The 115,343-nt window shown below is 70.5% G+C and carries 95 protein-coding genes (2 of these 95 running past the window's edge); 32 read left to right on the top strand and 63 right to left on the bottom strand.

Annotated features, from left to right (window positions below; all coding sequences use genetic code 11):
* From AC6JA9_RS31680 to AC6JA9_RS31700, 5 genes are all read left to right on the top strand, one after another.
* Positions 1–197 carry the 3' portion of a DUF3419 family protein gene (locus AC6JA9_RS31680; protein ID WP_223745250.1) on the top strand. Its footprint begins 778 nt before the window's first position, so only the last 197 of its 975 coding nucleotides appear in the window; its start codon lies off the left edge, out of view; the stop codon is at positions 195–197.
* Complete coding sequence (locus tag AC6JA9_RS31685; protein ID WP_497958308.1) at positions 194–1,114, top strand: GNAT family N-acetyltransferase; 921 nt, start codon at positions 194–196, stop codon at positions 1,112–1,114. Before AC6JA9_RS31680 ends, AC6JA9_RS31685 begins: the two co-directional genes overlap by 4 nt.
* Positions 1,084–1,794, top strand: a complete 711-nt coding sequence (locus AC6JA9_RS31690) for an iron-containing redox enzyme family protein (RefSeq protein WP_463748526.1) — start codon at positions 1,084–1,086, stop codon at positions 1,792–1,794. Before AC6JA9_RS31685 ends, AC6JA9_RS31690 begins: the two co-directional genes overlap by 31 nt.
* 57 nt (positions 1,795–1,851) lie before the next feature.
* A complete protein-coding gene (locus AC6JA9_RS31695; protein WP_223781876.1) occupies positions 1,852–2,460 on the top strand; it encodes a 2,3-bisphosphoglycerate-dependent phosphoglycerate mutase in 609 nt (202 codons plus the stop codon).
* Positions 2,461–2,546: 86 nt separating this feature from the next.
* Positions 2,547–3,242: a proline and serine-rich protein 1 family protein gene (locus AC6JA9_RS31700; RefSeq protein WP_497958309.1), complete on the top strand. Its 696-nt coding sequence runs from the start codon at positions 2,547–2,549 to the stop codon at positions 3,240–3,242.
* A 63-nt stretch (positions 3,243–3,305) separates the two neighbouring features.
* Here the strand turns inward: AC6JA9_RS31700 and AC6JA9_RS31705 are convergent, their stop codons facing one another.
* The 8 genes from AC6JA9_RS31705 to AC6JA9_RS31740 all read right to left on the bottom strand — a co-directional run bounded on the left by AC6JA9_RS31705 (position 3,306) and on the right by AC6JA9_RS31740 (position 12,676).
* The gene (locus AC6JA9_RS31705; RefSeq protein ID WP_497958310.1) at positions 3,306–3,848 is read right to left on the bottom strand and encodes a peroxiredoxin family protein; all 543 of its coding nucleotides are present in this window, start codon (positions 3,846–3,848) and stop codon (positions 3,306–3,308) included.
* A gap of 102 nt (positions 3,849–3,950) precedes the next feature.
* Complete coding sequence (gene hemN, locus AC6JA9_RS31710; protein WP_497958311.1) at positions 3,951–5,321, bottom strand: oxygen-independent coproporphyrinogen III oxidase; 1,371 nt, start codon at positions 5,319–5,321, stop codon at positions 3,951–3,953.
* Positions 5,322–5,433: 112 nt separating this feature from the next.
* Positions 5,434–6,855, bottom strand: a complete 1,422-nt coding sequence (gene ccoG / locus AC6JA9_RS31715; protein ID WP_223781872.1) for a cytochrome c oxidase accessory protein CcoG — start codon at positions 6,853–6,855, stop codon at positions 5,434–5,436.
* Positions 6,856–6,883: 28 nt separating this feature from the next.
* The gene (locus tag AC6JA9_RS31720) at positions 6,884–7,435 is read right to left on the bottom strand and encodes a cbb3-type cytochrome c oxidase N-terminal domain-containing protein (protein ID WP_141323792.1); all 552 of its coding nucleotides are present in this window, start codon (positions 7,433–7,435) and stop codon (positions 6,884–6,886) included.
* Complete coding sequence (locus tag AC6JA9_RS31725; RefSeq protein ID WP_074950417.1) at positions 7,428–7,607, bottom strand: cbb3-type cytochrome oxidase subunit 3; 180 nt, start codon at positions 7,605–7,607, stop codon at positions 7,428–7,430. The genes AC6JA9_RS31720 and AC6JA9_RS31725 overlap by 8 nt, the downstream gene beginning before the upstream one ends.
* Positions 7,607–9,973 carry a cytochrome-c oxidase, cbb3-type subunit I gene (ccoN, locus tag AC6JA9_RS31730; protein ID WP_223745240.1) on the bottom strand — a complete coding sequence of 789 codons (2,367 nt, stop codon included), beginning with the start codon at positions 9,971–9,973 and terminating at the stop codon, positions 7,607–7,609. Before ccoN ends, AC6JA9_RS31725 begins: the two co-directional genes overlap by 1 nt.
* Positions 9,974–9,977: 4 nt before the next feature.
* A complete protein-coding gene (locus AC6JA9_RS31735) occupies positions 9,978–10,172 on the bottom strand; it encodes a hypothetical protein (protein ID WP_046715444.1) in 195 nt (64 codons plus the stop codon).
* Positions 10,169–12,676 carry a heavy metal translocating P-type ATPase gene (locus AC6JA9_RS31740; RefSeq protein ID WP_497958312.1) on the bottom strand — a complete coding sequence of 836 codons (2,508 nt, stop codon included), beginning with the start codon at positions 12,674–12,676 and terminating at the stop codon, positions 10,169–10,171. The genes AC6JA9_RS31735 and AC6JA9_RS31740 overlap by 4 nt, the downstream gene beginning before the upstream one ends.
* Before the next feature lie 48 nt (positions 12,677–12,724).
* Here AC6JA9_RS31740 and AC6JA9_RS31745 point away from each other — a divergent pair, with 48 nt between their 5' ends.
* Both AC6JA9_RS31745 and AC6JA9_RS31750 read left to right on the top strand, forming a co-directional pair.
* A complete protein-coding gene (locus AC6JA9_RS31745) occupies positions 12,725–13,426 on the top strand; it encodes a sulfite exporter TauE/SafE family protein (RefSeq protein WP_223745237.1) in 702 nt (233 codons plus the stop codon).
* 74 nt (positions 13,427–13,500) lie between these two features.
* The gene (locus AC6JA9_RS31750) at positions 13,501–15,264 is read left to right on the top strand and encodes a DUF885 domain-containing protein (RefSeq protein ID WP_408889551.1); all 1,764 of its coding nucleotides are present in this window, start codon (positions 13,501–13,503) and stop codon (positions 15,262–15,264) included.
* Between the two features lie 79 nt (positions 15,265–15,343).
* Here AC6JA9_RS31750 and AC6JA9_RS31755 read toward each other — a convergent pair whose 3' ends face one another.
* From AC6JA9_RS31755 to AC6JA9_RS31765, 3 genes are all read right to left on the bottom strand, one after another.
* Positions 15,344–16,312, bottom strand: coding sequence for a hypothetical protein (locus AC6JA9_RS31755; protein WP_497958313.1), 969 nt, complete (start codon positions 16,310–16,312; stop codon positions 15,344–15,346).
* 291 nt (positions 16,313–16,603) lie between these two features.
* Positions 16,604–17,419, bottom strand: a complete 816-nt coding sequence (locus AC6JA9_RS31760; RefSeq protein ID WP_497958314.1) for a hypothetical protein — start codon at positions 17,417–17,419, stop codon at positions 16,604–16,606.
* 139 nt (positions 17,420–17,558) lie between these two features.
* Positions 17,559–17,981 (bottom strand): YciI family protein, encoded by a 423-nt coding sequence (locus AC6JA9_RS31765; RefSeq protein WP_223745233.1) that lies wholly within the window; start codon positions 17,979–17,981, stop codon positions 17,559–17,561.
* A 332-nt stretch (positions 17,982–18,313) separates the two neighbouring features.
* Here AC6JA9_RS31765 and AC6JA9_RS31770 point away from each other — a divergent pair, with 332 nt between their 5' ends.
* Positions 18,314–18,898, top strand: a complete 585-nt coding sequence (locus AC6JA9_RS31770) for an SRPBCC family protein (RefSeq protein WP_497958315.1) — start codon at positions 18,314–18,316, stop codon at positions 18,896–18,898.
* Positions 18,899–18,984: 86 nt separating this feature from the next.
* Here the strand turns inward: AC6JA9_RS31770 and AC6JA9_RS31775 are convergent, their stop codons facing one another.
* A complete protein-coding gene (locus AC6JA9_RS31775) occupies positions 18,985–20,217 on the bottom strand; it encodes an acetyl-CoA C-acyltransferase (protein ID WP_223781863.1) in 1,233 nt (410 codons plus the stop codon).
* A gap of 165 nt (positions 20,218–20,382) precedes the next feature.
* Here AC6JA9_RS31775 and AC6JA9_RS31780 point away from each other — a divergent pair, with 165 nt between their 5' ends.
* Positions 20,383–20,997, top strand: coding sequence for a TetR/AcrR family transcriptional regulator (locus AC6JA9_RS31780; RefSeq protein WP_223745230.1), 615 nt, complete (start codon positions 20,383–20,385; stop codon positions 20,995–20,997).
* A gap of 290 nt (positions 20,998–21,287) precedes the next feature.
* Here the strand turns inward: AC6JA9_RS31780 and AC6JA9_RS31785 are convergent, their stop codons facing one another.
* Positions 21,288–22,574 (bottom strand): YecA family protein, encoded by a 1,287-nt coding sequence (locus tag AC6JA9_RS31785; protein ID WP_267699933.1) that lies wholly within the window; start codon positions 22,572–22,574, stop codon positions 21,288–21,290.
* A 173-nt stretch (positions 22,575–22,747) separates the two neighbouring features.
* Between AC6JA9_RS31785 and AC6JA9_RS31790 the strand changes: the two genes are divergently transcribed.
* A complete protein-coding gene (locus AC6JA9_RS31790; protein WP_497958316.1) occupies positions 22,748–23,521 on the top strand; it encodes a hypothetical protein in 774 nt (257 codons plus the stop codon).
* A 232-nt stretch (positions 23,522–23,753) separates the two neighbouring features.
* On the opposite strand, the gene AC6JA9_RS31795 is transcribed toward AC6JA9_RS31790, so the two are convergent.
* From AC6JA9_RS31795 to AC6JA9_RS31850, 12 genes are all read right to left on the bottom strand, one after another.
* On the bottom strand, positions 23,754–24,857 hold the full coding sequence (locus AC6JA9_RS31795) for an oxidoreductase (RefSeq protein ID WP_408889544.1): 1,104 nt from the start codon (positions 24,855–24,857) through the stop codon (positions 23,754–23,756).
* Between the two features lie 186 nt (positions 24,858–25,043).
* Positions 25,044–26,240 carry a hypothetical protein gene (locus AC6JA9_RS31800; protein WP_223745226.1) on the bottom strand — a complete coding sequence of 399 codons (1,197 nt, stop codon included), beginning with the start codon at positions 26,238–26,240 and terminating at the stop codon, positions 25,044–25,046.
* Positions 26,237–26,809, bottom strand: coding sequence for a c-type cytochrome (locus AC6JA9_RS31805; protein WP_223745225.1), 573 nt, complete (start codon positions 26,807–26,809; stop codon positions 26,237–26,239). Before AC6JA9_RS31805 ends, AC6JA9_RS31800 begins: the two co-directional genes overlap by 4 nt.
* Entirely contained in the window at positions 26,806–27,327 is a 522-nt protein-coding gene (locus tag AC6JA9_RS31810) for a DUF3341 domain-containing protein (RefSeq protein ID WP_223745224.1), read from the bottom strand. The genes AC6JA9_RS31805 and AC6JA9_RS31810 overlap by 4 nt, the downstream gene beginning before the upstream one ends.
* Complete coding sequence (gene nrfD / locus AC6JA9_RS31815; RefSeq protein WP_223745223.1) at positions 27,324–28,808, bottom strand: NrfD/PsrC family molybdoenzyme membrane anchor subunit; 1,485 nt, start codon at positions 28,806–28,808, stop codon at positions 27,324–27,326. The genes AC6JA9_RS31810 and nrfD overlap by 4 nt, the downstream gene beginning before the upstream one ends.
* The gene (locus tag AC6JA9_RS31820) at positions 28,805–31,789 is read right to left on the bottom strand and encodes a TAT-variant-translocated molybdopterin oxidoreductase (protein WP_223781857.1); all 2,985 of its coding nucleotides are present in this window, start codon (positions 31,787–31,789) and stop codon (positions 28,805–28,807) included. Before AC6JA9_RS31820 ends, nrfD begins: the two co-directional genes overlap by 4 nt.
* Positions 31,790–31,802: 13 nt before the next feature.
* The gene (locus AC6JA9_RS31825) at positions 31,803–32,426 is read right to left on the bottom strand and encodes a cytochrome c3 family protein (protein ID WP_223781856.1); all 624 of its coding nucleotides are present in this window, start codon (positions 32,424–32,426) and stop codon (positions 31,803–31,805) included.
* A complete protein-coding gene (locus tag AC6JA9_RS31830) occupies positions 32,423–33,055 on the bottom strand; it encodes a respiratory nitrate reductase subunit gamma (RefSeq protein WP_223745220.1) in 633 nt (210 codons plus the stop codon). The genes AC6JA9_RS31825 and AC6JA9_RS31830 overlap by 4 nt, the downstream gene beginning before the upstream one ends.
* The gene (locus tag AC6JA9_RS31835; protein WP_141323812.1) at positions 33,052–33,897 is read right to left on the bottom strand and encodes a c-type cytochrome; all 846 of its coding nucleotides are present in this window, start codon (positions 33,895–33,897) and stop codon (positions 33,052–33,054) included. The genes AC6JA9_RS31830 and AC6JA9_RS31835 overlap by 4 nt, the downstream gene beginning before the upstream one ends.
* A gap of 403 nt (positions 33,898–34,300) precedes the next feature.
* Positions 34,301–34,699, bottom strand: coding sequence for a hypothetical protein (locus tag AC6JA9_RS31840; protein WP_046715465.1), 399 nt, complete (start codon positions 34,697–34,699; stop codon positions 34,301–34,303).
* Positions 34,700–34,718: 19 nt separating this feature from the next.
* A complete protein-coding gene (locus AC6JA9_RS31845) occupies positions 34,719–35,819 on the bottom strand; it encodes a cytochrome-c peroxidase (protein ID WP_426745401.1) in 1,101 nt (366 codons plus the stop codon).
* A 225-nt stretch (positions 35,820–36,044) separates the two neighbouring features.
* The gene (locus AC6JA9_RS31850) at positions 36,045–36,875 is read right to left on the bottom strand and encodes a YfiM family protein (RefSeq protein WP_267699925.1); all 831 of its coding nucleotides are present in this window, start codon (positions 36,873–36,875) and stop codon (positions 36,045–36,047) included.
* Between the two features lie 119 nt (positions 36,876–36,994).
* Between AC6JA9_RS31850 and AC6JA9_RS31855 the strand changes: the two genes are divergently transcribed.
* Positions 36,995–38,098, top strand: coding sequence for an acyltransferase family protein (locus AC6JA9_RS31855; RefSeq protein ID WP_473567554.1), 1,104 nt, complete (start codon positions 36,995–36,997; stop codon positions 38,096–38,098).
* Between the two features lie 9 nt (positions 38,099–38,107).
* Here AC6JA9_RS31855 and AC6JA9_RS31860 read toward each other — a convergent pair whose 3' ends face one another.
* On the bottom strand, positions 38,108–38,662 hold the full coding sequence (locus AC6JA9_RS31860) for an FxsA family protein (RefSeq protein WP_473567556.1): 555 nt from the start codon (positions 38,660–38,662) through the stop codon (positions 38,108–38,110).
* 79 nt (positions 38,663–38,741) lie between these two features.
* Entirely contained in the window at positions 38,742–39,248 is a 507-nt protein-coding gene (locus AC6JA9_RS31865) for a hypothetical protein (RefSeq protein WP_223745215.1), read from the bottom strand.
* Between the two features lie 42 nt (positions 39,249–39,290).
* Here AC6JA9_RS31865 and AC6JA9_RS31870 point away from each other — a divergent pair, with 42 nt between their 5' ends.
* The 3 genes from AC6JA9_RS31870 (at position 39,291) to AC6JA9_RS31880 (ending at position 42,488) form a co-directional block, all read left to right on the top strand.
* Positions 39,291–40,601 (top strand): class I SAM-dependent rRNA methyltransferase, encoded by a 1,311-nt coding sequence (locus tag AC6JA9_RS31870; RefSeq protein ID WP_223781853.1) that lies wholly within the window; start codon positions 39,291–39,293, stop codon positions 40,599–40,601.
* 30 nt (positions 40,602–40,631) lie between these two features.
* Positions 40,632–41,126, top strand: a complete 495-nt coding sequence (locus AC6JA9_RS31875; RefSeq protein WP_223745213.1) for a YkgJ family cysteine cluster protein — start codon at positions 40,632–40,634, stop codon at positions 41,124–41,126.
* Between the two features lie 243 nt (positions 41,127–41,369).
* Positions 41,370–42,488: a glycerate kinase gene (locus AC6JA9_RS31880; RefSeq protein ID WP_223745212.1), complete on the top strand. Its 1,119-nt coding sequence runs from the start codon at positions 41,370–41,372 to the stop codon at positions 42,486–42,488.
* A gap of 234 nt (positions 42,489–42,722) precedes the next feature.
* Here AC6JA9_RS31880 and AC6JA9_RS31885 read toward each other — a convergent pair whose 3' ends face one another.
* The gene (locus AC6JA9_RS31885) at positions 42,723–43,694 is read right to left on the bottom strand and encodes a cysteine hydrolase family protein (RefSeq protein ID WP_223781852.1); all 972 of its coding nucleotides are present in this window, start codon (positions 43,692–43,694) and stop codon (positions 42,723–42,725) included.
* A 9-nt stretch (positions 43,695–43,703) separates the two neighbouring features.
* Positions 43,704–45,149: a nicotinate phosphoribosyltransferase gene (locus AC6JA9_RS31890; RefSeq protein WP_223745210.1), complete on the bottom strand. Its 1,446-nt coding sequence runs from the start codon at positions 45,147–45,149 to the stop codon at positions 43,704–43,706.
* 767 nt (positions 45,150–45,916) lie between these two features.
* On the opposite strand from AC6JA9_RS31890, the gene AC6JA9_RS31895 reads away from it, so the two are divergent.
* Positions 45,917–46,771, top strand: coding sequence for an energy transducer TonB family protein (locus tag AC6JA9_RS31895; protein ID WP_223745209.1), 855 nt, complete (start codon positions 45,917–45,919; stop codon positions 46,769–46,771).
* 4 nt (positions 46,772–46,775) lie between these two features.
* Here AC6JA9_RS31895 and AC6JA9_RS31900 read toward each other — a convergent pair whose 3' ends face one another.
* The gene (locus tag AC6JA9_RS31900) at positions 46,776–47,279 is read right to left on the bottom strand and encodes a hypothetical protein (protein ID WP_223745208.1); all 504 of its coding nucleotides are present in this window, start codon (positions 47,277–47,279) and stop codon (positions 46,776–46,778) included.
* Positions 47,280–47,402: 123 nt separating this feature from the next.
* On the opposite strand from AC6JA9_RS31900, the gene AC6JA9_RS31905 reads away from it, so the two are divergent.
* On the top strand, positions 47,403–48,473 hold the full coding sequence (locus tag AC6JA9_RS31905) for a hypothetical protein (protein ID WP_497958317.1): 1,071 nt from the start codon (positions 47,403–47,405) through the stop codon (positions 48,471–48,473).
* A 53-nt stretch (positions 48,474–48,526) separates the two neighbouring features.
* On the opposite strand, the gene AC6JA9_RS31910 is transcribed toward AC6JA9_RS31905, so the two are convergent.
* Genes AC6JA9_RS31910 through epmA form a run of 3 tightly spaced genes read right to left on the bottom strand, consistent with a single transcriptional unit; the run spans position 48,527 to position 50,960 of the window.
* Positions 48,527–49,219, bottom strand: coding sequence for an inorganic pyrophosphatase (locus tag AC6JA9_RS31910; protein ID WP_223745206.1), 693 nt, complete (start codon positions 49,217–49,219; stop codon positions 48,527–48,529).
* Entirely contained in the window at positions 49,216–49,959 is a 744-nt protein-coding gene (locus tag AC6JA9_RS31915; protein ID WP_046715480.1) for a lysophospholipid acyltransferase family protein, read from the bottom strand. The genes AC6JA9_RS31910 and AC6JA9_RS31915 overlap by 4 nt, the downstream gene beginning before the upstream one ends.
* Complete coding sequence (gene epmA, locus AC6JA9_RS31920; protein ID WP_223781849.1) at positions 49,956–50,960, bottom strand: EF-P lysine aminoacylase EpmA; 1,005 nt, start codon at positions 50,958–50,960, stop codon at positions 49,956–49,958. Before epmA ends, AC6JA9_RS31915 begins: the two co-directional genes overlap by 4 nt.
* Before the next feature lie 30 nt (positions 50,961–50,990).
* Here epmA and AC6JA9_RS31925 point away from each other — a divergent pair, with 30 nt between their 5' ends.
* The gene (locus tag AC6JA9_RS31925) at positions 50,991–52,727 is read left to right on the top strand and encodes a gluzincin family metallopeptidase (protein WP_497958318.1); all 1,737 of its coding nucleotides are present in this window, start codon (positions 50,991–50,993) and stop codon (positions 52,725–52,727) included.
* Between the two features lie 121 nt (positions 52,728–52,848).
* On the opposite strand, the gene AC6JA9_RS31930 is transcribed toward AC6JA9_RS31925, so the two are convergent.
* The 4 genes from AC6JA9_RS31930 to AC6JA9_RS31945 form a co-directional block, all read right to left on the bottom strand.
* Complete coding sequence (locus AC6JA9_RS31930) at positions 52,849–53,892, bottom strand: SPFH domain-containing protein (RefSeq protein WP_223745203.1); 1,044 nt, start codon at positions 53,890–53,892, stop codon at positions 52,849–52,851.
* Positions 53,893–54,110: 218 nt separating this feature from the next.
* A complete protein-coding gene (locus AC6JA9_RS31935) occupies positions 54,111–54,911 on the bottom strand; it encodes an ABC transporter permease subunit (RefSeq protein WP_046715484.1) in 801 nt (266 codons plus the stop codon).
* Positions 54,912–54,913: 2 nt separating this feature from the next.
* On the bottom strand, positions 54,914–55,831 hold the full coding sequence (locus tag AC6JA9_RS31940) for an ABC transporter ATP-binding protein (protein WP_223745202.1): 918 nt from the start codon (positions 55,829–55,831) through the stop codon (positions 54,914–54,916).
* Complete coding sequence (locus AC6JA9_RS31945; RefSeq protein WP_223745201.1) at positions 55,828–58,137, bottom strand: ArnT family glycosyltransferase; 2,310 nt, start codon at positions 58,135–58,137, stop codon at positions 55,828–55,830. Before AC6JA9_RS31945 ends, AC6JA9_RS31940 begins: the two co-directional genes overlap by 4 nt.
* Positions 58,138–58,570: 433 nt before the next feature.
* On the opposite strand from AC6JA9_RS31945, the gene AC6JA9_RS31950 reads away from it, so the two are divergent.
* From AC6JA9_RS31950 to AC6JA9_RS31960, 3 genes are all read left to right on the top strand, one after another.
* Positions 58,571–59,866: a hypothetical protein gene (locus AC6JA9_RS31950; protein WP_497958319.1), complete on the top strand. Its 1,296-nt coding sequence runs from the start codon at positions 58,571–58,573 to the stop codon at positions 59,864–59,866.
* A gap of 6 nt (positions 59,867–59,872) precedes the next feature.
* Complete coding sequence (locus AC6JA9_RS31955; RefSeq protein ID WP_267699917.1) at positions 59,873–60,751, top strand: hypothetical protein; 879 nt, start codon at positions 59,873–59,875, stop codon at positions 60,749–60,751.
* A 96-nt stretch (positions 60,752–60,847) separates the two neighbouring features.
* Positions 60,848–61,849, top strand: coding sequence for an RNA ligase family protein (locus AC6JA9_RS31960; protein ID WP_223745198.1), 1,002 nt, complete (start codon positions 60,848–60,850; stop codon positions 61,847–61,849).
* Here the strand turns inward: AC6JA9_RS31960 and AC6JA9_RS31965 are convergent.
* Positions 61,833–63,467 carry a rhomboid family intramembrane serine protease gene (locus tag AC6JA9_RS31965; RefSeq protein ID WP_483578502.1) on the bottom strand — a complete coding sequence of 545 codons (1,635 nt, stop codon included), beginning with the start codon at positions 63,465–63,467 and terminating at the stop codon, positions 61,833–61,835. The genes AC6JA9_RS31960 and AC6JA9_RS31965 overlap by 17 nt on opposite strands.
* A 108-nt stretch (positions 63,468–63,575) precedes the next feature.
* On the opposite strand from AC6JA9_RS31965, the gene AC6JA9_RS31970 reads away from it, so the two are divergent.
* Both AC6JA9_RS31970 and AC6JA9_RS31975 read left to right on the top strand, forming a co-directional pair.
* Positions 63,576–65,357 carry an FHA domain-containing protein gene (locus tag AC6JA9_RS31970; protein WP_267699914.1) on the top strand — a complete coding sequence of 594 codons (1,782 nt, stop codon included), beginning with the start codon at positions 63,576–63,578 and terminating at the stop codon, positions 65,355–65,357.
* Between the two features lie 100 nt (positions 65,358–65,457).
* Positions 65,458–66,051 carry a response regulator gene (locus AC6JA9_RS31975; protein WP_046715490.1) on the top strand — a complete coding sequence of 198 codons (594 nt, stop codon included), beginning with the start codon at positions 65,458–65,460 and terminating at the stop codon, positions 66,049–66,051.
* A 34-nt stretch (positions 66,052–66,085) separates the two neighbouring features.
* Here the strand turns inward: AC6JA9_RS31975 and AC6JA9_RS31980 are convergent, their stop codons facing one another.
* The gene (locus AC6JA9_RS31980) at positions 66,086–66,862 is read right to left on the bottom strand and encodes an enoyl-CoA hydratase/isomerase family protein (RefSeq protein WP_497958320.1); all 777 of its coding nucleotides are present in this window, start codon (positions 66,860–66,862) and stop codon (positions 66,086–66,088) included.
* A 251-nt stretch (positions 66,863–67,113) separates the two neighbouring features.
* Here AC6JA9_RS31980 and AC6JA9_RS31985 point away from each other — a divergent pair, with 251 nt between their 5' ends.
* On the top strand, positions 67,114–67,461 hold the full coding sequence (locus tag AC6JA9_RS31985) for a hypothetical protein (RefSeq protein ID WP_046715492.1): 348 nt from the start codon (positions 67,114–67,116) through the stop codon (positions 67,459–67,461).
* 13 nt (positions 67,462–67,474) lie between these two features.
* Here the strand turns inward: AC6JA9_RS31985 and ftsZ are convergent, their stop codons facing one another.
* The 19 genes from ftsZ to mraZ form a co-directional block, all read right to left on the bottom strand.
* A complete protein-coding gene (gene ftsZ, locus AC6JA9_RS31990) occupies positions 67,475–68,698 on the bottom strand; it encodes a cell division protein FtsZ (protein ID WP_046715493.1) in 1,224 nt (407 codons plus the stop codon).
* Positions 68,699–69,069: 371 nt separating this feature from the next.
* Positions 69,070–77,115 (bottom strand): adventurous gliding motility protein AgmC, encoded by an 8,046-nt coding sequence (agmC, locus tag AC6JA9_RS31995; RefSeq protein ID WP_497958321.1) that lies wholly within the window; start codon positions 77,113–77,115, stop codon positions 69,070–69,072.
* A 412-nt stretch (positions 77,116–77,527) separates the two neighbouring features.
* The gene (ftsA, locus tag AC6JA9_RS32000) at positions 77,528–78,760 is read right to left on the bottom strand and encodes a cell division protein FtsA (protein ID WP_046715495.1); all 1,233 of its coding nucleotides are present in this window, start codon (positions 78,758–78,760) and stop codon (positions 77,528–77,530) included.
* 44 nt (positions 78,761–78,804) lie between these two features.
* Complete coding sequence (locus tag AC6JA9_RS32005) at positions 78,805–79,659, bottom strand: cell division protein FtsQ/DivIB (RefSeq protein WP_141326182.1); 855 nt, start codon at positions 79,657–79,659, stop codon at positions 78,805–78,807.
* Between the two features lie 377 nt (positions 79,660–80,036).
* On the bottom strand, positions 80,037–83,921 hold the full coding sequence (locus AC6JA9_RS32010; RefSeq protein ID WP_497958322.1) for an Ig-like domain-containing domain: 3,885 nt from the start codon (positions 83,919–83,921) through the stop codon (positions 80,037–80,039).
* A 523-nt stretch (positions 83,922–84,444) separates the two neighbouring features.
* The gene (locus AC6JA9_RS32015; RefSeq protein ID WP_141326183.1) at positions 84,445–85,401 is read right to left on the bottom strand and encodes a D-alanine--D-alanine ligase; all 957 of its coding nucleotides are present in this window, start codon (positions 85,399–85,401) and stop codon (positions 84,445–84,447) included.
* Complete coding sequence (gene murB / locus AC6JA9_RS32020; RefSeq protein ID WP_497958323.1) at positions 85,398–86,333, bottom strand: UDP-N-acetylmuramate dehydrogenase; 936 nt, start codon at positions 86,331–86,333, stop codon at positions 85,398–85,400. The genes AC6JA9_RS32015 and murB overlap by 4 nt, the downstream gene beginning before the upstream one ends.
* Before the next feature lie 6 nt (positions 86,334–86,339).
* Positions 86,340–87,758, bottom strand: coding sequence for a UDP-N-acetylmuramate--L-alanine ligase (murC, locus tag AC6JA9_RS32025; protein ID WP_223748281.1), 1,419 nt, complete (start codon positions 87,756–87,758; stop codon positions 86,340–86,342).
* Positions 87,755–88,900: an undecaprenyldiphospho-muramoylpentapeptide beta-N-acetylglucosaminyltransferase gene (gene murG / locus AC6JA9_RS32030; RefSeq protein WP_223748280.1), complete on the bottom strand. Its 1,146-nt coding sequence runs from the start codon at positions 88,898–88,900 to the stop codon at positions 87,755–87,757. The genes murC and murG overlap by 4 nt, the downstream gene beginning before the upstream one ends.
* A complete protein-coding gene (ftsW, locus tag AC6JA9_RS32035; protein ID WP_223748279.1) occupies positions 88,897–90,060 on the bottom strand; it encodes a putative lipid II flippase FtsW in 1,164 nt (387 codons plus the stop codon). The genes murG and ftsW overlap by 4 nt, the downstream gene beginning before the upstream one ends.
* 4 nt (positions 90,061–90,064) lie before the next feature.
* A complete protein-coding gene (gene murD, locus AC6JA9_RS32040) occupies positions 90,065–91,432 on the bottom strand; it encodes a UDP-N-acetylmuramoyl-L-alanine--D-glutamate ligase (protein ID WP_497958324.1) in 1,368 nt (455 codons plus the stop codon).
* 24 nt (positions 91,433–91,456) lie between these two features.
* A complete protein-coding gene (mraY, locus tag AC6JA9_RS32045; protein ID WP_046715503.1) occupies positions 91,457–92,635 on the bottom strand; it encodes a phospho-N-acetylmuramoyl-pentapeptide-transferase in 1,179 nt (392 codons plus the stop codon).
* Entirely contained in the window at positions 92,635–94,038 is a 1,404-nt protein-coding gene (locus AC6JA9_RS32050) for a UDP-N-acetylmuramoyl-tripeptide--D-alanyl-D-alanine ligase (protein ID WP_408889521.1), read from the bottom strand. The genes mraY and AC6JA9_RS32050 overlap by 1 nt, the downstream gene beginning before the upstream one ends.
* Positions 94,039–94,070: 32 nt before the next feature.
* Positions 94,071–95,594, bottom strand: a complete 1,524-nt coding sequence (locus AC6JA9_RS32055) for a UDP-N-acetylmuramoyl-L-alanyl-D-glutamate--2,6-diaminopimelate ligase (protein WP_223748275.1) — start codon at positions 95,592–95,594, stop codon at positions 94,071–94,073.
* A gap of 54 nt (positions 95,595–95,648) precedes the next feature.
* Positions 95,649–97,670, bottom strand: a complete 2,022-nt coding sequence (locus tag AC6JA9_RS32060) for a penicillin-binding transpeptidase domain-containing protein (RefSeq protein ID WP_426736463.1) — start codon at positions 97,668–97,670, stop codon at positions 95,649–95,651.
* Positions 97,667–98,071 carry a cell division protein FtsL gene (gene ftsL / locus AC6JA9_RS32065; protein WP_223748273.1) on the bottom strand — a complete coding sequence of 135 codons (405 nt, stop codon included), beginning with the start codon at positions 98,069–98,071 and terminating at the stop codon, positions 97,667–97,669. Before ftsL ends, AC6JA9_RS32060 begins: the two co-directional genes overlap by 4 nt.
* Positions 98,068–98,982 (bottom strand): 16S rRNA (cytosine(1402)-N(4))-methyltransferase RsmH, encoded by a 915-nt coding sequence (gene rsmH, locus AC6JA9_RS32070; protein ID WP_497958325.1) that lies wholly within the window; start codon positions 98,980–98,982, stop codon positions 98,068–98,070. Before rsmH ends, ftsL begins: the two co-directional genes overlap by 4 nt.
* A 6-nt stretch (positions 98,983–98,988) precedes the next feature.
* Positions 98,989–99,375 (bottom strand): STAS domain-containing protein, encoded by a 387-nt coding sequence (locus AC6JA9_RS32075; protein ID WP_223748271.1) that lies wholly within the window; start codon positions 99,373–99,375, stop codon positions 98,989–98,991.
* Positions 99,376–99,421: 46 nt separating this feature from the next.
* Entirely contained in the window at positions 99,422–99,874 is a 453-nt protein-coding gene (gene mraZ / locus AC6JA9_RS32080; RefSeq protein WP_046715510.1) for a division/cell wall cluster transcriptional repressor MraZ, read from the bottom strand.
* A gap of 264 nt (positions 99,875–100,138) precedes the next feature.
* Here mraZ and AC6JA9_RS32085 point away from each other — a divergent pair, with 264 nt between their 5' ends.
* Positions 100,139–100,846, top strand: a complete 708-nt coding sequence (locus tag AC6JA9_RS32085; RefSeq protein WP_141326194.1) for a PilZ domain-containing protein — start codon at positions 100,139–100,141, stop codon at positions 100,844–100,846.
* A gap of 13 nt (positions 100,847–100,859) precedes the next feature.
* Here AC6JA9_RS32085 and AC6JA9_RS32090 read toward each other — a convergent pair whose 3' ends face one another.
* Positions 100,860–102,662, bottom strand: a complete 1,803-nt coding sequence (locus AC6JA9_RS32090) for an acyl-CoA dehydrogenase FadE (protein WP_267699905.1) — start codon at positions 102,660–102,662, stop codon at positions 100,860–100,862.
* 319 nt (positions 102,663–102,981) lie between these two features.
* On the opposite strand from AC6JA9_RS32090, the gene AC6JA9_RS32095 reads away from it, so the two are divergent.
* Positions 102,982–104,280 carry a hypothetical protein gene (locus tag AC6JA9_RS32095; protein WP_497958326.1) on the top strand — a complete coding sequence of 433 codons (1,299 nt, stop codon included), beginning with the start codon at positions 102,982–102,984 and terminating at the stop codon, positions 104,278–104,280.
* A 3-nt stretch (positions 104,281–104,283) separates the two neighbouring features.
* Here AC6JA9_RS32095 and AC6JA9_RS32100 read toward each other — a convergent pair whose 3' ends face one another.
* Together AC6JA9_RS32100 and AC6JA9_RS32105 are read right to left on the bottom strand one after the other, a co-directional pair.
* A complete protein-coding gene (locus AC6JA9_RS32100; RefSeq protein ID WP_497958327.1) occupies positions 104,284–105,063 on the bottom strand; it encodes a hypothetical protein in 780 nt (259 codons plus the stop codon).
* Between the two features lie 217 nt (positions 105,064–105,280).
* Positions 105,281–106,225: a phosphatase domain-containing protein gene (locus tag AC6JA9_RS32105; protein WP_223781829.1), complete on the bottom strand. Its 945-nt coding sequence runs from the start codon at positions 106,223–106,225 to the stop codon at positions 105,281–105,283.
* Between the two features lie 175 nt (positions 106,226–106,400).
* Here AC6JA9_RS32105 and AC6JA9_RS32110 point away from each other — a divergent pair, with 175 nt between their 5' ends.
* From AC6JA9_RS32110 to AC6JA9_RS32135, 6 genes are all read left to right on the top strand, one after another.
* On the top strand, positions 106,401–108,731 hold the full coding sequence (locus AC6JA9_RS32110) for a serine/threonine-protein kinase (RefSeq protein WP_473567595.1): 2,331 nt from the start codon (positions 106,401–106,403) through the stop codon (positions 108,729–108,731).
* 87 nt (positions 108,732–108,818) lie between these two features.
* Positions 108,819–109,031 carry a hypothetical protein gene (locus tag AC6JA9_RS32115; protein ID WP_046715516.1) on the top strand — a complete coding sequence of 71 codons (213 nt, stop codon included), beginning with the start codon at positions 108,819–108,821 and terminating at the stop codon, positions 109,029–109,031.
* 73 nt (positions 109,032–109,104) lie between these two features.
* Positions 109,105–110,073 (top strand): CarD family transcriptional regulator, encoded by a 969-nt coding sequence (locus tag AC6JA9_RS32120; protein WP_223781827.1) that lies wholly within the window; start codon positions 109,105–109,107, stop codon positions 110,071–110,073.
* A 59-nt stretch (positions 110,074–110,132) separates the two neighbouring features.
* Complete coding sequence (locus tag AC6JA9_RS32125) at positions 110,133–110,645, top strand: hypothetical protein (RefSeq protein WP_046715518.1); 513 nt, start codon at positions 110,133–110,135, stop codon at positions 110,643–110,645.
* Positions 110,632–111,582: a hypothetical protein gene (locus tag AC6JA9_RS32130; RefSeq protein ID WP_497958328.1), complete on the top strand. Its 951-nt coding sequence runs from the start codon at positions 110,632–110,634 to the stop codon at positions 111,580–111,582. Before AC6JA9_RS32125 ends, AC6JA9_RS32130 begins: the two co-directional genes overlap by 14 nt.
* Positions 111,579–113,423, top strand: coding sequence for an ArnT family glycosyltransferase (locus AC6JA9_RS32135; RefSeq protein WP_223748262.1), 1,845 nt, complete (start codon positions 111,579–111,581; stop codon positions 113,421–113,423). Before AC6JA9_RS32130 ends, AC6JA9_RS32135 begins: the two co-directional genes overlap by 4 nt.
* Positions 113,424–113,481: 58 nt before the next feature.
* On the opposite strand, the gene AC6JA9_RS32140 is transcribed toward AC6JA9_RS32135, so the two are convergent.
* A complete protein-coding gene (locus tag AC6JA9_RS32140; RefSeq protein WP_223748261.1) occupies positions 113,482–113,958 on the bottom strand; it encodes a hypothetical protein in 477 nt (158 codons plus the stop codon).
* A 146-nt stretch (positions 113,959–114,104) separates the two neighbouring features.
* Positions 114,105–114,833, bottom strand: a complete 729-nt coding sequence (locus tag AC6JA9_RS32145; RefSeq protein WP_426745370.1) for an HAD family hydrolase — start codon at positions 114,831–114,833, stop codon at positions 114,105–114,107.
* A 331-nt stretch (positions 114,834–115,164) separates the two neighbouring features.
* On the opposite strand from AC6JA9_RS32145, the gene AC6JA9_RS32150 reads away from it, so the two are divergent.
* A protein-coding gene (locus AC6JA9_RS32150) for a hypothetical protein (protein ID WP_223748259.1) crosses the window boundary here: on the top strand, positions 115,165–115,343 show its 5' portion. 472 nt of this gene lie beyond the right edge of the window; only the first 179 of its 651 coding nucleotides appear in the window; its start codon is at positions 115,165–115,167; its stop codon lies beyond the right edge, outside the window.

The raw sequence follows: 115,343 nt of genomic DNA on the forward strand, positions 1-115,343 counted from the left end.
CCACGCTGCTGTCGCGGAAGGCCCGCCCCGGCTGCGCCGTGCTGCTGCGCCAGCTCAACAACCAACGCGACCTGAGGCGCTTCTTCGCCCCTGCCTTCGAGTTCGACGACGCGCTCGGCGCGCGGCTCCAGGCCCAGGACCGCAGCCTGTTCTACGAGCGCGTCGAGGTCGGCTTCCGACGGACGTCGGGCACATGAGCGGCATCCGCTACGTGGTGCTCCGGCCCGACACGCTCGGGCCCTATGTCGAGCGGCTGCGAAGGCTGGAGCGCGGAATCGAGTACCCCATCGCCGACGGCGCCGACCACTTCTTCATCGACCACGGCCCCGAGTACCACCCCTTCTTCTCGTCCATGGGGGAGGCGTACTTCCTGCTCGCCCTGCGCGGAGAGGCGCTGCTCGGCTCGGTGACGGGAATCCTGCGGCAGGTCCACCGGGGCCCCCGCGCCCTGCCCGGGTTCTACATCTGCGACCTCAAGGTCGCGCCCCACGCGCGCGGCTCGGGGCTGGCCCGAGGACTCATCCTCCGGGGGCTCACCCACCTGTTCCGAATCCCCGCCCTGCGCGGCATCCGGTTCCTCTACGGCGCCGCCATGCGAGGCGCGCGGGGCGACGTCATGCGCACCGCGCGCGGCTGGAACCCGCTGCGGATGGGACGCCCCCAGAGCCGGCTGGCGCTCTACTTCACGCCGCCCGCGCGCCTGGCCATGTTGGAACTGGCGGACGCGCCCGGGTGTCCACGGGGTGAGGGGCTGGTGCTCGGCCCCGCGCCAACCCGCCGGCTCGAGGGCGCGGGGTGGTGCACCACCTCCGGGAGCAAGGACCTCCAGTTGATGTCGACACAAGCCCCCTGGCCCCTCATGCACCTGGCCGCGCCGCCGCCGGCGTGGACCCGGGGATGGGGGCACTACCTCAAGACCTGCGGCGAGGAGCTCACCGCGCACAGCCCCCAGTCGCTCGCCTGCTTCGTCATCGACGAGCGCCTGGAGGACCACGTCCGCTGGCTGCGAGGACAAGGGGTCTCCCCCGAGGCGGCGTGTACCGTCTACTCTCTCGACCTCACCCGACTTAAAGGGTCCCCGGCATGGGTGCACCTTCCCTCCTCCGAAATCTGAACCTGCGCCACCACGTCGGCGCGCTGAAGGCCGAGTGGAACGCGCGGGAGTCCTCCGCCTACCTGCGCGCGCTGCGGGACGGCACCTTCGAGCGGGGGGACTTCGTCGAGACGCAGCGTCAGTTCTTCGCGGCGGTGGCGCACTTCACGCGGCCCATGGCCATGCTCGCCAGCCGGCTCCCCCGTCCCGAGCTGCGCCTGCCGCTGGTGGAGAACGTCTTCGACGAGCACGGACGGGGCACGCTCTCCCACGGCCATGAGCACACGTTCCGCCTGTTGCTCGAGCGACTCGGGGCCTCGCTCGACGGGCTCCACGACGACACGTCCTGGCCGGAGGTGCGCAAGTTCAACGTCGCGCTGACGGGCATCGCCGCCTTCGAGTCCACGCACACCGGGCTCGCGGTGTTCGGCATCATCGAGGACCTGTTCAGCGGCATCTCCCTGGAGCTGGGGCAGGGCATCGTGGCGCGCGGGTGGCTCGCGGCGGACCAGGTGGTGCACTACCCCACGCACGCGACGCTCGACGAGGAGCACGCGGACGGGTTCTACCGCCAGCTCGACGCGCCCTTCGCGAGCGACGCCTCGGCCCGGCGGGACATCCAGCAGGGGCTCCTGCTCGGAGGACACCTCTTCCTCGGCCTCTACGACGACCTCCACCGCGCCCGCCGTCGTCGGGCGTGACACGGCCCGCCCGCGTCCACCCTGGCCGTGACGCCCGGGTTGGGCTAGCAGGAGGCCATGCCCCTCCTCGCCCTCGTCCGTCATGGCCAGTCCCTATGGAACCACGAGAACCGCTTCACGGGCTTCGTGGACGTGCCCCTCACCGAGAAGGGCCGCGAGGAGGCGCGCTCCGCCGCGCGCTCGCTCCAGGGGCTCACCTTCGACGTCGCCTACACGTCCGGGCTCACCCGCGCCCAGGAGACGCTGGCGCTCATCCTGGAGGCCCTGGGCCAGCGCCCCCCCATCATCCGCGACGCGGCCCTCAACGAGCGCAACTATGGCGACCTGCAGGGCCTCAACAAGGCGGACGCGGCCCAGCGCTTCGGAGAGGCCCAGGTGAAGCTCTGGCGGCGCTCCTACGACGTGCCGCCCCCCAACGGAGAGTCCCTGGAGATGACCGCCCGCCGGGTGCTGCCCTTCTACGAGCGCGCCATCGGCGGCGACCTGCGCCTGGGCAAGAACGTCCTCGTCGTCGCGCACGGCAACTCCAACCGCTCCCTGGTCATGAAGCTGGACCAGCTCACCGGCGAGCAGGTGGTGGGGCTGGAGCTGGCGACCGGGGTTCCCCTCCTCTACGAGCTGTCCCCCGAGGGAACGGTGCTGTCCAAACGAACCCCCTCTCCCTGAGGGTGGGGGCCTTGTCGACAGGGCGGAATGAATGCGAAGAGGGACGGCTCGTCCGAGATGTTGAGTACACGAACAAGGAAGCCCCGATGAAGGCCCTCGCGCTCGCAGTCGCCCTGCTGTCCGCCTCCACCTCCTTCGCGCAAGACGCGGCCGCCGAGAAGTTCCGTCCGCCCCCGCCGGGCCGGCCGATGCCGCAGCCCCAGCCGCAGCCGCAGCCGCCGAACTACCCGCCGCGCCACAACCCGGGGCAGAACTACCCGCCGCAGAACCCCACCGGCACGCTGGTGGTGGTGGGCCGCGAGGAGCTGGCGCAGAAGCTGGCGCGCCTGGAGAAGCTGCTCGAGGACATCGAGGACCGGGCCGACCGTGACACCCGCGCCAAGGTGCGCAAGGCCCAGGACGTGCTCGACGGCGTGGCCCGCCACGTCGAGGAGGCCCCGCTGCTCGCCACGGTGATGCCGCGCCCGCCGCCCCCGCCGCCGGAGCCGATGGTCCGGCCGATGAGCGACAGCGCCTTCCAGCGCTGGTACGACGCCATCTCCCGGGAGACGTTCACCGACGACAAGCTCCGCGTCCTCCAGATGGGCCTCCAGGACAACTACCTGCTGGTCTCCCAGGTGCAGCGGCTGATGGAGCGCATGCAGTTCAGCGACGACAAGATCAACGTCCTGCGCATCGTGAAGCCGCGCATCCTGGACACGGAGAACAACTACCTGCTCTTCAACGCCTTCACGTTCTCCGCCGACAAGAAGCGCGCCCAGGACATCCTGTCCGCGCGCTGAGCTGAAGCGTCCAAGCGGCACCGGGGCGTCGCGGGAATCCCTCCCGCGGCGCCCTTCGTGTTCCTAGGGCCGCGTCAACAGCTGCAGCAGCGCCTTCGCCTCCGGGGAGTCCACCTCGCCGTGCACGGCGGCGAGCACCCGCCCCTCCTCGTCCAGCGCGAAGGCATACGGCATGCGACTGGACGGCAGTGCCAGCCGCTTGCCCATGTCTCCATTCTTGTCGAGCCAGGTGTCGGACCAGACCGCCTCCGGGACCTTCTTCCGGGCCTTCTCGCGCACCGTCCCCAGGCCCACGAAGAAGGGCAGCTTGAAGGAGAGCAGCGAGGCGCGGTGGACCGAGTCGGGGACGCCAAGCGCGGCGGCTTCATCGAACCAGCGCCGCATCGCCTCGCCGCCGTCCTTGTCGGTGAGGACCACCAGCAGCGTGCGCCGGCCGCGCCACTCCTGGCTGCTGTGCTTCTCACCCCGCAGGTCCTCGGCGGAGAACGCCGGCACCACCTCGCCCTGCTTCAGCGCGGCGCTCGCCAGCGTCGCGGCCAGGAGCGCGCCCACGAGGCACGCGCCCTTCAGGCCCCGTCGAACCGTCCTTCGCTCCAGGCCCGCCATGCCCACCTCCCCATCGCGCGCGAGGGCGCCAGGAAGAGGTGGTCATTGCCCGGCGAGCACGCCAGGGGAGCGGACGCCCGCGAGGCCCGCCTGCCCGCCCTCCTACACGGTCCGGGAGAAGCGCGGTCGCTCGGCCCGGGCGAGCCGGGCATCGAACACCATGGCCACGTTGCGCACGAACAGCCGCCCCAGCGAGGTCAGCTCCAGCTGGGAGCCCGAGCGCACCAGCAGCCCGTCCTCCTCGAACGTCCGGAGGCGCTCCAGCTCCGGCGCGAAGTCGCGCACGCCCTCTTCGCCCAGGTCCACCCACGCGTTGCACATCAGCTGGGTGATGACCGCGCGGCGCTTGCGGTCGTCCTCGGTCAACAAGAGCCCGCGCTCCGTGGCCAGTCGGCCGTGGGAGATGCGCTCGTAGTAGGCGGGCAGCGCACGGACGTTCTGCGCATACGCGCCCGCCACGTCGCTGATGCCCGTGCTGCCCAGCGCCACCACGTCCGAGGCGGCCTTCACCGTGTAGCCCTGGAAGTTGCGCCCCAGCCGGCGCTCGGAGAGGGCGCGCGCCAGCTCGTCCTCGGGCACCGCGAAGTGGTCCATGCCGATGGCCCGGTAGCCCGCGCCCACGAAGCCCGCGTAGGCCGCGCGGAACAGCTCCATCTTCACCTCCGCGCTGGGGAGCGCGTCCGCGGGCATCCGCTTCTGGTGCTTGAGCACGTCCGGCATGAAGGCGAAGGAGTAGACGGCCAGCCGGTCCGGACGCATTGCCAGCACCGTCTCCAGCGTGCGCGCCCAGCCCTCCGGCTCCTGGTACGGCAGGCCGTAGATGAGGTCGAAGTTCACGCCGGTGAAGCCCAGCTCCCGCGCGTGGTCCAGCAGCGCCCGCGTGCGCTCGGGTGTCTGCAGCCGGTTCGTCACCTCCTGCACGCGCGGGTCGAAGTCCTGCAGTCCCATGGACAGCCGGTTGAAGCCGAGCTGCCGGAGCAGCGACACCTGGCCCGACGTCGTCACGGACGGGTGCACCTCGATGGCGACCTCCGCGTCCGGCAGGAGCGTGAAGCGGCGCATCAACTCCGTCCACAGCCGCTCCAGCTGCTGCTCGGTGAGGAACGTGGGCGTGCCGCCGCCCCAGTGGATCTGCGACAGCGCGCGACGGGGGCCCAGCTGCTCGGCCACCAGGTACAGCTCCATCACCAGGTGGTCCAGGTACCGGTCCGCCGCGCTCGAGTCCTTGCTGATGACCACGTTGCAGCCGCAGTACCAGCACAGGCTGTGGCAGAACGGCAGGTGGACATACAGCGACAGGGGCGAGGCTTCGTCCTGCGCTCCGGCGACCCGCAGCCGGGCCTCCAACGCCTCCGGCCCGAAGTCCGGTCGCCACTCCGGCGCGGTGGGATAGCTGGTGTAGCGCGGCCCGGAGACGTTGTACCGGCCCAGCAGCTCCGGCGACGGACGGGGGACTCCTGGAAGCATGTCCATGCCCCTCGTCCCAATCCAAGGCGCGTGCCACGTCGCGCGCCCGCAGAACGGAGGGCCTCGCGCAGAATCCGCGGAGGCCCCCGGGTGACGCGCACGATTTTCGTCCGCCGCCTCAGCGGGCCTTGGACGGCGGTCCCAGGAAGCGCGCCTCCATCCGCTTCACCTCGCCCGACGCGGAGTCGGCCACCTCGACGATGAAGTTGAACGGCACCTCGGTGCTGCCCTGGGGCGCCAGGATGAACAGCGGCACCCGGAAGCTCTCCAGCGAGCCGAGCTTCACCTGCGACTGCGGAATCACGCCCCGCGCGGACGGCGGCGCCTGGATGGACAGCGTGAAGGTGGTGGGCTCCGGGTTCTTGTTCACCAGGTGCAGCTCGAACTGGTTGCGCACCTGCCCCTCCTCGACGAGGTAGGGCATCCCCTGGAAGCGCAGCAGGTTCGCCTCGAACGGCACACGGCGGGCGAGCGTCCACACCAGGCCCACCACGGAGGCGACGAACAGGAGGCCATACAGCGCGAGCCGGGGGCGCAGGATGCGGCGGGGCTCGCCCGCCAGGCCCTTGAGCGAGTCGTAGCGGATGAGCCCGCGCGGCCGGCCAATCCGGTCCATCACCTCGTCGCACGCGTCGATGCACTGCGCGCACGCCAGACACTCCATCTGCAGGCCGTGGCGGATGTCGATGCCCGTGGGGCACGCGGTGACGCACCTGCGGCAGTCCACGCAGTCGCCCCGGGGCGGCGCAGCGTGCGCGGGGAGCACCTTCACCATCCGCCCCCGGGGTTCGCCCCGCCGCGTGTCATAGCCGACGATGAGCGAGTCCCGGTCCTGCATCGCCGACTGGAGCCGGCCGTAGGGGCACACCACGACGCAGAGCTGCTCGCGGAACCACGCGAAGTTGAAGTACAGCGCGCCGGTGACGGCCATGGCCCAGGTGAAGGCCACCGGGGACGTGGCCGGGCCGCTGGACACCATGGACACCAGCCCGCCCGCGGACACGAAGAGGCTGAGCGCCGCGTGCGCGACGAGGAGCGACACGCCCACGTAGGCCCCGTGCTTCGCCGTCGCGCGCGCCACGCGCAGAGGCGTCCACGGCGAGGTCTCCTGCTTGAGCCGTCGCTCGCGGGGCCCGTCGAAGAGCCGCTCGATGGGACGGTAGAGGCCCTCCAGGAACACCGTCTGCGGACACGCCCAGCCACACCACGCGCGGCCCAGCCACGCGGTGACGAACAGCAGGCCGAACCCCAGCGCCGTGCCCAGGAAGAGCACGCGCCAGAAGTCCTGCGCGTTGTACGTGGCGCCGAAGAGGTAGAAGCGCCGCGCCGCCACATCCAGGTGGACGGCGGGATGTCCCCCCACGTCCACCAGGGGGAGCGCCACGTAGATGCCGAGCAGCACCGCGAACATCACCCGCCTGCGCGTGATGAAGCGCCCGCTCACGTCCGAGGGATGGATGGCCTTGCGCGAGCCATCCGCGTGGATGGACGACAACTGGTCGATGCGCGGAGGGCCGTCTCGCTGAGGTGCTGTCGCCATGACGTGGGTTCCTGGTGGAGCGCGAGGACTACGGCGTCTCCGGCTCGCCCTGCGGGGCCTTTCCCCCCGGCGCGTTCGTGCCCTTGAGCGTCAGCAGGTACGCGGTGACGGCCTTGACGCGCTCGGCGCCCAGGGTGCGCTCCCACGCGGGCATGCCCTTGGCCACGGCGCCGTCGGCCACCACCTTGTGGATGGCCATGGGCGAGCCGCCGTGCAGCCAGAAGCCGTCCGTGAGGTTGGGGCCGATGAGCCCCTGCCCCTGCGCGCCGTGGCACGCGGCGCAGTTGGCCTGGAACACGCCCTTGCCGTTCTCCAGCGACGTCGGGTCCTTCACCAGCGCCAGCAGCAGCTCGTCGGAGGCGGGCGTGTTGCTCGCCATGCGCTGGGCATGCTCCGCGGACTCGGCGGCGTACTCGCCCAGCTGGCCGGGGCTCACCTCGGCGACGTGGTACCAGAACCAGTACCCCGCGCCGAAGACGAGCGTGGTCCACAGGATGGCCAGCCACCAGTTGGGCAGCTGGTTGTCGTGCTCCTCGATGCCGTCATAGACGTGGAGCACCGGCGACTTCTCGTCACTCATGGCCGCCCTCCCCGCGCTCCGACAACGGCAGCTGCGACAGCGCGTCGAAGTCCTGGCTGCGGCGCGCCCCGAAGACCCAGGCGCACACGCCCAGGAAGACGGCGATGAACAGGACGAGCGCGAAGAGCGGCAGCTCTTCCAGCGTCATCCCCTGGTAGAATTGCTTGTACATCAGCGGCTCCCTTCCTGAACGCCCGCCGCCGACGCGGTGGGCGCGACATCCGACGGCGCGGGCACGTCCTGCGGTCCACGGCCCAGGCGCTGGAGGTAGGCCACCAGGGCCACCATCTCCGAGTCCCACGCCACCTGGACCCCCTGCGTGGCCAGGTCCGCGGCGATGGCCTCACCCTGCGCCTTCTGCCGCGACTCGGCCGCGTCCACCTCCGCGTTCGTGTACGGCACGCCCAGCTTCTGCATCAGCGTCAGCTTCCTGGGCGCGTCCTTCACCTTGATGGAGTTCTCCGCGAGCCACGGGTACGCCGGCATGTTCGAGCCGGGGCTGGTCGCGCGCGGGTCCATCAGGTGCGTGTAGTGCCAGAGGTTCGGGTAGCGGCCACCCACGCGGTGCAGATCAGGCCCCGTGCGCTTGCTGCCCCACTGGAACGGGTGGTCGTAGATGAACTCCTCCGCGCGCGACACGTCGCCGTAGCGCTGCGTCTCCGCCACGAAGGGGCGAATCATCTGCGAGTGGCACGTGTAGCAACCCTCGCGGACGTAGAGGTCGCGCCCCTGGAGCTCCAGCGGCGAGTACGGCTTCTGCGCCTCGCCGTGCGCGGGCACCGCCTGCTGGATGAGGATGGTGGGGAGCAGCTCCGCCACGCCGCCGATGAGGATGGCGATGAGCGTGAGCACGGTGAAGGCCAGCGGGCGCCCCTCGATGAGCGCGAACCAGGACGGACGGCCCGCCTCGCGGTCCCTGCGGGTGACGATCCAGGCCAGCTCCCCCAGCACGATGATGCCGCCCATCAACACCAGCGCGCGCACCGGCTTCGCCCAGCCCAGGAACATCGTCACCGTGAGGATGGCGATGGCGAAGATGAGCGGACGACCGGTGATGACCTGCACCCAGGCCGGCGCCGTCGGGACGGGCACGGGGGCTCCCGCGTGGTGCGGCTCCTCGCCCACCACCACCGTGGTCTCGCCGTCGACGGCCTTGCCCGAGCGGGCCGTCTTCCAGAGGTTCCACGCCATCATGCAGAAGCCCACCAGGTACATGGAGCCGCCGACGAAGCGGACGATGTACATGGGCCGGATGGCCAGCAGCGTCTCCACGAAGTTCGGGTACATCAGCGTGCCGTCCGGATTGGTGGCGCGCCACATGAGGCCCTGGCTGATGCCGCTGACCCACATCGACACGATGTAGAGGAGGATGCCCACCGTCGCGAGCCAGAAGTGCGCGTCCGCCGAGCGCGTCGAGTGCAGCTTCGTGCCGTACAGCCTGGGCACCAGCCAGTAGAACATGCCGGCCGCCATGAAGCCGTTCCACCCGAGCGCGCCGCCGTGCACGTGGCCGACAATCCAGTCCGTGTAGTGGCCCAGCGCGCTCACCGACTTGATGGAGAGCAGCGGTCCCTCGAACGTCGCCATGCCGTAGAACGTCACGGCCGCGATGAGGAACTTCAGGACGGGGTCATCGCGCAGCTTGTACCAGGCGCCCTTGAGCGTCAGCAGGCCGTTGAGCATGCCGCCCCACGACGGCGCCCAGAGCATCACGCTGAAGACCATGCCCAAGGACTGCGCCCAGTCCGGCAGCGCGGTGTAGAGCAGGTGGTGCGGGCCGGCCCAGATGTAGATGAAGACCAGGGCCCAGAAGTGGATGATAGACAGCCGGTACGAGTACACCGGCCGCTCCGCCGCCTTGGGCAGGAAGTAATACATGATGCCCAGGATGGGCGTGGTCAGGAAGAAGGCGACGGCGTTGTGGCCGTACCACCACTGCACCAGCGCGTCCTGCACGCCGGAGAAGACCGAGTAGCTCTTGAGGCCATCCAGGGGCAGCGCCAGGCTGTTGACGATGTGCAGCACCGCCACGGTGATGATGGTGGCGATGTAGAACCAGATGGCGACGTAGAGGTTCTTCTCGTTTCGCTTCGCCAGCGTCCAGAAGAAGTTGATGGCGAACACCACCCAGATGAGGGTGATGCCGAGGTCGATGGGCCACTCCAGCTCCGCGTACTCCTTGGAGGTGCTGATGCCCAGGGGAAGGGTTATCGCCGCGGCGACGATGATGAGCTGCCAGCCCCAGAAGTGGATGTTGGAGAGCAGGTCCGACGCCATGCGCGCCTTCAAGAGGCGCTGGGTGGAGTAGTAGACGCCGGCGAACATCATGTTGCCCACGAACGCGAAGATGACCGCGTTGGTGTGCAGGGGGCGCAGGCGGGAGTACGTCAGGTAGGGGATGCCCAGGTTGGCCTGCCACCACGCGAGCTGGCTGGCCACCAGCGCTCCCACCGCCATGCCCACGATGCCGAAGATGACCGCCGCGATGATGAAGCGGCGGACCGTGGTGTCGTCGTAGACGATTCGCTGTTGTTGCACGGATTCACTCCTGGGAAGCCGAAGGCGAGGTCCGCTCGTCGGACGGCCGCGCGGGGCGGGCGCTGTCCTCCTCGAGCGGGAAGAGCGCGAGCCGGTCCGCCTGCTCGTGGTCGCGGTGGCGCATGCTGTAGACGAACAGCAGCACCGAGCTGGCCACGAGCATCAGGCTCACGAAGACCTGGAGCACGAGCACGTTCATGCGGGCACCTCCGTGGGGCGAGGGAGGCCCGCCGCGTCGCGCCGGGGAGCACGGGGCGCGGACAGGCTCCACACGGTGAACAGGACGGTGGCCAGGCTGGTGGCGGGCATCGCCACCGCGGCGCGCAGGGGCGTCATCCAGCCCACCAGGCACACGGCGACGGCCACCACGTTGTAGCCGATGGCCAGCGTGAGCAGCCGGCGCACCACCTGGTGCAGCTCGCGCGACAGGCGCAGCGCCTCACGCAGGGACGCGAGGCCCTCTCCCACCAGGAAGAAGTCGCTCTTGCCCGGCATCACCGGACGGTCGATGGCGGGCGTGCCCGCGCACAGGGCCCGCTCGAAGGCGAGGCTGTCGTTGACGCCGTCGCCCAGGTACAGCGAGTCCGTCGAGCCCAGCCGCGACACCGTGCACGCCTTGTCCTCCGGACGCAGGCCACCGAGCGCCCGCGCTTCGGGGACCCCGAGCAAGCCCGCCAGCTCGCGCACCCGCGCGGGAGCGTCGCCGGAGATGAGCCACACCGCGTGGCCCTCGGCCTGGAGCGCGGAGACCTCGCGGCGGGCGTCGGGGCGCAGCGCTTCGCGCAAGGGGAAGGCGGCGACGCGCGTGTTGTCGCGAAAGAGCACCGTGCCACGTGCACCACCCACCGAGGCCGGCGCCGGAGTGGTCCCGGCAGCAACACTGACCGACTGCGTGGTCAGCGGCGCGAGGCCAGCCACCTCCGACACCTCACCGCCACGCGCGGCGCGCCAGTCCGCGCGCCCCAGCCGCCATGACACGCCGTCTCGCACCCACTCGAGCCCCTGTCCCGGGTGCTCGGTGACGCGGGCATCAGGGACGAAGCGGGCGCCCGTGCGCGACAGCGCCTCCGCCAGACACCGGCTCACCGGGTGGTTGCTGCGCGAGGCCAGGTTGAAGGCCACATCCCGCGCCTCGTCGTCGAGCGACTCCACCACGCTCCGGTCCACCAGCTCCATCCGACCGAGCGTCAGCGTCCCCGTCTTGTCGAACAGCACCTGACGCACACGCGGCAGCCGGTCCAACAGGTCCGTGGCGCGGATGAAGAAGCCCTCTCGACGCAGCCGCGCCTGCACCAACTCGTACGCCAGCGGCGTGGCGATGCCGATGGCGCAAGGACACGTCACCACCAGCAGCGCCACCGCCACCTCGAGCGCCTTGTCCGGCCCCGACGGCCACCACAGCGCGAGCCCCAGCGCCGACACGGCCAGCACCGTCACCACCCAGCGCCGCGACACCGACTCCCAGAAGCGCGTGTGCCCCGCGCTCCGCCCCGAGCCCTCCGGAGGACGCCGCAGCAGCGCCACCAGCGGCGAGTCCTGGAACGACTGCGTCGCCAGCGCCCGCACCGCCTCGCGCCCCGCGTTGAACGCGCCCGCCGGCAGCGGCTGCCCCGCGAGCACCTCGCGCTCGTCGGGCTCTCCCGTCATCCAATCCGTGGAGACCCGCGCGCGGGCATCGAGCAACTCCGCGTCGACCGGCACCAGGTCGCCCGGCGCGATGACGAGCAGATCCCGCTCCTCCACCTGCGACACCCGCACGGTGACGAGCTGGTCCGCTTCCTGTCGACGGACGAAGAGCCCCTCGGCCCCATCGTCCTCGAGCAGGAAGCGGCGGTTGCGCTCCAACACGCGCTGCTGGAGCCAGCGCCCCACCAGCATCAGCGTCACGAAGGTGTTGAGCGTGTCGAAGTACGCCAGGTCTCCCCGCCCGCCGCGCGCCTGCACCAGCGACGTGCCGAACACCAGCAGGATGCCCAACGCGATCGGCAGGTCCAGGTGCGGCACGCCCCGACGCAGCCCCTGCCATGCCGAGCGGAAGAACGGCCAGCCGCCCACCAGCACCACCACCGTGGACAGCCACAGGCTCAGCCGCGTGAAGAGCCCGAAGACCTCGCCGTCCTCGGGCGTGAGCCCCACGTAGAAGCTCACCGAGAACAACATCACGTTCATCGTCAGCGCGACGCAGATGCCCAGCCGGATGGGCAAATCCAGGCTCGCTGGCGCGGGCCGCTTGCGACTGGGCCCGAACAGGTAGCCGAAGCCCTCCACCGCGCGCAGGAAGCCCGCCACATCGAAGGCGCCGCGCCGCCACTGCATCCGCGCCTTGCCCAGCGCCGGGTCCACCGTGAAGCCCGCGCCTCCAGGCTGCCGACGGAACAGCTCGTTCATCAACCACACGCAGGCCGCGCAGTGGATGCCTTGCACGTCCAGCTCGAGCGAGCACAGCGCGCCCGGCGCCGCCTCCGCCTTCGTCACCAGCGGCTCCAACCACGCAAGCCCCCGCCCCCGCGCGGGCTCCGCCGCCGGCGACGTCTTGCCACCCGTGAGCTGGTAGTAGCGGGTCAGCCCCTGCGACACCAACAGGCCATGGACCGCCTCACAGCCCGCGCAGCAGAACTCGCGCGAGCTGGCGCCCTCCGGAACGCGGCTGCCACAGTGGAGGCAGAGGGCCTCGTCGGGCCGGGTTTGCGCGGGATCAGCCATGCAGGCTGTCACCTTGCGAACGGCATGCCTGTTGCGAAGGAGTCGTGCATGGCCCTCGACACCTCGCTGCTGCTGACGGCGCTGACTCCCACTCCCACGCTGGTGGCGGGTGCGCTGGGAGCACTCACGGTGGGCCTGACGGGGAGCGTGCACTGCTTCCTCATGTGTGGACCGCTGGCGTGCGCGGGCCTGCCCGCCCTCCAGGGCCCTGAGCGACGTCGAGCCCTGCTCGCCTACCAGGGCGCGCGCCTGGCCGCGTATGCGCTCGTGGGAGGCCTGCTGGGCGCGCTGGGCGGCGGCGTCACGAGCGTGCTCGCCGTGTCCACCCGCCCGTATCTCCCCTGGCTGATGGCCGCCGCGCTGGTGGCCTCCGCGCTGGAGGTGGGAAAGCGCCTGCCTCCTCTGCCTGGGCTCGCGCGGCTCACGGGCACCATCGCGCGATGGAGCGCAAAGTTTTCGTCGACGGCGCGAGCGGGCGCAATGGGTGCGGTGACCCCGCTGCTCCCCTGCGGCCTGCTCTACGGCGTGTTCGCGGTGGCGCTCGCGAGCGGCTCGTTCAGCGGTGGCGCGCTGGTGATGGGCGCCTTCGCGCTGGGCGGGATTCCCGCGCTGCTCGGCGCACAGCTCCAGTCGAGCCTGTGGAGTCGTCGGCCGCGGCTCTCGGATTTCCTGCTTCGTCGGGCAATGCCGCTCATCGCGGCGGCGGTGCTCGTCATGCGCGCGGTGGACACGTCGCCGCACTGCCACTGAGGGTCGCCGTCCCGCGCTTGTCGTGGGCCCCTGGCTCGGCGAGGCTCACCTCCCCTCTCTTCCGCCGAGCTGACATGACCGCGCCACGCCTCCTCGCCGCGTTGCTGCTGTTGTCCACGGGCTGCACCACGTCGCGCACCGCCACCGCGGAGGCACCGTCGACACAGGCCGCCCCCACGCTCGCGCCCGCGCAGGTGGCGCTGCGGAGCTTCGTCGACGCGCACTTCGACGAGCAGTTCCGCCGCTTCCCCCTGTCCGCGACCTCGGCCGGCGTGCACACGTATGACGGCGAGCTGCGGGGCTTCACCGCCGAGGAGCGCGCGTCGCACCTGGCCTATCTGAAGGACCGGCTCGCGGCGCTACCGAAGACCGTGGACCGCCGCGCGCTGCCCGCGCAGGACCGCGCCGACTACGACATCCTGGAGAACCACTTCCGCGCGCGCATCCTGGACTACGAGGTGGTGCGCTCGTGGGAGCGCAACCCCAACGCGGCGCTGGGCCAGGCGTCCAACGCGGTGTTCCAGCTCATCAACCGCGACTTCGCGCCGCTGGAGGAGCGGATGCGCTCGGCGGTGGGCCGCATGACGAAGGTGCCGGAGCTGTTCTCGGCCGCCCAGGCCGCGCTGAACAACCCGCCGCGAATCTGGACCGACATCGCCCTCCAGCAGGCCCAGGGCACTCGCGCGCTCTACGCGCAGACGCTGCCCCAGGCCTTCGCGCCGGTGAAGGACGCGGAGCTCAACCAGGCCTTCCAGCGGGAGCAGGCGCGGTGTCTCGCGGCCATCGACGCGTACATCCGCTTCCTGCGCGAGGACCTGCTGCCGCGCTCGAAGGGTGACTTCGCGATTGGCGAGGACACCTATCGCCAGAAGCTCCTCTACGAGGAGGGCGTGACGGAGAGCATCGACTCGCTGCTCGCGTGGGGGCACGCGGAGATGAAGCGCACCCAGGCCCGGTTCCGCGAGGTGGCGGGCCGGCTCGGGCCGGGCAAGGCGCCCATGGACGTGTACCGGGAGCTGAGCAAGGAGCACCCCACGCCCGCGGAGCTGGTGCCCACCACCACCGCGACGCTGGAGGATATCCGCGCGTTCCTCATCCGTGAGCGCATCATCACCGTGCCCAGCGAGGTCCGCGCGCAGGTGGCGGAGACGCCGTCCTTCAACCGCTCGCTGTCCTTCGCGAGCATGAGCACGCCGGGCCCGTTCGAGCAGCGCGCGACGGAGGCGTACTACTACGTCACGCCGCCAGACCCGACGTGGAGCGCCGAGCAGACCGAGCAGCACATGAGCTTCTACAACCACCACGCGCTGCCGCTCGTGTCCATCCACGAGGCCTATCCCGGGCACTACGTGCAGTTCCTGTGGACCAACCGGGTGGAGTCCAAGGTGCGGCGGCTGCTCGGCTCCGCGTCCTTCTCCGAGGGCTGGGGCCTGTACACCGAGCAGATGATGCTCGACGAGGGCTACGGCGGACGCTCGGGGCCGGGCGCGGACAAGCTGCGGCTGAACCAGCTGGCGCTCTACCTCCAGCGGCTCGCGCGCTACGTGGCGGGCCTGTCCCTGCACACGCGCGGCATGACGTACGAGCAGGCGGTGCGCCTGTTCGAGGAGGAGGCGTTCATGACCAGGACGAACGCGGAGCGCGAGGCGCGCCGCGGGACCTCCGACCCCACGTACCTGGTCTATGCGCTGGGCAAGAAGATGCTGATGGACCTGCGCGAGGAGGCGCGCGTGAAGTGGGGCAAGGACTTCTCGCTCCTGCGCTTCCACGACGAGGTGGTGTCCTACGGCTACCCGCCCGTGCCCATCGTCCGCCAGCTGCTGCTCGGCGAGGAGTAGCGGCCTCGAGCGCCAGCAGCACTCGAGGCGCTGCATCAGGTGACGCGTGACGGGGCTGGGAGCTCCCAGCCCCCACGCTTCACGCCACCGACTCGCTGCGACGCTCCGGGGGCAGCGTGGGCTCCAGGACGACAAGCCCGTAGCGGCTCGAGCCCTGGTTCTCCGCGGCGAACCTGCTCTGTCGCTGCACGCAGTCGCTCACCTGCTGGGCGGCATCCGGGCCGGTGAAGGTCTGGGTGAAGGTGCCTCCCTGCGGCGCCGACATGCCCGCCATGACCCAGTTGCCGGGCGCGGACTGGTGGATGCGGTACTCGTCCTCGGAGACGCGCTCCACGATGACCCAGTGCCCCGTCGCGTCGCCGTTCGACGTCCCGTCTCCGTTCAACGGGCGCATGACGATGGCGCGGGACTCCCCCACGGGAATGTCCGCCAACGAGGTCAGCGTCGGCGGGGAGTCCATCGAGGTATCCGTCTCGGAGGTGAAGGTCTCCACCGCCTTGAAGTCCAGCGACTCACCGGTGGAGGATACCGGCAGGCTCACCGCGAGGCCTGCCTCGGGAACCTGCTGCCCCACGACCTGCGCCCAGACGGCCTCGGAAGAGGTCTTCTCGTAGTCCGCCGCCGCGCCGTCCCGTGTCGCCTGCGAGGACCACCCCGGCACGGCGGCCCCCAGGAAGTCCCACGCCAGCGTCGCGCACCAGTTGGCGTTGTCATCCTCGCGCACCGCCTGCGCGTCCGGCTCGATGAGGTAGACGGAGTCGTCCTGGCGCCGCACCTCCCCCAGCCACGCGTATCGCTCATACGGCACGTCGACCGGGCTCCACGTCTCTCCGTCATTCAGGAAGGCTTGCCCTGCCTCGGGGTCCCAGGTCGGACGCGTCGGCTCGGGCGTGGGCGTCTGCGCCTGGAGCAGGTGCGTCATCGCGACGCTGGAGGTCCCACCGTCCAGCAGATGGGCCCTGCTCCGTCCCCTCGCGCCCGGAGTGCCCACGAATTCATCCACGGGCCCTCGCACACCGCCCGTCTTCACCGGGACCTCGGACGACACCTGAGCTCGGGCCTCCCGCGGCGGGACGTACACCCGTGCCTGTGGTGACAACTTCACGCGCCAATCACTCATCTCCCCCTCGCTTCTCCAGCCCCCCAAGGGCCGGCTCATTCAAGCTCACGAATCTACCACGAGCAGTGAACAAGAAACACACGGACGAGCCCACCCGCCGACGCGGAGAATCCCCGGGTCCCCGCGAGCGACACCTCGGTGGGCTCGAGCACCTGTCGCGGCCCGGGTCTCTCATCGGGACTCCCAGGGCCGGCGCCGAAGGTCTCCAACAGGAGGTCGTCACTCCAGCAGGCGCAGGGCCACGGCCTGACGCAGCACCTCGGCGAGCACGTCCATGCCGGGCAGCGAGCTCACCGTCCGCACCGACACATTGTTCGTCGACGTCTGCGTCGAATCGCCCACCACGAAGGGAAGCGGACGTCGTCCCAGCCGCAGGAGCCGCTCGTCGTGGAAGGCCTCCGGTGCCCGCTCGCACAACCTCCGCATCAGCACCGTCATGTTCGCGATGCGCGAGGGCTGCATCGCCGGGCCCAGGCAGGAGAACTCCATGCCGTGCTCGCTCAGCAGCGCTCCCTGGCCGCCGCGAGAGAAGACGTAGATGACCTGCGTCGTCTCCTCCGACTCCTGCCGCACTGTCTTCGCCCCCGTGCGCGGCAGCATCAGCCCATGTGAGGCGATGGCCAGCCCGTAGGCCTTGGCCACCTCCATCTTGCTGGGCTGCTCCTTGTGCTCGCTGCGCGTGCGCACGGAACTCGCGCCTCGCAGCACCACCGCCACGTCACGCCAGCTCCAGGACTGCGCTTCACCGGAGCGCGCGCTGAACGTCACCGCGTCCTCGCCGAACGTCACCCGTCGCGCCGCGAGCCACTCACGCCCCAGCCCCTGCTCGTCCACCGCGAGCACCGCGAGCCCCTCGCTCCGAAGCGCCTCCACGAGCGCCTCCGCCGCCTCGGGCGCGAGCCGCGCCAGCAACGCCGGCGTTTCCGGCGCCAACCGCATCCGCGCCTCCGCCAGCGCCATGCCCGTCACCGCCGCCAGCGCCTTGGCCGCAGACTGCATGTCCGGCGCGGCCGCCACGAGTGCCACCACCTTCATGTGCCCACCTCGCTCTGACGGCAGTGGAGCACGTTTCGCCGCGAAGGGCATGAGGGGCGCGCCCACCTCCACCGCACCGTGATGCCCCCGCTGCCGGAGCGTACTTCCGGCCACCTCGCCCCCCTGAGAGCCGCTCGGCTCAGGAGCGTGAGCCCGCTGCGCGGGGCCACGCGTCCTGCGCCACCGGCTCGCGCGCCAGCTCCGCCAGCTCGGAGGGCTCGAGCACCTGCCGCAGCTCGATTTGCGCATCGTCGCTTCCGGGCAGGAGGGGACACCGGCGCGCCCACTCCAGCGCCTCCTCGCGCGTCTTCACCTGAATCATCCAGAACCCGGCAATCAGCGCGTCGGACGAGGCGAAGGGCCCGGTCGTCACCGTCCGCTTGCCTTGTGAGAAGTCGATAAGCGCGCCGCGTGACGAGGGATGAAGTCCCGCCGCGTCGAGCAACACCCCCGCCCGCACCAGCTCATCGTTGTAGCGGTCCATCGCGGTGATGAGCGCTCGACTCGCCGGGCCTCCCGACTCCGTCTCCAGGCGGGCCTTCAACAACAGGATGAATCGCATCGTCGCGCCTTTCTGCGGTGCACACGCCACGCCTCCTCGCCCGCTCTCGCGGGTGTCGAGCCGTGGCTCCATCTGCGCGACGAATGAGACATGTCGAGATCGACACACCTGTGTTGCCCACCCACGCCCCAGGTATGCCACCCGGTGAGCGCGCGGAGGGCGTGGGCACCCCGTGAATTATCCGGGCATTTTCGCACGCCGGGATTCCCCAGCAATGCCAGGAGGTTGCGCCGTCCGGCGCGGGAAAAACGGGGGTCGTGTCGATCCCCCGAAAGGCCGTTCGTCGCCCTTTTGAAGCCGGGATTCCAACCCACCCCCCAGGGAGAACTCACATGGCCAAGATCATTGGCATCGCTATCGTCATGCTCATCGTCGGGCTGGTTGCCTTCATCGCCACCCGTCCGGACTCGTTCCTCATCGCGCGCAGCCGAGAGATCCAGGCGCCGCCGGAGGCCATCCACGCGCTCATCAACAACTTCTCCGAGTGGCGGCAGTGGTCGCCCTACGAGAACGTCGACCCCAACATGACGCGCAGCTACGAGGGCCCCGCGGAGGGCGTGGGCGCCACCTATGCCTACCAGGGCAACCGCAACATCGGCTCGGGCAAGATGACGATTCTGGAGAGCAAGCCCGGCGAGCTCGTCGCCATCCGCCTGGAGTTCATCGAGCCCTTCGCCGCCGTCAACCGCGCGGACTTCACGCTGCGCCCCGGTGAGAAGGGCACGCTCGTCACGTGGAGCATGTCCGGCCCCAACACCTTCATGGGCAAGGCGATGACGGCCTTCGGCTTCATGGAGTCCTTCGTCGGCGGACAGCAGGAGAAGGGCCTGACGGACCTGGAGACGGCGGCGAAGGCGCTGGCGCGCAAGTCCACCCAGTCCGCGCGCAGCGAGGCCTCGCCCGCGCTCGCCCACTAAAGCCGCTCCTTCCCCACGCGTCCCCAGGGCCGTTCCCTGGGGAGGACACCTCGATGATGCTGATGATGCTGTTGGGACAGCTCGGCTCAGCCGCGCTCCAGCACCGCCGCCACCGCCTGCCCGCCACTGGTGCACAACGTCACCAGCGCGAGCGACTTCCCCGTGCGCTCCAGCTCGTCCAGGGCGGTGCCGACCAGGATGCTCCCCGTCGCGCCCAGCGGATGGCCCAGGGCGATGGCGCCGCCGTTGACGTTGACGCGGTCGATATCAATCTCCAGCGCCCGCGCCGTCTGTAGCACCACCGCGGCGAAGGCCTCGTTGACCTCCCAGAGGTCGATGTCCCGCGCCTTCAGCCCCGCGGCGTCCAGCGCCTTGCGAGACGCCATCGCCGGCCCGGTCAGCATCAGCACCGGGTCGCTCCCCACGGCGGACACCGAGCGGATTCGCGCCCTCGGCTTCAGGCCGTGCGCACGCACGTAGTCCTTCGACGCCACCAGGATGGCGCCCGCGCCGTCCGCGATTCCGCTCGCGGTGCCCGCGGTGTGCAGGTGCCGCACGGCGCCCGCGCGCGGGTAGGCCTGGAGCGCCAGCTCGTCGAGCGTCTCACCGTTCGGGCCCTCGACGCGCGCGCCGAGCTGCGTGAAGGCGGGCGCGAGCGCGGCCAGCTTCTGGGCCGTCGTGTCCGGGCGCGGGTGGTCATCCGCCGCGAGCAGCACCTCGCCCGTGTGCGGGTCCTTCACCGGGAACAGGCTCCGCAGGAAGCGCCCCTCGGCCTGGGCGCGCGCCGCGAGCTGCTGCGAGCGCAGGCCGAAGGCATCCAGCTCCTCGCGCGTGAAGCCCTCCAGCGTGGCGATGAGGTCCGCGGAGATGCCCTGGGGCACCTGGAAGAAGCGCCGACGCAGGTCGACGTTGCCGCCGTCCGTGCCGCCCCCGTCCGCGTTGAGGCCGTAGCGGCTCATCTGCTCGACGCCGCCCGCCACCACCAGGCGCTGGGCCCCGGAGGCCACGCCCATGGCCGCCACAGACATCGACTGGAGGCCGGAGCCACAGAAGCGGTTGAGGCTGAAGCCCGGAATGGAGAGGGGCCAGCCGGCGGCGAGCACCGCGTTGCGCGCGATGTTCGCGCCCTGCGCCTCGATTTGCGACACCGCCCCCACCACCACGTCGTCCACGTCCGAGACGTCCACGCCCGTGCGCAGCGGCAACTGCTTCAGCGTCTGGGCCAACAGCTCCTGCGGGTGCAGCCCGCTGAGCGCTCCCTTCCCGGGCCTCGCCCGGGCACGCGGAGTCCGGACCGCATCCAAGATGTAGGCATCCATCGACCAGCCCTCCATTCACGGGCGACGTCGCGCCGCCCTGGTCCAACAATATTATGAGCATAATATGGTCGCAACCCGGAGGTGACGAGGAAGCGGACGGAGCTGGATGGGAGGCGGCGCGCACCCCATGACGTGTATAATGGTGTACAGCGAGGTGAGAGTCGGATGCCGCATCCCCCGGAGCAGAAGCAGTCCACGCATGAGCGAATCCTGGAGGCCGCTGGAGGGCTGTTCCGCCAGAAGGGCTTCCTGACGACGAGTGTGGACACCGTGATGCGCGCGGCCGGGCTGACGGTGGGCGGCTTCTATGCGCACTTCGGCTCGAAGCAGGCGCTGCTCATCGAGTCGCTCCAGCGCATCATGAGTCGCCAGCGGGTGGACTGGCCGCAGGGGCTGGAGGACCTGAAGGGCGCCGAGTGGCTCAACCACCTGGTGCGCCGCTACCTCTCGCGGGCCCACCGGGACGCGCCGGTGCCGCCGTGTGCCCTGCCCGCCGTGCTGTCGGACGTGGTGCGCGGCGAGGCGGAGCTGAAGCAGGCGCTGGCGGAGGAGCTGAACCTGACGGTGGAGAGCTTCACACCGCACCTGTCCTCGGACGAGCGCGCCACCGCGCGGGAGCGGGCCCTGGCGACGTATGCGCTGTGCGTGGGCGCGCTGACCCTGGCGAAGGCGACGGCGGGCAGCCCCATCTCGGATGAGGTGCTCAAGGCGGCCCGCCGCGTGGCGATGCTGTCGGCGGAGGACTCGCGGGTCGCGGAGAAGAGCGACCCGAAGAAGTAGGAGCCGCGGGCTCTGGAGGCTGACGAACCGCGGGCACTTCTCCCGGACGAACAGCGCGTGTCCGCCAAGGACTCGCAGGCCCTGGAGAAGAACGTCCTCACGAAGCGGGGGCGTTGTGACCGGGCAGTTGACGCCCGCGGAAGAGAGCACGCGACGGTATCTTCCGCGAACGCGGGGAGACGACCGGCTGCGTCGTCGGGGGTCACCCTGGCGCCAAGCCGCTTCAGCGCTTGTCGCGACCCTGACTCAAGGTCGCGACGCTCGAGGCATCACGGGGGTGGAGCCGCGCGTCACTCCGGGGTCGCGGCACGCAGCGCCACCGGGTGTGTCTTCAGCCATTCCTGGCAGCGCTGGATGCGCTCGGCCGACGCGGGCAGGTTCATCCGGAGGAGCAGCTGCCGGTAGGGCTCGAAGCTCTCGGGCGTCCAGGTGGTGAGCGCCTTGAGGTCCGCGAGCGCCACCATCTCCTCCGCCGAGCGCCCTTGAGCCTCCTGCCTCGCGGTGAGGAGCGCGGCCAGCGACATGCGCGCGGGCTCGGCCTCGAAGGCGATGGCGGCGTCCGCGTAGAAGGCACGCAGGGCCTCGTCGACCGCGGCGTCCTGGGACTTCTGGCGCATGCGGTTCAGCATCCCCACGAGGAAGTCCTCGTCCAGCGCGCCCTTCACGCCGCGCAGCAGCGCCGTCACGGCCTCGCGGCGCTGCGCCGGCTCCGCCCCCTGCGGCAGTCCCTTCAGGGCCTGCATCGGCTCCCAGAGGACACAGGTGAGCCAGAGCTCCTCCTCGGGCGCGAACACGGGCGGAGTCGAGGGCTCACGCAGCTTCGCCTCCACGCGCGCCGCGCGCTCCTTGGCCTCGCGGGCGATGCGCTCGGCGAGCCCGGGGTCCTCCTTCACGTAGTCCACCAGCGCGTCCACGTCGCCGTCGCGGGCCTGCTGGAGCGCCTTGCGCGCCTCCTCCGACAGCGAGCCCTCCGACATCCCGCTCGCGAGCAGCTCGTACTTGGCCAGCCACTCCTTGTGGCGCGTGCTCCACTCGCGGAACTGCACGTCGAAGACCACGTCGAGGATGGGGTTGTTCTCGGGGCGCAGGCGGCTGGACGCCTTCGAGGCGCCCGCGATGACGGCGCAGGCGCGCAGCGCGCGCTGGTCCTCGGCCGGGAGTCCGGGCTCCTCGCTGCGCGCACGCAGCACGGCCGCGAGCCGGTCCAGGAACGACTTCGTCGCCAGGGCCTTCACGGTGCCCACGAGCAGCTCCCGGTGGGCCTGGTTGGCGTCCAGCGTCTCCACCTCGGAGATGCGCGCGAGCTCCTGGCCCACGTGCTTGTCGAACGCCTCCGCGTCGAAGCGCAGCCCGGGCCCGGGCCCCCACTCCGCGAGCAGCTTCCCGAACCGGTCCAGCGCGACGGCCAGGTAGCTCACGTCCGGGTTTTCGAGTTCCTTCCGGACAGCGGTCTGCCCCGAGGTGGGGGCAACAGGCGGCGCGGCGCGGGCGCGGTCCTCACTGGCGTGGCAGACCTTGTACTTCTTGCCACTGCCACAGGGACACGGGTCGTTTCGGCCGGGCTTCTTCTGACTCAAGGGCTGCGCCTCTCGGCTCGCGGGGGCGAGCGGTGGAATCCGCGCGCACCGTAGCAGGAGGCCCCCGCCCCGGGCAGCCTGCTGGCGACGCCCTGTCGGGAACCGAGCCAGGACCTTGGACGTCTCGACAACACCGGGCCGGGTCCTCTCTGATGCTCGGTGAGGTGACACACATGGGGAAGCAGGGGCTGTTCATCGCGGTGGCATCGACGGTCGTCCTCCTCGCGGCCTCGGGCCAGGCGCGGGAACCCGGGTCCACGCCGAAGGCAGGGCCTGGCTGCGCGAAGACGGTCCCCCTCACCGCGAAGCTCGTCGAGGACGCGGCCGAGTCAGGTCTCCAGGGCGTCGAGTCGCGGGACGACCTCCTCATCGGCACACTGCGCTACCTGAGGGAGCCCAGCGAAGCCGCCGCGGCCGCGAGCGGAACCGTCCTCTTCCTCAAGGGTCCGAAGGGCTGGCGCGCGGTCCTGCCTCAACACGAGGAGAACGAGGTCGGGCTCTATCTCGCAGCCCAGGGCCGCAAGCTCGTCGTCGTCACCCAGCGGCAGATAGGAGACCCAGGGCAGTCGTTCACCGTGGTGGTGACGAGCAATGACTTCGCCACCTCGACGTGCGCCACCCTCCCCTTTCCGCGCGAGCTGAACCAGCCCACCTGGAATGGCGAGTACCTCTCGCCGCATGACCTGGACCTCGACTCGCGCGGACGGGGCGTGCTCATCGGCTCGGCGTCGCTGGAGCGACAGGAGGAGCCGCCACGCACGCTGTGGTTCAGCTATGCCACGCGCGACGGAGGCAGGACCTGGGGCGCGCCCCGCTCACTCCCGGGTCAACAGGACGCGCCCTCCGGCACGCTCGCTCCGGCGCGGCGAGTCGAGGCCCCTGCCCTCATCGCGGACCTGCGCGCGTTCGTGGAGGGGCAGGCAGCACCGAGCGATGTACAGCAATGACCTCACACGGGGACGGCGTCCACAGCGCAATCGAGGCCGGTGAACGTTGCCGTGAGTCCAGGCAACAACCGTCCCGCGGGGCCGGGCTCGCAGTGACGTGCAGCGGAACCTCGTGCCAGTGAGTGCAGGCAGCAGTGACGCGCGCTCGTCCTGAGAGAGCACCCCGCGGAGCCCCGCTGTCCGCCGGGAGGACCGCCCCTCCCTTCGAGCGACTACGGATAGACGCCCGCGGTCAGAGCCCCACCGGGCGGTCAGCCTTGAAGTTGGAGCGCTCGGCCTCGGTCAGAGACAGTCGTTGCCCGCATCCGTTCCGCGCCGAGAGGACCCCCGCCTCCAGCACGGCCGCCACGGCCACTGCCTGCGCGGGCGTCACCGGATTGAGGCCCGTGCCACGCACGGCGTCCCGAATGCCCGCGTAGAACTGGCGATAGTCACCCCGAGGAGCCGTCGTTCCTCGTGACGCGCCCGTGGGCCCCAGGATGAGACGCCCGGGCCAGACATCCTCGCCCCAGTCCTTCGCTCCCGGCAGTTCGCCAGCGATGAGCCGGTCGGCCTGGGTGTCCATGCCGTGCTTGAGCCAGGAGCCCTTCGTCCCGTGCACCGCGAAGCGAGGCATTCCTCCCGCGATGAGCATCGACGCCTGGAGCACGACGTGGCGCTGGGGGTACTGGAGCGTCACCTGACACCAGTCATCCACTGTGGCGTTGTCACGGTGGATGGCCAGCAGGGCGTTCACGGTGTCCGGCAATCCGAACAACTGCAACGCCTGGTCCACCAGGTGCGGGCCCAGGTCGAACCAGATGCCCGCGCCGGGGACGGGCTGCTCGCGCCAGCGCTGGCGCACCTCGGGCCGGAAGCGATCGAACCGGGACTCGACGTGCGTCACCCGGCCCAGCGTGCCTTCGGCGAGCAGCGCTCTCAGTTCGAGGAAGTCGCTGTCCCAGCGTCGGTTGTGGAACGCGGACAACAGGCGCCCCTGTGAATGCGCCAGCGCCGCGAGCGAGCGCGTCTCCTCCAGCGTCACCGCCATCGGCTTGTCGACGACCACGTGTTTGCCCGCGCGCAGGGCCGCCTGGGTGAGCGGGACGTGTTGCTCGTTCGGTGTGGCCACCACGACCAGGTCCACGTCCGGGTGCGTGGCCGCCTCGATGGCCGAGGGGAGCACCGTCACGCCCGGAAGGTCCGCATGGACGGCCTCGGGCCGGCTGGACGCGATGACGTGCAGCGAGAGCCCCTCCACCGTGCGAAGCAGCGGCGCATGGAAGGACTTGCCCGCGAAGCCGTAACCCAACAGGGCGACGCGGAGCGGAGGCTGGGAACGCGCGGGCTCACTCATGGCGACCGGGATTGAAGCACATCATGTGCCCCTCATCAGGGCAGAGGTCACCCACAAAAAACGAGGCCATCCGCCTGAGGAGGAAGCGGATGGCCTCGCCGCCGCGGTCACACGGGCCCCAAGGTTCCGGAAGGAGCGGGGCCAGTCCCCGGGAGCCGTGTTCGCGGACTTGATTCACTCAGCCCATCAAGTGTGGTGATGCAGGCTCTCCACCAGGTACGGGTCTCCCACCGGCAACATCGGCGACGTGCGCACCGCGCGCGTGACGGCCAGCGTGAACAGCGCCGCCACGCCCACCAGCCCGGCCAGCTCATACAGGCCCAGCACCGGACCGTGAGGCTGATGCGCCGGCGCCACCATCAGGTACAAATCCAACCAGCGCCCCACCAGCAACACCCCCGCGACGCGCAGCAGATGCGACGGGTTCATCTTCGCCGGACGCGGCAAGAGCAACACGAACGGCAGCGCCCAGTTCAACACCACGTTCGCGTAGAACGGCACCTCCCACCCACCGTGCATCCGCGCGATGAAGTACACCGTCTCCTCGGGGATGTTCGCGTACCAGATGAGCAGGAACTGCGAGAACCACAGGTACGCCCACAGCGTGGCGAAGCCGAACATCAGCTTCCCCAAGTCATGCAGGTGACTCGCGTTGAGCTGCGGCAGCGCCCCCGCCCTGTTCAACAACACCGCCACCACCGTGATGGCGCAAACGCTGGAGCTCAAGAGCCCCGCCACGTTGTAGAGCGCGTAGATGGTGCTGAACCAGTGCGGCTCCAGGCTCATCAACCAGTCGAACGCCGCCAGGCAGAAGGTCAGCGAGAACAACACCAAAAACACCGCCGACACCGTCACGTTGCGCCGCGTGAGCGCCTCGCCAGGCTGAGCATCCTGCCGCAGCGAGTTGCGCCGCAGCATCCACGTGAAGGCCACCCACAGCGCCAGCATCACCGCCATGCGAATCGCGAAGAACGGGACGTTGAGGAACGCCTCCTTCTGATGCAGCAGGTGGTCCGTCTCCATCACCCCCGGCTTCGCCCACGGGTACAGCGTCGTCGCGAAGGGCAACAGCGCCAGCATCGTCGCCGCGCCCCAGGGCACGTACGACGCGAACGCCTCGGGGATGCGCTTGAACACGGTGAACCACCCCGCGTTCGCCACGTACATCAGCGCCAGGAACACCGCGCCGCCCAACCCGAGGCACAGGAAATAGAAGCCATTGGTCAGCAGGCTCGTCAGCGCCCGCTCCCGGGCCTGCACCAGGCCGAGCACCAACACCCCCAACCCCGCCCCCGCCGCCACCTGCGCGGCGCGGTGGAAGACGGGCGAGACGGCGAAGCCGCCCTGCGACTCGGGGCCGTGGGCCTGAACGGGGGCGCTCATGGCGTCTCCTTGCGCGCCGTGCGCGCGGGGTTCTGCAGCGAGCGGAGGTAGTGGACCAGCTTCCACCGGTCCTCCGGCGCCACCTGGGAACCATGGGCCGGCATCAAGCCCTGCCCATGCGTGATGATGTGGAAGATGCGACCGTCCGGGAGCGCCATCGCGTGCTCCGCCAGCAACGACGGCGGCACCGGGAAGCGCGCCGTCACCGGCCCATCCCCCAATCCCCCCGAGCCGTGGCACGGCGTGCAATAGCGCTGGAACGCGGTCTGCCCTCGCGCCAGCACCTCCGGCGACGCCGGATACGGATTGCGCAGCTCGCGACCCGCCTTCTCCGCCGCTTCCGTCCCGGCCGTCAGCTTCAGCGGCACATGCCCGCGAGGCACCGTGCCCTTCGCCGGCGTCAGCAGCGTCTTGCCGTCCGCCGTGTTCGGGTTGCTCGCGAAGCTGTCGTACGGCACCGAGGACACCATGTCCGGCGCGTACTCGTAATTGGGGCGCGTCTCGTCCTGCTCGCACCCCGCCAGGGACAACACCCCCAGCGTCGCCGCTCCCACCCAGGTCCGCTTCACGACGGCACCTCCCTCACATCCGTGGCCACCGCGCCGTGGCGACGCATCAAGTCCTCCGCCGCCTCTAGCGACTCCGGCGTCTGACGCGGCGCCACGACGATGGCGAACCGGTCATCCGTCACCCGAGGCAACGTCGGCCGCTTGTTCCCCGGGAACAGCTTCGTCCTGAAGAGGAACGCCGCCACCGTGGTCAGCGCGGCGAACAGCACCGTCAACTCGAACGTCACCGGGATGAACGCGGGGAACGAGTTGAAGGGCTTGCCGCCCACGTTCAGCGGCCAGCTCACCACGCTGGTGTAGAGCTGGAGCGACATCGCCAGCGTGGCGCCCGTCAGCCCCGCGCCGAAGCACACCCACGTGAGCCGACTGGGCTTGAGCCCCATCGCGTCATCCAGGCCGTGCACCGCGTACGGCGTGTACACGTCCCGCAGGTCATGGCCCGCCTCGCGCACCGCGCGGGTGGCCTCCAGGACCTGCTCCTCCTTCTCGAAGTAGCCGATGAGAACCGGGGCACTCATACGGGGACATCCTTCCGGGTGGCGATGGCGAGCGGCGGCGTGTGCCGGCCCGAGGTGTCTTCCGTCGGCGCCTCGTGCGCGGCGGCGGGACGCGACGGAGGGTGGGCCGCCCCGTGTCCGGGCTCGCTCCTGGCGAAGCCGAGCACGCTCTTCACCTCGCCAATCGAGATGATGGGCAGCACGCGGACGAAGAGCAGGAACAGCGTGAAGAAGAGGCCGAAGGTCCCGATGAAGGTCCCCACCTCCACCATCGTCGGCGTGTACATGGACCAGCTGCTCGGCAGGAAGTCGCGGTGCAGGCTGGTGACGATGATGACGAAGCGCTCGAACCACATGCCCACGTTGATGACCAGGGACAGCGCGAAGATGGCCGCGGGCGAGGTGCGGATCTTCTTGAACCAGAACAGGTGCGGCGACACCACGTTGCACGTCACCATGATCCAGTAGGCCCAGGCGTAGGGGCCGAAGGCGCGGTTCATGAAGGCGAAGCGCTCGTACGGGTTGCCCGAGTACCAGGCGATGAAGAACTCCGTCGCGTACGCCAGCGAGACGAGGCCACCGGTGACGATGATGACCTTGGTCATGTTCTCCAGGTGGCGAATGGTAATGAGGTGCTCGTAGCCCAGCACCACCCGGGTGATGATCATCAGCGTCAGCACCATCGCGAAGCCGCTGAACACCGCGCCCGCCACGAAGTACGGCGGGAAGATGGTCGTGTGCCAGCCGGGAATCACCGATGTGGCGAAGTCCATCGACACGATGGTGTGCACGCTGAGCACCAGCGGCGTCGCCAGGCCCGCGAGCAGCAGGTACACCGTCTCGTAGCGGCTCCACGTGCGGTGCGAGCCCGTCCACCCCAGCGACAGCACCTTGAAGACGGCCTTCTTCACGCCCGCCTTCAGCCTGTCGCGCACCGTGGCCAGGTCCGGAATCAGGCCCACGTACCAGAACACCGCCGACACGGTGAAGTACGTGGAGATGGCGAACACGTCCCAGAGCAGCGGCGAGCGGAAGTTCACCCACAGGCTGCCGCGCGTATTCGGATACGGCAGCACCCAGAAGGCCAGCCAGGGCCGTCCCATGTGGATGACGGGGAAGAGCGCCGCGCACATGACGGCGAACAGGGTCATCGCCTCCGCCGCGCGGTTGATGCTGGTGCGCCACTTCTGCCGGAAGAGGAAGAGGATGGCGGAGATGAGCGTGCCGGCGTGGCCGATGCCCACCCAGAAGACGAAGTTGGTGATGTCGAACGCCCAGCCGATGGTCTTGTTCAAGCCCCACACGCCGATGCCCGTGCCCACCTGGTACGCCACGATTCCCGCGCCGGTCCCCAGGACGGACACCGCGATGGCGAACGCCGCCCACCACTTCCACGTGGGCGCGCGCTCCATGGGCGCGCAAATCTCCTCCGTGAGCTGACCCAGGGTGCGCGACTCGCTGACCAGCGGCACGCGCAGCGGGGACAGATGCTGGTTGCTCATGTTCCGCTTCCCGACCCGGTGTTCCGGATCTTCGTGAGGTAGGTGATGGACGGCCCGATGTTCAGCTCCTCCAGCAACCGGAACGCCCGCCCGTCCTTCGCCAGCTTCGCCACCCGGCTCTCCGGGTCATTCAGGTCCCCGAAGTGGATGGCCTTCGCCGGGCAGCTCTGCTGGCAAGCCGTCTGGATGTCGCCGTCCCGGAGTGGCCGGCCCTCGCGGTTCGCCGTCGCCTTGCCCTCCTGGATGCGCTGCACGCACAAGGAGCACTTCTCCATGACGCCGCGGCTGCGCACCACCACGTCCGGGTTGAGCACCATGCGCTCCAGGGGCTCGTCGTGCGGGTAGTCGAACCAGTTGAAGCGCCGCACCTTGGTGGGGCAGTTGTTGGCGCAGTAGCGGGTGCCGACGCAGCGGTTGTAGACCTGCTGGTTGAGCCCCTCCGACGAGTGCACCGTCGCGAGCACCGGGCACACCGTCTCGCACGGCGCGTTCTCGCAGTGCTGGCACATCATCGGCTGGTGCACGACCTGCGGATTCGCCGCGTCGCCCTGGTAGTACCGGTCGATGCGCATCCAGTGCATCTCGCGCTGGCGCAGCACCTCGTCGCGCCCCACGCTGGGGATGTTGTTCTCCGCCTGGCAGGACACCACGCACGCCGAGCACCCCGTGCACGCGCTCAGGTCCACCGCCAGCGCCCAGCGGTGGCCCTTGTACTCGTGGCCGGACCACATCGAGAGCGAGTGTCCGCCGTTGCCACCGCCGTGGCCGCCGTGTCCCTCGTTGCCCGCGCGCGGGTTGGCCAGGAACGCGGCCAGCTCCGCCTCGCGCACGTGAGGCCGCCCCTCCAGGCTCGAGTGCGTCTGGGTGAGCGCCAGCTGCTGCCGCTCCCCCGTGGCCGCCACCGTCGCCCCCGGCACCGAGCGGCGCACGCGCCCGTCCACCACCGCGGCCAGCGAGTAGACGCGCTCCCCCACTCCGTCGCCGATGCGCCCGGCCCGCGTGCGGCCGTAGCCCACCGCGAGCCCCAGCGCGCTGGGGTGCGTGCCGGCTTGAATCAGCACGGGCAGCGAGACCGACCTGCCGCCCACGCTCACCTTCACCACGTCGCCGTCGGACAGGCCCAGTTCCTTGGCGCGCGCGGGTGAGATGAGCGCGGGGTTGCCCCAGGTCGCCTTGGTGATGGGGTCCGGTACCTCGTGGAGCCACGCGTTGTTCGCCATCGCGCCGTCGCGCAGACCGACCGAGGGGAACAGCACCAGCTCCCACTCCACCGAGGGACGCGCCACGCCGGCGAGCACCTTCGCCACGCCCTCCTCACGGAAGGTCAGCGGCGCCGCGGGCACTGACGACAGCGTCACGACACCCCGGCGGACCGAGTCATCCCAGAAGTGGGCGAAGTCCGTCCCTGTCGCGCCGGCCCTCGGGAAGACCTCCGCCTCCCAGCGCGCGCGCAGGAAGTCGTGGTGGGCCTGGGCCGCGCCGGCCCACGTCAGCAGGGACTCCACCGCGTCACGCGTGTCGTGCAGCGGCGACACCGCGGGCTGCCGCAGCGACACCACACCCCGACGAGGCTCCGCGTCGCCCCACACCTCCAGCGCCGTGGAGGCCGGAGCGTGCAGTCGCGCCAGCACCGCCGTCTCATCCAGCCGGTCATTCAGCGCCACCGTGAGGGGCACGTTCTTCAGCAGCGCCCCCAGCGCGTCACCGCGCGCGTCGGTGTGCGCCGGGTTGACGCCGAGGAAGAACGCCGCGCCCACGCTCCCGGCCCCCAGCTCCGCGAGCAGCTCGCCGTACGACAGCGCCTTCTCGTCCAGCGCCACGCCGTCCCGGGGGAGCACCGTGGTGCCCTCGTTGCCGAGCAGCACGTTCGCCGTCGCGGCCAGCACCTGGCCCGCCACCTCGTCGCCACCACACACCACCAGCGACTCGGTGCGGTGGGCCCACAGCGCCTCGGCCAGCTCATCCAGCGAGGCAGGCTCCAGCCTGGAGGCAGGCAGCGACTTCAGCCCCGGCACCTCGCGGCCCGCCTTCACCGCGAGCCTGCGCACCACGTCACCCAGGGCCAGCGTCACGTCGGACGGCGCCACCACGAAGCGACGGTCCGCCGCCGCGCCGGTGAGCGTCATCACCGGCTCCACCTGGAAGTGGCGCGCCATCGCCTTGCGCGTGGCCGCGTCGCGCGCCTCCGCGTACTGCCGCGTGAAGGCCACCGGCGACACCCACGTGCCCAGGAAGTCCGCGCCGAAGCTGGCGATGACCTTCGCCCTGTCGAAGCGGTAGTCCGGCACCACGCGGGCACCGTGCGTGACGCGGTACGCATCGCCCAGCGCCGACAGCTCGCCCAGGGGCTCGTAGCGGACCGTGCGCGCCGTCGGGTGCGCGGCGAGGAAGCGCGACACCGCGGCCTCCGCCGTGGACCCCATCACCCAGGGCAGCACCAGCCGGATGGCCTTGCCGTCCTCGGTCGCCTTGGCGAGGCCCTTCTTCACCTCGGCGTCCAGGTCCGTCCACGACACGCGGCTGCTGGCGCGCGAGGGGAAGCGGGCGCGGCTCGCGTCGTAGAGCGAGAGCACGGAGGCCTGGCCCACGGCGCACACGCCGCCGCGGGACACGGGGTGCTCGTCGTTGCCCTCGACCTTGATGGGGCGACCGTCGCGCGTCTTGAGCAACAGGCCGCAGCGCGCGGGGCACGCGTCGCACGTGGACGCGTACCAGAGCGCCGTGCCCGGCGTCACCTCGTCCGGCCGCGACACGTAGGGGATGAGCTTCTGCACCGGCGCGCGCTGGCAGGCCACCATGGCCGCCGCGGCGCTCAGGCCCATCATCTTGAAGAAGTCACGACGGCTGCTCGCATCCGGAGGCGCGGCGGCGACGCCCACCGGAAGCTCCTCGGCGAACTCGTTGCGCTGCGTGTCGAGCCACGAGGCATCCGTCGCGCGCTCGGCCAGGCTCTGCCAGTACTGGGGAAGTTTGTCGGACATGGCGCGGGGGTCCTCAGCGGTGGCAGCTCGAGCAGTCCGAGGGCGGCTGGAGGGTGCGAGGGGTCTTCGAGGGCTCGGGAAGCGGCTCACCGGACATGAGGGCCAACAGCTCCCCCTTGCGCGGCGCGGAAGCGATGGGCGCCGTCAGTCCTTGCGCGCCCGTCTTGCGGTGACAGTCCAGACACCAGCCCATCGTCATGGGCTCCACCTGCTCCACGCGCACCATCTGCTCCACCGCGCCGTGGCAGGTCTGGCACTTCAGGCCCGCGGTGACGTGGCTGGCGTGGTTGAAGAAGGCGTGGTCCGGCAGCCGGTGCACGCGCACCCACTGGATGGGCGCGTTGGCCGCCACCGCGGCGGCCACCTTCTGGACTTCGGGCGAGTCCTTCTTCACCTGCGTGTGGCAGTTCATGCAGACGCTGGCGGACGGCACGCCCGCGTGACGGCTCTGCTCGGCGCCCACGTGGCAGTACTGACAGTCCAGCTCGTACTGGCCCGCGTGGACCGCGTGCGAGAAGGCCACCGGCTGCGCCGGCATGTGGCCCTGCTGGTTGTTCACCGGCCCGCTGCACCCGCCCAGTCCCAGCGCGAGGAGCGCGCCGGCCTGGCCGAGCCCGCGGATGGATGCGCGGCTCATGGCGTCTCCTCCCGAGGCGTGCCGAGCAGGCCCGGCTCCACCGACTCCTCCGCGCGCTGGGGCACCGTCGCGCGGTTCATCCGGATGAAGGGCGCCAGCGCCAGCAGCACGAAGCCCAGGAGCACGTGCACCTGGTAGACGGTCGGCGCCGTGAGCATCCGCGTCGCGTCCGGCTGGAACGTCATCAGCGAGCGCACGTACGGCACACCGATGTGCAGGTACCAGGCGGTGCCCCAGCGCAGCGCCACCGCGATGTACACGGCGGTGAGCACGTGCGCGAAGAGCAGGCCCAGCGTGAGCGCGGGCGTCCACTGCCCCGCCTTCGCCTTGCGAAGCCCCAGCGACGCGAGCCCCCAGGCCAGCAGCATCGCGCCGATGAGCTGCAGCGACTCCAGCGTGAACAGGCGCGCGGGAGAGGCGTTGAAGGCCTGCATCGCGCGAGGCGCGGCCAGCCCCAAGAGATGGAAGAACGCGACGATGGCGACCCCCGCCAGCACCGCGCGCCCCGCGGACGTCCAGGGCGTGGTGGGCGGCGCGGGCTCGCGCGCGGTGACCCTCCAGATGGTGCCCGCCAGGGCCACCCCGGCCGCCGCGTACGGCAGGGCGTTGAAGAGGAACGCGTCGCTCACGACTGACCTCGCGTGGACGGAGCCGAGAACATCACTCCGATGAAGCCCAGGACCGCGGCCATGCCGACGAGCCCCAGGTAGAAGAAGTCACGGTCCCCCCGGGGACGGCTGCCATCGCGGGACACGTCCGCGAGGTACGCCTTGAGGGCGTACTGCTCCTCCTCGTCGAGCGGCGCCTTCGCGTAGAGCGGCCCCATCATCGGCCCCTCCAGCTTCGCCAGCGCCGGACGCATGCCCTTCTCGCCCATCCGCGCGAAGGCGAAGGTGAGGTTGGGGCCCAGCGTGCCGCCGCCCGCCACGCCCAGCCCGCGCACGTCGTGGCAGCCGATGCAGGCCGCGCCGCCGTTCTTCAGCGACTCCGCGCCCTCGAAGAGCCGGCGGCCCCGGGCAATCTCCTCCGGCGTGGCGTCCGTGCCCATCTTCTCCGCGGGCGAGGGCTTGCAGCCGCCCTTCCCCTTCTGCGTGCAGTCGCGGATGAAGGCGTAGAGGCTGTCGCGCTCCGCGTCGGAGAGCGCCTGGTCCGGCATGCGCACGCCGTTGAACTTCGCGAGCAGCTCGGTGGCCACCGGGTCGCCCGAGTCGATGAGCGCGCCGGGGCTCTTGATGAAGCGCGTCACCCAGGCCTCGTCGCGGCGCTCCAGCACGCCGTGGAGGTCGGGGCCAATCCGGTCGCCCTCGCCCATCGAGTGGCACGTGGCGCACCGCTGGGTGAAGAGCTGAGCGCCCTGGCGCGCGGCGCCCTGCGCCAGCGCGGCCGGCGCCGCCAACAGGGCCAGGAGCGGAATGATGGGGACGAGCGTTCGCTCCTGACGCGGCCGTCCTCCCAGCTCACGTGTCCGCATTGCTGCGTGCCCCTCCTCGCGGGGAGGCCGGGCTCATTGCCCGGCACGCGGCGACGTCAGTGCAACGCGAAGGCCAGGATGATCCACGCCCCACAGCGGCGCGAAGCTCCGGAAATCAAGCGAGCGGTGCGCAGCATTTGCGCGCGGCGACACACGCCGACGCACTGTTTGCCAGCAGGCATCCCGAGAGGGCTCGCGGTGCCCGCGCCAGCACGCGCGCGGCGCACTTCATGACGAAGAGGGCCTCACGGCGGCGAACCTTGCGCTCGGCTCCCCGCGAGACACTCGCGAGATGGAGTCCATGCCCCCGCCCTGCTGAAACACGAAGGCCCCGAGGCGAGACACGCCTCGAGGCCCGGGCCCACGCGGGGAGCATGAGGCTCCACCCGCCTGGAGCGACAAATCACATCGCGGTGGTGGTGAACACGCCGCGGCCGATGGCCATGATGCCACCGATGATGAAGAGCACCGCGAGCCCCACGCCCGCCAGCGGCAGCGCGTAGCCCGGCTGGGGACGCCGGCGATTCACCGAGAGCAGCGCCTGCGCGGAGCCGGCCGCGAGCACCATCATCACGATGTGGCCGATGAGCGCCGGGTAGTAGAAGCGCGTCACCAGCACGAGGATGCCGAGCAGCACCTGGAGGTGCAGCAGGCCCGCGAAGGAGGAGCCGAGGATGCGGCCTCCCTTGTCGAACGGGCGCTTCGTGGCGAGCCCGAAGGCGAAGTAGGCGATGGCCAGCACGCCCGCGAGCAACACCAGATAGCGGAGCCCGGAGTGGGCATAGAAGAACATTCGGTCCATGGGTCTCTCGGGGTTTAGCTCAGGAAGGGTCCGGCTCGGGAGTCTTCTTCGTGCTGGGCGGCAGGGGCGGCGCGGCGATGTGCTCGCGCGGCGGCAGCTCCCCGGTGAGGCTCTTGAGGAAGGCCACCAGGTCATCCACCTCCGCGTCCGTCAGCGTCCGCGCCAGCTGGTGCTTCGCCATCAGCCGCACCATCGTCGGCAGCTCCTCCACGCTGCCGTCGTGCAGGTACGGACCGGTGCGCTCCACGTTGCGCAGCGTGGGCACGCGGAACTTGCCCCGGTCGTCCTCGTTCTTCGTCGCGTCGAAGCGCCCCGCGTCCTTCAGGCCCGGGTAGTCCTCGATGAGCCCCAGCTTCTGGAACGACGTGCCGCCCACCGCCGGGCCGTTGTGGCACGTGGTGCAGCCCGTCACCACGAAGAGGTGCAGGCCGCGCTGCTCCGCCTCGCTCAGCGCCGAGTGCTGGCCGGCGAGGTACTGGTCGAAGCGCGACGGCGTGGTCAACCCCCGCTCGAAGGCCGCGATGGCGCGCGCCGCGTTCGCCAGCGACACGGGCTTCTTGTCGCCGGGGAACGCGTCACGGAAGCGCGTCACGTACTCCGGCATGGAGGAGAGCGTGGCCACCACGCGGCGCTCGTCCGGCATGGCCATCTCCACCGGGTTCAGGATGGGGCCGGACGCCTGCGCCTCCAGCGTGTCCGCGCGCCCGTCCCAGAACTGCGCGATGTGGCCCGCCGCGTTGTAGACGGTGGGCGAGTTGCGCGAGCCCTTCTGCCCGCGGTGCCCATCCGACAGCGCCTTGTTGTCCACGCCGTAGGTGTCCAGGCCGTGGCAGGTGTTGCAGGAGACGTCGTGGTTCTTCGACAGCCGGGGCTCGAAGAAGAGCATGCGGCCCAGCGCCACCTGGGCCTCGGTGTCCTGGGGCACAGGTTTCGCGTCCTTGGCCGGCGGCGTCGGGCGGAAGAAGTGCGAGAGCTGCTCGGGCGTCATCGGCTTGGGGCCCGGCGGCTTCGGCGCGCTCGCCGTCGTGGGCGGCGCGACGGGCTCCTGCTTGCGCTCACAGCCCGACAACGCGCCCAGGGAGGTCAGCGTGAGCAGGGTGACGAAGCGGGTTCGGGACATGACGCACTCCAGGGGGTGTGGACGGCCCGGCACGCTATCAGCCCCGCCTCCGGCCGGGGCCCGCGTCTTTGTGACGCACCCCGCCCGCGCTTCCCGCGTCCATCAGCCCGTCAGACGCCTGCGCTCCGCCGCTCCCCTGCTCCTCGGACGAGGAGCCCCTGGGTGCGAGGCCGCGCCCTGGCCGCTACCTCCCGGGAGCGACAGCTTTGACGGGCCGCTTTCGCTTCAGCGCCCACGCAGCGGGGCGTCCACCGGGTGTGGCAAGCCCGGAGCGCCCCGGCTCGACGACTCGGAGGATGGATGCGGGATGAAGACGGTGGAGACGCGAACCGGGACGTCGATGTCCTCATCTGCCGCAAGTGCCTGATGCGCGGCGCGCGCAGCGGGGGCGGCGTCGAGCTGCCGCGCTGGCTCCAGCGCTCGCTCGCCGACCGAGGGCTCGCCGATGAAGTCCGCGTCATGCCCACCGGCTGCCTGCGCCAGTGTCCTCGCGGCAAGGTCACCGTGCTCATCACGGGGGGCCACGCCGAGCAGGGCAGCGCCTTGATGACGGTGGAGCCGCTGCTGGAGCGAGAGCCCCTCCTGCGCCTCGTCGAGGCCCGCGCGCGTCCCGACCAGGACCTCTTGTCCCCGTCGCGTCCCGAGGAGGAGCACGACGGGCGGAGCGGCCCGTAGCGAGCCCCGCGCCTGGGGGCTGGGCGTGGGGCCGAAGAGGAGCCGGTCCACGAGCCACGACACGCCCAGGCCCGTCGCCGTCCCCGCGGCGTCCCAGGCCAGGTCCTTGAACGAGAAGGTGGTGCCCCGCCCCAGGTCGTACAGCTCCTTGCCCACGCCCACGCCCATCGCGAGCCCCGCGCCCGTCCAGAGCCGCGCCTCGGGCGGCTCGAAGAGCAGCGCGCCCGCGCCGTAGCCCACGCCCGCGAGGACGAAGCAGGCCGCGAAGTGCTTGGGCTTGTCCGGGCCCAGCCAGTCATCCCCCGACGCGGCGCTCGCGACGGGGCTTGCCAGCAGCGCGACGAGACAGGGGGCGAACCCGCTCCGGTTGGAAAGCTTCATGAGCAGGGATGTAGCACCCCACGGACCGTCCAGGTGGCCTGTCCCTGGGTGTGGGGATGACCTCGCCGGTGGTGCGTTTTCGAGACGAGTCCAGCACATCGTCCTATGCTCCGGGTCGCGTGAACCGACTCGGCCCCTCGTTCACCTTCCAGCAGCAATCGAACCGGCACCCCGGGCTCGACGGGGCGCGCGGTCTGGCGGTCCTCGCGATGGTGCTGGGACACACGCTGGACGCGCTGCTCTCGGCCGAGGCGCGCCTGCTGCCGTGGGTGCAGCACTACTGGGCCTTCCGCGGCGTCACCGCGCCCCTGTTCCTGCTGGTGAGCGGCTGGGCGGTGGTGGCCGCGCTGGGCACCCGGCCCAACGCCGCGCGAGACACGCTCGGGCGTCGGGTGCGCCGCTCGCTGTTGCTGCTGTTCCTGGGGTACTTCCTGCACTGGCCCGGGTGGCACGCCGTGCGGGACATGGGCTGGACGGACGCGATGGTGTCGCACGTCCTCACCTTCGACGCGCTCCAGTGCATCGGCTTCGCGTTGCTGGTGGGCTCGGTGCTGCTCGCGCTCGTGCCCGCGCAGGGCGGCCGGCCGTTGGTCCTGCTCGTGCTCGCGGTGGGCATCCCGCTGGTGAGCGCCACCGCGTGGAAGCTGGGCGTGGGTCTGCCGGGCGCGGTGCAGCAATTCCTGGGCAGCGCCGCGGGCAGCCGCTTCCCCTTCTTCCCGTGGGCGGGCTACTTCTTCGCGGGTGCGTTCGCGGCGTACGCGCTGCACCTGCTGCGTCCGGGCTGGCCGCAGGGCCTGGCGCTGCTGGCGCTCGGCGCGGGGATGCTCGGGCTGACGCGGATGACGACCGCGGACTGGACGCCCGCGAGCGCGTGGCTGGTGGCGTACCGCGTGGGTCAGGGGCTCCTGGTGCTGGGCGCCGTCAACCTCGCGCCCGTCCGGTTGAGCAAGCTGCTGGCGCCGTTCGGGCGGCTGTCCTTGTGGATCTACGTGCTGCACCTCCCGGTGGTGTACGGGTGGGCGGACATCGCGGGTCTCGCGGGCCGCATCGGGCCCCGGCTCGGAGTCCCCGCCGCGGTGGGCATCGGCGTGGCGCTGCTCGTGACGTGCGCGGTGGTGGCGTGGCTGGGCCGCTGGCTGACGGAGCAGGCCCGTCCGTGGCGCGCCGGCTCCACCACGCTCAACGCGAGCCTGAGCGGCACGCGCATGAGCCCGCGGGCCTGAACGCCGGCCTCAGTGCCTGGGCTCGTCCTCGGTGAACTCCGCGTCCACCTCCGCGCGTGACGCGCCGGAGCGGATGCGGCCGGGAGGTCCCTTCGACGCCGTGTCGGACCAGGACTCGGGGAACGGCGTGCCGCCCCTGGGCTCCCCCGGGAACGGACCGGGGAACCCCACGCCGCCAATGGTGGTGACCTGGAACGAGCCGTCCCGCATGCGGCGCTCGACCGCGCGGCGCAGGCGCGCCGTGACGAACCGGCGCACCGGAGGCAAGAGCAGCGACAGGCCCACCACGTCGGTCAGGAAGCCCGGCACCAGCAGGAGCAGGCCGCCGAGAATCACCAGCGCGCCGCTGAACAGGCCCTCCTCCGGCACCTGCCGCATGGCGAGCGCGTCGCGCCACCGACGCATCACCCGGCTCCCCTCGCGGCGCGCGAGCCAGGAGCCCACGAGCCCCGTCAGGAGCACGACGGAGAGCGTCGGAAGGAAACCCACCTCCCGGCCGATGGCGACCAGCAGGTACAGCTCCACGAAGGGGAGAATCAGTGCGAGCAGGAAGTACTTGAACACGCCCCCAACCTAACGCCGAGCGGCCCCTCGTGCTGGACAACCCGACGGCAGGGGCGGCGCCCCTCCCCTCGCCCGCTGTCTACCTGCCGCCGAGGCTCCCAATCATCGAGTCCACCAGCAGGTACAGGAAGAAGAAGGCGCCGATGGCGATGAGGAAGAACCTGGCGCCGGGCTGGAAGCCGCGCGAGCTCTCACTCGTGGCCGGGGTGAACGACATGGAGCCCACGGACATGGAGCCCTCGTAGCGGACCGTGCGCAGGTACTGGTCCACCACCACGTGGTCATCCGTGGCCGCGAGCGAGCGCCCCAGCTGGGGGTCCACCAGCCGCGCGCCGGCCGCGCTGGCGATGCCAGCGGCCTCGGCCACCACCTCGCGGACCAGCTCCGTGCGCTCGGACAAGGGGATGTGCAGCTCGGTGGCCACCACCCGTCCGCCCTCGCGCAGCTCGCCCACCTCCACGTCCCCGTGCTCGAGATGCCAGAGCCGGTTGCCGTCCGGACGGGCGCTCACCCGCCGCTCGGAGAGGAGGCCATCCACCCGCGCCGCCTCGTAGGGCGTGCCCGGCGTCTTCGTCTGTAGGAGCAACTCGTATCTCACGCGGGTTGCGAGTATACGCCGCCCAACGCCATGCCCACCTCTTCCAAGCCCCCCTCCGGCCCCCATCGCGGCGGCAGACCCTCCTCCCCGCCGTCCGGACAGGGCCGAGGCCGCCCCCACCACCGCCCCGAAAAGGTGGCCCCGGACCGCACCTCGCCCGAGCTGGGCCCGGATGGCCTGCCCCAGGTCTCCCTGCTGCGCCGGGGCGTCGAGCGCTGGCAGGCGGGCCACCCGTGGATCTACCGCGCCGACCTCAACGGCGACCCGGGCCTGCAGGGCGGCGAAATCGTCCGCGTCACCGACGGGCGCGGCTGGTTCATCGGCAAGGCGTTCTACTCGCGCCAGTCGAAAATCTCGCTGCGCTGGCTGAGCTTCGACGACGTCGCGGTGGACGAGGACTTCTTCCGCCAGCGCCTCCTGTCCGCCCAGGCCCTGCGCAAGAGCGCGCTGCCGGGCGAGACGACGTACCGGCTGGTGCACGGCGAGGCGGACGGCATCCCGGGCCTGGTGGTCGACCGGTACGGCGACTACCTGAGCGTGCAGTTCCTGGTGCCCGCCACCGAGCAGCGCAAGGCGCTCATCGCGGACCTGCTCGAGGCGCAGTTCAAGCCGCGCGGCATCGTCAACCGCTCGGACGTGGGCGTGCGCAACCTGGAGGGCCTGACGCCGGAGAAGGGCCTGCTGCGCGGCGAATTGCCCCCGGGCCCCATCTCCTTCGACGAGGGCATGGTGCGCGTGCGCGCGGACCTGCTGGAGGGCCAGAAGACGGGCGCGTTCCTGGACCAGAAGGAGAACCACGTCATGGCGGCGCAGTACGCCGCGGGCGAGGCGCTGGACTGCTTCTCGTACGTGGGCGGCTTCGCGCTCCAGCTCGCCACGCGGGCCCAGAGCGTCACGGCGGTGGAGATTTCCGACCAGGCCGCGGCCCAGCTGCGTGAGAACGCCCAGGCGAACAAGCTCTCCAATGTGGATGTGGTGGCCGCCAACGCGTTCGACTTCCTGCGCGACGCGGTGGACGACGGCAGGAAGTTCGACACCATCGTCCTGGACCCGCCGTCGTTCGCGAAGAACAAGGACGCCTTCGCCGCCGCGGTGCGCGGGTACAAGGAGATCAACCTGCGCGCCATGCAGCTGCTCAGGCCCGGCGGGCACCTCATCACCGCGAGCTGCACGTACCACGTGGACGAGCAGGCCTTCGAGGACATGCTCGCCTCCGCCGCCGCGGACGCGAAGCGGCGCATGCAGATCATCGAGCGGCGCGGCGCGGGCAAGGACCACCCCGTGCTCGTGAACCTGCGGGAGACCCGCTACCTGAAGTGCTACGTGCTGCGCGCGATGTGAGCGCCCGGCGCGCGGCCAGAGGGCGAGGACATGCGGAGCCGGGACTGGGATGACGAGGAGGAAGCGCCCACCACGCGGGGCTCCCACCAGAAGGAGCGCGCGCTCAAGGAAGTGCGCGCCATCTTCCGCCAGGCCGACGCCGCCTACGGCCCCTTCTCCTGCCCCGCCAGCGGTGAGTGCTGCCAGCTGTCCCGCACGGGCCGCCAGCCCTGGCTGTGGCTGCCCGAGTGGGAGCTGCTCACCCAGGGCCGCCCCCTGCCGCCCGCGCGCGAGGACGGCGGCTGTCCCTACCTGGACGCGGCCGGCAAGCGCTGCACCGTGTACGCGGACCGGCCCTTCGGCTGCCGCACGTTCTTCTGCGAGCGCATCCGCGGCCCCGCCCGCCAGCCCGCAGAAACCGTGGGGGCGTTGCTGGAGCGGCTCGAGCGCGTCTCCCAGCAGCGCGAGCCCTCGCTGCGCGCGCCCCGGCCCCTGCTCGAGTGGCACGCCGAGGCCCTCGCCCGGGCGTCAACCAAGACACCCTGACGGGTCATCCCTACCCACCCCACCGCTCCGGGTCTGCATTGAATCCCACTCTTGGATTCAAGCTATTGAGGCAATTCCAGAAGTTCAGAGACACATGACGCATGTATCAGTGTGAACTCGCCCGCCGACGAGGCCATGATTGCGCGGGCAATCCGGCTGTGGAGGCGTGGGCGTGCGGAGAAGTCTGACTGCGAGGACGAAGGGGAACGGAGACCACCCGGTGGCCGGTGGAGCGTCCTCGTCGTGATACCGCCGCGTTGGCTCGTCGCACCGCAGGAGTACAAGGGCACCCTCACGGCGTCGGAGGCCGCGGAGGCGATGGCCCGGGGCGTGCGGGAGGTCTCTCCCGAGGTGGTGCTGGACCTGGCGCCGCTGGCGGATGGCGGCCCTGGCACCGTGGAGGCGTTGCTGTCGGGGACGCGTGGCGAGCGCCGCGTGTGCCGGGTGCATTGTCCCCTGGGCAAGCCGATGGAGGCCGCGTGGGCGCTGCTCGAGGACGGGCGCACGGCGGTGGTGGAGATGGCCGCGGCCTCCGGGCTGGCGCACCTGGAGCCCAATCCCGTCAGCGCGAGGAAGGCGTCGACGTACGGCGCGGGTGAGCTGATGCGGGCCGCGCTGGACTCGGGCTGCGAGCGGCTCATCATCGGACTCGGTGGCAGCGCGACGACGGATGGCGGCACGGGCGCGCTCACGGCGCTGGGCTATCGGTTCCTGGATGCGAACGGACATCCGCTTCCGCCCGGTGGCGCGGCGCTCTCGGCGCTCGCGCGGGTGGACGCGAGTGGACGCCATCCCCGGCTGGGCAAGGTGGAGCTGATGGGCGCCACGGACGTCACGTCGCCGCTGCTGGGCGCGGATGGAGCGGCGCGGTTGTTCGGTCCGCAGAAGGGTGCCGACGCGCAGGGCGTGGAGGAGTTGGAGGCGGCGCTCGCGCACTACTCGCGCGTGGTGGGGGATTTGTCCGCGGGCTGGCCGGGCACGGGCGCGGCGGGAGGCTTCGGCTTCGGGCTGGTGGCGCTCGCGGGCGCGCGGCTGGTGCCCGGGTACGAGCTGGTGGCGCGGGCACTGGGGCTGGAGCGGCGCGTGCTGCTCGCGGAGGTGGTGCTCACGGGCGAGGGACGCTTCGACCGGCAGACGTCGCTGGGCAAGGGCCCCGGGGGACTGGCGCGACTGGCGCGTGAGCACGGCACGCCGGTGGAGCTCTTCGCGGGCTCGGTGCGCCGCGATGAAGGCGTGGAGCTGGACCTGTTCCACACGGTGGTGGACCTGAGCACCCAGGCGCGTCCCGGCGCAACGGCGGCGGAGGTGCTCCAGGAAGCCGTGGCGCGCTGGACGGCGGCGCGACTCAAGACGACGCGCTGAGGCCGGGGCGGAACCTCGGACTCGCGTGACGGGCCCAGGCGACTGGCGTGGGCCCGACGCACGCGGGACCGGATGTGGGGTACCCCACCGGATGCGCGCCTCAAGGCGGCGCGCGGAGGCTCACGCACGCGACCAGGCCGGGAGGCACCTCGGACGCGCGTGACGGGCCCAGGCGACTGGCGTGGGCCCGACGCACGCGGGACCGGATGTGGGGTACCCCACCGGATTCGCGGCTCAGTCCTCCAGCGGGTCCGTCGTGCGCACCACGCGCATGCCCGCCGCGCGAAGCTCCTCGATGGCCGCATCCGCCATGCGCGGGAAGTCGAGCGCGGGAGGCAGCGGATTCAGCGGCGGCGCGGGCACCGGGCTCATCGCATCCACCAGGATGTGCACGCGCCCCATCCGCGAGCGGTCCGTGCGCTCGATGTGCTCGCGCAGGTCGCGCAGGGTGGACAGCACGCAGTGCGACTTGGCCTGGCCGAACACGTAGACGCGGTCGAACGTCATGAGCCGCTCGAACAGGCGCGTGTTGAACTCCCCCACGCGCTGGCCCTTCACCTCCGTCACGTCCGGCGACAGCACCGAGTAGTTCTCGGTCAGCGGGTGCTCGCCCTTCAGCTCGAAGTGCGTGGGCGTGTCGCGCACCAGGGCGTGGAACGCGCTCGCCTCGTAGAACGCGGGCACCAGCGCGTGGCTCAGTCCGCCCAGCAGCGCGTGGTACGGCCAGATGGTGTGCACGTAGCGACCTCTCGCCTCCAGTCGCTCGCAGTACTCCAGGCTCTCCGCCTCGAAGCGCGTGGCGCGCCAGCGGCCCGCGCGCACGTCCGCGGCGGTGATGGACGTGAGCGGCGGCGGGGGCTTGCCCTCCGCGTCACGCCACCACGCGGGATGGAAGATTTGAAAGACGCGGTGCGTGTCGAGCGAGAACACCAGCTCCGTCACCCGCCCCAGGTTCGCGTAGAGCCAGCGCAGCGTGCGCTGGGTGTCCTCCACCGCGCCCGGGACGAAGAGGCTGGCGCCGGGCGTGCAGAAGGCCACCTGCACGTCGATGCCGAAGGCCGCGATGCGCACGCGGTCCTCGCTCGCCGGACGCACGCGGTGCTCGGCCGCGTAGCGCAGGGCCTCCTCGGCGACCTCTCCGGTGCGCTCCAGGTAGAGCTGTCCGGCGCGAGCGTCGTCGTGGAACCGGGGAATCGGCAGCGTCATGGGTCGTCCTCAGCGTCCCTTGGGGAAGTGCTTGCGCGTGAGCTCCTCGACGAGCGCGCGCGTGGCCTGCGTCTGGGAAATCTTCGCGGGCTCCGAGTTCACCTCCAGCGCCCCCACCAGCGAAGGCGTCTCGGGCTCGGCCTCCATCAGCGGGAAGTACCCATCCGGCACGGGCTCGCCCTCCTGTCCCACCAACCCGATGGGCCCGGAGCCGTGGCGGCGGCGGAACAGGACGGGCGTGCCGGGGATGCTCTGCTTGCCCTCGGCCAGCTCGTTGCCGAACTTCATCACCGGCTGCGGGCCCGTCTGCGACAGCTTGTAGATGGCGGCCACCTTGTCGCGCGTGAAGGGACACTCCATGGTCCGCGCGACGATGTGGCCTCCGTAGCCGTAGAACTGCGAGCCCGGCTCCCAGCCCACCTGTCGACGCAGGTCCTCGAACTCGCGCGTGGCCTCGGCGTCCAGGCCGTCCTCGAGGATGTTGACGGGCTTGATGCCGATGTCGCGCGCGCGCGTCACCGCGTACAGGTACTGGAGCTTCTTGTTGCCCGAGTCGAAGCGGATGGAGTCCCCCGCGCCCGGCTCCTCGCGGATGAGCTGGAAGGCGGCGGGGATGCCGGAGGTGAGCGTGTCGAAGGTGTCCAGCAGGTAGCTGGAGCGCTGCGGACGGCGCTCGCGCATGGCGCGGAAGGCGGCATCGTCCGAACCGAAGCGCTGGATGTGCTCGTGGCCCATGGTGCCCACGGGAATCATCCCCAGCTTGCGCGCGCCCTCCACGTTGCTGGTGCGCGTCACCCCCACGTCCTTGCAGGCCCGCAGGGCCAGCTCGTGCTGCTGCTGGCAGGTGGCCGCGCGCAGGCCCACCTCGAAGATGCGGGCCGGGTCCTCCACCGCGTCGATGAGTTCTTTCACCGTGGCGCGCACGCGCTGCAGGTAGCCCTCCGAGTCCACGGTGATGGGCACCGGCTTGACGCCCACCGCGTCGAGCGTCTCCAGGGCAATCGCCTTCTGCTCGTCGCAGGTGACGCGGGCGAGCGCGCGCGCCAGTCCCTCGCGGTCCGTCAGGGCCTGGGTGGCCACCTGGATGCGGAAGTTGAGCTGGAGCAGCAGCGGCTCCACCCACGAGACGAGCGCGGAGGGACCGGTGACGGTGAGGATGGGCTCGCGGGGGAAGAAGCACGCGCCGCGAGGGATGGCGCGGACGGAGAGCTTCTCCTTGCGGAGGATGGCCGCCTTGAAGCCCACGCCCATCTCGTAGTCGTACTTCGCGAGAAAGTCGTAGTCCTCGGGCTTGGGCTCGGGCAGGAGGGCACGCACATAGGCGGCCAGGTCCAGCGGCATGACCTGGAGGCCGCCCTTGCGGTGTGAGTAATAGAACGTCTCCCGGCGCAACGGCCAACCGGCCTCCGCCATGCTGAACTTGTAGCCATCCGTCGCGAGCAGCGAGGTCGCCATCCTGGGTACCTTCCTCCGATGTCACAGGAGACTACGCGCGCCATGATGGGTTTCCTACCCTTCCACCGCGCTTTCCCAAGCACACCGGGCAGGCGTGATTAAACCTGGAACCCATGTCGCCGGCCCCCTCCCGACGCCTCCTCCCCGCGCTCGTCGCCAGCCTCGCCCTGCATGGGCTCCTGTGGCTGGGCGTCGACAGGGTTCCGGAGGGCGCCCTCCGAGGGCCTCGTGCGCCCCAGCCCCCGCGCCCCGCGCTGGAGTGGGTCGAGGTGGAGGTGCGCTCACCGCCCGCCCCGCCTCCAGTCCCCCCGTCCACGCCATCGGAGGACCGCCGGGGCGATGACGGCGATGCCATCGCGAACGCCCGCGCGCCTCTCCCCAACGCATCCATTGGCGGCGCCCGAAGCGGTGACAGCGGCGCGGCCCCACGGAGGTCCGAAACCAGCCCTCCTCGGCCCGACAAGACCGCACGAGCACCTGAGGCCCCTCCAGCGGATTCCGACCGAACCGACGGCGCCGTCGCACGCGCCACCCCGGCCCCGAAGGAAGGCATCGTCCGAGCCGCGCCCCAGCGCGACGCGAACACCCTGACCGCGGACGCGCCGCGCCCCGATACCGCGGGTGCCCTGTCCGCCCAGCCTCGCGATGACAGCCCGAGCGGGGAGCTGGCCGACACGCGAGCCATCACGAACCGTCCACCTCCGGCCGACGCGCCCCTCATGGCGCAGGCCCCCAGCGAGAACACTCAGTCAGCTGAGTCTTCCGACGTGCCGCGACAGGCTCCACACGGTGACATCCCGCGCGCGGCGCCCACCGACGCGCGGCGCGAGGGAGCACGCCTGCTGCTCGCGGCCCGGACCCAGCGCGTCTCCGCGTGGCGCAGCGAGGAACAAGCGCCCCAGGAGCGTGAGCTCCGAGGCGCCCGTGAGCCCACCTCCCCCCAGGCGCTCGTCGAGGAGCTGGTCGCCGAGGGCGTCGGCCGGGGCAAGGTGGACCGGGGACTGGTGCATCCCTACTTCAGCCAGTTGGGCAAGACACTGCTGGGCCTCTGGGACGCGGACCGCGCCGTGAAGGAGCATGGCCTCCAGGGCTACTTCGACATGGGCATGGAGCGCAGCCGCGCGTACGGCCGCGTGTGGGGCGAGCGCGCCGCCAACTACGGCGCCACCGGTGCCTTCGCCGCGAACAAGCCCCTCGAGGAGGACCGTCGCCGCCCCGCGAGCCAGGTCGGAGACCCCACGCTGCGCATGCGCCAGGAGCTGCGCGAGAAGATGCGCGAGGAGTTCCGGGCCACGCGCCGCGCCCTCATCCGCGTCGTGCAGGACCCTCAAGGACGCCTGCTCGACGTCGAGCTCGTGGAGCCCAGCCACCAGCCCGAGGTGGACAACGAGGCGATGAAGGACGTCCGCGCCGCCGCCCAGAAGCTCCCGCCCCCTCCCGCCGAGGCCGTGGGCAAGCGCGAGCGAATCACCAGCCTCTGGGAGTTCGAGCTGATCCTCTCCATCAGCCCGCCCATCCCCATCTTCACCTTCGAGTTCGACGAGGCGCTCGGCTTCATCGACACGCGCCTGCCCCTGGACAAGCGCATCTACAAGCGCGTGCGGCTCGTCGAGCTGCGCTGAGCCGCTAGAGACAGTCGATCAACCCGTCATAGAGCGTGGTGCTCGTGCCGGGCAGCGGCGCGTCCATCGGCTCCGGGCCAGACAGCGCCTTCAACAGCGCCGCCATCGTCGTGCCCGGCACCAACGGGCTCGTGCAGGCCCACGTGCGCGCCTCCGTGGTGATGGCCCCCGACCTGGCATCGATGTGCTCGTAGCTGCCGCCGAACACCCAGAGGCACTGACCGATGACTCCCGAGCGCTGCCCCACCGAACAGCGGAACACCACCGTCTCGATGTTGCTGTAGTCCCCCTCGCAGAACGTGTCCCCGCAGATGTCATCGAAGTTCTTGCGCAGGTTGGCGCGCAGCTGGAACCAGGCGCGGAAATCCTCCTCGGAGCTCAGGTACTCCACCACGTCCACGAACGGCCCGTGCTCCTTGCCCGGAACGAATGCTCCCGGAAGCCCACGCGCCCCCGCCAACGTCGACAGCCCCAACAGCGACAACAACCCCCACGAACGAATCCGCATCACGACGACCTCCGGATGGTGCCGTTCCACCCCACCCGGCCTTGACGTGTTTTTCAAGTAAAGCAGTGTTCACAATTTATCCAAGATGACGTGGAGTGACGCCTTCCAGAAAGGCAGGCCGGCATGCCGTCACCTCTTCGTCGTGTTTCCGAAGTGCTGGTGTCCACCCTCGTCACCGTGTCCCTGGGGCTGCTCGCGGGCTGCGGCGAGGGGTACTCCGAGGACGACCCGTTCGGCGAGGCGCAGCGGGCGCTGCTTGACGGGGTCGGCTCGACGGCGGCGCGCGCGGCGCTCACGAAGCGGTGGGCGCCCATCCACTACCAGGACGTGGACGTGACGGGCTCCCACTCGCTGGGCGGCAAGTCGGACTTCCTCACGCGCGTGGACTTCGACGGGGACTGGAGCGGGACGAACAACTGGGACAACACGGGCTCGCGGCTGTTGCCCGCGCACGCGTACCAGTCCGTCGTCGAGACCAGCTCGCACTGGTACCTGCTCTACCTGTTCTTCCACCCGCGCGACTGGTCCGACAACATCTTCGACAGCGAGCACGAGAACGACGGCGAGGGTGTGCTGCTCATCGTCCAGCGCGACGGCAGCGAGTACGGCGCGCTCGTGGGCGCGGTGACGGTGGCGCACAAGGACTTCTTCTCCTTCGTTCCCACCGGCAGCCCGCTCGGCTCGGGCGCGGAGAGCGTGGACGGCACGCTGTCGCTCGCGTCCTTCGAGGGCGTGCTCCATCCCATCACCGCGCAGGAGGCCAAGGGCCATGGCCTCAAGGCGTGGCCGGCCTACGACATCGTCGGTGACGGCGTGAAGTACTTCCCCTCCCTCACGCTCGCCGAGCAGCCCGCGTCCGCCACCGCCGCGGACGTGCGCTACAAGCTGCTCGACTTGTACGGCGGCGAGGGGCTCTGGCAGCGCCGCGAGCTCTCCACGCTCTTCTCCGGCTGGGGCACCTTCCGCGGCGACACCAGCGGCGGCTGCGGGCTCGTCGCGGGCAACTGCTCGTCCAACTCCGCCAACGCGCCGTGGGGCTGGGACGACGGGAATGACGGCCCGGTGCTGCGAGGAGAAATCGCCACGGACCCGGCGAAGCTCGCCGCGCACTACTTCAGCCCGTCGTCACAGTTCTCCCGGACGTACACCTTCAACCCGTACCAGGGCATCGGCACGGACCCGAACCAGCCCTGAGTCCCAATCACCGAGGAGCGGACGACACCGCCCCGCTCCCCGGTGAGGCACCGTCAGGACGCGCGGCTCTTGCGCGCCACCGGACGCCGCGCGCGGCTGCGCACGGGCGTGGTGGGCGCGTTGCCGTAGACGCGGTCGTAGTCCTTCATGCTGCGGCGGATGACCTCGAGCGCCTCGGGGCGGTCATACACCTCCGCGATCTCGACGCTGCGCTTGCCCTCGCCGGGAATCTGCTTGTAGGTGAGGAAGTAGTGCTTGAGGCGGTCGAGCAGCGGGCGCGGCAGCTGCGCGATGTGCTGCAGCTCGCCGTAGACCAGGTCGGACTCGAGCACGGCGATGATCTTGTCGTCCGCCTCGTCGCCGTCGACCATCCGGAAGCCGCCCACCGGCACCGCGCGCACCAGGAGGTTGCCGTTGCTGACCACCTTCTCCGTCAGCACGCAGATATCAATCGGGTCGCCGTCGCCCTTGATGTCGCGCATGCCCGTGCGCTCGGCGCAGCGCTTCGCCACCAGCTCGTCGCAGAACGTCTGCGGGATGAAGCCGTACAGCGTGGGGCACTGGCTGCTGAAGCGCTGCGGGCGGTCCAACATCAGGATGCCCGACTCCTTGTCCAGCTCGTACTTCACCGCGTCCGTGGGGACGATTTCGATGTACGCGGTGACGACCTCCGGAGCGTCGTTGCCAGGGGTGATTCCGTGCCAGGGATGAGATGCGAACGACTTCTGAGGTGCGGGCTTCTTCATGTAGGTACGTCTCCCGAGCGTCGACACGCCTCGGAGTAGAGTTGCGCGACCGCGTCCTCCAGCTGGCGCGTGAGCGCCTCGCGGTCCTGAATCGTCAGGCCTTGCGTGGTGATGGGCGCTCCCACCGCCAATGCCACGCGCTGTCCCCACCGCACGGCCCGTCCTCCCTTGGGAAGGATGAGCCGGGTCCCTGACACGGCCATGGGCACCACCGGCACGCCCGCCTGGATGGCGAGCGTCGCGGCCCCCTTCTTGAACGGCCGCAGCCGGCCGTCCTCACTGCGCGTGCCCTCGGCGTAGAAGAGCACGCTCACCCGCTCGCGCAGCGCCGTCACGGCCTCCTCCAGCCGGGCCCTGTCTTGACTGCTGCCGCTGCGCACCACGGGGATGTTGCCCGCCAGCCGCAGCGCCGAGCCGAACACCGGAATCTTGAACAGCTCCGCCTTGGCCACGAAGCGCGTGTGCTTCTCCAGGTAGGCCAACCCCAGCGGCGCGTCGTAGTGCGACTGGTGGTTGCACACGAAGACGACGTGGCCCTCCGTCGGAATGTGCTCCAGGCCCACCGCCTCGTGACGCACGCCCGCCGACGCCAGCACGCCCTGCGCCCAGAGCTTCAGGAGCTTGTCCGCCTCCCGATGCGCGCCGGCCACCGACAGCGCCGATATCGCCGACGACGCAGCGCCCGTCAGCCCCACTGCTGAAACACCCGCGAACGCTGTCCGGACGATGTCTCGAATCACACGAACTCGTGGGCGGGGAACAGGAGCACATCCGAGATGCGCTGGACCCCGAGCAGCAGCATCAGGATTCTGTCGAGCCCCACGGCGATGCCCGCCGAGGGTGGCATTCGACCTACCGCGTCGAGGAACCGCTCGTCCAGAGCATACACGGAACGTCCCAGTCTGCGTCGCAGGTCCTGTTCCTCGAGCAGGCGGGCGCGCTGCTCGGCCGGGTCCGTCAGCTCGCTGAACCCGTTCGCCAGCTCCAGCCCCTTCGCGTACAGCTCCACCCGCTCCGCCACCGCCGCGTCCCCGGGCTTGAGCCGTGACAAGGCCGCCATCGACGCCGGGTACTCGATGAGGAACGTCGGCCGGTCGAACCCCAGCCCCGTCTCCACCCGCTGCAGGAACAGGTGGAAGAACACGTCGTCGAAGCTCTCCGCGTCGCCCGTCCGCACGCCGATGGCCTCCGCCGCCCGCTTGAGCGAGGGCCCGTCCGAGTGCACCCGGATGTCCACCCCGGTGGCGCGCAGCACGGCGTCGCGCACGGTGAGCCGCTCGTAGGGGGTGCGCGTGAAGAAGGCCGGGTCCGCGCCTGGCTCACCCTCCGTGGCCGAGCGCCCCGCCTCCGCCAGCGCCCCCTCCAGGTCCGCCATGATGGCGTGGTAGTCCGCCTGGGGCCGGTAGAACTCCAGCATCGTGAATTCCGGGTTGTGCGTGGTGGAGACCTCGCCGTTGCGGAACACCTTGCAGAGCTGGAACAGGGGGCCGGCCCCGTCGGCGAGCAGGCGCTTCATCGCGTACTCGGGGCTGGTGTGGAGGTAGAGCGGGCGCTCGACGCCCACGTTCGTCTCCGGGACGAAGCGGGCCTCGAAGGCGTTGATGTGCGGCTCCATCCCGGGGGTGGGGATGAGCAGCGGGGTCTCGACTTCCAGGTAGCCTTCTGCCGCGAAGAAACGTCGCAGGGCGGAGTAGAGGGCCTGGCGTCCGCGGGCGGCCCGCCATTGAGAAAGGTTGGGCATGGGCGGGCCGGAAGTAACATGAGGCCCCACATGCACCCAAGGATTCCCCTCCTCCTCGCAGTCGCCTGCTGCCTGAGCGCCTGCCACAAGGCGCCTCCCGCCGACAACCGGCCGCCTCCGACGGAGGAGCAGCTGCTGACTGCGGACGTCCGAGCCCTGGCCTCACGCGCGGAGACGCTGCTCGAGGCCCAGCACCGCCTGGTGTGGGTGTTCTGGACCGAGGGCCGCCACGTGGACGTCTCCGGGACGTACGCGGGGCAGGAGGACCTCTTCACGCTCGACAACATCCGGAAGCTGGACCGGCTGCGCCAGCTCACCCAGGACCCGCGCGAGGTGCGCGCCCTCACCGCGCTGCACTCGCACTTCGCGGGCGAGTACCTGTCGCACGCGCTCGCCGAGCACAACGACGCGTCCGCCAACCTGGAGGCGTCGCTCACCTTCAACCTGGACGGCAAGGAGCTGCGCTACCGGGATTTGGAGCGGCTGCTCGCCAACGAGCGCAGCGGCAATCGGCGCAAGGCGCTCTACGCGGCGGCGACGCCCGCGCTGGAGCGGCTCAACCAGACCTTGCGGCGCAAGGAGGAGGAGGCCGAGAAGCGGGTGAAGGAGCTGGGCTTCCCCTCGTACGAGGCCTTCGGCAGCGAGCTAAGGCAGGCGGACCTGGGCAAGCTGAGCGTGCTGGCGGAGGAGATCCTGCAGGCCACGCAGGGGCCGTACCGCGTCGTCATGGAGCGGCTGGCGCAGCGCGAGCTGAACCTGGCCTTCAAGGACATCACCCGCGCGGACATCCCGCGGCTGTTCCGCTCGCGCGAGGTGGAGGACGCGTTCCCCAAGGGCGTGTCGCTGAAGAAGGCGCACGAGACGCTGGCGGGGATGAAGCTGGACCTGTCCACGCAGAAGAACGTGGAGATCGACGAGCGCGACTTGCCGAAGAAGAACTCGCGGCCCCTGGCGCTGGCGGTCCGCGTGCCGGAGGACGTGCGGGTGTCGTTCAAGCCCGGCTCGGGGGTGCTGCACCAGGCGAGGGTGCTGCACGAGTTCGGGCACGCGCTGCATGCGGCCTTCACCGCGGAGACGCGCTTCGAGCTGGCGCGGTTGGGCAACCCCACGGTGGGCGAGGCGTACTCGTCGCTCTTCGAGGACCTGCTGGAGGACCCGGTGTGGCTGGAGGAGCACGCGGGCCTGAGCGGCGAGGAGCGCGCGAAGTACCTGGCGACGTCGAGCGCGCACAAGCTGTACCTCATCCGTCACGCGGCGGGCCGGCTGCTGTACCAGTTGGAGCTGCACCGGCGCGCGGACGTGGACCCCAGGGAGCTCTACCGGGAGATCATGTCGCGCACGGACGACATCCCGATGACGGCCGAGGACACGGCGCGCTACCTGGTGGACCAGGAGGACTTCTTCCAGTCCGCGGACAGCTTCCGCGCGTGGTTCCTGGCGGGGCAGATTCAAGCCCAGCTCAAGGCGCGCTTCGGTCCGTCGTGGTGGCACTCGCCGGAGGCGGGTGAGTTCCTGAAGACGCTGTGGGCGAAGGGCAACGCGCTGTCCGCGCGCGAGGTGGCCCAGGCCATCGGCGAGCCGGGCATCGAGCCGGACGTGCTGCTCTTGCGCCTGGGCACCACGCTGCAGGTGCCCATCCGGTTGGACATGAAGTCGGAGGACACCGTCAGCGCGCCCGGGCCGGAGGGTGCGCCCGCGCCCACGGCGCAGGATGCGACGCCGCAGGGCGCCGCCTCCTCGATGCCCGCCGCTGGCCCCGGGCAGTGACGCGACGGGCCCTGCCTCGCGAGGGGCAGAGGCCTTCGTCATGTGGGCCCCATCAACGACAAGGGCCCCCGCCCTCACAGCGGAGGACGGAGGCCCGGTGTCGCGTCAGCGACGCTGAGGACTACAGGAGCTTCATCAGCTCCGCGCGCTTGGCGTTGTACTCGTCATCCGAGAGCACGCCCGCGTCCTTCAGCTCCTTGATCTCCTTCAGGCGCTGCGCGGGGCTGCGCGTGTCGGCCGGGGCCGCCTGCTGCGCGGGCTCCGCAGGACGCTGCTGCTGTTGCTGCTGGTTGTTCATGAACTGCTGGGCCATGCCGAAGCCCATGCCCATGCCCATGCCGCCCAGCGCGTTGCCGCTGCTCTCGCCGCCCTTGGCCATGCCCTCGGCCGCGCCGAGCATCGCCTGACCCTGCGCGTACTGCTGGAAGCCGCCGGCGAGGCGCGAGTACGCCACGTCCTTGCCCAGCTTCTTCAGCGTCGCCTCGTCCTCCTCCTTGATGCTGACGTGGAAGTTGCCCATCCGCACCACGGTGAGCCCGTAGTCGTCCACGTGCGGCTTGAGGCCGGCGATGACCTCCGTCTCAATCTCCTCCGTGTACGCACCGCTCGTCACGTCGAGCAGCGGCCAGCGCTTCTTCACCAGCAGCTCGGCGATGCGGTCGCGCGTCACCTTGAGCACCTGGTTCTTGAACCAGCCCAGCAACGCCTCGTTGTTGGAGCGGCCCATGCCCACCAGGCCCACCACGAGCTTCTCCGGGTCCGTCACGCGGATGGAGAAGTCGCCGTACACCATGGTGCCGATGCCCAGGCCCGTCTCCGGGTCGCGCACGTCGCCGATGGGGCCACCGAACTTGATGCCCGGGAACTCACGGACGGAGACGAAGAAGACCTCCGCGACGAACAGGTTGCCGCCCGTGAACTTCTCCAGCAGGCGCGACAGGAACGGGATGTTGTTCGAGTCGAGCTGGTGACGGCCCGCACCCAGCTTCCCCTCGACCTTGCCGTCCTTGACGAAGAGGGCCACCTCGTCGGCGTCCACGGTCAGCTGGGTCAGCATCCGGATGTTGTTCTCCGGATACTTGTAGATGATCTCCCCCTTCGCCGTGTCCGCGCGAGCGATGAAGTTGCGCTTCGCCTCACCCTTGATGGTGTCGAAGATACCCATTGCTAGTCAGCGCCTCCGTGGCCGCCGTGGCGGCCGGCAAATCCGCGCCACCACCCGACCCTCTCTAAGAACATGGCCCCCGCGACGAAAGCGCGCCCGCTTTCCGACCGGCTGCCCTGCCTGCAACATGCCAGTTTCACTGGCCATTGCCTAGCCGCTCGCCCACCGGGCGGCCCTGTGTCTGATGCCCGGTCAACGGCGGCGTTCCGGCCCTTATTTCAGCCCCAGCGGCTGACCAGGCGCTCCCGGTCCAGCAGGCGGATGCTCGCCCACAGCAACACCAGGTCGAGCACCAGCACCACCGCGCCCTGGAGCGCGTAGTACATGAAGCCCGCCTTCAGGACGCCGGCCACCTGCCCGCCCACCATGCCGACGAGCGGCAGGACCACGAGCGCGGAGATCTGCTGCGCCATGCGGGCTTCGCTCACCCGGGCGGAGATGAGTACCGCGACGCCGTTGCCGAAGAAGGCGAACAGGGGCGCAATCACCAGCACGCCGAAGGTCCACAGCGCGTTGGGCATCAGCGGCCCCTGCACGAGCGGCCACGCGACCAGGTCCACGCCCACGCAGAACAGGATGAAGGCCACCCACGTAATCACCACCGCGGGCACCAGCGACGCCAGGCTCTTGCCCGCCACCAGCTCCGCGGCCGTCACCGGCGAGGCGAGCAGCGGCTCCAGCGTCCTGCGCTCCTTCTCCCCCGCCACGCTCTGCGACGCGATGAGGATGGGCACGAAGATGGGCATCACCAGGAACAGGCCGAACCAGTCGGTGAGCGTCTTGTCGATGAGGAAGCGCGCGGCCGACGCACCCAGGGGCAGCGAGGGGTCATAGAACTGCGCCACGCTGCGCAGGTCCGCCTGGTTGGGCGTGTTGACGTACGTCCACACCACGATGATGGGCACCGCCACCATCACGGTGGGCAGCACCGCCATGGACACCAGCAGGCCCACGTTCTTGCGCAGGTCCAGGAAGTCCTTCCAGAACACGGCCAGGGCCCGGCGCGGACGGAATGCCACGGCTACACTCCCCCTTCGCGAAGCAGGTCCAGGTACACCTCTTCCAGGGGCCGCTGCGCCGGCACCGCGCTGTGCACCCGCGCGCCCGCGCCCACCAGGCACGCCAGCACGTCCGGCGCATGCGAGTCATCCTCCAGCATGACGCGCAGCCGCATGCCCTCCGTCAGCACGTTGGGCGCGAAGGGCAGCGACGCGAGCACGTTGCGGTAGCGCTCCGCCTCACCCTCCACGCGCACCTCCAGCGCCTGCCCCGCGCGCCGCAGCTCGCGCACCGGCCCCATCAGGAGCAGCCGCCGCTTCACCACCGCGACGCGCTCGCACAGCCGCTCCACCTCCGCCAGGTTGTGCGAGCACAGGACAATCGTGCGTCCCTCCGCCGCCAGCTCCGCCACCGCGTCGCGCACCGTGCGCGCGGACTCGGGGTCCAGGCCACTGGTGGGTTCGTCGAGGAAGATGACCTTCGGGTCATGCACCAGCGTGCGGACGATGGCCAGCTTCTGGCGCATGCCCTTGGAGAAGCCGCCCACCGGCTCCAGCTCGCGGTCGCCCAGCCCGAAGCGCGACAGATAGTGCCGGGTGCGAGGCCACGCCTTCGCCTCGTCCAGCTCGTGCAGCTTCATGAAGAAGCGCAGGTTCTCCCGCGCGGTGAGCCGGTCGTAGAGGCCGGGCTGCTCGGTGAGCAGTCCCACCACCTTGCGCAGCGCCTCGCCGTCCCGGTCCACCCGGTGGCCCCACACGGACACCTGACCCTCGCTGGGAGTCAGAAGGCCGGTGAGCATGCGCACCGTCGTCGTCTTCCCGGCGCCGTTGGGGCCGAGCAGGCCGAACACCTCGCCCGGCCGCACGTGGAAGGTGAGCCCCTCCACGGCGACGCGTTCGCCGAAGCGCTTGCCCAGCCCCTGGACGTCGATTCCGCTCAATCGATGGTCACCAGCACGAACTTGTTGTTGATGTCCCGGTCCACGGGCGTGACGACCTTGTCCGGGCCCACCGCGTTGCGCAGCGTGGCGAGCATCTTCTGCTCGGCGAGCACCCACTCGCGCCCGGGCCGGGCCACCAGCGAGCGCAGCTTCGCGTTGTAGTCCCCGCTGCGGTACTGCTCCACGGTGTTGCTGGAGTAGAGCGTCTCGCCGCGCCAGTTCATCAGGTACGCGACGATGGGCTCTCCTTCCTGCCGCTGCGCGTAGTAGCGCCAGAACAGGTCGCGCTGCGTCCAGTGGTGGGACAGGTCCACCCAGTGGTTCCAGTTGAACCAGAGCGCGAAGCCCGCGGCCAGCATCCAGAAGGTGCCGAACAGCATGGTGCGCGCGCGCATCAGCGTGGCCACCACCGCCATGGCGCCCGCCACCGCGAAGACGAAGCCCAGCGCGCCCTTGACGTTGACGGGCTCCGACAGCGAGCGCAGCAGCGAGTCCTCACCGGCCGGCGCCTTGAACCCGCGCACCGCCATCACCACGCCCACGACGGCCACCACGCCCGCCATCAGCTGCAGCGACGAGCGGCCCTCCGGCTCCGACTTGAGCGACTGCCACCCGAGGAACGCGGCCGCCGCCGCCACCGCGACGCCGATGAGGCCCGTGGCGGACACCTTCGCGCCGGAGGCCACCGCGGTCAGCGTGGCCGCGCCCGCCAGGAGCAACAGCAGCGCGACCGCGCGCGAGCCCGGCGTCACCTTCTCCCGCGTCTTGGGCGAGAAGGCCTCGAAGGAGAGGTAGACGCCGAAGGCCAGCAGCACCAGCGTGACGAGGTCGCCGGTCCACAGCGCGCGGGAGAAGAAGGCGATGGGCCGGGTGACGAGGTCCTGGGGATAGGGGCGCTCGTAGTTGTAGACGAACAGGTCCGTGAAGTTCTTCGGGTTCTCCGCCAGGTCCTTGCCCACGAGCACGAAGAGGACCAGTCCGAAGATGAGGCTCACCGCGTGCGTGGGGATGCCGTCCTCCCACAGCCGGTCGATGAACAGCGCGATGAGCACCGCGAGGCCCGGCAGCACGGGGAAGACGTAGTGGTGGAACTTGGTGGCGCTGGAGGCCAGGAGCCAGAAGGCGAAGGCCACCCAGATGACGGTGATGAGCGCCAGGTGGTCCGACTTCTTCTCCGAGCGCAGCTTCAGCTTCGCCACGACGGAGAACGCGCCGGGCAGGAGCGCCACCCAGGGGAAGATGCCGAAGCCGCCCTGCTCGATGAAGTAGATGAACGTGCCGCCCGGCGTGGTGGTGTGCACGCCCGCGGTGAGGCGGTTCAGGTGGTCGTGCACGAAGAAGCGGTACCAGAAGAGCTTGCCCTCGTCGTCCACGCTCTTGAAGAGCGACATCACCACGTACCAGGGCGCGGCCACCGCGAAGAACACCAGGATGCCCGTGCCCAGCTTCATCTTGAACATCTGGCCCCAGAGCACCGGCATCGGCTGGCGCCCCTCGCGCACGTCCTTGCGGAAGCCGCCGTCGGTCAGCCAGCGCAGGTGCGCATCCAGGCTCGCCCCGTCCCACGGGATGACGGCCAGCGCCGCGTAGAGCACCAGGATGACGGCCGGCAGGCCCACGCCGAGCAGGCCCTTGGCCAGGGTGGACAGGCCCGCGAAGAAGTAGAAGCCGTACCACCACGCGGCGCGGTGCTTCGTCGAGTCATCCAGCTGACCGATGAGCGCGCACGCCATGGCGCAGACGAACGTGGTGACGAAGGGCGTGTCCGTCACCGTCTGGCGGGTGAGCAGGAAGTACAGCGGCATGGTGGCCAGCACGAAGCCGGTGGCCAGACCCGCGCGGCGGCTCACCACGCGCGACACGGCGAGCGACAGCAGCGTCACCGCGGTGATGCTCAGGAGGACGAAGGGCACGCGCATGCCCCACTCGGTGTACAGGCCCAGCGCGCCGCCGGATTGCACGGTGCCCACCACCTGCATGCCCAACGCCTGCATCCACATGGTGAGCGGCGGCTTGGAGAAGAACCACGCGTTCTCCCAGAAGGGGAACACGTAGTCGCGCCGGACGATCATCATCCGCGCCACTTCGCCGTAGTGCGTCTCCCAGCAGTCCCACAGGCCCACCGCGCCCAGGTACGGAAGGAAGAGCAGGGCCGCGAAGAAGGCCGTGGACGTCACCACGCGCCAGGTGGTCGGCAGCGCCAGCCAACGCCGCATCCAGGGCGCCGAGAGAAGCTCCTTGCCGAGGATGGACTCGGCGAAGGTCTGCGCTTGCTGCTGTTCCTGCTGTTCGCCGTCGCTCGCCACGGGTGATGGGCTCCTTGAGTCGTTTCGGGCGGTTGCCTGCGCGTCACGGGCAGGACGCGGCCTTATAACTCCGCCACTCCCGCCGGTCGACCTCCGCCGGAGGCACACCGTGCCAGAGCTTGCGCGCCATTGTGCAGGAGCGTGCACGGAAGAGGGAGGCCCACATGCCGCGAGCCCGGGGAGCGGCCAGGGGCACGGGCCTTGTAACGGCCGCCTCCGTCCGGTTCGCGGAGGCTCCATGCTCGTGTCAGCGGTGACGTTGGGTTGTGCCTTGTTGCTCGCTCAGTGGGAGGGAGCGCCCCCCGCCGGGCCCCCGCCCACCCAGGGCAGGGATGCCCCCGTGCGGCCCACGCCTCCCCTCCTCACGCCGCCCCCCTTCGAGCCTCAGCCCGCGGACGGGCAGCCGACCCACCGCGATGAAGGCGCCCCTCCGGTGACCCCGGTATCCGGGGGGACGCCTCCTCCCGACAGCGAGCCCGCCCCCACGCCTCCGCCCTCCGAGGGACAGGGCCGCGCGCCCGACGAAGCGACGGGGCCGCTGTTCGAACGCACCCCGGACGAAGGTGCGCCCCTCGTCGCGTCCGCCATCCAGCCTCCGGCCGACCCACTGCCCATGCAGGCCCCGGAGCGACCCGTGGTGTGCCTCACGTTGCCACCCACACCCGCGGTTCCCTCGGGGTACTGGAGGGCCCAGTGCGATACCCGCGAGCGACGCTGCCTCATCGCCCCGCAGCACGAGCTGGACATGGACGGGCGGGAGACGGACCGGATGCTGGAGCGCGCTCGCGGCTGCATCCTCGAGCGTGACGGTTCCATCCCCGCGGACGTGCTGCGCCAGTATCGGCTGGAGCCCTCCATCGCGGACGCGCCGCCCGGCTGGTATCGCGATGAGCGCGGCCGGGTGATGCAGTTCAACTTCGACCTGCACCGACGCATCTGGTTGGGCGGCGCGTGGAGCCCGCTGTGGCGGGAAGGCGTCCCGCGCGAGGACCGCGTGCGTCTGGACTTCGGCATCGCGTTGGAGCTCGCCGACGACCGGCATCTGCACCGGCTGCGCATGCTGGAGACGGAGGTGATGTTGGGGCAACGGACGCTCGACTCGACGCTCTTGCGCTACGACTTCAGTGTCGAGCGCGATGACCCGCTGTTCCGCATCACCACGTTCTTCGGCGAGCCGCGCCGGTATGACATCAGCCTCGACATGGGCCTGTGGCTGGAGGCGCTGCGCGTGGAGGAGGTGGAGCGCGGTGAGCTGCAGGGCGGCTTCCTCACCTGGGGCAGCGTGCATGCCACGTTGGACCTGTGGCACTCGCGCGACATGGTGTCGTACGTGCGCGTGCGCGCGGGCCCGTCCGCCGAGCGCGACTACGAGAACGACGTCAACTCGCTCGTCCCCGGCGCCGTGCTGGAGGCGGACCTCACGCTGGACCGGGATGGCTTCCATCACCTGCGCCTCGGCGTGGAAGCGGAGAAGGTGCTCCTGTCGCGCGCCATCCTCGGGCGCCCGTTGAGGCCGGAGCGACTCAAGGTCTCCGCCGGCTACGAGCTCATCCTCATCGCCATCAACGACCAGCCGCTGTCGCTGGTGGTGGATGCGCGCGGGATGTGGCGCAACGACATCCCCTACCTGCCGCAGCGCTGGGAGTGGTCCGCCTCCGCGGGGCTCCGCTTCTCACTCTGGGCTCCCGCGCGCCGCTCCGCGCCCAAGGCCCAGCAGGCGCGGGACTGAAAGCCCGTGCTCGCGCTCGGTCTCACCTTGCTGCTGACCATGGCCCCCACCCCAGGCGTGGACACGCCCCACGTCGACCCGTGTGCTCCACACGACGCGCTCGGTGACCCGTTCCCCGTCTGCTTCGACCCAGGCGAAGGGCTGGTGGTGGGCTCGGGCGTCGTGATGAACGACGGCGTCCAGGCCCTGTCCCTGCGCGCGAGCGTGCGTCTGCGCAGCGGCCGCACCAGCCGGAGCAAGGGCACCCCGTGGTTCAACAACCATCGACTGGTCGACGTGGAGCTGTGGGACGGCGCGCGTCGGGGCCTGTCCTTCACCGCGTATGACGGGCTGCTGCGTCGCCACCTGGAGGAGGGCTTCATCTTGATTCCCACCGCGCGCCCGCTGCGCATCCCCTTCCCGTTCGACGTGACGGTGGCGCTGCGCGCGGCCCACCTGGAGCGCCGCGTCTGGGAGGGACCGGGGTGGACGTTGGAGACCGGACGCGTGGGGCTCCTGGTGGACCCGATTCGCTCGGAGACCGAGCGCGTCTGGTTCGGCGTGGGCCCCGTCGCGACCCACACGCTGCGCCATTCGCGGGACGGCACCTCGCAGGAGCTGTCCCCCTTCACCTCGTTGATGTTCGACGGAGGGCTGGAGAGCGAGGACGGGCTGTGGGCCTTGCGCGCCTCGGGGCTCGCGGGATGGACGCACGGCGTGGACGGAGGCACCTCCTTCCGCATGCGCGCGGACGCGTCACTGGAGCGGGTGTTCCTCGCCGTGGCGGACCAGCCCGTGGCGCTGCGCCTGTCCGGCGGCGCCGTCCAGGGCGATGCGGGCCTCTTCCGACGGGACACGTGGACGGTGGGCGCGAGCCTGGTGGTGCGGGCCTTCAGCGCGAGGTAACAAGGCCCCCGGTGTGCCAGCGGGGCTGTCAGCCCGCGAGGCACGTGGCGTCACCAGGGAGCCCGCCCCTCGTGGCGGCGCGATGGGAGGTCCGTCATGGAGAGAAAGCTCGTCTCGATTCAGCGCATCGACCACCTGGAGGACATCCCCGGAGCCGACAACATCCTGAAGGCGCGGGTGATGGGCTGGGACGTGGTGGTGAGGAGGGGCGAGTTCGCGCCCGGGGATGCGTGCGTCTTCTTCGAAATCGACAGCCAGCTTCCGGAGGGCAAGGCCTGGGCGGAGTTCCTCCGGGCCCGGAGCTTCCGCGTGAAGACGGCGAGGCTCAGGGGCGTGTTGTCCCAGGGGCTCGCGCTGCCGACCTCCATCCTGGGGGGCGAGGTGCCGCCCATCGGCACGGACGTGAAGGATGCGCTGGGCGTCGTGAAGTTCGAGCCCACGCCCTCCGACGGGAACGACGTGGCCGGCCCCTTCCCGGGCCAGGTGCCGAAGACGGACGAGATTCGACTGCAGTCGGCGCTGGGCGTGCTCGACGAGCTTCGGGGCCTCGACTTCTACGTGACGACGAAGCTGGACGGCACCTCGTCCACGTTCTTGCGGACGCTGGAGGGTGAGCTGGTGGCGTGCTCGCGCAACTGGGCGTTGAAGCCCGGCAAGCACCCGGCGTGGCGCGTGGCGGAGAAGTACGCGCTGGCCACCGTCCTGCCACCCGGCTTCGCCATCCAGGGAGAGCTGTGCGGACCGGGCATCCAGAAGAACCGCCTGGGGCTCGACGCGGTGGACCTGTTCGTCTTCAGCGTCCACGACACGCGCACGGGCCACTTCCTGGGCCACGCGGAGCACCTCGCGTTCTGCGAGCGGCACGGGCTGCGCTCGGTGCCGGTGGAGCACGTCATCACGGGCGATGAGGCGCGCGCGTTCGAGCACGGCCTGGAGCACTACCTGCGACTGGCCCAGGGCTCCTACCCCGGGACGAAGAACCGCAAGGAAGGCATCGTCGTCCGGCCGCTCGTCGAGCGGCAGTCGCCCACGCTGGGCGGCGGCAGGCTGTCGTTCAAGGTCATCAACAACGACTTCCTGCTCAAGGACGAGGAGTGAGCCGGCTCCCCCGTTCCAGGATGCCGCCCGGACGCGGCGACTCCTGGGAGGGATGGGGCGAGGAGGTCTCCAGCACCGCGCGCAACGCGGCCTCGGCGGCCCTCAGGCGCGCATCCTGCGGGTCCACGCGTCGCGCACGCTCCAGTCGCTCCAGCGCTCGGGGCAGCGCGCCTCGCGACAGCTCGCAGCGCACGCCCGCCTCGAGCGCGCCCGTGTCCGAAGGTCCGTAGACCTCCGCCTCCTCGGCCGCGTGACAGCCCTCGTCCACGCGCCCGGCATCGAGCAGCGCCCGCGCGAGCTCCACCCTCGCGCCCACGTGTGAGGGCGACAGGCGCACCGCCTCCGTGAGCGGGACGATGGCCTGCCTCGACGCGCCCAGCCGCCGCAGCACCGCGCCCAGCTCCCGCTGCGGTCCCGCGGCGCCTGGAGACAGGAGCGCCCGTCCCCGCGCCTCGCGCAGCACCGAGGGCTCATCGAAGCGCAGCTCCGCCACCATCCGGCTCACGATGTCCTGGTACGCGGGCCACTGCGCGGGCCAGATGAAGACCAGCCGGTAGACCCACTCGCCGCGCGGCACGAAGAAGGCGATGAGCCGCTTTCCTCCCGCCGGCCCGTCCAGCTCCGCGCGCAGCCTCAGCGCGAGCCTGCCGCCGATCTGCGTGCGCTGGGGGCCCTGGATAGAGAGCGTCCGTCCCTCGGGTCCGGGCACACCGAGCGGCAGCGTCTCCTCCTTGAAATGCCGCGCCTGCGCGAGTCCGTCGCCAGGCTCCCCCGCCTCGATGGCCTCCGCGGAGAACGTGGCGCGCCCCAGTCCCGGCAGCCCGTTGGAGAACGTGCGCCGCCCCTGCCCGTCCACCTCGCCACTCCATCCCTGGGGCATCATCACCGCGACGCCAAAGCCGTCATCCCGCTCCATCCGCCAGCCCGAGCGCTCTACCACCACCGCCGTCGACACCGCGAGGGCCGCCAGGACGCCGACCACCGGCCGCGCCACTCCCGGCCGCGTCATGCCCTCCAGCTCGCGCGGCTCCAGGAACGCTCCGGCGAGCAGCCCCGTCACCAGGCCGCCCAGGTGCCCGGCGTTGTCCACGCCCACGGATGTCCAGCCCATCCAGAGAAACACGAGCACCGTGGGAATCGCGCTCTCCCCGGAGAGCCAACGCACGCGGAAGGCGGCGTGTGATCGGTGACGGCGTCCGAGCACGAGCAGCGCGCCCATGCATCCATAGACGAGCCCCGACGCGCCCACGCTCACCGCGCCAGACCAGGCAAGCGAGCTCGCCATGGTGGTGAGCCCCGCGGCCACGAGCAGCGCGACATAGTCGCGACGTCGGCAGACCTTCTCCAGCGCCACGCCCGCGGCCACCAGCACGACGACGTTGAGGGCCAGGTGCAGCGCATCCCGGTGCAGCAGGTTGGCCGTCGCCAGACGCCACACCTGCCCCGCCTCCAGGACGAGCGGCCCCGCCTTGGCGCCCCAGCGCACCAGCGCGTCCACGTCGACGGGGCCCCGCATCACCAGGGCGCCATGGACCCCCAGAAGGACCCCCACCAGGGTCAGCGTGACCCAGGGAAACGCCCGAGCGCCCCCCTGCCCGGCCGCTTGACCGATGGACAACAGGCCCGGCTGCCCCACCTGCTGGGGAGAAAGTCCTGTCATTTGAGGGGGATGCATGACTTGTGGTTTGAAAGGGCGTTCTGCTATGACTGTACGCGGATCGGACCCGTGCTGAAGCTCATCATCGAAGACGACGAGGGGCGCAAGACCGTTGTTCCCTTCGTGCGCGACGAGATCACCATCGGCCGTCAGGAGGGAAACACCATCCGCCTGACGGAACGTAACGTGTCTCGTCGTCACGCACGACTGGTGCGGTTGAACGGCCATGTCGTGGTGGAGGACCTGGGTAGCTATAACGGCACCCGGATCAACGGCGAGCGTATCGCGGGTCAGTCGCCCCTGAATGAGGGCGACCTGATCCAGATCGGCGACTACGACCTGGCACTCCAGGCCGAGGGCGCCGCGAACGCCGTAGGCCCCATCACGACCAAGGTGCCCGCGCGCCGGCAGGAATCAGAGCCCGACGAGCCTGAGGGCTCCGAGGACGAGTCGCCCGGCGACGGGGAGGAGAACGACCACACTCCTCCGTCCCTGGACGGCGCGGACAAGCGTCGAAACTCCACCTCCATCATCCGGTTGGATCATGTGGAGGCGGACCGCCCGCGAAAGCTGGAGGACATCGACACCAAGGACGCGCCGCGTCTGGTGGTGTTGACCCCGGACGAGCTGCGCGGTCAGGAGTTCGCGTGCATCCGGACGGAGCTGCGCATCGGCCGGACGGACGACAACGACATCACGTTGGATCATCGCTCGCTGTCGCGCACGCATGCCAAGCTGGTGCGCGAGAACACCGGCGAGTGGCGTGTCATCGACATGCAGTCCGCCAACGGGATGACGGTCAACGGCGAAAGCTACGCCCAGGCGACGCTGAACAGCGGCGACGTGGTGGAGCTGGGCCACGTGAAGCTGCGCTTCCTGGCCGCCGGTGATGCCGCGGACGAGGCCGAGGAGCAGGGCGCCAGCGAAGGCGGCATGTCGAAGCTGCCGCTGGTCGCCGGGCTCGTCGCGCTGCTGCTGGGTGGCGGCGTCATCTTCTGGATGTACAAGCAGGGTCAGCTTGGTGGGGGGACTCCCCAGCCTGTCGACCCCGTGGCCGTGGTGCCGAACACGAAGCCCGTGGATCCGCCCCCGGTGGTTCCGGTGAAGCAGCCGCCCGAGGACGTCAAGCCGCCGGAGACGGTGGCGCAGCCGGAGACGCCTGCCGCGCCGGCGAAGCCGACCTACAAGGAGCTGATGGACAAGGCCCGGGCCGCGTTCGACAGCAAGGACCTGGAGCTGGCCGAGAGCACCCTGGCGGAGCTTCCCGAGGGCGACAAGTCCCGGAAGGAGGCCAAGCAGCTGCAGGGCAAGGTCGACTCCGAGAAGAATGCGCAGGCTCAACTCGAGAACGCGCAGAACTCACTGGGCGCGGGCAAGCTCGAGGACGCCAAGAAGTCGCTGGATGCCGCCGCCAGCACCGAGTTCTTCAAGGACCGCTACGCGGAGCTGAGGAAGCAGGTCGGGGCGCTCGAGAAGAAGCAGCAGGATGAGGCCGCGGCGGCGCAGGCGGCAGCCCAGGCCCAGAAGCCCCCCGCGAACACCCCGCCCGCGAACGCCAAGGAGCCCGACAAGGCGAACGTCGAAGACCCCACCATCGAGTTGGTGAGCAAGACGCGCGAGCTCCTCAAGCAGCAGAACTACCGCGAGGCGCTCACCTTCGCGGAGAAGTGCGCGAGGGTGAACGACTCGAACGCCGACTGCCACCTCGTGCTGGGAATCACCCGCGCACGGCTCAACGAAATCGACGAGGGGGCCAAGCACTACCGAAAGTTCCTGGAGCTCGCCCCGGCGAATCACCCCTCTCGCAAGGGCGTTACGGATCTCCTGAAGGCGTACGACAGCAACCGATAGCAGAAGCTCAAGGGAGGCGGACCATCCCCCATTGGCTGCGCGTGCTCGCCCCCTCCCCGAGCCCCAGCTCGACGACGTTCACCTGCAGCGAGGAGACGCTGTGCAGATTCGCATCCTGGTGGTTGATGACGAGCAGGACAACTGCGACTACCTCAAGCTGGTGCTGACCCGCGAAGGCTACGAGGTCGTCACCACGACGGACCCCACGCAGACGGTGGAGATCCTCCGTGGCTCCGACTTCCACCTCGTCATCCTCGACATGATGATGCCGCAGATGTCGGGGACCGAGGTGCTGGAGCAGATCCGCAAGTACGACACCGACGTCGCCGTCATCGTCGCCACCGCGTACCCCACGGTGGACACGGCCGTCGCGTCGCTCAAGGCCCAGGCCTCTGACTACGTCAAGAAGCCCATGGAGCCCGAGCAGTTCATCTCCGCCGTCCGCAACGCCCTCCAGAAGAAGGGCCTGTCGCAGGACCCGGAGGCGGATCTCCACCGCGCCATCGGTCGCACCATCCGCGACGCCCGCAAGACGCAGGAGCTCACCCTCAAGCAGCTCGCGCGGCGCACGGGCCTGTCCGTGTCCCTGCTGTCGCAAATCGAGCGCGCCGAGTCCTCGGCGTCCATCTCGTCGCTCTACAAGATCGCCTCCGCGCTCCAGCTGCGCATGGGCGAGCTGTTCGGCGACACCTGAAGCACCCCCACCGCCTCGCCGGCCGCACCAGTCTCTAGCGGCCGGTGAAGCGGGGCGGTCTCTTCTCCAGGAACGCCGCCCGCCCCTCCTTCGCGTCCTCGCTGGCGAACGCCCTCGCGCGCAGCTCCCGGAGCCGCGCCCGCTCCGAGTCCCCGAGCGGCGAGCGCCCCAAGAGCCCGAAGGACTCCTTCATCCCCGACACCGCCCCAGGCGCATGCCCCGCCAGCGTCGCGCACAGCGCGTCCGCCCGCGCCTCCGCGTCCTCCTCGCACGCGTCCAACAGCCCCCAGTCCAGCGCCTCGCGCGCGTCCAGCTTCCTCGCGGTAAGGAACAGCTGCTTGGCCCGCGACAACCCCACCAGCCGCGTGGCCCGCGCCAGGCCCTCCGGCGAGTAGACGATGCCCAGCTTCGCCGGAGGCATGAGGAAGACCGTCTCCGGCGCGCCCACGCGGAAGTCACACGAGGCCGCCAGGTCGAACCCTGCCCCCACCGCCGCGCCGCGCACCAGCGCCACGCTGGGCGCCGGGTGCCGCTCCAGCTTGAGCAGGCAGTCCACCAGGATGTCGTCCGGGAGCCGCCCGTCCTCCCCGGGAGGCCCCAGGTGCGTCAGGTCATAGCCCGCGCAGAACGTCCCGCCCGCGCCTCGCACCAGCAAGGCGCGCACGTGCGGCGCGGGCTCCAGCGCCGCGGCCAGCCGCGCCAGCATCGCGTCGTTGAGCGCATTGCGGCGGGCCAGGTTGGAGAGCGTCAGCACCCGCACGCCGTCCTCCCGGTCCTCCACCTCCACCCCGGGTGACTTCTCCATCGTCATGGGCTTCGACTCGCCTCCACACACGGATTTCGCGCGCGAACCTCCCACGCTTCCGCCCCGGCATGCCTCAGCAAATACGGCCGTCCGCGGGCACCCACACCTCGTCGCGGGGGCCCTGCTCTCCTGCCCGCTCGACGAGCGAGACACCGTGCAACAGGTCCCTACAATCCAGTAAATTTGCGGCTGTAGGAGGGCATGGCGTACCTTGTCACACCGTGAAGCCCTCCTCTTCCTCAGGCACTGGTGTTGGTGTGGTCGACCTCCATGGCGCGCGTCGCGCGCGGCGGATGGACCTCTACCGTGGCCGTCACGCGGACCGCGTCCGCGGAGTCCGAGGCACGCTCGAAGCACTCACCCAGAGCGGCACCCTCTTCACCCAGGACGGCACGCGCCGCGGCCTGTCGCTGCTCAAGGCCCTTCAGCTGCTGCAGCGGGCCGGCGCGCGACTGGAGGAGCTGTCGGGGAGCGGTGTGATTCCGGCGCCCCGCAAGCAGGAGCGCATCGACGCGCTGTACGAGGAGCTGGACACGCTCTTCGCTCGCGCGGACAAGCTGGCCGGGCGGGACGAGGCCAGCGTGGCCCAGCTCCCCGCCCGCTAGTCCTTCGCGGGGACTACGGCAGCTCCGTCTGACCCTGCCGGCGCAGGAACGTGGGGATGTCGAACTGGTCCTCGTCCAGAGGCAGCGCCGACTCCTTCACCACGGACGTGCGGTTGCTGATGCTCTTGCTGGACTCCACCGGAGCGAGCGGACGCGGCGCGCTGCCCTTCGCGGGGACCAGGCTGGCCACCTCCTCGCGCGCGCCAATCAGCACCGACTGCTGCGGCGAACGGGACAGCGGCACCTGCACCACCGGCGCCACGTTGCGGACCTTGGGCGCATCGCGGTGCACGAAGCCCGTCGCGATGATGGTGATCTTCACCTCGTCCTGGATGTTCTCGTCGATGAGCGAGCCGAAGATGATCTCCGCCTCGCTGTCGGCCGCGTCGTGCACCAGGGTCAACGCCTCGTTGACCTCCTGGAGCGTCATGTCCCGGCCGCCCGTGATGTTGATGAGCAGGCCCGTGGCGCCGTCGATGGAGACGTCCTCGAGCAGCGGGCTGGAGATGGCCTGCTGCATGGCCGTCAGCGCGCGCTTGTCACCGGACGAGTTGCCCGTGCCCATGAGCGCCAGGCCCTTGTCGCTCATGATGGTCTTCACGTCGGCGAAGTCGACGTTGATGTAGCCGTGGTACTGGATGAGGTCGCTGATGCCCTGCACGGCGTTCAGCAGCACCTCGTCCGCGCGCTTGAAGGTCTCCAAAAGCGGCATCGGCTCGTTGGAGAGCGACAGCAGCCGCTGGTTCGGAATCGTGATGAGCGTGTCCACCGCGGCCTTGAGCTCCACGATGCCCTGCTCGGCCTGCTTGCGGCGCTTGTTGCCCTCGAAGAGGAAGGGCTTGGTGACGACGCCCACCGTGAGGCAACCCAGGCTCTTGGCGATGTCCGCGATGATGGGCGCCGCGCCCGTGCCGGTGCCGCCGCCCATGCCCGCCGTCACGAAGACCATGTCGGCGCCCTCGAGCACCGCGGCAATCTGGTCCCTCGACTCCAGCGCGGCCTCGCGGCCCATCTCCGGGTTGGCGCCGGCGCCCAGACCCTTGGTCAGCGTCTGCCCCAGCTGCAGCCGCGTGGGCGCCTTGCTGGCGGCGAGCGCCTGGATATCGGTGTTGGCGGCGATGAAGTCCACGCGGTCCAGCTTGGACATGATCATCGTGTTGACCGCGTTGCAGCCTGCCCCACCTGCCCCGACGACCCGAATCTTGGCGGCCTGCTTGTTCTGATCGAACTGGTCCATACGCGGTCCTTTCGGCAGGCGTCGCGCGATGCAGCGCGCGGGCCTCCAACCTCCACAATCATCAGCAAGTCCCGATCTTTGGCAAGTATTCCGCTACGCACATGTAGCGGGATGAGGCGGCACCGAGTCCTGACGCGCACTTACGCAGCGGCGTCGGCAGCAAGCAGCGTGGCGTGGAGGGTCCACTTCGCCCCTTGACTCGCGAAAGGCGGCGCGCCCTGGCGGGTCCCCCACCCCGGCGTGACGGGTCTTCACGCACCGTCAGGCCTTCAGGACTCGTGGTGGAGGACGCGCCTCACGACAAAAACCGAGGGTGGCCCCGGACAGGATTCCGGGACCACCCTCGGGGTTCAGCTCCAGCTCAGGTCAGCTCAGGGGCTCTCGCGCTCCACCTCGACCTTGCCGACGCGCAGGATGGTGAACTCCACGCGGCGGTTGTTCTCGCGGCCCTTCGCCGTCTTGTTGGTGTCCACCGGCTTCGCCTCGCCGAAGCCCTGCGACTCCAGGCGGCCGGCGTCGATGCCCTCCTTCACCAGGAACGCGCGGACGTTGGCGGCGCGGCGGCGCGACAGGTCCAGGTTGGCCGCGTCGTTGCCCTGGTCATCCGTGTGGCCCTCCACCCGCAGCAGCTCCACCTGCGGATTGGCGCGAAGCACCGCGGCCACCTGCTTCAGCAGCGGGAAGCTGCGCGGCAGGATGATGTCCTTGCCCGTGGCGAAGTAGACCTTCTCCAGGATGAGGATGCGCTCGCCATCCACCTGGACCTTCACCTTGCCCTTGTCGGGGCAGCCGTCCTCGTCCTGGACGCCGTTGATGGTCTCCGGCTCCAGCGGGCACTTGTCCGCCACGTCCGGGATGCCGTCCCTGTCGTTGTCCGGGTCCGGGCAGCCGTCCTCGTCCTGGAAGCCGTCCTTGTCCTCGGGCTGGTTCGGGCAGCGGTCATCCGGGTCGAAGATGCCGTCGCCATCCGTGTCCACCGGCGGCGCCACGTCGGGGCAGCCGTCCTCGTCCTGGAAGCCGTTCTTCGTCTCCGGCTCGTTCATGCACTGGTCGTCGCCGTCGAGGATGCCGTCCTGGTCGTTGTCCGGGTCCGGGCAGCCGTCCGCGTCCTCGAAGCCGTCCTTGTCCTCGGGCTGCGTGGGGCAGCGGTCGTCCGGGTCGTAGAGGCCGTCGCCGTCCGTGTCCACCGGCGGAGGCGGCGCCGTCGGCTTGGGCGACGGCGGCGGGCTGAAGCTGAAGCCCGCCAGCAACCGGTAGCCAGGCGTGCCGTAGCCTCGGGTCAGGCCCGGGCCACCGCCGAGGTGCGCCGAGAAGCCCTTCGCCGAGCGGTACTTCAGCGCGGCGAGCAGCTCCAGCGGGCTCTCCTCCGTGTCCTGCTCGTCCAGACCGATGGCGCCAATCACCGTCGCCTCGGCGGCGAGCGGGACGCGGCCCAGCGTGAAGGGAATCTCCGTGCCCAGGCCGTAGGTGAAGGCGTTGCCCGCCGTCAGGTTGCGCAGCACCTGCTTCTCGCGCAGGTCCACGCCGACGTTGGCGGCGAAGCGGACCCGCTGCCCGTACTCGGCCACCAGCTTCGGCTGCACCGCCACCCCCGAGCCCCCGAGGAAGTCGTTGCCGCCCGCCGTGGGGAGCACCACCGGCACCGCCAGCGCGAGCCCGAAGTTCTCCCCGTCGATGATGCGCGCCTTCGGAACCAGCCGCAGGTCACCGATGCCGCCGGAGCTCACGCCATCCGCCAGCGAGGCGTCCACCTGCGGCGCCGGGTCCGAGCCCTGGATGGTCACCGGCAGCACCACGCCGATTTCGAAGCGGTCGAACAGACCCACCGCGCCCATCAGGTCGATGCCCACCTGACGGCTCACCACCGCGGTGATGAACCGGTCCGAGCGCGGGTCCAGGAAGTTGAGCGGCTTGCTGGCGTAGTTGAGCGACAGGCCCAGGTTGAGGCCCAGGTGGCGCTGCACGCGGGCGCTGTGCAGACCAAGGATGTCCTCGGCGCCCGGGCCCGGCTTGTAGCGCTGCACGTCGATGGACTGCGACGCGCCCCGGGGCGGCGTCACCTGCGCGTGGGCAGGCTGGGCCACGAGCGTCCCCGCGAGGACCAGGCCTCCGGCGACCCCCGCCGCCACCGCCCGCGACGAGCGGCGGAGGCGACCGAAGAGGGGCAGCGCGAGCAGCAGCAGCGCCAGCGGAGCGAAGGTGCCCGCGCCGCCCGTGCTGCAACCACGGCCCACCACGACGAAGTCGTCGTTGCCATCGAGCGGGTTGGAGCCGCCCTCGACCTCGTCACCGTCGCTCGCCCCACCGCGGTCGGTGTCGGCGTCGTTCGGGTTCGTCTCACCGTTGTCGAGGCCACCGTTGTGGTTGGCGTCCTCCTGGCCATCGCGCAGGCCATCGCCGTCGGTGTCCGGGTTGAGCGGGTCGGTGGCGTTGGAGCCCTTCACCTCCACGCCGTCGCTCAGCTCGTCGTCATCCGAGTCGGCGTCGTTCGGGTCGGTCTCCGCGGCGTCACGGCGGCCGTCGTGGTTCTTGTCCTCCTCGCCATCGCGCAGGCCGTCACCATCAGTGTCCGGGTTCTTCGGGTCGGTGGTGGTGGTGGGGTCCGCGTCCGGCACGAAGTTCGGCGAGTCGAGGTTGGTGCCCGGGCCCGCCGTCTCGCGCGTGACGCCGCGCTCGGTGCCGTCGTTCAGCCCGTCGTTGTCGCTGTCCGGGTCGAGCGCGTCGATGACGCCGTCCCCATCCGTGTCGGTGAGGCCATCCTCGCCGTCGGGCACGCCGTCGTCGTCGGAGTCCGCGTCGTGCGGATCCATGCCCAGCTCGATTTCGCGCGCGTCGGGGACGCCGTCCAGGTCGGAGTCCAGGTCGTCCGCGGCCACGTTCGGGTCCGTCTCGCCCGGGTCGACACGGCCGTTGTGGTTGGTGTCCTCGTTGCCGTCGAACACGCTGCCGCCGTCGGTGTCCCGGTTGAGCGGGTCCGTCGTCGTCGTCGGGTCCGCGTCCGGGATGAACACGTCCAGGTCCGTGTCCGTGCCCTGCGGCTCGGTGATGCCCAGCTCCGTGCCGTCCTGCAGCCCGTCGCCGTCCGTGTCCGCCTTGTTCGGGTCGGTCTCGCCCGGGTCGACGATGCCGTCGTGGTTCTTGTCCTCGTTGCCGTCGAGCACGCCGTCGTCATCCGAGTCGTCGTCCAGCGGGTCCGTCCCGCCGACGTTGACCTCGATGCCGTCGGAGATGCCGTCGCCGTCCGTGTCCGCGTTGTTCGGGTCCGTGCCGCGAGCAATCTCGTCCGCGTCCGTCAGGCCGTCGCCATCCGAGTCCAGGCCGATGGTCCACGTGAAGCTCGCCGGCGTGGGGTCCACGTCGCCGTCCGCGTCCACCGCGCGCACCTGGAAGGTGTGCTCCCCGTCCGCCAGGTTCGTGTACTGGGTGGGGCTGGTGCAGGGGGTGAAGGCGCCGCCGTCGATGGAGCACTCGAACGTCGCGTTCGGGTCGGCCAACACGGTCTCGAAGCTGAAGTCCGCGGTGGCGCTGCCGGAGCTCGCGGGCGGGCTCGCGGTGATGCGCGTGTCAGGCACCGTGTCCACCGTGAAGCTGTGGGTGTCCGTGGCGGTGTTGCCGTTGGCGTCCTCCGCCGTGGCCGTCACCGAGTGGGGCCCGTCGGCCAGCGGCGTCGACACGGGCACCGACCAGGTGCCGTCCACACCGACCGTCACCGTGCCCACCGTGGTGCCGTCCACCACGACCGTCACCGTGGCGCCCGGCTCACCCGTGCCCGAGTAGGTCACCGTGCCCGTGGTGAGCACCGCGCCCTCGGCGGGCGTGGTGATGGCCACCGACGTCTCCGCGTCCACCGTGAAGGTGTTGGTGTCCGTCGCGGTGTTGCCCTGCGCGTCCTCCGCCGTGGCCGTCACCGTGTGCGAGCCGTCCGCCAGCGGCGTGGCCACCGGCAGCGACCAGGTGCCGCCCGCGCCCACCGTCGCCGTGCCGACGACGGTGCCGTCGACCGTGACGGTCACCGTGGCGCCGACCTCGCCCATACCGGAGTACGTGACGACGCCGTTGTCGAGCACCGCGCCCTCCGCGGGCGTGGTGATTTCGACCAGGGTGCTCGTGTCCACCGTGAAGGTGTGCGTGTCCGTGGCGGTGTTGCCGTCCTCGTCCTCGGCCGTGGCCGTCACCGTGTGCGAGCCATCCGCCAGCGTCGCGGCGACCGGCACCGACCAGGTGCCGCCCGCGCTCACCGTCACCGTGCCCACCGTATTGCCGTCCACCACCACCGTCACCGTGGCGCCCGGCTCGCCCGTACCGGAGTACGTGACGACGCCGTTGTCGAGCACCGCGCCCTCCGCGGGCGTGGTGATGGCCACCGTGGTGGCGGTGTTCACCGTGAAGGTGTGCGTGTCCGTCGCGGTGTGGCCGTGCTCATCCTCCGCGGTGACCGACACCGTGTGCGAACCATCCGCCAGCGACGAGTTGCCCGGGACGCTCCAGCTGCCGTCCGGCCCCGCCGTCACCGTGCCGACGACGGTGCCATCCACCGTCACCGTCACCTCGGCGCCCGGCTCGGCCGTGCCCGTGTACGTCACCTCGGCGGTGTTCACCACCGCGCCCTCGGCGGGCGTGGTGATGGCCACGCGGGTGCTCGTGTCCACCGTGAAGGTGTTCGAGTCCGTCGCGGTGTGGCCCTGCGCGTCCTCGGCCGTGGCCGTCACCGTGTGCGGGCCGTCGTTGAGCGAGGAGTTGCCCGGGATGCTCCAGCTGCCGTCCGGACCCGCCGTCACCGTGCCCACCGTGTTGCCGTCCACGCTCACCGTCACCGTGGCGCCCGGCTCGGCCGTGCCGGAGTACGTCACCGTGCCCGTGGTGAGCACCGCGCCCTCGGCGGGCGTCGTCACTGCCACGTTGGTACCCGTGTCCACCGTGAAGGTGTTCGAGTCCGTCGCCGTGTTGCCGCTCGTGTCCGTCGCCGTGACGCTCACCGTGTGCGAGCCGTCATCCAGTGGCGTGGCCACCGGCAGCGACCAGTTGCCATCCGGACCCGCCGTCACCGTGTCGATGACAGTGCCGTCGACCGTGACGGTCACCGTGGCGCCCGGCTCGGCCGTACCCGAGTACGTCACCACGGGGTTGGTCAGCACCGCCCCCTCGGCCGGCGTCGTCACCGCCACCGACGTCGTCGCATCCACCGTGAAGGTATTCGTGTCCGTCGCGGTGTTGCCGTTCGTGTCCTCGGCCGTGGCCGTCACGGAGTGAGCACCATCCGGCAGCGGCGCGGCCACCGGCACCGACCACGTGCCGCCCGCGCCCACCGTCACCGTACCGACAACGGTGCCGTCGACCGTGACGGTCACCGTGGCGCCCGGCTCACCCGTACCCGAGTACGTCACCACCGGATTGGTCAGCACCGCGCCCTCGGCGGGCGTCGTCACCGCGACGGACGTGCCCGTGTCCACCGTGAAGGTGTTCGTATCCGTCGCCGTGTTGCCGCTCGTGTCCGTCGCCGTGGCCGTCACCGTGTGCGGCCCGTCATCCAGCGGCGTGGCCACCGGCACGGACCACGTGCCGCCCGCGCCCACCGTCACCGTGCCCACCGTCGTGCCGTCCACCACCACCGTCACCGTCGCGCCCGGCTCACCCGTACCCGAGTACGTCACCGTCGCGTTCGTCAGCACCGCGCCCTCGGCCGGCGTCGTCACCGCCACCGACGTCGTCGCATCCACCGTGAAGGTGTTCGAGTCCGTCGCCGTGTTGCCGCTCGTGTCCGTCGCCGTGGCCGTCACCGTGTGCGGCCCGTCATCCAGCGGCGTGGCCACCGGCACCGACCACGTGCCGCCCGCGCCCACCGTCACCGTGCCCACCGTGGTGCCGTCCACCACCACCGTCACCGTCGCGCCCGGCTCACCCGTACCCGAGTACGTCACCACCGGGTTCGTCAGCACCGCGCCCTCGGCCGGCGTCGTCACCGCCACCGACGTGCCCGTATCCACCCTGAATGTGTTCGTGTCCGTGGCCGTGTGGCCCTGCGCGTCCTCGGCCGTGGCCGTCACCGTGTGCGGCCCGTCGGCCAGCGGCGTGGCCACCGGCACCGACCACGTGCCGCCCGCGCCCACCGTCACCGTGCCCACCGTGGTGCCATCCACCACCACCGTCACCGTCGCGCCCGGCTCACCCGTACCGGAGTACGTCACCACCGGGTTCGTCAGCACCGCGCCCTCGGCCGGCGTCGTCACGGCCACGTTGGTGCCCGTGTCCACCGTGAAGGCGTTGGTGTCCGTCGCGGTGTGGCCGTTGGCATCCTGCGCCGTGGCCGTCACCGTGTGCGGCCCGTCGGCCAGCGGCGTGGCCACCGGCACCGACCACGTGCCGCCCGCGCCCACCGTCACCGTGCCCACCGTGGTGCCATCCACCACCACCGTCACCGTCGCGCCCGGCTCACCCGTACCCGAGTACGTCACCACCGGGTTCGTCAGCACCGCGCCCTCCGCGGGCGTGGTGACGGCGACCGACGTCTGCGTGTCCACCGTGAAGCTCGAGGTCGTCGCCGTGCTGGTGCGCGTCGCATCGCGAGCCACGGCCGACAGGTTGTAGACACCGTCCGCCAGCGTGCCCGGCACCGTGAAGGTCCAGTTGCCGCCGGAGATCGGGATGTTCGTGTACGTGGTGCCGTTGATGGTCAGGTCGACCAGCGTGGCTCCGCCGGACGCCGTGCCGGTGATCTGCGTCGGAGACGCGAGGAGCACCGCGCCGTTGGCCGGCGTGGAGATGACCGGAGGAGGCAGGGCGTTCTGCACGGTGAAGGTGTTGGTGTTGCTCACCGCGCTCGTCGCGCCGTTCAGCACGGACACCGCGTTCACCGTGTGGTTGCCTACCGCCAGGTCCGCGGTCGGCGTGTACGTGAAGTTGCCCGAGGCATCCGCCGGGACGGTGGCCAGCACCACACCATCGACGGAGATGACGACGGACGAGTTGGGCGTCGCCGTGCCGGAGATGGGAGGACGCACGCCCGTGATGGAGCCGTTGGCCGGCGTCACCACCACCGGAGCCGCCGGCGTCACGAAGGCGCCAGGGAGCGTGGTGATGACACCCGCGCCGCCCGCGATGGCGCCGTAGGTCAGCCCGTCCGGAGCGCCGGCCGTGGGCTGCGTCCCCGGAAGCCCACCCGTGACGGTCGCCGTGCAAGCCACGTTGGCGCCCTGGAACAGGATGCGACCACCACCCCCACCACCACCCGTGCCGTGCTCGGCGAAGGTGGTGCTGCCGCCGTTGCCGCCGTTGGCCGAGACGAGGTTGTTGTTGCAGGCCAGGTTTCCGGTGGTGCGCACGGAGACCGTGCCGCCGGAGCCACCACCGCCCGCCGCGTCGTTGGCGTCATCCCGGGCGTCCTCGCCCGCCACACCATTGGCCGAGACACGGCCCGTGCCCGACAGCGAGGCCGCGCGGATGTACACGATGCCGCCCGCCGCGCTGCCACCACCACCAAAGTCGTCATTGCTGTGACCCGCGCCGCCACCACCGCCGAAGAGCAGGGTGCTCACGGGCGAGTAGATCATCTGGGTACCACCGCGACCACCGACGTCACGGGAGGGAGGCTCGTCACCGCTCCACGTCCGGCCGCCCTTGCCACCCGCGCCCGCGCCGCCGCCACCACCTCCTCCTGAGTTGTGGCAGATGCCGCCACCGGCGCCGTTCGCGACGTTGCCGTAGCCCGAGGAGCCCGCAACGAACGGGTCGGTGTTGTCGTAGGCCGACAGCACCACGCCCTCACCCTTCTGCGCGCCACCCGGATACGCCTGGTTGATGCCAGTGCAGCCGTCACCCGAGCCGTTCCAGAAGATGCCGCCGCGGAAGCCTCGACCATCCGTGTGGATGGCGCCGTTGTTCGTCACCGCGCCAGTGGCCAGGAAGATGAGCACGCCGCCCGTGGCGCCGTCCCAAGGCGCTGCGACGATCGAGCCTGCGGCATTCACCGTCACCGTGGTGTACTCGGGGACGCGGATGACCTGGATGGGAAGAGTGCTGCTGGACGCGAAGGACACCGTGAACCCAGTCGCGAAGGAGAGGCGCGTCGCGGTCAGCGCAGTGACACGCGCGAACTCCCAACGCCCAACCGGGGCGTTCGCCGCCGTGCTCATGTCGATGGGCGTCTGGTTGCCTGAAGCCGGCGCCGTGAGCCCGGCCGGCTGGTAGACCATCACCAGGTTGCCCACCGCGAACCCGGTGGTGGACGCGACGTTGACGAAGGTCTGTCCAACTTGGACCGTCCCCGACGACACCCGGGTATAGGTGTTGATGACGGTGTTGGGGACGTTGACCGTCAGCGCCGTCGTTCCGTTACCGAGGTGGAAGCGGTCGGGCTCCGCGTGAGCCGCGGGCGCCGCCAGCGCGGCACACAGGAGCGCCAGCAGACCGACGACGGGCAAGCCAGCGCGTCCACGACGTGCCGCGACCTGCGAAGTGGGAGTTTTGGATGTGGGAGTCATAGGACCGGGGCCGCGGGGTGTAGGGACTGGCCCGTGCGGCAGTGAACGCCCATAGCAATCCAGGAGCCACACTCCGTCCACTTCCGGTCCACGCCCTGTTTCAGGGGGGTTCACTCGGACGCCCCCCTCCCTCCAGGCCCGCGGATCCGAATCACGGATCCGGATTCTGGAAACCGGATGACCCACCCCTCACGTCTCCCTCGGGCTGACCTGTCAGGACCCTGCGGGGCAGCCGCCCTGACACGTCAACGAAGGGGGCACCGCTGACGCATGCCGCCAGAAAAGCGACGAGGGGCCCTCCTTCCGGAAGAGCCCCTCGCGTTACGACAGGACGCGCGCTGCGTCCCAGGCGCTAGAAGATTTCCTCGAGCCACTCGCGCATGCGGCCCTTCACCTTCTTGTACACGTTCTCCTCGCGGATGCGGAACATGCGCCGGTCCAGGTGCTTGGCACCGTAGACGACCAGGCCCACGCCCGTGGCGTACATGGGGCTCTTCACCACGTCCACCAACCCGCCGATGCCGCGCGGCATGCCGCGACGCACGGGCAGCCCGAGCACCTCCTCGGCCAGCTCCGGCATGCCCGCCAGCAGCGTGGAGCCACCCGTAATCACCACGCCCGAAGCGAGCAGGTCCTCGTAGCCGCACTTCTGGATCTCGCGGTGCACGAGCTGGAAGATCTCCTCCACGCGCGGCTCCAGAATCTCGCAGAGGATCTGGCGGCCGAGCACGCGCGGCTGACGGCCCCCGACGCTGGGGACCTCGATGGTGTCGTCCTTGTTGATGAGCGACGCCAGCGCGCAGCCGTACTTCTGCTTGATGCGCTCGGCCTCGTGCGCGGGCGTGCGCAGGCCGATGGCGATGTCGCTGGTGAGGTTGTTGCCGCCCAGCGCAATCACCGCCGTGTGGACGATGGAGCCGCCGGAGAAGATGGCGATGTCGGTGGTGCCGCCGCCGATGTCGACGAGGCACACGCCCAGCTCCTTCTCGTCCTCGCCCAGCACCGCCTCGGCGCTCGCCAGGGGCTGCAGGACGATGTCGGAGACATTCAGGCCCGTGCGGTTGGCGCACTTGACGATGTTCTGCGCGCTGGACACGGCGCCCGTGACGATGTGGACCTTGGCCTCCAGGCGCACGCCCGCCATGCCCAGGGGCTCCTTGATGCCGCCCTGGTCATCGATGATGAACTCCTGGGGCAGCACGTGGATGACTTCCCGGTCCAGGGGGATGGCCACCGCCTTCGCCGCGTCGATGACGCGCGCGATGTCCGCCTCGCGGACCTCCTTGTCCTTCACCGCCACGATGCCCTGGGAGTTGAACCCCTTGATGTGGCCACCGGCGATGCCCGTGTAGACGTGGGAAATCTCCGCGCCCGCCATCAGCTCCGCCTCTTCGATGGCGCGGCGGATGGAGGAGACGGTCGCCTCGATGTTGACCACCACGCCCTTGCGCAACCCCTTCGACGGATGCGTCCCGATACCGATGATGTCGATACCGCTGTCGGTCAGCTCACCGACGATGGCGCAAATCTTCGTCGTGCCGATGTCGAGGCCGACAATGATCTCCCCCGACTTCTGCTTCGCCATGACAACCCTCCCAGGCCCCCCACTCTCGTGAAAGGGGCGTCCTCTTACGGCTTCGGGCTCCCGCTCCTCTCGGACGCGGGGCTCGAAATCTTCACCGCCACCCAGCCGGGCCGGGCCCGGTTATCCAGGTGAATGATCTCCGCTGCAAGCCCCCTCGCGCTCAGTTCGCGACGAACACGGGCCAACCGCTGCAGCTTGACCTCGGAATCTCCTTCGCCTAGGCGCACTTCCTGGCCAGACGCGGCCACCAGTGTCACCTCCCGCCCTTCCATCCGCACCTCGGACAGCCGCTCGGGCTTGCCCGGGGACGCGCTCGTGTAGGCCCGCGCCACCTCCAGCGCCGCCTGGAACCGCTGGCGCGCCACCTGCGGGTCCGCCACGTACCCGTCCCTGTCCACCCCCGTCACCAGCGGCAGGTCCAGCCCGTCGCCGGGCGTCACCCGCTTGAAGGGCTCGCCCTCCTCGTCCAGCACGTACAGCTCGCCCAACACCGCCAGCGCCTCCGGGACATGCTCGGACACCTGCACCGAGACCCGGTTCGGGAAGCGCCGCGTCACCTCCACCTTCTTCACCCACGGGTGCTGGCGCATCGCGCGCTCCAGCGCCCCCGTGTCCAACGTCCAGAGGTTCTGACCCTTCGTCAGCGCCGCCAGCCGCAAGAGCTCCACGCGCGAGGCGCGCTCCAGACCGGTGAAGGACACCGCCGCCAGCTCGAAGCGGGGCGACGACAACGCCCACTTGCGCGTCTCCACCCCACCCCACACCAACAGGCCCGTCGTCAGCGTCAGGGCCAGCACCTTCACGACGCCCGGGCCCTTCGAACGCACCGCGCTCTTCACCGCCTCATTTCGCTGGGCGGAGTCTTGACGGCGGCGGTTTTTGCTTCGTCCGAAGGCCATGGTGAGGGAACGGTGTCACGCATGCTGCGCGCGGATGGATCTCCACGCCAGTTTTTGGCAACAGCCACGTTGCTGTAGCGCGTGAAACACCCCTGAGGAAACAAGGCTCCCGCCCCAAGCGGGCCCCTGGCGAAGGGCGGCGGACCTTGATCTTCAAGCGGCTGGATTTCAAGGGGACTTTTATCAAGCCCGCGCGCGGAAGCGTCAGCGGGTGAACTCACGGCGAGAACCGGAGCTTTCATCCCCGCCTCGAAACGCCCGCCGCCCTCCCGCGGCCCGACCGGACGGGCTCATCCGGGAGGGGCCCCCGTCCTCGTGGACTTCGACACGGTGTCCCAGCACCGGGCGGGCGGGGCGGGCCCACCCGGTGGCGGACCTCACAGCCGGGTGCTGGCCTGGAGCACGGTGACGCGGTCCTCGACGAGCTGGTGCCAGGTCAGGCGATAGGTGCCCGCCTCGAAGTCCAGCGTCGCGCTGTCGTACTGAACGCCGGTAGAGGTCTCGCCCGGAGTGGCCCCCGCGTGGAGCGGGCCGGTGCCCACCGCGTAGGACAGGCTCAACAGGCCCGCGTAGCCCCAGGGCGACGCCGCCACCGCGCCACAGCCCTTGTCGTCACAGACCATGCGGCCCTCGTTGGCGTTTGCGGGGCGGCTGCTCGCCGCGACATGCACCCAGTCGGCGCCGTCCCAGCGGAACCACGCCTTGCCCGTGTGCAGGCGAAGGCCCTGGGGAGACGGGCCCACCAGCGCGTAGCCCCCCTGCTCCGGGATGTGGGTGAAGCGGAAGCTCCAGGTCTCGCCGTTGAAGGCCCGCCAGCCAATCTGGTCGGAGAATCCCTCCACCATCATCAGCGTGTCGCCGTGGACGACATACCGCGCGTCGTCGATGTGGGCCGAGCTCCCGTAGGTGTTCTGGAAGATGCCGCCCAGGCTCACCCTCGCGAGGAAGTCGATGAACCGGCGCGCGGACACCACGAGCTGACCGCCCACCGCGTCGACATCGAGCCGGTCGAGCTGCCGGTTGTTGATGGTGTCCGCGGGAAGGGTGGTCGCCGCCGCGGACCATGACAGGCCATCCGCGCTGTAGGAGGTGCGCACGTTCGCAATGCCCCACGCGACGAGGAAGCCGCCGCCGCTCTGGTCCATGTCCAGGTGGAGCTGGGTGGCCGTCACGCTCTCGAGCAGGACGGCGGTGCCCAGTTGGTCGTCCTCGTAGCTCACCACGCGCACGTCCAGCTTCCCGCCCGTGGCCGGCTGCTGATAGGCGACGACGCTGCGGCCCTCGTGGCGAGCGACACGCGGCTTGCGCGCGGGACGGGCCACGTGCACGGGCTGCCCCCAGGACGTCCCGTCGTATTCGGCGAGGAAGACGCTCCACTCCCCGGCGTCGAACTGCTCCCAGGCCGCCACGCCCCGCCCGTCTGGCAGGAAGTCGATGGAGCTCACCCCCACCGTGCCCGTGGCGGCGGGCGCCGCGAGCGGCCGGGGCTCGGCCCACTCGCCCGCCCCTTGGTACGCGCGCACGGAGAGCTGTCCGGGCGCCGCGAAGACCACGCCCTGTCCTGAGTCGATGGGAATGAACGAGGCACGGCCCGCCGTGGAGTCGCGCAGCAGGACCGCGGGTCGCCAGCCCTGGAGCGTGAGTGCTGTGCCCCACACCTGATGGTTGGTGGTGGCGCTGCCCGTCTCGGTGAGGACGAGCAGGTCGTCGCCCTGCACGCGCAGGTCACGGACGCGGCTCATCCCCGTCACCACGGTGGCCGTCACCGGCGAGGACCAGGAGCCGCCCGTCTGGGACGTGGCGCGCAGCTGGCTGGTGCTGGCGCTGGCGGTCCACAGCGCCACGAAGTTGCCGTGGCTCCGCGCGACGCCCCACAACGTGCTGACCGAGTTCTCCGCGAGCCGGACCTCCGGCTGCCACGTACTCCCCACGCGGTCCGCCGCGTACGGGAAGCCGTTCGCGTGGACGTAGACGGCGGTGACGACCTGTCCGTCCGTGGCGAGCTTCACCGCGTCCGAGTCCGAGGTGGAGATGAGCTCCGCAGCGCTCCACTGCCGCGTGGCGCGGTCGAAGCGCGAGAACTCCGTGCCCCGGTCGCTCACCCACGCACGGACGAAGGTGTCTCCCACGCGGAGGTAGTCGGCGTCCGCGCGGGACGAGATGGAGCTCTGCACCCACTGGACGCCGTCATAGGTGACGGCGACGCGGGGGTTGGCGCCCGGGGTGGAGGCAATCAGCACCGCGCCGCCGTTGTGGAGGAACGTGGGGCTCGACCCCAGCGTGCCGGTGGCGAAGACCTCCGCCCACTGATTCCCGGAGAGGGCGCGGATGCGATTCGACTCGACCATGAACAGGCGCCCGGCCGCGCTGAACAGGCGTCCGGTGGTGTTGGGCCCGGCGGACGTGAGCGTCGTTCCGTCGAAGGCGACCACGCGCTGGTAGATGCCCGTCGCGTCCGGCCAGGAGATGGCGAAGCGGTTGTCCCAGACGGCGACCTGCGGAACCACCGCCGCCGAGGTGCTCACTCCGAGCAGCCGTGATGCACCGTAGCCGCCGCCGGAGTCGAGCGCCGCGCGCACCTGGACGCCCTCGCCGGTGTCCTCGTTCCAGACGGCCAGCGTGCCCAGGGGGCCGGTGGCGAACACCAGGCCGCCGGGCTGCCCGTGCGTGGCGCCGCTGACCTGCGTGCGCGTGTCCACCGTTCGGAGGGTGTACGTGAAGGGCGCGGCGAGCGTCTGTCCCTGGGGCGTGCGGACGTCCTTCACCGTGGCCGTGTAGACGGTGGCCGGCGCGAACGGCGGCACCGGACGGAATACGGCGGTGCGGGTGGAGGCCTCGTAGTTCACCAGGCCCGAATGCCCCGCGACCGAGAAGGTCGTGGTGTTGACGGAGGCCGGGTCCAGCGGACGGTCGAAGCTCACGCGCAGCGCGCCGTCGCGCGAGACGAAGCGCGCGTCCCCGACGGGCAGCGCGCCCGTCACCTGGGGAGGTGCGGGCTGGAGTTCCGTGACGAACCAGAATGGGTTGGAGCCCATCCACGGGTAGCCGTTACCCGCGAGGTCCTCCACGTCGTCGATGGTCACCCGGTAGCGCGTCTGGTACGCGAGGGGCGAGGTCGGCGTGAAGATGGCTGCCATCCGTCGGTCATCGTAGCGCACGGTGCCGGGCACCTTGCGGACGGGCTTCGCGCCAATCTCGTCCATCTCCTCCAGATAGAAGCGCTCCACGCTCACCGTGGTGGGGCGCAGGGGCTCCGCGAAGATGCCCTCGATGGCGGCGATGCGTACGGGGACACCCGTCGCCCCGTACGCGGGGAAGGTCGATGCGAGGCTCGGCGCTCCGTTGTCCGCGACGATGCTCAGGGTGAACGAATAGCTGAAGCTGCTCGTGAGCGCGTTGCCCGCCAGGTCCTTCGCCTGGGTGGAGAGCGTGCCGGTGACGACGGCGCCCGGCGCGGGCAGCGGGTTCAGCCGGAAGTAGGCCGTTCGGGAGCTGGGCTCGTACGAGATGGCCCCCGTGAGCGGCGCGGCTGGTGAGTCGTCCAGCTTCTGCTCGAAGCGGAGCGTCTCCGCGTTGAGGGTCCGCGGGTCCATCTGCTCCTCGAAGGTGAGCGAGTACACGGGGTAGCCCACCGCCACGTACCGCTGCTGATGCGTGGGTCGGGTGGAGGACACCGTCGGTGCCCTCGTGTCCGTCTCCGCGCCCACGCTGAAGCGGAAGACATAGGGCCCGGGCAAGCTGTTGCCTGTCGTGGTGCGCAGCGCGGTCGCGACCGTCACCGTCACCAGCGTGTCGGCCGCGAAGGTTCGCGCGGGGACGAAGGCCAGGGAGCGCGTGGCGGCGTCATGGGTGACGGCGCCCGCCACCGCCACACCGTTCTCCGTCACAGCAAGGCTCGCGGGTCCCACGGTGGTGTCGTCGAGCGCATCGACGAAGGCCACATGGATGCGCGTGTTGCGAGGCACCTGCTCCGCGTCCTGCATGGGGAGTGTGTAGTCGATGAAGCCCACGCCATCCGACGTGGGCCCGCCTCCGTCCGTCGGCTCCTCTCCTCCGTCCGAGACATGGGCATCGGGTGAACCTCCGTCAGGACTCCCCGCATCCGAGCCCGAGTCGACGACGTCCACCGGAGGGTCGTCGGACTCGGAATCCTTGCAGGCGGTGACTCCCAGCCAGAGGGCCAGGATGAGCAGGACACTGCGCTTCCACGGAGCGTTCGCGTTCATGAGAGGTGGGGGCGCGGTGAAGAACCGACGGGCCACGTTTGCGGACCCAATCCAGCCCCTGCTCAAGAACGGATGGCGCCGAAAAAGTCGCACATTCCATTGCATCTGCCATCACGTCTCGCCTACGCGGAGACTGAGAGTCCTGGGACAGAGGACGTGACGACGCCTCCACTCTCACCACGGCACACAGTGGCGGACGACAGGGGTGGTCGAGGTGGACAGCTCGCGCCGAAGCGAGCGTGCCGGCCGAATCGTCCGAAGTCTTCACGCGCGCGGCATGGGGGCCACGCACAGGACAGTGCGTTCCACCAGGACGTCCGGAGTCGCCGCGTGCATGAAGGAGCGCCCACGCGCAGGCCGACTGGCGGGACCACCTCGGCTCAGTGCCCCGCATCGGCGGGGATGCAAGCAGTGCCTCCAGCGCGTCGCAGCGTGAAGGGAGCAATGCCCACGCGCAGCCCAGCTCAAGGGAGCCACCTTGCGTCAGCGCCCCGCATCAGCGAGGCGCGAGCAGCACCGGCATCCCGAGCCGCCCCCACTCAGGGGGCGAGCCGCTCGCTCAAGCCTTGAGGCATGCACCCACGAGCAGCCGCTCGCACAGCGCCGGGAAGTCGATGCCACGTCCCGCCGCAATCTTGGGCAACAGGCTGGTGGCCGTCATGCCCGGCAGCGTGTTGGTCTCCAGCAAGAACACATCGCCACCCTCGGTGACGATGACGTCCGAGCGCGAGCCACCCGCGCAGCCCAGCGCCCGGTGCGCGCCCAGGCACACCTCGTTCACCCGCGCGTACTGCGCCTCGGGGAGCGGCGCGGGGAAGAGGTACTGCGTGCCAGTCCCCGCCTTGTATTTCGCGTCGTAGTCGTAGAACTCGCGCGCGGCGCGGACCTCGATGACGCCCAGCGCCTCGTCATCCAGCACGCCACCCTGCACCTCGCGGCCCTTCACGAACTGCTCGACCATGAGCGTGCCCGCGTACTTCGCGGCGTCCTTCACCGCGGCATCGTACGCATCCCGCGTCTTGCAGATGTGCACGCCCACGCTGCTGCCCTCGCGGCTGGGCTTCACCACCACCGGGAAGGGGAACGGCAGCGAGTCCCCCGCGGCCAACGCGGACGCCTCGTCCTGGAACGCGCGATACGCGGGCGTGGGAATGCCATGCGCCAGGAAGATCTGCTTCGCGTACACCTTGTCCATCGCCATCGCGGACGCGAGCACACCGCTGCCCGTGTACGGGATGAACATGGACTCGAGCAGCCCCTGGAGGCTGCCGTCCTCGCCGTAGCGGCCGTGCACCGCCAGCCACGCCACGTCCACCTTCTCGGCGACGAGCCGCGCGGGCAGGTCCTTGCCCACGTCGATGTCCACCACGTCGTAGCCCAGCGAGCGCAGCGCGCCCGACACGGCCGCGCCCGTGCGCAGGGACACCTCGCGCTCGGACGACAGGCCGCCGAACAACACGCCCACGCGCTTGTGCTTCAGCTCGTCCTTCGTGAAGGCGCCGCGATTGACTGTCATGGCAGGAAGACTCCCACGCGTTTGACTTCGGGTTTCATGTCGACGCCAGTGGCCTCCTTCACGCGCGTCTGCATCAGCGTGATGAGCCCCAGCACGTCCCGAGCGGTCGCCCCGCCCAGGTTGACAATCCAGTTGGCGTGCAGCGTGGAGATCTGCGCCCGCCCGAGCGTGTGCCCCTTCAGGCCCACCAGCTCGATGAGCCGCCCGGCATGGTCGCCCGGCGGATTGGTGAAGACGCTGCCGAAGTTCGGCTGGCTCAACGGCTGCGTGCGCTTGCGGTACCCCAGGTCCGCGTCCATCGCGACCTTGGACGCCGCCACGTCCCCGCGCGGCAACCGGAAGCGAACCCGCGTCACCACCCCTCCAGCAGGCAGCTCCGAGTGACGGTACGCATGCGGCACCTGCGCCTTCGTCAGCCACCCCACCCCGTCCGGCGTCGCGACCTCGACGGCCTCGACGACACGGAAGGCCTCGCCGTTCTTCGTGCCCGCGTTCATCGCCACCGCGCCGCCCAGCGTCCCGGGGATGCCCGCGAGGAACTCCGCGCCCACCAGCCCCTGCGAGCGCATCACGTTCACCAGCTTCACGATGGCCGCGCCCGCCCCCAACGTGATGAGCCCACCCTCCGGCCCCACGTCGATGAGCTCCGGGAACAAGTCCCCGGGCAGCTTCACCGTGACACCCGGCACGCCGCCATCCCCCACCAGCGTGTTCGCGCCACCACCGAGGATGCTCAAGGGCGCGCCCTCGTCGCGCGCCAGCTTCAACACCTCCACCAGCGCATCGCCAGAGCGCGGCCGCACCAGCACCTCCGCCGCGCCGCCCACCCGGACGCTGATGAGCGGAGCCAAGGGCTCGCCCGCCTTCAGCTCGCAGTCCGGCACCCGCTCCAACCGGAGGGCCAGCGCCGTCTTCACGCCTGCTTCCACCATGACGCGCTAGCCCTTCGTCGGAGCCGCATGGCCGAGCAGGCCGAGCAGGTCCGGACCCACGTGGGTGATGTCACCCGCGCCCAAGGTCAGCACCAGGTCCCCCTCACGCAGCCGGGGCAGCAGCGCCGCCGGCAGGTCCGTGCGCTTGGGGACGAACGTCACGTCGCGGTGGCCGTGCGCGCGAATCGCGTCCGCCAGCGCGTCACCGGTGGCGCCCGGAATCGGCTCCTCACCGGCGGCGTAGACGTTGGTCACGAAGAGCAGGTCCGCGTCGTTGAACGCGGTGGTGAAGTCCTTGAACAAATCGTGCGTGCGCGTGTAGCGGTGCGGCTGGAAGGCCACCACCAGCCGCCGACCGAAGGCGCGCCGGGCGCCCGCGAGCGTGGCCAGCACCTCCGTGGGGTGGTGCCCGTAGTCGTCCACCACGGTGATGCCCTTCGCCTCGCCCTTCACCGTGAAGCGCCGCTGCACGCCGCCGAACTCGGCCAGCGCCGTGCGCACCGTCTCCAGCGGGATGTCCATCTCCTCCGCCACCGCGATGACCGCCAGCGCGTTGAAGGCGTTGTGCGCGCCCACCATGCGCACCCGGAACTCCCCCAGCGCCTCGTCCCGGCGGAACGCCTGGAACGTGGTGGTGAACCCATCCAGGGTGATGCTCTCCAGGCGGTAGTCCGCCATGTGCGAGCTGCCGTAGGTGACGAAGCGCTTCTCGATGCGCGGCAGGAGCGCCTGGACGTTGGGGTTGTCCAGGCACAGCACGTTGAGGCCGTAGAACGGCACCCGGTTGCAGAACTCCACGAAGGCCGACTGGAGCACCTCCAGCGAGCCGTAGTGGTCCATGTGCTCCGGGTCGATGTTGGTGACGATGGAGATGGACGGGTGCAGCTTGAGGAAGCTGCCGTCGGACTCGTCCGCCTCCACCACCATCAGCTCGCTCTTGCCCAGCTTGGCGTTGGAGTCGAGCACGTTCACCTTGCCGCCCACCACCGCCGTCGGGTCCAGGCCCGCGGCGCTCAGCACCGTGGCCACCATGGACGTCGTCGTCGTCTTGCCGTGGCTGCCGGCGACGGCCACCGCGTACTTCAGCCGCATCAACTCCGCGAGCATCTCCGCGCGGGGGATGACGGGAATCTTGCGCTGACGCGCGGTGACGACCTCGGGGTTGTCCTTGCGCACCGCCGAGGAGATGACCACCACGTCCGCCTGGACCAGGTTCTCCGCCTTGTGGCCCTCGAAGATGGTGGCGCCCATGCGCGTCAGGCGCCGGGTGATGTCGCTCTCCTTCAAGTCGCTGCCGGACACCCGGTAGCCCAGGTTGAGCAGCACCTCGGCGATGCCGCTCATGCCGATGCCGCCGATGCCCACGAAGTGCACCTGCGCGGCGTGCCGCGTCTTGAAGAGACTGGGGGGCTTGTTCCTCGTCACGACTCGCTCCTGGGCGCCTTCTTCGCTTCGGGTGTGGCGCGCTCGCGGCCACTGGGGCCCCAGGTCTGCACCATCAAATCCACGCACACGTCGGCCAGCTCCTTCGCCGCCTCCGGACGGCCCAGCAGCGCCGCCTTCTTCTCCATCCCCTTGAGCCGCTCGGGGTGCTCCTTGAGCGTGCGCAGGGTCTCCGCCAGCTTCGCGCCCGTCAGCTCCGACTCCTGGAACATCAGCGCCGCACCCGCGTCCACCAATGCCCGCGCGTTCACCGTCTGGTGGTCATCCGTCGCATGCGGGAACGGCACCAGGATGCTGGCCTTCTTGCACACCGTCAGCTCCGCCAGCGTGGTGGCGCCCGCGCGACAGATGACCAGGTCCGCCTTCGCGTACGCGCTCGACATGTCGTCGATGAACTCCACCACCTCCGCGTCGAAGCCCTTGTCCTGGTAGCCCTTGCGCACCATCTCCAGGTCGTTCTTGCCCGTCTGGTGCACGAAGCGCAGCTCGCCCTTCAGGTCCCCCAGCGAGTCGAGCGCCTCCAGCATCCGCTGGTTCAAGCCCCGCGCGCCCAGGCTGCCGCCGAAGACGAGCACCGAGAAGTGCTCGTGCGCCACGTGGCTGCGCAGGTAGTTGTCCATCAGCTTGCGGCGGATGGGGTTGCCGATGAGCTGCACCTTCTTCTCGGGGAAGAACTGGCGCGCCTCCTCGAAGGCGATGAACACCACCCGCACCACCTTGCCCAGCACCTTGTTGGTGAGGCCCGGCAGCGCGTTCTGCTCCTGGATGGCGGTGGGGATGCCCATCAGCCACGCGGCCAGCACCACCGGCCCGCTCGCGTAGCCACCCACGCCCACCACCACGTCCGGCTTCTGCCGGGCGAGGATGCGGAAGGACTCGATGAAGGCCAGGGGCAGCGCGATGAGCGCCTTGAGCAGGGAGAAGAAGCCCTTGCCCTTGAGGCCCTGCACCTTCACCAGCTCCAGCGGATAGCCCTCGCGCGGCACCACCCGCGCCTCCAGCCCCCGCTCGGTGCCCACGAAGACGACCTCGTTGGCGTGGTGACGCGTCACCACCTCCTCCGCCAGGGCGATGCCCGGGAAGAGATGACCACCCGTGCCGCCTCCCGCGATGAGCACCTTCACGCCGCCACCTCCCTCAGCTCCGAGCCCGACCGGGCGCCCCTCGGCGCCCCCTGCGCGCTGGCGCTCAGCGACAACAACACGCCCGCCGCGCCCATCAGCACCACCAGCGACGAGCCGCCGTACGAGACGAACGGCAGCGTCAGCCCCTTCGTGGGCAGCAGCCCCATGGCCACGCACATGTTCACCGTGGCCTGGAAGGCGATGATGGAGGAGATGCCCAGCCCCAGGTACGTGCCGAACGACTCGCCCGCCGCCAGGCTCGCGCGCACGCCGCGCCACAGGACGATGGCGTAGAGCACCACCAGCACACCCACGCCGATGAGGCCCGTCTCCTCGCCGAGGATGGCGAAGATGAAGTCGGTGTGCGCCTCCGGCAGGAAGAAGAGCTTCTGCCGACCGTCGCCCAGGCCCAGGCCGGACACGCCGCCGGAGCCGATGGACATCAGCGACTCGGCCACCTGGTAGCCCACGTCATGCCGGTGGGCCCAAGGGTCCAGGAACGCCAGGATGCGCTTCATGCGGTACGGGCTGGACGCAATCGCCACGTACGCCAGGGGCAGCGCGAGCAGGATGGAGCCGACCAGGTAGCTCAGCTTCGCGCCCGCGGCGAACAGCAGCACGAACAGCATGAAGACCAGCAGCACGCTGCTGCCGAAGTCGGGCTGCAGCATGCAAAGCATCACCAGGATGCCGCACAGCGCCAGGTGCGGGAGGAAGCCCACGGAGAACGTCGCCACCTTCTCGCGCTTCTTCGCCAGCGAGTAGGACAGATAGACGACCCACGCGAACTTGGCGACCTCCGCCGGCTGCAGGCTGAAGCCCGGCAGCCGAATCCAGCGGCGCGCGCCGCCCGCCGTCGAGCCGATGCCGGGGATGGCCACCAGCACCAGCAGGACGATGGCCGCCAGCAGCAGCGGATACGCCCAGCGCGCCAGCTTGCGCCACCCCACCTTCATCGCCACGGCCATGGCGACCAGGCCCATGCCCGCCGCCGTCACCTGCCGCTTGAAGAAGTAGAGGCTGTCGCCGAGCTTGTCCTGCGCCAGCACCGCGCTCGCCGAGTACACCATCACCAGCCCCATCGTCACCAGGGCCAGCACCGCGCACAGGAGGATGGGGTCGAACCGCACGGGAGCGTTCGACGGAGGAGAGGTCTTCATGCCGTCACAGCGCTCCGACCAGGCGCTTGAAGCCGTCGCCCCGGTCCTCGAAGTTCTTGAACTGATCGTACGACGCACACGCGGGCGACAGCAGCACCGTGTCCCCCGCCTTCGCCAGCTCGCGCGCCTTCGCCACCGCCGCCGCCAGCGTGCCGCACGCATGCACCGCCGCCTGCCCCTCGTAGGCCCGGGCGAGTGCTTCCGAATCCGCGCCGATGGTCAGCACGCCCTTCACCTTGCCCCGCCCCGCCTCCACCATGGGCGCGTACGGCGCGCCCTTGCCCTTGCCGCCGGCAATCAGCCACACCCCGTCCCGGAACGCGCGCAGCGCCACCAGCACCGAGTCCACGTTGGTGGCCTTCGAGTCGTTCACCCACTCCACCCCGTCCAGCACCCGCACGCTCTCCAGCCGGTGGGGCAGGCCCGGGTAGCTGTCCAGCCCCGCCTGCACCGCGTCCGCCGGCACACCGCCCAGCCGCGCCAGGAGCGCCGCCGCCATCGCGTTCTGGGCGTTGTGCGCCCCGCGCAGCGCGCGGTTGTCCAGCCGGTACGACTCGCCCAGGAACTCCAGCCGGAAGCCGCCGTCCTTCGCCACCGCGAGCCCCGCGAGCCTCGGCGCGTCCACCACCGGCCGGCCCGTGACGCTGAAGCCATACACCGGCGCGCGGGCCTGGGCCGCCAGGCCCATGACGGCCGCGTCGTCGGCGTTCACCACCGCGAAGTCGCCGTCGCGCTGGTGCTGGAAGATGCGCGCCTTGGCCTCGCCGTATTCCTGGTGGCTCGCGTACCGGTCGATGTGGTCCGGCGTGAGGTTGAGGATGGCGGCGCCGCGCGGGCGCAGGGACTGGATGCCCTCGAGCTGGAAGCTGGACAGCTCCACCACCAGCGCGTCCCAGTCCGAGGGCGTGAGCGCCGCCTCGCTGAAGGGCCGCCCCAGGTTGCCGCCCACGAAGGTGCGCCGGCCGCCCTTGGCGAACAGCTCCCCGGTGAGCGCCGTGGTGGTGCTCTTGCCGTTGGTGCCGGTGATGCCGAACAGCGGCACGGCGGTGAGCGCGCGCCACGCCAGCTCCACCTCGCCCCAGATGGGCACCCGGGCCGCGGCGGCCGCGCGCAGCTCCGGCAGCGCCAGCGGCACGCCCGGGCTCACCACCACCAGCGCCTGCGACTCCAACAGGCCCGGCGGCGCGGGCACGGTGACGAGCGCGGCCCCCAGCGCCTTCACCTCACGGGCCACGTCGCCCAGGGCTTCCTCGCTGCGAGCGTCGAGCGCCGTCACGCTCGCGCCCTGCCGACACAACAGGCGGAGCGCCGCGACGCCGCTCTTCGCCAGCCCGTACACCAACACCTTCTGCCCGGACAGCGAGAGCGACATGGGAGGCACCACCCCTTGGGGGAATCAGCGCAGCTTCAGCGACAGGAGCGCCACGCCACCACAGAGGATGGAGACGATCCAGAAACGGACGATGATCTTCGGCTCGGCCAGGCCCTTGAGCTCGAAGTGGTGGTGCACCGGCGCCATCTTGAACACACGCTTGCCGGTCATCTTGAACGAGGCCACCTGAATCATCACGCTCAGCGCCTCCGCGAAGAAGATGCCGTGGATGATGGCGGAGACCACCTCGTTCTTGGACAGCACGGCGAGTCCGCCCAGGGCCCCACCCAGCGCCAGCGAGCCGATGTCGCCCATGAACACGGAGGCCGGGTAGGTGTTGAACCACAGGAAGGAGATGCCCGCGCCGACGATGGCCGCGCAGAACACCGCCAGCTCCGCGCCGCCCTTCACCTGGAGGATGCCCAGGTACTGGTACAGCGGCGTGGCCACCAGCTTCGTGGTGCCCCCCACCGTCACCGAGTCCGCGATGCTCAGCGTGGTGCCCGCCACGTAGCAGAGCACCGCGAACGTAATCGCGGAGACGATGGTCGGCACGATGGCCAGGCCATCCAGGCCGTCGGTGAGGTTCACCGCGTTGGACGTGCCCACCACCACCACCCACGCGAACACGACGTAGAACCACCCCAGGTCCAGGTTGAACCAGTGCGAGGGGATGAAGGGCAAGGTCAGCCGCGTGTTGATGAGCAGCGTGGGGCCGAACGAGCCGTCTGCTTGCGTCCACGTGGTGAGCAGGCCGAACACCGCCACCAGGTAGAAGAAGGTCTGCAGCACCATCTTCTTGCGGCCCGCCAGGCCCTTGGAGTTGCGCTTGGACAGCTTGAGCCAGTCGTCCAGGAAGCCGATGAAGCCGTAGCCGAAGGTGAGCAGCAGCACCACCCAGACGACGCGGCTCTTCAGGTCCGCGAACAACAGGGTGCCCGCCGCGATGCAGATGAGGATGAGCGCGCCACCCATGGTGGGCGTGCCCTTCTTCTTCTGATGCGAGTCCGGCGTGTCCTCACGCACGTTGCTCTGCCCGTGCTGCTTGAGCCTGAGCCTCGCGATGAGGCGCGGACCGATGAGCATGCCCAGCACGAGCGCGAAGACCCCGGCGGCGATAATGCGGAAGGTGGGGTAGCGCAAGAAGTTGAGGATGCGCCCCGCCTCCGTGTTCTGGATGAGCTCGTAGAGCAGGTACAGCACTAGTGGTTTCCTCCGGAGGACGTCGGGGTGCCCGTCAACGCGGCCACCACCCGCTCCAGCCGCATGCCGCGGCTCGCCTTCACCAGCACCACGTCCTGGGGGCGCAGCCGCGGCGTCAACCACGCCACCAGCGGCTCCACCTCCGTGAAATGCGCCGCGGCCTCTGCCAGCCCCGCGCGCTTGAAGCCTTCCGCCGAGCGCGGGCCGAAGAACGCCACCAGCGCCGCCTTGCCCGACACCTGCTCGCCCAGGCGCGCGTGCTCCTCCAGCTCGCCCGGGCCCAATTCCAACATGTCGCCCAGCACCGCCACCGCCCGGCCGCCCGAGGGCACCAGCGTGCCCAGGGTCTCCAGCGCCGCGTCCATGGACGCGGGGTTGGCGTTGTAGCAATCGTCGATGACCGTCACGCCGCCCTGCCCGTCCAGCACGTTGAGCCGCCGCGAGTACGGCCGCGCCGCCTCCAGCCCCCGCACGCACTCCTCGGGCGTGTAGCCCAGCGCCAGCGCCACCGCGAAGGCCGCCGTGGCGTTCTGCGCGTTGTGCGGGCCGATGAACGCCAGGCGCACCGGCCACTCGCGGCCCAGGTGACGCACCGTGGCCACCATGCCGTCGCGGCCCTTCGTCTCCACCGACACCAGCCGCACGTCCGCGCCGTCCGTCCGGCCGAACGTCAGCCGGTTCGCCGTGCTGCGCTCGGCCTGCGCGGGGATGAGCGCGTCGTCCGCGTTGACGACGATGGTGGTGCCCGGCCCCATCTCCTGGAACATCTCCCCTTCCGCGTCCGCCACGCCCTGCAGGCTGCCCAGCCCCTCCAGGTGCTCGGGCTGGACGACGGTGATGACGCCCGCGTCGGGGCGCACCACGCGGGTGAGCCGCTCGATTTCACCCGGGCGGTTCATCCCCACCTCGATGACGGCCGCCACGTGCTGGGGCTCCAGCCGGAACAGCGTCAGGGGGACACCAATCTCGTTGTTGAAGTTGCCCTCCGTCTTCAGGGCCGGCCCGCGCGTGGCCAGGATGGCGCCCACCATCTCCTTGGTGGTCGTCTTCCCGTTGGAGCCGCCCACCGCGCAGATGGGGATGCGGAAGCGCTGACGGTGGTGGCGGCCCAGGGCCCCCAACGCCATCAGCGTGTCCTCCACCTCGTACAGCACGAAGCCCTCGGGCAGCGCCGGCAGCGCGCGGCCCCTTCCCACCACCGCGCCCGCCGCGCCACCCCTGGCCGCGGCGTCCACGAAGGCGTGCGCGTCGAAGCGCTCACCCACGAGCGCCACGAACAGGCAGCCCGGGGTGAGTGCCCGCGTGTCCGTGCAGACCGCTTCGAAGGCGGTCGGTCCGGGCCCCAGGCGCCGGGTCGCCCCGGTCGCCTGCACCACCTCTTCGTCGCTGAATCGAGCTGCCATGGGGTGTGAGGGCCCGCCTCGCGCGCCTTGTCTCAGCTGGGTTTGCGGGCGGCCAGCACCGTGGCGGCCACCTGCCGGTCGTCGAACTTGTGCTTCTCCTGGCCCACCTGCTGGTAGGTCTCATGGCCCTTGCCGGCGATGAGCACCACGTCCTCCCCGGTCGCCAGGCCGATGGCCTGCTCGATGGCGGCGCGGCGGTCCGCTTCCACCAGGTAGCCCTTCTCACCGGACTTCACCTTGGCGGCGGAGATGCGGCGCAGCCCCGCCTTCTCCAGGCCCGGCGTCACCTGGGCGATGATGTCGTCCGGGTCCTCCGTGCGCGGGTTGTCGCTGGTGATGACGGCGACGTCGGCGGCCTCCGCGGCCACCTGCCCCATCAGCGGGCGCTTGCCCTTGTCCCGGTCCCCACCGCAGCCGAAGACCACGATGACGCGGCCCTTGGCCAAGGAGCGCGCCGCCTCGAGCGCGCGCTTGAGCGCGTCGTCCGTGTGCGCGTAGTCCACCAGCACCGCGGGCGCTCCGCCCGGGCCGTAGTTCTCCACGCGCTCCATGCGGCCTTCCACCGGCGTCATCCGCTCGATGCCGACCTTCACGTCGCTGCGCGAGAAGCCCGCGCCGATGCCGATGCCCACCGCCAGGAGGATGTTCTCCAGGTTGTGGGGGCCCAACAGCTTGCTCTTGAGCGCGATGTCACCCGAGGGCGTCTTCAGCGTGCCCTTGATGCCATCCAGCGAGAACGTGACGTCCGAGGCCGAGATTTCACCGCTGCCCTGACGGCTGAACTTCCACGCCATCTTCTTCTGGCCGCGCTGCTCGTTGTAGATGCGGCTGGCGTAGGTGTCGTCGCCGTTCACCACCGCGACGCCCGAGGCGGACAGGTTCTCCGCGAAGAGCTTCCGCTTGGACTGGAAGTAGTCCTCCATGTCCTTGTGGTAGTCGAGGTGGTCGCGGCTCAGGTTGCTGAAGCCCGCGGCCTTGAAGGTCAGCCCGTGCACGCGCTCCTGCGCGAGCGCGTGGCTGGAGACCTCCATCACCACCGTCTCCACGCCCGCGTCCACCATCTCCTTGAAGATGCGGTGCAGCTCCAGCGGGTCCGGCGTCGTGTTCGCCGTCGGCACCGTCTTGCCGCCGAACTTGTAGCCCAGCGTGCCGATGACACCCGTGGACACGTAGGCCGCCGCGCTCATCGCCTCCAGCAGGAAGGACGTCGTCGTCTTCCCGTTGGTGCCGGTGACGGCGAGCAACGTCAGCTTGTCGGCCGGACGGCCATGGAAGTTCGCCGCGATGAGGGCCAGCGCCTTGCGCGCGCTGCCCACCTTGAAGAAGGGCACCTGCGAGGAGGGCACCGGCTTCTCGGAGACCACCGCCACGGCTCCGCGTGACACGGCCTCCCCGATGAACTGGGCACCATCCTCCTTGGTGCCGGGAATGGCGACGAACAAGTCGCCGGGCTTCACATGCCGCGAGTCCTGGGTCACACCGGTGACGTCGACCGCGGAACGACCACCCGAGGTCTGCTCGGCACCACACCCTGCGAGGACATCCGTCAGCTTCATCTCTTCCCCTTCTTCACACGCATTGCAAGCGCGGGGCCTGGAGCAAGCGCGGCCTCATTGCCGCGTCGCCATCTCCAGCGTCACCCGGGCCCCCTTCTCCACCAGCGAGCCGGCGGCGGGGGTTTGAGACACCACACGACCACTTCCCAGTACCTGTGGCTCCAACGCCGCGGCGAGCAGCTTCACCACGGCCTCACGCCCCCCGGCTCCCTGGACGTCCGGCACACGCACCGTGCCGGGCTCAGGGCTCTCCGAGACCGCTTCCTCCAACGCCGGGCGGGCGGGCTCGACGGCCGCTCGGGCCACCGGCTTCGCCGCGCCAGGCGCGGGGGACGCGGCGGCCACGGCCGTCCCGGGTGCCACCGTCCGAGACGGAGGCACGGCCAGGTGGGCCATGGCGGCGGTCGCAATTTCCTTGAAAGCAGGGGCAGCCACGAGCCCCCCGTACACGTCTGTCTTGGGTTCGTCCACCACCACGAGGATGACGATGCGAGGATCCTCGGCCGGCACCATGCCGACGAAGGAGGCGATACGCTTGTCCGAGTAGCCCCGGGCCACGGGGTCCGCCTTCTGGGCGGTGCCCGTCTTGCCCGCCACCCGGTATTCATCCATGGCCGCCCGGGGCGCGGTGCCTCCCTTGACGACCACGCTTTCGAGCATGCCCACCACCTGCCGGGCGACCTTGCTGGACACGACCCGGCGGACCTCCGTGGGACGGTTCTCCAGCAGAACCACCCCGTCCGGGTCCACCACCTTCGACACCAGGTAGGGGCGCATCATCACGCCATCGTTGGCCAGCGCACCATAGCCGGCGGCGATCTGCACCGCGGTGGCCGTCATGCCCTGACCGAAGGACTGGGTGGCCAGGGACACTTCGGCCTTCGGGAAGGGGATGACGCCCCGGCCCTCGCCGGGCAGCGACAGCCCCGTGCGCTCGGCGAAGCCGAAGGCGTGGTAGCCGGCGACCATCTTCTCGCGGCCCAGCACCTGGGCGATCTTGGCCATGCAGATGTTGGAGGACACCTGGAGGATGCCCTGCGGCGCCAGCCACCCGTAGGAGTGGGTGTCGTTGATGGTGTGGCGCCCCACACGCCAGGCGCCGTTCTCGCAGAAGAAGACGCTGTCGGGCGTAATCGCCTTCTCCTCCAGCGCGGTGGCCACCACGAAGGGCTTGGTGGTGGAGCCGGGCTCGAAGGTATCCAGCGCGGCGCGGTTGCGCATGCCGCCGCGGGAGCTGGACTCGGGCGTGTTGGGGTTGAAGCGCGGGTGGTTGGCCACCGCGAGCAGTTCCCCCGTCTTGGGGTCCAGCGCCACCACCATGCCGGCGACGGCCTTGGCCTCCTCCACCGCCTTGGCCAGGGCCTTCTCGGCCACGTACTGGAGGTGGCGGTCCAAGGTCAGGGTGACGGCGGCGCCCTGGCGCTCCAGGGGGTCGGTGGCGCCCTGCACCAGCAGCTTGCGGCCCTTGGCGTCACGGAAGCCGGACATGCGCGAGTTCTGCCCGGACAGCTCGTCCTCGAAGGCCTTCTCCAGGCCCTCCAGGCCCTTGCCGTCCATGCCGACCAGGCCCATCACGTGCGCGCCCAGCTCGCGCTGGGGATAGAAGCGCTTGGGCTCCTTGGTGAAGCCCAGGCCGGGCAGGCCCAGCGCCTTCACCGCGGCGACCTCCTGGGGCTTGGCCTGGCGCTTGACCCAGGCGAAGCGCTTGGAGCGGGCCAGGCGCGCGGCCAGCTCGTCCGCGTCCACCTTCAGGGCCTTGGCCAGCTGCTTCGAGGCCTGGCGCACGTCGGGCAGCATCGACGGGTCCACCCAGACGGAGTCCACCTCCACGCTCTGGGCGAGCGGCGTGCCGCGCCGGTCGAAGATGTCGCCGCGCCGGGCGGGAATCTCAATCTGGCGGACGTACTGGTCCTGCGCCATCCCCCGCAGCTTCTCCTGCTCGAAGACCTGCAGCTGCACGGCGCGACCGAAGGCGACTCCCAAGAGGAGCAGGAAGAGGCCGAACAAGAGCTGCACCCGCAGCTTCAGCCCCTTCGCGTTGGGCTCCGGAGCCCGGGTCGCCTTGAAGTCCCTCACCGGCCCGCGCCTCCACGGCCAGCCACGCGCACGGCGGGCTTGGGGTCCTGGGGCGCCTGGGCGGAGGCGCTGGCGCGAGAGGGCTTCTCCGCGGACAGCGACACCACCGCGCTGCCGGCAGGCATGCTCATGCCCAGCTGCTCACGCGCGACGCGCTCCAGCCGGCCGGGGGCCTTGAGCGTGGCCAGCTCCAGCTTGAGCCGGTCGTTCTCCCGCGTCAGCGAGCGGCTCTCGGCCTCCTCGCGCGACAGCCGGTAGCCCATGTCCACCACCATCACCCGGCTGGTGACGTGGAGGATGCCCACCGCCGCAAACAGGGTGAACAGGAGGACCGCGGGCAGCAGGTGCAGCAGCACGCCCGTCACCGAGACGGAGCCACGCTGGGACGACGCCTTGCTCATCGCACTTTCTCCACCACGCGCAGGTGCGCGCTCCGAGAGCGGGGGTTGACCTCCACCTCTTCGTCCGAGGCGGACACGGCCTTCTTCGTCACCACGCTGAAGTTGCCCACGCTCTGACAGACGCAGACGGGCAGGCCCGGAGGGCAGGTGCAGCGGCCCTCCAGCGCGCGGAAGGCTTCCTTCACCTTCCGGTCCTCCAGCGAGTGGAAGGAGATGACGGCGGCGCGCCCGCCCACCTTGAGCAGGCCCGGCAACGCGGAGAGCAGCGCGTCCAGCGCCTCCAGCTCCTGGTTGACGGCCATGCGCAGCGCCTGGAACGTCCGGGTGGCCACGTGGATGCGGTTGGGCCACGCCTTGCGCGGCACCGCGCGCTTGACGACCTCGGCGGCCTCCAGCGTGCGCGTGGGCAGCGCGCGCTTGAGCTCGCGGGCAATGGGCCGGGCGAAGGGCTCCTCGCCGTACTCCTCGAGGATGTGCTTGAGCTCGCGCTCGTCCAGCGTGGCGATGAGCTCCGCGGCGGTGGGGCCGTCCGGGCCCATGCGCATGTCCAGCGGGCCGTCCTTGTTGAAGGAGAAGCCGCGCTCGGCCACGTCCAGCTGGGGCGAGGACACGCCCAGGTCCACGAGCACGCCGTCCACCGGCAGCAGGTCCTGGGTGACGCGGGGCAGGTCGGCGAAGTTGCCGGCGCGGCCCTGGAAGCGGGGGTTGGGGCCCAGCCGGGAGGTGGCCGCCGCCAGCGCCACCGGGTCGCGGTCCACGCCGACGACGGACGCGCCCTGGGCCAGGAGCGCCTCCGTGTGGCCACCACCCCCGAGTGTGCCGTCGATGATCACCTTGCCCGCTCCCGGTCGCAGCAGCTCCACCGCTTCACGCAGCAGGACGGTGTGGTGCTGGAATTCCAAGGCCCCCACGAGCACTCAGACGAAGGGAGCCCGCGCGAGGCCGAAGGCGGCGCGAGCGTCGTTCATGTGCGGGTAGATTTCGAAGGCGTCGTGCGCGCCGGCGGCCCGGAAGATGGCCGCCAGGTACGGCGACAGGCCGGACAGCTTCAAATCTCCACCGGTGCGGCGGAAGGCCTCGGCGCGGGCCATCAGCGGCTTGACGCCCTTGTAGTTGAGGTGGCCGACGTCGGACAGGTCCAGCACCACCTGACGCAGGCCCCGGTGCATGCGCTGGGTGAGCTCGTCGCACAGGGTCAGCAGGTCCTGCTCGCTCAGCTCGCCCTCCAGCATGAGCGTCTCCACGCGCCCGGCACCCGCCAGCGCGCTCGCCGCTCCTCGCCGCACCTCCAGAACCTGATTCATACGGTGTCACCCTCTGGGGACTTCAGCCCTCTGTCGACTTTCCGGACTACGGCTGCCGCAGCTCGGAGAGCACCTTCATCACGTCCGCGGAGGCCGCCTCCTGGCGGGCCTCTTCCTGGGCCTTCGCCCAGCCCTCGCGGCTCCAAAGCTCAATGACCTTCACCATCCCCGCCCACACCACGTCCTTCTCCAGCCCCGCGTACGTCCGGAGCGACGGCGGGATGAGCAGCCGTCCCAGCCGGTCCAGCGGGCACTCCTGGGCGCTGGCCACGTACAGGCGCATCAGCGTCTTCACCCCGGGCTCCATGGGATTTCGCCGCGCGAGGGAGGTCTCCAGCGCCTCCCACTCCCGCACCGGGTAGGCGTGCAGGCACCGGTCCAGCGCGGTCGTGACGATGAGCCGCTCGTCGTAGGCCCCCACCAGGGTCTCCCGGAGCTTCGCCGGGAGGCTGGTCCGCCCCTTCGCGTCGATCTGGTGCTCATAGACGCCTCGGAACACGGGGGGCGATCCACCTTTTCAGCCCATCAAGGGATGAAGCTCCACTCCTTCCCACTTCTTGCCACTACCGGGCGGCATTCATACGCGCCCACATGGGGGGGGTCAAGAAAGCGCAACAGGTTGGAACACGCCGCCAGTGCAACGCCGACATCCGGACAACCCGTCACACCTGGAAGGTCAGGTGTTTGGCGCGGCGCGGCGCCCTACCCGTGGCGCTGGGGTAAACTTGAGCTCCCCCCGAGAAGGGCGCAGAGTGACGGGTGCGTGAACACGAACGTGCGACTGAAGGTGGCCTACAAGAGCCCGCAGTCCCTGGTGGGGGAGTACACGCGCAGCGTGGGTCAAGGCGGCGCCACCCTCCACACGCGGCGCAGCCTGCCGCTGGGCACCCGTTTCACCTTCGAACTGCACGCCGGAGGCGCGCTGCGGCCCGTGGAGGTGCTGGGCGAGGTGGTGCAGGTGGAGCCGCGCCCGGAGCGCGACTACCTGCTCACGGTGCGGTACGGCGCCACGGAGGATCGCTCCGCGCTGGACGCGGTGCTCCAGCGCATCTTCTCCGTGCAGGAGAAGGAGGGGCTGCGCCGCTTCCCCCGGCTGCCCTTGCACCTGCGCGCGGTGGAGGCGACGCCCCTGTCGCCGGCCTTCCTGGTGCGCGACATCTCGCGCGGCGGCGTGGGGCTGGACGTGATGGCGCCCGCCCTGCCCCGCCACGTGCGCGTGGGCACGCCGTTCCTGTTGGAGATGGACCTGACGGGCGGCGCGCTGCTGTTGCACGGCGAGGTGGTGTGGACCGCGTCCACGCCGCGCAAGAACGCCACCGAGGCGACGCCGGGCTTCGGCGCCACGTTCGGCCGGCTGCGCGCGCCCATGCAGGAGCGGCTGGACGCGCTCTTGGCCTTGAGCTCGTTGCCCCCCGCGCCGTGGAAGGCGCGGGTGAGCTTCGGCATGGACGCGGTGACGCGGATGCCGTGAGGGCGGCGGGAGGCTACTCCGCGAAGGGGTAGCCGCCGGCGGCCTCGACGGCGGTCACCACCGTCTCACGCAGGTGGGCCGGGTTGTACGGCGTGAAGACGTCCAGCGTGCGCAGGCGCGTCAGCTCCTTGTCCAGCGCGTCGCCCTCCAGCGTGGCGCACAGGGCGCGGCGGGTGCGCTCGTACACGCGCGGGGCGCTGTCGAACGCGAACAGGCGCACCAGCGCCAGCCGCACCGGGTCCACCTGCCCTCCCGCGGCCACCTGCCGGGTGCGCGTGACGAGCGAGTCCAGCGCGAACGCGTCCATCATCACGTCGGAGAGCGCGGCGAGCACCTCCTGGTGCTTCTCCAGCTCCGGGCCGAACTTCTCCGCGGCGATGCGCAGGGCGTGCAGCGCCAGGCGCTTGGTGCTCTCCGCGGCGACCTCCTCCGCCGCCAGCGCGTCCTCCGTGCGGGCGCGGGGGCGCTCCCCGCGCGACAGCTCGTCCGCGATGTTCTTCGCCACGGAGAACAGCGGCAAATCACCCTTCACCGCGCGCTTGAGGATCATGCCCGTGATGAGCATGCGGTTGATCTCGTTGGTGCCCTCGAAGATGCGGTTGACGCGCGCGTCGCGGTAGGCGCGCTCGATGGGGTACTCCTCGATGAAGCCCGCGCCACCGTGCAGTTGCACGGCGTCATCCAGCAGGTGGCCCAGGGCCTCCGAGCCGTAGACCTTCATGATGGAGGACTCGATGGCGTACTCCTCCACCGCGGCCAGCAGGTGCGCCTCGAAGTCCGGGGCACTCTTGTCCCGCGAGGCCAGGCGCGCGTCGACCAGGCCCGCGGTGCGGTAGGTCATGCTCTCCACCGCGTGGACGAGCATCGCCATGCGCGCCAGCTTCTCGCGCGACAGCGGGAAGTCGGCGATGGCCGTGCCGAACTGCTTGCGCTCCTGGGTGAAGCGCAGGGCGTTGGCCAGGTTGAGCTTCATGCTGCCGAGCACGCCCGCGCCCAGCTTCAGCCGGCCGTAGTTGAGGATGTTGAAGGCAATCTTGTGGCCTCGGCCCACCTCGCCCAGCAGGTTCTCCGCGGGCACCTTCGCGTCCTCGAAGTAGAGCGGGCACGTGGACGAGCCACGGATGCCCATCTTGTGCTCCTCGGGGCCCACGCTGAAGCCCGGGGTGTCCTTCTCCACGATGAAGCCGGTGAACTTGTCACCGTCCACCTTGGCGAAGACGACGAACACGTCCGCGAAGGCCGCGTTGGTGATGTAGAGCTTGGAGCCGTTGAGGACCCAGTGCTTGCCGTCCGGCGAGCGCACCGCCTTCGTCTTCGCGCCCAGCGCGTCGCTGCCGCTGCCCTGCTCGGTGAGCGCGTACGCCGCCACCCACTCGCCCGTGGCGAGCTTCGGCAGGTACTTCGCCTTCTGGGCCGCGTTGCCGAACCAGACGATGGGCAGCGTGCCGATGCCCACGTGCGCGCCGAACGTCACGGACCAGGAGCCGTTGAGGCCCATCGCCTCCGCGAGCAGGAGCGAGGTCGTCTTGTCCAGGCCCGTGCCGCCGTAGGCCTCGGGGATGTCCGTGCTCAGCAGGCCCAGCTCGCCCGCCTGTCGCAAGAGCTCGCGCAGCAGCGCGTTGTCCTTGTGCTCGATGCGCTCGGACTGCGGCACCACCTGCTCGCGGCTGAACTGGAGCGCGGTGCGGAAGAAGAGCCGTTGCTCCTCCGTGAAGGTCTCCGGCGTGAGGACGCGGGCAGCGCCGACCTCCTGGAACAGGAAGGCACCTCCGGTGGGGTTTTCCTTCGACGCGGCGGGCTCATTCACTGCGGCCATCCAAGACCTCCCAAGGTGAACGGAAGGAACACCCCTTCCGCCGGCGGGCACACGGCCCACCGTGCAAGCTATGAAGCGCGCCATCTTAGGGGGAGAAGCAGGCGGGCCAGCCCTTTTCTCGCTGCGGGCCTGTCCGTTCCCCGCGGCTTTCCGCACTTCGCGTCCGGTATTTCCGCGCAGCGGAACGTGCGGGGCCCCGTGCCTGTGGCGTGAGCGACAGTCACAGGGGTCCCGCAGACGTCGACACCGCTCACGATGACCACCCATGGCCCCTCACTCCAGGCCGGAGGCGCTCCGCCTCCAGGGAAGGGTGGCTGTCATGAGAACGAGCGCGAGCGTGCTGGTGGCGTTGTTCGTCGCGGGCGTCGTCACGGTCCACGGAGAGGCCCGGGCCGCGGGCGCGTTGACCTGGTCCCAGCACGTCACCGGCCCCAGCGAGGAGACCGGGCGGATTGCCTCCACCCGGGACGGAGGCTTCATCTCCTTCGTCAACTTCACCGGCACCGTGGACCTGGGCACAGGTCCCATCCAGGCACCGGGCGGGCCGGAGGGCCGGGGGCTCGCGCTCGTGCGGCACTCCCCGCAGGGGCAGAAGTCACTCCTGCGCGTCCTCAGCGGCTGGTACGCGCTCCACCTGGCGACGGACGCCGAGGGGAACATCGTCATCCTCGGGGGACCCGCCGGCGCCATCACCAGCAACCTGTTCAGCGACGACCCCCACCTGATGAAGCTCGACCCCCTGGGGCGGCTGCTGTGGCTGCGCCCCATCCGGCAATCGGAGCTCAGCGTCCATGCGCTCGTGACGGACCGCGCGGGGAACATCGGCCTCGGGGGATACACGGTGGGCTCCGACAACAGCCCCCGGCTCACCTTCATCCGGTACGACGGCGAGGGCGTGAAGCAGTGGACGTTCGTCGACGTGAACACCGTCCAGGGCGTGGGCCGCGCCGCCACCGTGGACAGTGAAGGCGCCATCTACGTCGCGGGCGATGCCAAGGGGCCCATCAGCGTCGTCGAGCCCTATCTCATCAAGCTCTCCCCCACCGGGCAGCCCCAGTGGCGCCGCCGGCTGGACGGCGCCGTCGGCTTCGCGCTCGGCGTGGCCACGCACGGCAACCGCGTGGTGGCGGTCGGCACGTTCGCCAACACCTTCACCTTCGCGGCACGGGAGCACTCATCCACCGCCAACCTCGGCATCGACCAGGACGCCTTCGTCGCCGCCTGGACACGCGACGGCGAGGAGCGCTGGGCGTGGAACTTCGCCTTCGACATCGACGCCATCGCCATGGACCTGAACGACGGCGTCACCCTCATTGGCGGCTACCAGGGCCTCAGCCCGGATACGGCGGCCCTGGGAGTTCCTGATGGCAATGCGGCGAGCGCCGCCAACGTCTACGTCGCGAAGCTCGACCGCATCCACGGCTCGTGGCGCTGGGTGCGGACCTTCCCCGGCGGACAGGACCGCGGCAGCCCCGGCTTGGATGAGGGCACCGTCGCCGTCACCCCGGATGGCAGGCCCGCGGTCATGGGACGCTTCCACGACACGCTGCGGGTCGGCTCGCGGGCGTGGACCGCGAACGGCCTGTCGGACCTGTTCCAGTTCGGCTTCGAGCCCTGAGGCTCAGCCCGCGTCCCCGGCGCGCCGAGGCGTCGGGTAGACGAGGCACAGCGTCTCGAACAGGGGCTCGCCCGGGGACGTGTACACGGCTCCGAGCGCCCTGGCCGCCTGCGCCACCTCGGTGCCGAACGAGGGCACCAGGCAGATGTCCTCGGACTGCTTGAAGCGCCCCTTCAACAGCCCCAGGCCCCGGCGCAGCATCGCGAGGTCCTGACGCCCCTCGCGCACCGGCACCGACGGGCCGTTCGCGTCCGGGCCGGGCAGCTTGCCCACGCTCGTGCTCAATTCGAACCCATCCGCGCGCTGGATGATGCGCAGCTTTCCCGGGGCCACCTCCGCCAGCCACTCGCGGAAGCCCTCCTCGTCGCGGAGGACCAACCGATAGGCGACGGGCGCGTCCGGATGCGCGAGCCACACCGAGCCCGCCGAGTCCCGCAGCACCGCGAACAGCTCCGACACCTGCGCCAGGAACGTGTCCGCGTCCGGCACGAGCAACACATCCCGGCCCTTCACCCGCGAGGCCAGGCGCGCGAGGGAGTCCAGGTTCATCGGCTCGAACGTCTCCGCGTCCACGCGCACCTGCTCACCCGCGAGCGCCATCCGCAGCGCTCCGGCGGGGAACTTCTCGCCGTAGACCGGAGCATCGACCCGGGGCCGCGCGCCCCCGTCGTCGGCGGCGGTGGCCTGAGTCCCCGGGGTCAGCGACGGGAGCGGCTCGGGCTTCAGCGACTGCAGGGGCTGCGCGGGCTTCTCCTCACGACAGCCCGTGAGCGCGAGCCCCATGCACAAAAGGCCCCCGAGCCATCGTCGCCCCGAGACTCGCGCCGCTCGATGAATGCATCCGCGCGCCATCACCGCCCCGAACCTCACGACGTCACCCCCGCCCGCGTCCCCGAGGACACCTCCGACGACCGGCCCACCTCCCCGCCTTGAAACACTCGCATGCGACATCCCGGTGCGTCATGAATCCAGCCGCGCGTCATGACCTCAACGCAAGACGTCACGGGGGTGACGGGCTGGCCGTCGCGGGCGGCGCCTGCGCGGGCTTCGGCAGCGTGCTCGCGACACAGGCCGCGTCGGCGAGCCCCAAGCCCACGGCGTGCTCCGCCGCCTGGCGCGCGTCCTGGAAGAGCACCATGTCCGTGAAGCGCTGGGGGTCCTTCGTGCGCCCCGCGTCACGGATGTAGATGGCCTTCACGCGTCCGGGGAACTCCTCGCGAATCTGCGCGTAGACCTCCGGGTCCTTCTCACCCGAGTCCCCCACCAGCACCACCGGCTGCGGGAACTGCGTGAGCAGCCGTCGGATGATGGGCTGCTTGTAGTCGGACAGCGAGCCGGGCCCCAGGTCCCGCAGGTACACGCCGAACCCCGCCGGGAAGCCGTGCCGCGTCAGGAACGACTTCACGCGCGGCAGGTACTGGACGGGCGAGCCGCTCACCAGCGCGAACGCCGAGGGCACGCCGCCCCGCAGGCACCCGTAGAGCGCCGACATGCCCGGCACCACCTCCAGTTCGTCCGCGTCCTTGAGCAGCGCCGTCTGCACCAGCTTCGTCGGCTTCGTCACCTGCGTCACCACCACCGTGTCGTCGAAGTCGGAGACGACGAGCAGCGGCGTCGCCGCCGGCACCACCTCCACCCGCGCCGACGTGGTGGCGCCCTCCACCCACGCCTCCGCCTCGAACGCCCCCACCTCGAAGGCCTTGCCCTCGGGCGGCAGGAGGTTCACCTCGAACCCACCGTCATGCCCGCTGGTGAGGGTCGCCGTCACCCCCTGGAAGCGCACCGACACCTTCGCGCCCTCCCAGTTGCGAGCCGCCAGGCGACGCACGTTGCGCGTCAACGCCGAGCTGCCGTCACCGGGCGCTTCCTTCAGCACCCGCCCCTGCAACATCACCCGCTCCGGCTGCCCCAACACCGGCGTCAGCAACACCGCGGGCGCCGCCATGACGCGGGGCGCGCAGAGAAATCCAAGCAGGACAAACCATCGAGCAAGCGTGTTCAACGGAATTTTCCCGTGTTAATGTTTACGGAGACCTTGATGATAGCTTCACGCGGTCATCGAAGGGCGTCGTGGTGGGGTAGCACATCGGCCCGGTGCGCCCAGAGGAGCCGGAAGACACGTGGAGCACCCGTCCGAAGGGCGCGATTTCGGCAAGTACACGTTGCTCGAGCGCATCGCGACGGGCGGCATGGCGGAGATCTACCGCGCCCGGATGACGGCGGTGGCGGGTGTCACCAAGCCGGTGGTCATCAAGAAGATCCTCCCCGGCTACGCGGACCAGAGCGCCTTCGTCTCCATGTTCGTCAACGAGGCGCGCATCGCGGCGGGGCTGAGCCACGGCAACATCGCGCAGGTCTTCGACTTCGGCGAGGTCGACGGCCAGTACTTCATCGCCATGGAGTGGGTGGACGGGCATCCGCTGTCGCGCGTGCTGCGCCGGGCGCGTGAGAAGGGACTGTACACGCTCCCGCAGCCGCTCGCCCTGCTGGTGACGGTGGAGGTGCTCAAGGGGCTGGCATACGCGCATACGCGCCTGGATGACCGGGGCCGGCCGCTGCACATCATCCACCGCGACGTCAGCCCGCAGAACGTGCTGCTCAGCTTCGAGGGTCAGGTGAAGCTGGTGGACTTCGGCATCGCCCGCGCGCGGATGGCGGGCGGCTACGAGTCCGACGCGGGCGACGCCAAGGGCAAGTACGCCTACTTCGCGCCGGAGCAGGCCCGGGGCCGGGAGCTGGACGCGCGCGCGGACATCTTCGCCGCGGGCACCCTGCTGTACGAGACGCTGTGCGGGCGACTGCCCTTCGAGGGCTCCGTCACCGACGTGATGCGAAAAATCGCGGTGGGCGACTTCCCCCGGCCGCGCGAGCTGGAGCCGGACATCCCGCCGGCCCTGGAGCGCATCCTCCTCACCGCGCTCGCGGTGGAGCGCGAGCAGCGCTACCCCACCGCCGAGGCCTTCGCGGAGGTCCTCACCCGCTACCTGCACACCGCCACGCCCGACGTCTCCACCAGCGCGCTGGCCCACTTCATGGGCTACCTGTTCGAGACCGAGCTCGTCGCGGACGGTCGCCCCGTGCTACTGCCGCGCGAGTTCCTGGGGCAGATGGCCCGCTGGACGCGCCCGCTCGCCGAGCGCCGCACCCTCCTCCGGGAGCTGCCGTCCGCGCCCCTCGAAACGCCGCTGGAGTCGCCCGCCGCGCCCCGCCCGCCCGAGGGCCGCCGCGAGCGCACCACCCAGCCCATCCCCGCCGTCCCCGGCCCGTCCTCCGACGCGCCCACCGCGGAGGCCCCTCCTCCCGAGCCCGCGCCGACCACCGACGCGCCAGTGCCGCTCCGCCCTCGCGTGCCGAACGCCATGGCGCTGGGGACGCCGGTGCTCGCGGCCATGGGCGTGGCGCTGGTGGTGATGATGCTGGGGCGCAACGGCACCTTCTCCGTGGAGCTCAGCTCGTCGCCGCCTGGCGCCAACATCCGCGTGGATGGCCGCCCGCTGGACACGCTCACGCCCGCGCTCCTCACCCACCTGCCCGCGGACGCCGAGCACCTGCTGGAGGTCCACATCCCCGGCATGGTGCCCTGGAGCCAGGTGGTCCGCGCCGAGCGGGGCACCACCCTGGCCGTGCACGCGCGGCTTCGTCCTCGGATGAACACTCCGGCCGCGTCCGCCATGTCGGCCCGCGCGCACCACGCGCCCCCCGTACCGGAGATGGACTGGGCCCCGGGCGGCATCCGCCTGTCCGCGGTGAGCCACGCCTTCCGCGTCCCCGTCACCAACGCCGCCCGCGTGCAACTGGACCCGGCCCGCACGTACCTGGTGCACACCGAGGGGCGCATGTCGCTGGGCGGCCCCATGTCCGTGGAGCACGCCGGCTACTTCCTGGAGGGCGACGCGAACCTGCCCGCGCACGACTCCTTCGGCGTGCTCGGCCCCGACGAGCAGCTGGTGCGCCACGCGTCCGTGCTCCACGTCTTCGCGCTGGATGCCCGCCGGGACGACAACCGGGGCGGGCTCCAGGTGCGCATCCGCGAGCTGGGGGGAGCGAGCCTCGCGCCCTTCCGCCTGGACTCGCGCCAGCACGCGGTGAAGCTGTCACGCGCGGACCGCTTCGTGCTCCGCGCGCTGGACCCGGGCACCACGTACGACGTGGTGCTGCGCTACACCGCCGAGCCCGCCCGGACCCGCGGCCTGGGCGGAGGCCCGGTGGGCCGGGTGCTCGGCCTGGTGGGCACCGGCCCCGGTCCCGAGGGCTCACCCAGCGGCCTGGCGCTCCTGGAGGTGGGGCAGCCCACCCGACTCAGGGGGGCGTCGTGGCTCCAGCTCGCCTTCCCGGACGACAACCTGGCCGACAACACCGGCACCCTCCTCTTGGAGGTCATCCCCGTGGTCCACCCCACCGGCGGCCAGACGGCCCCCGCCGAGCACCGCCACGGCCGCACGGCGCAGTGAGCCCTGCTACAGCCGTGCAGCGGCCTGTCGCCGAAAAGTTGATCCTCCAGTCGCTCCCCCTACCCTGAGCGACAAGGAGGGCTCAACATGTTGAAGCTGGTGGCAGTGGCCGTGGTGGGAGCGGTGGTGCTCGGGACGGTGGGGCTGTCGGGCCGCGTGGACGCGCGTCCCGGGAGCAGCGAGGCGGAGCCGACGCAGGCGCAGGTGGAGGCGGCGCTGGACGCGCGGCAGAAGGAGCTGCTGGGCATCCTTTTGGAGGCTCAGCGGACGGGCGAACGCACGGCGTCGGTTCACCGGTAATCTCGTGGCGTCGAGCGCGACTCGGTGCTAAGCCCGGGCCTCCGTTTGACGTCTACCTGCCCGTGAGGGGGACATGCCTGAAGGGTCCGCGTCACTCAACCAGCTCGCGGTCGGCGACCGGGTCGTCTACCCGAATCAGGGTGTCTGCCGCGTCACCGCCATCGACACCAAGGAAGTGGCGGGACAGAAGCTCATCTTCGTCACGATGCGCCGCGAGGAGGACAACGCCCTCCTGATGGTGCCCCAGCAAAAGGTCGTGGCCATCGGTGTGCGCCGGGTCGCCAGCCCCGACGACGTGAAGAACCTCTTCGCGTTCCTGCGCTCCGACGGCGACAAGGCCGACCTGGACTGGAAGCAGCGCGCACGCACAAACCAGGAGCGCATGACCCAGGGCGGAATCCTGGGGCTCGCCGAGGTGGTCAAGGACCTCCAGGTCCTGAGCGAGCTGCGCCCCCTGCCGACCAAGGAGCGTGAGCTGTACGACAACGCCCGGCACCTGTTGGTGTCGGAGGTCGCCACCGCGCTCGGCACCGCCGAGGTCAACGCGGAGGACGCCATCGACCTGGTCCTCTTCCCGCCCGGCCGCGAGCGCCCCAAGCGCACCGCCGCCGAGTTCGCGAAGGGCGACGAGGACGACCTGGGGCTCGACGGAGACCTGCTGGGGCTCGACGGAGACCTGGACCTGCCCTCCGACGAGGAGCCGCAGTCCGAGTCCGACGAGGAGAGCTCCTCCGAGGAGGAGGGCGAGGAGTCGTCCGAGGAGAAGGGCGACGAGGAGTCCTCCGCGCCCAAGAAGCGCGGCCGTCCGCCTAAGGCCAAGCCCGCGGAGGCCGAGGGCGCCGAGCCCGCCGCGCCCAAGAAGCGCGGCCGTCCTCCCAAGCCGAAGCCGGAGGCGCCCCCCGAGGGCGCCGAGCCCGCCGCGCCCAAGAAGCGCGGCCGTCCTCCCAAGCCGAAGCCGCCCGAAGTGGAGGGAGCGGCGCCCGCCGCGCCCAAGAAGCGCGGCCGTCCGCCCAAGGCCAAGCCCGCCGACAGCGAGGACTGACCGCCAACACCATCCAGGGGGCCCTGACGCGGGCCCTCTTCGCGCCGAGGTGATTCCCCGTGATTCGCGTCGTGACGTTGGACCCCTTCGACGACAAGCAGCTCGCCAAGCTCAACCGCACGCTCTACACGGCGTTCGGCGTGGGCAGCGAGCACTCCGGCAGCGCCGAAATCCCCCCGGGGCTGGGCGAGCCGCTGGACGCCGAGAAGCTGCTGGACCAGGTGAAGGGCATCCGCGCCTATCAGGACGACAAGGTGCTGCTGCTCACCACGCGCAAGCTCAAGGAGCGCGAGCTGCCCAGCGGCGTGGCCCCCACCCCGGGCTTCGCGCGCCAGGGCAAGGACCGCTCCATCATCTCGCTGCAGCCGCACAAGGACCTGGAGACGGGCTTCAAGCCCGTGGCGCGGCAGGCGCTGCACCAGCTCGGCCACCTGTGGGAGCTGCACCACTGCCTGGACCCGCGGTGCTCGATGTACCCGCCCTGGACGCCGTCGTTCTCCCAGGGTGAGCCCATCTTCTGCACCTTCTGCCGGGAAAAGAGCGAGCAGAAGATTCGTCTTGCGAAGTCCTAGCCTCCCACGCGCGCTGCCCCTCCTGGAGCTGGGGGGCCTCCTGCTCGTCGCGCTCCTGTGCCTGCTCTTCCACCTGCGGCTGCCGGGCAAGCTCCCCACCGAGGAGGGCTATCGCGCGGTGGCCCGGCGGCTCCAGTCGCAGGCCCGCCCCGGTGACGCGGTGCTGCTGTTCCCCTGGTGGACGGAGCGCGCGCGCCTGTTCGTGCCTCCGGGCCTGCCCGTCTACGGCTACCTGGGCTCGGACACCGACGACCTGTCCGCGCACCCGCGCGTCTGGGTGCTGGGACAGCCGGAGCTGCCGCGCTCGGACGAGGCGGCCTTCCTGAAGGACTTCCTGCCCCAGCGCCGCGCTTTGGGGGAACCCGAGCGCGAGGGCTCGCTGACGCTGACGCTCTACGAGAACGGGCGCCACCGGCCGCGCCGCTTCACGGCCTCCGACGTCGTCTCCCGCGCGCGGGTGTACCTGGAGTCGGACGACGGCGCGCGACAGGCGTGTCCCTTCAACGGCTCGGCGCACCGCTGCCCCGGCCAGGGCAATATCTACGTGGCAGCCGAGTGGCACGAGGTCCTCTACGAGCCGCGCCACTGCCTGTGGATGCCCGCGCCGCCGGGAGACCAGAAGCTGGTGGCGGAGTTCGACGGCGTGCCCGGCGACGTGGGGCTGCGGCTCGAGGGCGGCATCATCTTCGAGTACGCCTTCCCCAAGGACGCGCAGCTGACGACGGCGCTGCTGGGCGTGGACGACGCGGCGAGCGGCGAGCGACTGCTGGACGTGGCGATCGCGCCGGGCCAGGAGGGCGTGAAGAAGGCCGAGGTGCGGCTGCCCCCGGGCGCGCCGCGCACGGTGAAGGTGTGGGTCCGCTCGCGCAATCCGGACCGGCGGCAGGTGTGTCTGGACGTGCTGGCGGTGGAGCCGGCGGTGGGAGTGAAGGGATGACGGGCAGGCCGGCGACCCGCGAGGAGAAGCGCTGGGCGTGGGCGCTGTGGGCCCTGGCCTTCGTGGCGCTGTGGTGGACCGAAGGCCACGTGGGCTTCACGCGCGACGAGAGCGTCTACTTCGCCGCGGCGGAGGGGTACGCGGGCTGGTTCCGCCAGCTGTTCCAGTCGCCGACGCGGGCGCTGACGGACGCGGCCATCGTCCGCGCGTGGGACTACAACCACGAGCACCCCGTCCTGATGAAGACGCTGTTCGGGCTGAGCCACCTGCTCTTCCACGACACGCTGGGGTGGATGCGCTCGGCCGCCGCGTTCCGGCTGCCGGCGTTCGCGCTGGCGGCGCTGGTGCCCGCGCTGAGCTTCCTGTTCGGCAGCGCGCTGTACGGCCGCGCCGCGGGCCTGTTCGCCGCGCTCGCGTTCATGCTGGTGCCGCGCCAGTACTTCAACGCGGAGCTGGCGTGCTTCGACGTGCCGGTGGCGGCGCTGTGGCTGCTGGTCGTGTACTGCTTCTGGCGCGCGCTGGAGGACGTGCGCTGGGGCGTGGCGTGCGGCGTGGCCTTCGGCCTGGCGCTGACGGCCAAGCACAACGCGCTGTTCCTCCCCTTCGTGCTGACGCCCTTCGCGCTGTGGCGCGCGTGGGAGGCGAGCGAGGCGGAGCCCCAGGCGCGCGGGTGGCTGCTGCGCTTCGTCGGCCTGTTCGCCTCGGTGGCGGTGCTCTACGGGCTGCTCATCCTGTCGCTGGGCGGCGGCGAGGGCTTCCAGCGGAAGTTCTTCCTGCTCAGCCCCCACACGCTGTTGTTCATGGGGCTGGCCGTCGGCGGCACGTGGCTGCTCAAGGGCGTGGAGAAGGTGAACGCGCAGGTGACGCGGGCGCTCGTCCCCATCGCGGCGATGGCGGTGCTCGGGCCCGTCATCTTCTACCTGCACTGGCCCTACCTCTGGCACCACCCGGTGGACCGCACCGCGTGGTACCTGGCCTTCCACGCCAAGCACAACCACTACGCCTGGTTCTACCTGGGCACGCTCTTGCGCGAGCCGCCCTTCCCGCTCGCGTACGTGCTGGTGAAGACGGCGCTCACGGTGCCCACCAGCCTCTTCGCGCCCATGGTGACGGGCTTCCTCGCGCTCGCGGGCCGCGGCGTGCTGGGGCAGATGGAGCGCACGCGCGCGTGGGTGCGGCCGGTGACGATGGTGGAGGCGCTGGTGGGAGTGAACGCGGTGACGTCCATCCTCATCATCAGCCACCCCCAGGTGCCGCACTTCGGCGGGGTGAAGCACTGGTTCCCGTCCATGGTGTTCCTGGGCCTGCTCGCGGGACAGGCGGTGTCGCGCGGCTCGACGGCGCTCCTGGAGCGGCTGCGCGAGAAGAAGCCCTCGGTGCCCGCGCTCGCCGTGCTCGCGCCCGTGTTCGCGGTGCTGCTGGCGCCCGCGCTGGTGTACTCGGCGCGCGTGTTCCCCTACGGGACGGCGGCGTACTCGGAGCTGGCCGGAGGGCTGCCCGGCGCGGCGACGCTGGGGATGCAGCGGCAGTTCTGGTCCAGCCACGTCACCGGCGTGCTGCCGTGGATCAACGAGCACGCGAAGCCGAACGCGCGGCTGTTCCTGCATGAGGTGCACGGCGGCTCGTTCCGCGACTACCAGCGCAACGGGATGCTCCGGCCGGACCTGCGAGCGGTGGGCAGCCCCTTCGAGGCGGACATCGTCGCGTACCAGTACCACCAGGAGTTCCGCGAGTACGAGTTCCAGACGTGGCAGGCGTTCAACACGCGCACGCCGGCGACGGGGCTGTACCTGGACGAGACGCCGCAGGTCATCGTCTACGTGCGGCCCGAGCCTCGCTGAGCCGCGACGAGGCCCCCGTGATGACCCACGGGGCCCTCGCTCACGGGTGACGCGGGCGCTACGGAGTCAGACACCCCGGGCCCGCCGAGCAATCCGAGCACCAGGCGCTGGACTCGTAGGACGATTGGCAGACGCCGTCGCCGCAGTAGCCACTGTACGGACAGTCCTCGGGACAGGACTGCGGCTCCAGCCGGAAGCACAGGCCGTTACCACAGACATCGATGAGCCCCTCCGGCTCACTTGGCCGCGCGGCCTCCGGCGCCAGACACCCCGGGCCCGCCGAGCAATCCGAGCACCAGGCGCTGGACTCGTAGGACGATTGGCAGATGCCGTCGCCGCAGTAGCCACTGTACGGACAGTCCTCGGGACAGGACTGCGGCTCCAGCCGGAAACACAGGCCGTTACCACAGACATCGATGCGGGCCTCCTGCTCCCCCAGTTCCTGCTCCAGCGGAGCCTGCGCATCCACACCACCACAGGCCGACAACACCGCGAACGACACCACGGCCATCCAGACACGAGTCCATCGCTTCATTCGACGCTCCTCGGGGTGAAGGGAAACAGTCCATCCTAACCATTGGACCAAGGACGACCGCAAACCCTCACACCCACGCCCGAAGCGCCTCCTCACCTCCAGCACAAACATCCAACCCGGATGCAAAAGCAACCCGGGAACACCCCTCACGCACTGGGCACACCTTCCCCACCCTGCTCCCCCGCGAGGAGCACCGGGAGCACATGCAGCACATCGTGCCGGTCGACCTGGCTCCACCCGCGAGTCACCGCCAGGTCGGCCAGCTCCGGTGAGGGCTCGAACGCCAGGGGGAAGCCCACCAGCGCGAGGATCTCCCCGTCGGAGAGGGAGTTGCCCATCGCGAGGGAGCGCTCCAGCGAGGCGCGGTGGAGCGACGCCAGCTCCTGGAGGATGCCCGGCTTGCCCCCGCTGCGGCCAGGCCCCTGGAGCACCTGTCCCGTATAGCGATTGCGTTGGATGGCCATCTGCGCGCCCCGGTACACGTCGATGCCCAGGTCCTCCGCGACCAGATGGACCATCTCGATAGGCCCTCCGGAGACCAGAGCCACCAGGAACCCCTCGGCCTCGAGCATCCGGAGCAGCGGCCGGACGAACCCGAACAGGCGACCTCGCGCCTGGGCCCAGACATCCTCCGCGGCGCGCTCGACGCTGGGGACCGCCACACCCGCGAAGAGCCGCTCCCAGCCCCGGTAGACATCCGCGACGGCGTCGAAGAAGTCCTGTCCGCCCACGTCATGGCGTTCGACCGCCGCCAGGAGTTCGCGCACGACCGTCCCATCACAGACACCGCGCGCCGTCAGCTCACGCACCAGCAAGGCCCCGAGCGTGTCCGGGGTGAGCGTCCCATCCAGGTCGAGCACCGCGAGCCTTCTCATACACAATCCTTCCTGTCGGGCAGGGCCCCTGTCGGAGTCCCTGGCTCCTCCACGAACCAGGACGGAGGACCTCCTCCCCTGGATGTCGGCTCGGAGCGCGACGTGTTGCTCATCGGACGAGCAACCCCGTCGAACACCGTCCTGGCGTCCGCGAGTCATCACCTGAGGCCTCCCAGGTGTCGCCCGGCACGATGCTGCGTCCCCTCGAGGATGGAACCCCCGTCTCCAGGGCGGGGCGGGCGACCCGGGCGCGGTGGGGACGACGTTGGCGGCCTCCGCCCCCCTGTCCACCTTCCGCGAGTCGGGCTCTCGCCCGGAGGGGGACATCCACATGCAGCTGTTCAGGCTTCCGTCGATTCTCGCCGTGTCCGCGGCGCTGTGTTTCTCGGTCGGCTGTTCCAAGCGGGGCTCGCAGTCCCAGGGCGCCGAGCCCCAGGCCAGCACGCAGCCTCCGGCCCCACCCCAGCCGCCACCTTCGATGGCGCAGGGCGCGCCGCCGCCCGACGACGC

Source organism: Myxococcus sp. MH1 (assembly GCF_059738865.1).

Coding starts and splice junctions, on each gene's coding strand:
- AC6JA9_RS31685 (WP_497958308.1), top strand. CDS start 194: ATGAGCGGCATCCGCTACGTGGTGCTCCGGCCCGACACGCTCGGGCCC.
- AC6JA9_RS31690 (WP_463748526.1), top strand. CDS start 1,084: ATGGGTGCACCTTCCCTCCTCCGAAATCTGAACCTGCGCCACCACGTC.
- AC6JA9_RS31695 (WP_223781876.1), top strand. CDS start 1,852: ATGCCCCTCCTCGCCCTCGTCCGTCATGGCCAGTCCCTATGGAACCAC.
- AC6JA9_RS31700 (WP_497958309.1), top strand. CDS start 2,547: ATGAAGGCCCTCGCGCTCGCAGTCGCCCTGCTGTCCGCCTCCACCTCC.
- AC6JA9_RS31705 (WP_497958310.1), bottom strand. CDS start 3,848: ATGGCGGGCCTGGAGCGAAGGACGGTTCGACGGGGCCTGAAGGGCGCG.
- hemN (WP_497958311.1), bottom strand. CDS start 5,321: ATGGACATGCTTCCAGGAGTCCCCCGTCCGTCGCCGGAGCTGCTGGGC.
- ccoG (WP_223781872.1), bottom strand. CDS start 6,855: ATGGCGACAGCACCTCAGCGAGACGGCCCTCCGCGCATCGACCAGTTG.
- AC6JA9_RS31720 (WP_141323792.1), bottom strand. CDS start 7,435: ATGAGTGACGAGAAGTCGCCGGTGCTCCACGTCTATGACGGCATCGAG.
- AC6JA9_RS31725 (WP_074950417.1), bottom strand. CDS start 7,607: ATGTACAAGCAATTCTACCAGGGGATGACGCTGGAAGAGCTGCCGCTC.
- AC6JA9_RS31735 (WP_046715444.1), bottom strand. CDS start 10,172: ATGAACGTGCTCGTGCTCCAGGTCTTCGTGAGCCTGATGCTCGTGGCC.
- AC6JA9_RS31740 (WP_497958312.1), bottom strand. CDS start 12,676: ATGGCTGATCCCGCGCAAACCCGGCCCGACGAGGCCCTCTGCCTCCAC.
- AC6JA9_RS31745 (WP_223745237.1), top strand. CDS start 12,725: ATGGCCCTCGACACCTCGCTGCTGCTGACGGCGCTGACTCCCACTCCC.
- AC6JA9_RS31750 (WP_408889551.1), top strand. CDS start 13,501: ATGACCGCGCCACGCCTCCTCGCCGCGTTGCTGCTGTTGTCCACGGGC.
- AC6JA9_RS31760 (WP_497958314.1), bottom strand. CDS start 17,419: ATGAAGGTGGTGGCACTCGTGGCGGCCGCGCCGGACATGCAGTCTGCG.
- AC6JA9_RS31765 (WP_223745233.1), bottom strand. CDS start 17,981: ATGCGATTCATCCTGTTGTTGAAGGCCCGCCTGGAGACGGAGTCGGGA.
- AC6JA9_RS31770 (WP_497958315.1), top strand. CDS start 18,314: ATGGCCAAGATCATTGGCATCGCTATCGTCATGCTCATCGTCGGGCTG.
- AC6JA9_RS31775 (WP_223781863.1), bottom strand. CDS start 20,217: ATGGATGCCTACATCTTGGATGCGGTCCGGACTCCGCGTGCCCGGGCG.
- AC6JA9_RS31780 (WP_223745230.1), top strand. CDS start 20,383: ATGCCGCATCCCCCGGAGCAGAAGCAGTCCACGCATGAGCGAATCCTG.
- AC6JA9_RS31790 (WP_497958316.1), top strand. CDS start 22,748: ATGGGGAAGCAGGGGCTGTTCATCGCGGTGGCATCGACGGTCGTCCTC.
- AC6JA9_RS31795 (WP_408889544.1), bottom strand. CDS start 24,857: ATGAGTGAGCCCGCGCGTTCCCAGCCTCCGCTCCGCGTCGCCCTGTTG.
- AC6JA9_RS31800 (WP_223745226.1), bottom strand. CDS start 26,240: ATGAGCGCCCCCGTTCAGGCCCACGGCCCCGAGTCGCAGGGCGGCTTC.
- AC6JA9_RS31810 (WP_223745224.1), bottom strand. CDS start 27,327: ATGAGTGCCCCGGTTCTCATCGGCTACTTCGAGAAGGAGGAGCAGGTC.
- nrfD (WP_223745223.1), bottom strand. CDS start 28,808: ATGAGCAACCAGCATCTGTCCCCGCTGCGCGTGCCGCTGGTCAGCGAG.
- AC6JA9_RS31820 (WP_223781857.1), bottom strand. CDS start 31,789: ATGTCCGACAAACTTCCCCAGTACTGGCAGAGCCTGGCCGAGCGCGCG.
- AC6JA9_RS31825 (WP_223781856.1), bottom strand. CDS start 32,426: ATGAGCCGCGCATCCATCCGCGGGCTCGGCCAGGCCGGCGCGCTCCTC.
- AC6JA9_RS31835 (WP_141323812.1), bottom strand. CDS start 33,897: ATGCGGACACGTGAGCTGGGAGGACGGCCGCGTCAGGAGCGAACGCTC.
- AC6JA9_RS31840 (WP_046715465.1), bottom strand. CDS start 34,699: ATGGACCGAATGTTCTTCTATGCCCACTCCGGGCTCCGCTATCTGGTG.
- AC6JA9_RS31845 (WP_426745401.1), bottom strand. CDS start 35,819: ATGTCCCGAACCCGCTTCGTCACCCTGCTCACGCTGACCTCCCTGGGC.
- AC6JA9_RS31850 (WP_267699925.1), bottom strand. CDS start 36,875: ATGAAGCTTTCCAACCGGAGCGGGTTCGCCCCCTGTCTCGTCGCGCTG.
- AC6JA9_RS31870 (WP_223781853.1), top strand. CDS start 39,291: ATGCCCACCTCTTCCAAGCCCCCCTCCGGCCCCCATCGCGGCGGCAGA.
- AC6JA9_RS31875 (WP_223745213.1), top strand. CDS start 40,632: ATGCGGAGCCGGGACTGGGATGACGAGGAGGAAGCGCCCACCACGCGG.
- AC6JA9_RS31885 (WP_223781852.1), bottom strand. CDS start 43,694: ATGACGCTGCCGATTCCCCGGTTCCACGACGACGCTCGCGCCGGACAG.
- AC6JA9_RS31890 (WP_223745210.1), bottom strand. CDS start 45,149: ATGGCGACCTCGCTGCTCGCGACGGATGGCTACAAGTTCAGCATGGCG.
- AC6JA9_RS31900 (WP_223745208.1), bottom strand. CDS start 47,279: ATGCGGATTCGTTCGTGGGGGTTGTTGTCGCTGTTGGGGCTGTCGACG.
- AC6JA9_RS31905 (WP_497958317.1), top strand. CDS start 47,403: ATGCCGTCACCTCTTCGTCGTGTTTCCGAAGTGCTGGTGTCCACCCTC.
- AC6JA9_RS31910 (WP_223745206.1), bottom strand. CDS start 49,219: ATGAAGAAGCCCGCACCTCAGAAGTCGTTCGCATCTCATCCCTGGCAC.
- epmA (WP_223781849.1), bottom strand. CDS start 50,960: ATGCCCAACCTTTCTCAATGGCGGGCCGCCCGCGGACGCCAGGCCCTC.
- AC6JA9_RS31925 (WP_497958318.1), top strand. CDS start 50,991: ATGCACCCAAGGATTCCCCTCCTCCTCGCAGTCGCCTGCTGCCTGAGC.
- AC6JA9_RS31930 (WP_223745203.1), bottom strand. CDS start 53,892: ATGGGTATCTTCGACACCATCAAGGGTGAGGCGAAGCGCAACTTCATC.
- AC6JA9_RS31960 (WP_223745198.1), top strand. CDS start 60,848: ATGGAGAGAAAGCTCGTCTCGATTCAGCGCATCGACCACCTGGAGGAC.
- AC6JA9_RS31980 (WP_497958320.1), bottom strand. CDS start 66,862: ATGACGATGGAGAAGTCACCCGGGGTGGAGGTGGAGGACCGGGAGGAC.
- ftsZ (WP_046715493.1), bottom strand. CDS start 68,698: ATGGACCAGTTCGATCAGAACAAGCAGGCCGCCAAGATTCGGGTCGTC.
- ftsA (WP_046715495.1), bottom strand. CDS start 78,760: ATGGCGAAGCAGAAGTCGGGGGAGATCATTGTCGGCCTCGACATCGGC.
- AC6JA9_RS32005 (WP_141326182.1), bottom strand. CDS start 79,659: ATGGCCTTCGGACGAAGCAAAAACCGCCGCCGTCAAGACTCCGCCCAG.
- AC6JA9_RS32015 (WP_141326183.1), bottom strand. CDS start 85,401: ATGACAGTCAATCGCGGCGCCTTCACGAAGGACGAGCTGAAGCACAAG.
- murB (WP_497958323.1), bottom strand. CDS start 86,333: ATGGTGGAAGCAGGCGTGAAGACGGCGCTGGCCCTCCGGTTGGAGCGG.
- ftsW (WP_223748279.1), bottom strand. CDS start 90,060: ATGAAGACCTCTCCTCCGTCGAACGCTCCCGTGCGGTTCGACCCCATC.
- murD (WP_497958324.1), bottom strand. CDS start 91,432: ATGTCGCTCTCGCTGTCCGGGCAGAAGGTGTTGGTGTACGGGCTGGCG.
- AC6JA9_RS32050 (WP_408889521.1), bottom strand. CDS start 94,038: ATGGCAGCTCGATTCAGCGACGAAGAGGTGGTGCAGGCGACCGGGGCG.
- AC6JA9_RS32055 (WP_223748275.1), bottom strand. CDS start 95,594: ATGAAGCTGACGGATGTCCTCGCAGGGTGTGGTGCCGAGCAGACCTCG.
- ftsL (WP_223748273.1), bottom strand. CDS start 98,071: ATGAGCAAGGCGTCGTCCCAGCGTGGCTCCGTCTCGGTGACGGGCGTG.
- AC6JA9_RS32075 (WP_223748271.1), bottom strand. CDS start 99,375: ATGAATCAGGTTCTGGAGGTGCGGCGAGGAGCGGCGAGCGCGCTGGCG.
- AC6JA9_RS32090 (WP_267699905.1), bottom strand. CDS start 102,662: ATGGCCGCAGTGAATGAGCCCGCCGCGTCGAAGGAAAACCCCACCGGA.
- AC6JA9_RS32095 (WP_497958326.1), top strand. CDS start 102,982: ATGAGAACGAGCGCGAGCGTGCTGGTGGCGTTGTTCGTCGCGGGCGTC.
- AC6JA9_RS32100 (WP_497958327.1), bottom strand. CDS start 105,063: ATGGGGCTCGCGCTCACGGGCTGTCGTGAGGAGAAGCCCGCGCAGCCC.
- AC6JA9_RS32105 (WP_223781829.1), bottom strand. CDS start 106,225: ATGGCGGCGCCCGCGGTGTTGCTGACGCCGGTGTTGGGGCAGCCGGAG.
- AC6JA9_RS32115 (WP_046715516.1), top strand. CDS start 108,819: ATGTTGAAGCTGGTGGCAGTGGCCGTGGTGGGAGCGGTGGTGCTCGGG.
- AC6JA9_RS32120 (WP_223781827.1), top strand. CDS start 109,105: ATGCCTGAAGGGTCCGCGTCACTCAACCAGCTCGCGGTCGGCGACCGG.
- AC6JA9_RS32135 (WP_223748262.1), top strand. CDS start 111,579: ATGACGGGCAGGCCGGCGACCCGCGAGGAGAAGCGCTGGGCGTGGGCG.
- AC6JA9_RS32140 (WP_223748261.1), bottom strand. CDS start 113,958: ATGAAGCGATGGACTCGTGTCTGGATGGCCGTGGTGTCGTTCGCGGTG.
- AC6JA9_RS32145 (WP_426745370.1), bottom strand. CDS start 114,833: ATGAGAAGGCTCGCGGTGCTCGACCTGGATGGGACGCTCACCCCGGAC.